95 protein-coding genes and 2 pseudogenes (2 of these 97 running past the window's edge) are annotated in these 115,343 nt (G+C 46.2%); 63 read left to right on the forward strand and 34 right to left on the reverse strand.

Translation table 11 applies throughout. The annotated features are described in order from the left end of the window. The 3 genes from M3630_RS16615 to rlmH all read left to right on the forward strand — a co-directional run. On the forward strand, positions 1–250 hold the 3' end of the coding sequence (locus tag M3630_RS16615; protein WP_251252783.1) for a S1C family serine protease. Its footprint begins 989 nt before the window's first position; 250 of the gene's 1,239 nt are visible here — the last part of the coding sequence; the start codon falls outside the window, past its left edge; it ends in the stop codon at positions 248–250. 592 nt (positions 251–842) lie between these two features. Then, positions 843–1,085: a CxxH/CxxC protein gene (locus M3630_RS16620; protein WP_047070355.1), complete on the forward strand. Its 243-nt coding sequence runs from the start codon at positions 843–845 to the stop codon at positions 1,083–1,085. A 4-nt stretch (positions 1,086–1,089) separates the two neighbouring features. Further along, entirely contained in the window at positions 1,090–1,569 is a 480-nt protein-coding gene (gene rlmH, locus M3630_RS16625; protein WP_015894066.1) for a 23S rRNA (pseudouridine(1915)-N(3))-methyltransferase RlmH, read from the forward strand. On the opposite strand, the gene M3630_RS16630 is transcribed toward rlmH, so the two are convergent. After that, positions 1,471–3,183 (reverse strand): recombinase family protein, encoded by a 1,713-nt coding sequence (locus M3630_RS16630; protein ID WP_251252784.1) that lies wholly within the window; start codon positions 3,181–3,183, stop codon positions 1,471–1,473. The two genes, rlmH and M3630_RS16630, sit on opposite strands and share 99 nt — an antisense overlap. A 59-nt stretch (positions 3,184–3,242) precedes the next feature. Next, entirely contained in the window at positions 3,243–3,647 is a 405-nt protein-coding gene (locus tag M3630_RS16635) for a recombinase family protein (protein ID WP_251252785.1), read from the reverse strand. 500 nt (positions 3,648–4,147) lie between these two features. Between M3630_RS16635 and M3630_RS16640 the strand changes: the two genes are divergently transcribed. The 17 genes and pseudogenes from M3630_RS16640 to M3630_RS16715 all read left to right on the forward strand — a co-directional run. Beyond that, positions 4,148–5,107 carry a phage/plasmid replication domain-containing protein gene (locus M3630_RS16640; protein WP_251252786.1) on the forward strand — a complete coding sequence of 320 codons (960 nt, stop codon included), beginning with the start codon at positions 4,148–4,150 and terminating at the stop codon, positions 5,105–5,107. Positions 5,108–5,226: 119 nt separating this feature from the next. Continuing rightward, positions 5,227–5,940 (forward strand): DUF6710 family protein, encoded by a 714-nt coding sequence (locus tag M3630_RS16645; protein ID WP_251252787.1) that lies wholly within the window; start codon positions 5,227–5,229, stop codon positions 5,938–5,940. A 463-nt stretch (positions 5,941–6,403) separates the two neighbouring features. After that, positions 6,404–7,363, forward strand: a complete 960-nt coding sequence (locus tag M3630_RS16650; protein WP_251252788.1) for a hypothetical protein — start codon at positions 6,404–6,406, stop codon at positions 7,361–7,363. Between the two features lie 869 nt (positions 7,364–8,232). Then, the gene (locus M3630_RS16655; protein ID WP_251252789.1) at positions 8,233–8,811 is read left to right on the forward strand and encodes a hypothetical protein; all 579 of its coding nucleotides are present in this window, start codon (positions 8,233–8,235) and stop codon (positions 8,809–8,811) included. A 965-nt stretch (positions 8,812–9,776) separates the two neighbouring features. Beyond that, positions 9,777–10,058: a helix-turn-helix domain-containing protein gene (locus M3630_RS31190; protein ID WP_353057240.1), complete on the forward strand. Its 282-nt coding sequence runs from the start codon at positions 9,777–9,779 to the stop codon at positions 10,056–10,058. 1 nt (position 10,059) lies between these two features. Beyond that, positions 10,060–11,007 carry a hypothetical protein gene (locus M3630_RS16660; protein WP_251252790.1) on the forward strand — a complete coding sequence of 316 codons (948 nt, stop codon included), beginning with the start codon at positions 10,060–10,062 and terminating at the stop codon, positions 11,005–11,007. 128 nt (positions 11,008–11,135) lie between these two features. Beyond that, positions 11,136–13,481: an EcoAI/FtnUII family type I restriction enzme subunit R gene (gene hsdR / locus M3630_RS16665; protein WP_285860983.1), complete on the forward strand. Its 2,346-nt coding sequence runs from the start codon at positions 11,136–11,138 to the stop codon at positions 13,479–13,481. A gap of 95 nt (positions 13,482–13,576) precedes the next feature. Beyond that, entirely contained in the window at positions 13,577–15,016 is a 1,440-nt protein-coding gene (locus tag M3630_RS16670) for a class I SAM-dependent DNA methyltransferase (RefSeq protein WP_251252792.1), read from the forward strand. Between the two features lie 4 nt (positions 15,017–15,020). Beyond that, positions 15,021–16,505 (forward strand): restriction endonuclease subunit S, encoded by a 1,485-nt coding sequence (locus M3630_RS16675; RefSeq protein WP_251252793.1) that lies wholly within the window; start codon positions 15,021–15,023, stop codon positions 16,503–16,505. A 483-nt stretch (positions 16,506–16,988) separates the two neighbouring features. Beyond that, positions 16,989–17,498 (forward strand): SRPBCC family protein, encoded by a 510-nt coding sequence (locus tag M3630_RS16680; protein ID WP_251252794.1) that lies wholly within the window; start codon positions 16,989–16,991, stop codon positions 17,496–17,498. A 268-nt stretch (positions 17,499–17,766) separates the two neighbouring features. Beyond that, positions 17,767–18,594, forward strand: a complete 828-nt coding sequence (locus tag M3630_RS16685) for a helix-turn-helix transcriptional regulator (RefSeq protein ID WP_232773722.1) — start codon at positions 17,767–17,769, stop codon at positions 18,592–18,594. Between the two features lie 87 nt (positions 18,595–18,681). Beyond that, positions 18,682–19,665 carry an ABC transporter substrate-binding protein gene (locus M3630_RS16690; RefSeq protein WP_251252795.1) on the forward strand — a complete coding sequence of 328 codons (984 nt, stop codon included), beginning with the start codon at positions 18,682–18,684 and terminating at the stop codon, positions 19,663–19,665. A 29-nt stretch (positions 19,666–19,694) separates the two neighbouring features. Beyond that, positions 19,695–20,033 (forward strand): cupin domain-containing protein, encoded by a 339-nt coding sequence (locus M3630_RS16695; RefSeq protein ID WP_047070248.1) that lies wholly within the window; start codon positions 19,695–19,697, stop codon positions 20,031–20,033. 287 nt (positions 20,034–20,320) lie between these two features. Beyond that, positions 20,321–21,994 carry a DUF6138 family protein gene (locus tag M3630_RS16700; protein ID WP_251252796.1) on the forward strand — a complete coding sequence of 558 codons (1,674 nt, stop codon included), beginning with the start codon at positions 20,321–20,323 and terminating at the stop codon, positions 21,992–21,994. Between the two features lie 94 nt (positions 21,995–22,088). Then, complete coding sequence (locus M3630_RS16705) at positions 22,089–22,586, forward strand: imm68 putative immunity domain-containing protein (RefSeq protein ID WP_251252797.1); 498 nt, start codon at positions 22,089–22,091, stop codon at positions 22,584–22,586. 71 nt (positions 22,587–22,657) lie between these two features. Beyond that, positions 22,658–23,080, forward strand: a complete 423-nt coding sequence (locus M3630_RS16710; RefSeq protein WP_251252798.1) for a tetratricopeptide repeat protein — start codon at positions 22,658–22,660, stop codon at positions 23,078–23,080. Between the two features lie 36 nt (positions 23,081–23,116). Next, positions 23,117–23,296, forward strand: a pseudogene (locus M3630_RS16715) (uracil-DNA glycosylase); the annotation flags it as partial. A 157-nt stretch (positions 23,297–23,453) separates the two neighbouring features. On the opposite strand, the gene M3630_RS16720 reads toward M3630_RS16715, so the two are convergent. Beyond that, complete coding sequence (locus M3630_RS16720; protein WP_251252799.1) at positions 23,454–24,500, reverse strand: zinc-binding alcohol dehydrogenase family protein; 1,047 nt, start codon at positions 24,498–24,500, stop codon at positions 23,454–23,456. Between the two features lie 125 nt (positions 24,501–24,625). Here M3630_RS16720 and M3630_RS16725 point away from each other — a divergent pair, with 125 nt between their 5' ends. After that, positions 24,626–25,021, forward strand: coding sequence for a winged helix-turn-helix transcriptional regulator (locus tag M3630_RS16725; protein ID WP_251252800.1), 396 nt, complete (start codon positions 24,626–24,628; stop codon positions 25,019–25,021). A 78-nt stretch (positions 25,022–25,099) separates the two neighbouring features. Continuing rightward, complete coding sequence (locus M3630_RS16730) at positions 25,100–26,233, forward strand: response regulator (RefSeq protein ID WP_251252801.1); 1,134 nt, start codon at positions 25,100–25,102, stop codon at positions 26,231–26,233. 17 nt (positions 26,234–26,250) lie between these two features. Here the strand turns inward: M3630_RS16730 and M3630_RS16735 are convergent, their stop codons facing one another. Further along, complete coding sequence (locus tag M3630_RS16735; protein ID WP_251252802.1) at positions 26,251–29,325, reverse strand: hybrid sensor histidine kinase/response regulator; 3,075 nt, start codon at positions 29,323–29,325, stop codon at positions 26,251–26,253. Positions 29,326–29,603: 278 nt separating this feature from the next. On the opposite strand from M3630_RS16735, the gene M3630_RS16740 reads away from it, so the two are divergent. After that, entirely contained in the window at positions 29,604–34,244 is a 4,641-nt protein-coding gene (locus tag M3630_RS16740) for a DUF8202 domain-containing protein (protein WP_251252803.1), read from the forward strand. A gap of 98 nt (positions 34,245–34,342) precedes the next feature. Here M3630_RS16740 and M3630_RS16745 read toward each other — a convergent pair whose 3' ends face one another. Both M3630_RS16745 and M3630_RS16750 read right to left on the reverse strand, forming a co-directional pair. Continuing rightward, complete coding sequence (locus M3630_RS16745) at positions 34,343–34,717, reverse strand: hypothetical protein (RefSeq protein WP_251252804.1); 375 nt, start codon at positions 34,715–34,717, stop codon at positions 34,343–34,345. 201 nt (positions 34,718–34,918) lie between these two features. Next, positions 34,919–35,659 (reverse strand): SDR family oxidoreductase, encoded by a 741-nt coding sequence (locus M3630_RS16750; RefSeq protein ID WP_251252805.1) that lies wholly within the window; start codon positions 35,657–35,659, stop codon positions 34,919–34,921. 125 nt (positions 35,660–35,784) lie between these two features. Here M3630_RS16750 and M3630_RS16755 point away from each other — a divergent pair, with 125 nt between their 5' ends. From M3630_RS16755 to cysI, 5 genes and pseudogenes are all read left to right on the forward strand, one after another. Continuing rightward, positions 35,785–36,636, forward strand: coding sequence for a helix-turn-helix transcriptional regulator (locus tag M3630_RS16755; protein ID WP_251252806.1), 852 nt, complete (start codon positions 35,785–35,787; stop codon positions 36,634–36,636). Between the two features lie 5 nt (positions 36,637–36,641). Continuing rightward, positions 36,642–36,770: pseudogene (locus M3630_RS16760) on the forward strand (BBE domain-containing protein); the annotation flags it as partial. Between the two features lie 138 nt (positions 36,771–36,908). Beyond that, on the forward strand, positions 36,909–37,766 hold the full coding sequence (locus M3630_RS16765; RefSeq protein WP_251252807.1) for a class I SAM-dependent methyltransferase: 858 nt from the start codon (positions 36,909–36,911) through the stop codon (positions 37,764–37,766). A 274-nt stretch (positions 37,767–38,040) separates the two neighbouring features. After that, on the forward strand, positions 38,041–39,855 hold the full coding sequence (locus M3630_RS16770) for an assimilatory sulfite reductase (NADPH) flavoprotein subunit (RefSeq protein WP_251252808.1): 1,815 nt from the start codon (positions 38,041–38,043) through the stop codon (positions 39,853–39,855). 33 nt (positions 39,856–39,888) lie between these two features. Further along, complete coding sequence (gene cysI, locus M3630_RS16775; RefSeq protein WP_221868669.1) at positions 39,889–41,610, forward strand: assimilatory sulfite reductase (NADPH) hemoprotein subunit; 1,722 nt, start codon at positions 39,889–39,891, stop codon at positions 41,608–41,610. A 92-nt stretch (positions 41,611–41,702) separates the two neighbouring features. Here cysI and M3630_RS16780 read toward each other — a convergent pair whose 3' ends face one another. Further along, entirely contained in the window at positions 41,703–43,082 is a 1,380-nt protein-coding gene (locus M3630_RS16780; protein WP_251252809.1) for an SMI1/KNR4 family protein, read from the reverse strand. A gap of 154 nt (positions 43,083–43,236) precedes the next feature. On the opposite strand from M3630_RS16780, the gene M3630_RS16785 reads away from it, so the two are divergent. Next, a complete protein-coding gene (locus M3630_RS16785) occupies positions 43,237–43,683 on the forward strand; it encodes a DMP19 family protein (protein ID WP_173611682.1) in 447 nt (148 codons plus the stop codon). A gap of 38 nt (positions 43,684–43,721) precedes the next feature. Here the strand turns inward: M3630_RS16785 and M3630_RS16790 are convergent, their stop codons facing one another. After that, positions 43,722–44,270, reverse strand: coding sequence for a hypothetical protein (locus M3630_RS16790; RefSeq protein ID WP_251252810.1), 549 nt, complete (start codon positions 44,268–44,270; stop codon positions 43,722–43,724). A gap of 360 nt (positions 44,271–44,630) precedes the next feature. Between M3630_RS16790 and M3630_RS16795 the strand changes: the two genes are divergently transcribed. The 7 genes from M3630_RS16795 to ptsP all read left to right on the forward strand — a co-directional run bounded on the left by M3630_RS16795 (position 44,631) and on the right by ptsP (position 53,198). Continuing rightward, positions 44,631–46,130 (forward strand): malate:quinone oxidoreductase, encoded by a 1,500-nt coding sequence (locus M3630_RS16795; protein ID WP_221868671.1) that lies wholly within the window; start codon positions 44,631–44,633, stop codon positions 46,128–46,130. Between the two features lie 216 nt (positions 46,131–46,346). Next, a complete protein-coding gene (locus tag M3630_RS16800) occupies positions 46,347–47,312 on the forward strand; it encodes an ABC transporter substrate-binding protein (RefSeq protein ID WP_221868672.1) in 966 nt (321 codons plus the stop codon). 201 nt (positions 47,313–47,513) lie between these two features. Then, entirely contained in the window at positions 47,514–48,269 is a 756-nt protein-coding gene (locus tag M3630_RS16805) for a DeoR/GlpR family DNA-binding transcription regulator (RefSeq protein ID WP_142497324.1), read from the forward strand. Continuing rightward, positions 48,266–49,177, forward strand: a complete 912-nt coding sequence (gene pfkB / locus M3630_RS16810) for a 1-phosphofructokinase (RefSeq protein ID WP_251252811.1) — start codon at positions 48,266–48,268, stop codon at positions 49,175–49,177. The genes M3630_RS16805 and pfkB overlap by 4 nt, the downstream gene beginning before the upstream one ends. Positions 49,178–49,193: 16 nt before the next feature. Further along, on the forward strand, positions 49,194–51,134 hold the full coding sequence (locus tag M3630_RS16815) for a PTS fructose transporter subunit IIABC (RefSeq protein WP_237899702.1): 1,941 nt from the start codon (positions 49,194–49,196) through the stop codon (positions 51,132–51,134). 16 nt (positions 51,135–51,150) lie between these two features. Further along, the gene (locus M3630_RS16820; protein ID WP_173611688.1) at positions 51,151–51,411 is read left to right on the forward strand and encodes an HPr family phosphocarrier protein; all 261 of its coding nucleotides are present in this window, start codon (positions 51,151–51,153) and stop codon (positions 51,409–51,411) included. Positions 51,412–51,470: 59 nt separating this feature from the next. Beyond that, positions 51,471–53,198 (forward strand): phosphoenolpyruvate--protein phosphotransferase, encoded by a 1,728-nt coding sequence (ptsP, locus tag M3630_RS16825; protein ID WP_251252812.1) that lies wholly within the window; start codon positions 51,471–51,473, stop codon positions 53,196–53,198. 87 nt (positions 53,199–53,285) lie between these two features. On the opposite strand, the gene M3630_RS16830 is transcribed toward ptsP, so the two are convergent. Next, positions 53,286–56,399, reverse strand: coding sequence for a S8 family serine peptidase (locus tag M3630_RS16830; RefSeq protein WP_285861014.1), 3,114 nt, complete (start codon positions 56,397–56,399; stop codon positions 53,286–53,288). Positions 56,400–56,630: 231 nt separating this feature from the next. On the opposite strand from M3630_RS16830, the gene M3630_RS16840 reads away from it, so the two are divergent. Both M3630_RS16840 and M3630_RS16845 read left to right on the forward strand, forming a co-directional pair. Beyond that, positions 56,631–57,719 (forward strand): ankyrin repeat domain-containing protein, encoded by a 1,089-nt coding sequence (locus M3630_RS16840; protein WP_251252813.1) that lies wholly within the window; start codon positions 56,631–56,633, stop codon positions 57,717–57,719. Positions 57,720–58,104: 385 nt separating this feature from the next. Next, positions 58,105–59,580: an RtcB family protein gene (locus tag M3630_RS16845; RefSeq protein WP_251252814.1), complete on the forward strand. Its 1,476-nt coding sequence runs from the start codon at positions 58,105–58,107 to the stop codon at positions 59,578–59,580. 198 nt (positions 59,581–59,778) lie between these two features. On the opposite strand, the gene M3630_RS16850 is transcribed toward M3630_RS16845, so the two are convergent. The 8 genes from M3630_RS16850 to M3630_RS16890 form a co-directional block, all read right to left on the reverse strand. Further along, complete coding sequence (locus M3630_RS16850; protein WP_251252815.1) at positions 59,779–60,666, reverse strand: TIGR01777 family oxidoreductase; 888 nt, start codon at positions 60,664–60,666, stop codon at positions 59,779–59,781. Positions 60,667–60,730: 64 nt separating this feature from the next. After that, the gene (locus M3630_RS16855) at positions 60,731–61,363 is read right to left on the reverse strand and encodes a DUF1266 domain-containing protein (protein WP_251252816.1); all 633 of its coding nucleotides are present in this window, start codon (positions 61,361–61,363) and stop codon (positions 60,731–60,733) included. Between the two features lie 24 nt (positions 61,364–61,387). Then, complete coding sequence (locus tag M3630_RS16860; RefSeq protein WP_251252817.1) at positions 61,388–63,274, reverse strand: tetratricopeptide repeat protein; 1,887 nt, start codon at positions 63,272–63,274, stop codon at positions 61,388–61,390. 244 nt (positions 63,275–63,518) lie between these two features. Beyond that, entirely contained in the window at positions 63,519–64,577 is a 1,059-nt protein-coding gene (locus M3630_RS16865; RefSeq protein WP_251252818.1) for an LLM class flavin-dependent oxidoreductase, read from the reverse strand. Between the two features lie 15 nt (positions 64,578–64,592). Beyond that, a complete protein-coding gene (locus tag M3630_RS16870; RefSeq protein WP_251252819.1) occupies positions 64,593–65,534 on the reverse strand; it encodes a ring-cleaving dioxygenase in 942 nt (313 codons plus the stop codon). 52 nt (positions 65,535–65,586) lie between these two features. Then, positions 65,587–66,030 carry a MarR family winged helix-turn-helix transcriptional regulator gene (locus M3630_RS16875; RefSeq protein ID WP_173611701.1) on the reverse strand — a complete coding sequence of 148 codons (444 nt, stop codon included), beginning with the start codon at positions 66,028–66,030 and terminating at the stop codon, positions 65,587–65,589. Between the two features lie 155 nt (positions 66,031–66,185). After that, the gene (locus tag M3630_RS16880; protein ID WP_251252820.1) at positions 66,186–66,458 is read right to left on the reverse strand and encodes a LysR substrate-binding domain-containing protein; all 273 of its coding nucleotides are present in this window, start codon (positions 66,456–66,458) and stop codon (positions 66,186–66,188) included. Between the two features lie 180 nt (positions 66,459–66,638). Beyond that, positions 66,639–66,962, reverse strand: a complete 324-nt coding sequence (locus tag M3630_RS16890) for a DNA recombinase (protein ID WP_251252821.1) — start codon at positions 66,960–66,962, stop codon at positions 66,639–66,641. 187 nt (positions 66,963–67,149) lie between these two features. On the opposite strand from M3630_RS16890, the gene M3630_RS16895 reads away from it, so the two are divergent. Then, positions 67,150–68,301, forward strand: coding sequence for a serine hydrolase domain-containing protein (locus M3630_RS16895; protein ID WP_221868682.1), 1,152 nt, complete (start codon positions 67,150–67,152; stop codon positions 68,299–68,301). A 467-nt stretch (positions 68,302–68,768) separates the two neighbouring features. Here M3630_RS16895 and M3630_RS16900 read toward each other — a convergent pair whose 3' ends face one another. Further along, positions 68,769–70,943, reverse strand: a complete 2,175-nt coding sequence (locus tag M3630_RS16900) for a serine hydrolase domain-containing protein (RefSeq protein WP_251252822.1) — start codon at positions 70,941–70,943, stop codon at positions 68,769–68,771. A 262-nt stretch (positions 70,944–71,205) separates the two neighbouring features. On the opposite strand from M3630_RS16900, the gene M3630_RS16905 reads away from it, so the two are divergent. After that, positions 71,206–72,996, forward strand: a complete 1,791-nt coding sequence (locus tag M3630_RS16905; RefSeq protein WP_251252823.1) for a helix-turn-helix transcriptional regulator — start codon at positions 71,206–71,208, stop codon at positions 72,994–72,996. Between the two features lie 29 nt (positions 72,997–73,025). Here the strand turns inward: M3630_RS16905 and M3630_RS16910 are convergent, their stop codons facing one another. Beyond that, positions 73,026–73,184 (reverse strand): hypothetical protein, encoded by a 159-nt coding sequence (locus M3630_RS16910; RefSeq protein ID WP_172801873.1) that lies wholly within the window; start codon positions 73,182–73,184, stop codon positions 73,026–73,028. A gap of 259 nt (positions 73,185–73,443) precedes the next feature. On the opposite strand from M3630_RS16910, the gene M3630_RS16915 reads away from it, so the two are divergent. After that, the gene (locus tag M3630_RS16915) at positions 73,444–74,790 is read left to right on the forward strand and encodes an erythromycin esterase family protein (protein ID WP_251252824.1); all 1,347 of its coding nucleotides are present in this window, start codon (positions 73,444–73,446) and stop codon (positions 74,788–74,790) included. Positions 74,791–74,845: 55 nt separating this feature from the next. Here M3630_RS16915 and M3630_RS16920 read toward each other — a convergent pair whose 3' ends face one another. Beyond that, positions 74,846–75,436: a DJ-1/PfpI family protein gene (locus M3630_RS16920; protein ID WP_015893977.1), complete on the reverse strand. Its 591-nt coding sequence runs from the start codon at positions 75,434–75,436 to the stop codon at positions 74,846–74,848. 149 nt (positions 75,437–75,585) lie between these two features. Between M3630_RS16920 and M3630_RS16925 the strand changes: the two genes are divergently transcribed. From M3630_RS16925 to M3630_RS16990, 14 genes are all read left to right on the forward strand, one after another. Continuing rightward, positions 75,586–76,458: a LysR family transcriptional regulator gene (locus tag M3630_RS16925; protein WP_251252825.1), complete on the forward strand. Its 873-nt coding sequence runs from the start codon at positions 75,586–75,588 to the stop codon at positions 76,456–76,458. Positions 76,459–76,641: 183 nt separating this feature from the next. Continuing rightward, positions 76,642–77,421: a DeoR/GlpR family DNA-binding transcription regulator gene (locus M3630_RS16930; protein ID WP_251252826.1), complete on the forward strand. Its 780-nt coding sequence runs from the start codon at positions 76,642–76,644 to the stop codon at positions 77,419–77,421. A gap of 34 nt (positions 77,422–77,455) precedes the next feature. Then, positions 77,456–78,319, forward strand: coding sequence for a class II fructose-1,6-bisphosphate aldolase (gene fba, locus M3630_RS16935; RefSeq protein ID WP_251252827.1), 864 nt, complete (start codon positions 77,456–77,458; stop codon positions 78,317–78,319). A 29-nt stretch (positions 78,320–78,348) separates the two neighbouring features. Then, the gene (locus tag M3630_RS16940; RefSeq protein WP_251252828.1) at positions 78,349–79,440 is read left to right on the forward strand and encodes a bifunctional phosphoglucose/phosphomannose isomerase; all 1,092 of its coding nucleotides are present in this window, start codon (positions 78,349–78,351) and stop codon (positions 79,438–79,440) included. 1 nt (position 79,441) lies between these two features. Beyond that, positions 79,442–80,386 (forward strand): 1-phosphofructokinase family hexose kinase, encoded by a 945-nt coding sequence (locus tag M3630_RS16945; protein ID WP_251252829.1) that lies wholly within the window; start codon positions 79,442–79,444, stop codon positions 80,384–80,386. A 28-nt stretch (positions 80,387–80,414) separates the two neighbouring features. Beyond that, the gene (locus M3630_RS16950; protein ID WP_251252830.1) at positions 80,415–81,413 is read left to right on the forward strand and encodes an ROK family protein; all 999 of its coding nucleotides are present in this window, start codon (positions 80,415–80,417) and stop codon (positions 81,411–81,413) included. A gap of 18 nt (positions 81,414–81,431) precedes the next feature. After that, positions 81,432–84,536, forward strand: coding sequence for a beta-galactosidase subunit alpha (gene ebgA, locus M3630_RS16955; protein WP_251252831.1), 3,105 nt, complete (start codon positions 81,432–81,434; stop codon positions 84,534–84,536). Positions 84,537–84,629: 93 nt separating this feature from the next. Then, positions 84,630–86,366 carry a cache domain-containing sensor histidine kinase gene (locus M3630_RS16960; protein WP_173611714.1) on the forward strand — a complete coding sequence of 579 codons (1,737 nt, stop codon included), beginning with the start codon at positions 84,630–84,632 and terminating at the stop codon, positions 86,364–86,366. Then, entirely contained in the window at positions 86,338–87,531 is a 1,194-nt protein-coding gene (locus tag M3630_RS16965) for a response regulator transcription factor (RefSeq protein WP_251252832.1), read from the forward strand. The genes M3630_RS16960 and M3630_RS16965 overlap by 29 nt, the downstream gene beginning before the upstream one ends. 118 nt (positions 87,532–87,649) lie before the next feature. Further along, positions 87,650–88,948 (forward strand): ABC transporter substrate-binding protein, encoded by a 1,299-nt coding sequence (locus M3630_RS16970; RefSeq protein WP_251252833.1) that lies wholly within the window; start codon positions 87,650–87,652, stop codon positions 88,946–88,948. A gap of 57 nt (positions 88,949–89,005) precedes the next feature. Further along, the gene (locus M3630_RS16975; protein ID WP_221868746.1) at positions 89,006–89,926 is read left to right on the forward strand and encodes a carbohydrate ABC transporter permease; all 921 of its coding nucleotides are present in this window, start codon (positions 89,006–89,008) and stop codon (positions 89,924–89,926) included. After that, a complete protein-coding gene (locus M3630_RS16980; RefSeq protein WP_251252834.1) occupies positions 89,878–90,735 on the forward strand; it encodes a carbohydrate ABC transporter permease in 858 nt (285 codons plus the stop codon). Before M3630_RS16975 ends, M3630_RS16980 begins: the two co-directional genes overlap by 49 nt. Positions 90,736–90,763: 28 nt before the next feature. Next, positions 90,764–91,420 carry a YesL family protein gene (locus tag M3630_RS16985; protein ID WP_251252835.1) on the forward strand — a complete coding sequence of 219 codons (657 nt, stop codon included), beginning with the start codon at positions 90,764–90,766 and terminating at the stop codon, positions 91,418–91,420. Further along, positions 91,410–93,101 carry an amylo-alpha-1,6-glucosidase gene (locus M3630_RS16990; RefSeq protein ID WP_251252836.1) on the forward strand — a complete coding sequence of 564 codons (1,692 nt, stop codon included), beginning with the start codon at positions 91,410–91,412 and terminating at the stop codon, positions 93,099–93,101. Before M3630_RS16985 ends, M3630_RS16990 begins: the two co-directional genes overlap by 11 nt. A 65-nt stretch (positions 93,102–93,166) precedes the next feature. Here M3630_RS16990 and M3630_RS16995 read toward each other — a convergent pair whose 3' ends face one another. The 3 genes from M3630_RS16995 to M3630_RS17005 are packed head-to-tail and all read right to left on the reverse strand — an operon-like array spanning position 93,167 to position 95,376. Then, the gene (locus tag M3630_RS16995) at positions 93,167–93,889 is read right to left on the reverse strand and encodes an amino acid ABC transporter ATP-binding protein (RefSeq protein WP_232773685.1); all 723 of its coding nucleotides are present in this window, start codon (positions 93,887–93,889) and stop codon (positions 93,167–93,169) included. Then, positions 93,886–94,539 carry an amino acid ABC transporter permease gene (locus tag M3630_RS17000; RefSeq protein WP_173611721.1) on the reverse strand — a complete coding sequence of 218 codons (654 nt, stop codon included), beginning with the start codon at positions 94,537–94,539 and terminating at the stop codon, positions 93,886–93,888. The genes M3630_RS16995 and M3630_RS17000 overlap by 4 nt, the downstream gene beginning before the upstream one ends. 51 nt (positions 94,540–94,590) lie before the next feature. Beyond that, on the reverse strand, positions 94,591–95,376 hold the full coding sequence (locus M3630_RS17005; RefSeq protein ID WP_173611722.1) for a transporter substrate-binding domain-containing protein: 786 nt from the start codon (positions 95,374–95,376) through the stop codon (positions 94,591–94,593). A 196-nt stretch (positions 95,377–95,572) separates the two neighbouring features. On the opposite strand from M3630_RS17005, the gene M3630_RS17010 reads away from it, so the two are divergent. The 5 genes from M3630_RS17010 (at position 95,573) to M3630_RS17030 (ending at position 100,695) form a co-directional block, all read left to right on the forward strand. Further along, positions 95,573–96,274 (forward strand): response regulator transcription factor, encoded by a 702-nt coding sequence (locus M3630_RS17010; RefSeq protein ID WP_173611723.1) that lies wholly within the window; start codon positions 95,573–95,575, stop codon positions 96,272–96,274. Beyond that, positions 96,267–97,373 (forward strand): sensor histidine kinase, encoded by a 1,107-nt coding sequence (locus M3630_RS17015; RefSeq protein WP_251252837.1) that lies wholly within the window; start codon positions 96,267–96,269, stop codon positions 97,371–97,373. The genes M3630_RS17010 and M3630_RS17015 overlap by 8 nt, the downstream gene beginning before the upstream one ends. Positions 97,374–97,522: 149 nt before the next feature. Then, complete coding sequence (locus tag M3630_RS17020) at positions 97,523–98,785, forward strand: efflux RND transporter periplasmic adaptor subunit (protein WP_251252838.1); 1,263 nt, start codon at positions 97,523–97,525, stop codon at positions 98,783–98,785. 12 nt (positions 98,786–98,797) lie between these two features. Beyond that, the gene (locus tag M3630_RS17025; RefSeq protein WP_237899669.1) at positions 98,798–99,517 is read left to right on the forward strand and encodes an ABC transporter ATP-binding protein; all 720 of its coding nucleotides are present in this window, start codon (positions 98,798–98,800) and stop codon (positions 99,515–99,517) included. Further along, positions 99,514–100,695, forward strand: coding sequence for an ABC transporter permease (locus tag M3630_RS17030; RefSeq protein ID WP_251252839.1), 1,182 nt, complete (start codon positions 99,514–99,516; stop codon positions 100,693–100,695). The genes M3630_RS17025 and M3630_RS17030 overlap by 4 nt, the downstream gene beginning before the upstream one ends. A gap of 148 nt (positions 100,696–100,843) precedes the next feature. Here the strand turns inward: M3630_RS17030 and M3630_RS17035 are convergent, their stop codons facing one another. Further along, positions 100,844–101,392 carry an NADPH-dependent FMN reductase gene (locus tag M3630_RS17035; RefSeq protein ID WP_221868695.1) on the reverse strand — a complete coding sequence of 183 codons (549 nt, stop codon included), beginning with the start codon at positions 101,390–101,392 and terminating at the stop codon, positions 100,844–100,846. Positions 101,393–101,497: 105 nt separating this feature from the next. Then, entirely contained in the window at positions 101,498–103,390 is a 1,893-nt protein-coding gene (locus M3630_RS17040; RefSeq protein WP_251252840.1) for a serine hydrolase domain-containing protein, read from the reverse strand. Between the two features lie 155 nt (positions 103,391–103,545). On the opposite strand from M3630_RS17040, the gene M3630_RS17045 reads away from it, so the two are divergent. Both M3630_RS17045 and M3630_RS17050 read left to right on the forward strand, forming a co-directional pair. Then, positions 103,546–105,390 (forward strand): helix-turn-helix transcriptional regulator, encoded by a 1,845-nt coding sequence (locus M3630_RS17045; protein ID WP_251252841.1) that lies wholly within the window; start codon positions 103,546–103,548, stop codon positions 105,388–105,390. Positions 105,391–105,453: 63 nt separating this feature from the next. Continuing rightward, complete coding sequence (locus tag M3630_RS17050; protein ID WP_221868698.1) at positions 105,454–105,795, forward strand: zinc ribbon domain-containing protein YjdM; 342 nt, start codon at positions 105,454–105,456, stop codon at positions 105,793–105,795. Between the two features lie 78 nt (positions 105,796–105,873). Here the strand turns inward: M3630_RS17050 and M3630_RS17055 are convergent, their stop codons facing one another. The 9 genes from M3630_RS17055 to M3630_RS17095 all read right to left on the reverse strand — a co-directional run bounded on the left by M3630_RS17055 (position 105,874) and on the right by M3630_RS17095 (position 114,075). Next, positions 105,874–106,818 carry an alpha-helical endospore appendage domain-containing protein gene (locus M3630_RS17055; RefSeq protein ID WP_251252842.1) on the reverse strand — a complete coding sequence of 315 codons (945 nt, stop codon included), beginning with the start codon at positions 106,816–106,818 and terminating at the stop codon, positions 105,874–105,876. A gap of 226 nt (positions 106,819–107,044) precedes the next feature. After that, positions 107,045–108,916: a glycosyltransferase gene (locus tag M3630_RS17060; RefSeq protein ID WP_251252843.1), complete on the reverse strand. Its 1,872-nt coding sequence runs from the start codon at positions 108,914–108,916 to the stop codon at positions 107,045–107,047. Between the two features lie 26 nt (positions 108,917–108,942). Then, complete coding sequence (locus tag M3630_RS17065; protein ID WP_251252844.1) at positions 108,943–109,866, reverse strand: MBL fold metallo-hydrolase; 924 nt, start codon at positions 109,864–109,866, stop codon at positions 108,943–108,945. Positions 109,867–109,894: 28 nt separating this feature from the next. After that, positions 109,895–110,671: a hypothetical protein gene (locus M3630_RS17070; protein WP_251252845.1), complete on the reverse strand. Its 777-nt coding sequence runs from the start codon at positions 110,669–110,671 to the stop codon at positions 109,895–109,897. Between the two features lie 35 nt (positions 110,672–110,706). Further along, a complete protein-coding gene (locus tag M3630_RS17075; RefSeq protein ID WP_173611736.1) occupies positions 110,707–111,075 on the reverse strand; it encodes an alpha-helical endospore appendage domain-containing protein in 369 nt (122 codons plus the stop codon). A gap of 57 nt (positions 111,076–111,132) precedes the next feature. Next, complete coding sequence (locus M3630_RS17080; protein ID WP_251252846.1) at positions 111,133–111,489, reverse strand: alpha-helical endospore appendage domain-containing protein; 357 nt, start codon at positions 111,487–111,489, stop codon at positions 111,133–111,135. A 321-nt stretch (positions 111,490–111,810) separates the two neighbouring features. Then, positions 111,811–112,512: a hypothetical protein gene (locus M3630_RS17085; protein ID WP_251252847.1), complete on the reverse strand. Its 702-nt coding sequence runs from the start codon at positions 112,510–112,512 to the stop codon at positions 111,811–111,813. 2 nt (positions 112,513–112,514) lie between these two features. Then, positions 112,515–113,216 (reverse strand): glycosyltransferase, encoded by a 702-nt coding sequence (locus M3630_RS17090; protein ID WP_173611739.1) that lies wholly within the window; start codon positions 113,214–113,216, stop codon positions 112,515–112,517. Continuing rightward, positions 113,173–114,075, reverse strand: coding sequence for a class I SAM-dependent methyltransferase (locus M3630_RS17095; protein ID WP_251252848.1), 903 nt, complete (start codon positions 114,073–114,075; stop codon positions 113,173–113,175). The genes M3630_RS17090 and M3630_RS17095 overlap by 44 nt, the downstream gene beginning before the upstream one ends. A 173-nt stretch (positions 114,076–114,248) precedes the next feature. Here M3630_RS17095 and M3630_RS17100 point away from each other — a divergent pair, with 173 nt between their 5' ends. Next, positions 114,249–115,343 carry the 5' portion of a glycosyltransferase family 2 protein gene (locus tag M3630_RS17100; RefSeq protein ID WP_237899657.1) on the forward strand. Its footprint extends 54 nt past the window's final position, so only the first 1,095 of its 1,149 coding nucleotides appear in the window; its start codon is at positions 114,249–114,251; its stop codon lies off the right edge, out of view.

Raw genomic sequence — 115,343 nt, forward strand, 5'->3', positions numbered from 1 at the left:
GCCTGACAATGTGAATACTGGCGTCGTCGTGCAAACAGAGGTAGGCAAATTCTCTCCTGCGGGTCAAGCAGGCCTGAGACAATTCGACGTCATCGTCAAGCTGGATGACAAGAACATTTCCAGCAGCGCTCAGCTATTAAAATATTTAACCTATAACAAAAAGCCGGGAGATACGGTGGAAATTTCGTATTATCGAGATGGTATCCAGAAAACTACTAAAGCAAAGCTGACCGAGAGGCCACAAGAGTAAGTGTAAGTGTAAGGAGTTAGTTCGAGTATATCTAAAAGACATGCTAAGGTTTGTACAAGTATGCAAGTAGCTTAATTGGCAATTCCGGGATTATTTTTATCCCGTTTGCATATATGCAGTATCTAAGTTCCCCCCTCTATCTATTTTTAAATAGATCCCTTATTAAGAGCGTCGAGCTGATACGGCGCTCTCTTTTTTTGTTGGTCGGGCTCTCGGTGGAGGAGAGAAAAAAGAAGAAAACGCTCAAGTTCTTGGGCTACCTGCCGTGAGGCGGTTCTGCCCAGCTCCATGTAAAAAAAGAAACCCGCGTCCAAAGTCGCGCAGCTACGTAGTGTCTCAGAGGTGGACGCTAAAGGCAGGTTTCTTTTTTTCCATTGCGCTTCGGTTGGTATCCCAAAGACTTTCGCCGTTTTCTTCTTTTTTCTCTCTACAGCTTTAACTGTCCGTCGGAAGTTAAAAAACAAAAGCAATAAAATACAAAGGCTTATGATTGTAAACTCATCGAGGTCTTTTTGGTGGATTCATTTGTTTTGTTGCGGTTCTGGGGTAGAATAGGAAGCGACATTATTTGTACGGAAAAGAGGCATTTGATATGGACATGAAGATGAAAAGCTTGCAAATAGAAGGCAAGGAAGTTGAGCTGTTGGCAGAATATCCGGTGCGGTTTGCTTGCATGGAGCATTTGGAGCAGGAGTTGGATGATTACGTTAATGATTTTGAGGCGGCGCCGGATACGTATGCGGCACAGGCGATTGAGGGTGATGGAGTAGACAAGCGTTGCCGGGAATGTGGAGAGCCTGGGCAGATTGCGCTTTTGAAAGAGAAGGGAATGTAGGATCATGCAAATTTCGATTATTACAGTAGGAAAGCTGAAGGAGAAATATTTGCGTGAGGGCATTGATGAATACAGCAAGCGCTTGTCTGCTTACTGCAAGCTGCAAGTGATCGAGGTCAATGATGAAAAGGCGCCAGAAGAGATGAGCGCGGCGGAGATGGAGCAGGTGAAGCGCAAGGAAGGCGAGCGCATCCTGGCGCAGATCAAGCAGGATCAGTATGTGATTGCGCTGGCGATTGATGGACAAATGTGGTCGTCGGAGAAGTTGTCTGCGGAGATGGACAAGCTGGCTTTGCATGGGCGCAGTCAGGTGGCGTTTGTGATTGGCGGGTCGTTGGGGTTGGCTGATCAGGTGTTGAAGCGGGCGGATGCTTTGTTGTCGTTTTCAAAGATGACGTTTCCGCATCAGTTGGTGCGGCTGGTGTTGTTGGAGCAGGTTTATCGGGCTTTTCGGATTAGTCGGGGGGAACCTTATCACAAATAGGTAATGATTATTATTAAAATAAATAGCCCGAAGAGTGGAACTGGGCTTGCCGAGGATATGTAGGGGATCCAGAGGATCCTTTTCAGGCATGTGTACAATGAAAGAAAAGTGGACCTGTTTCAAATGATTTTTAGAGGCATCAATTTGTTCAATTGATGATTGAAGTAATTTCCGAAACTCCAACGGATTTAACTTACCTGCAAGTTCAAGGAAATCTGCAAGCTGTGACCGAACATCTTCTCTCGTAATAGGTTTTATATTTGATAGTTCAGATTCTCGTCCGTCTTTTTGAAGGGAGGTAAGAGTGAGACTGATTTCTTCAATATTTTTTCGAATTTCAGCTATTCGTTCACGGGCTTCAGATTCGGTAAATAACCCTGATTCGAGTTCTACTTCTTTTTGTATTTTTTTCTTTCTTGATTCCAAATCAAGTAGTTTCTTTTCAAGTGCTTGAACTTCTGTGGAATTATCCAGAATGGAACTTTTGATTAGAGCATTGATGTTATCTGTTAGTTGTTTAAGTATCTCCTCAGATTGTAATGCATTCGATAAACGTTCAAATACGGCACACTCAAGCCAATCAGCAGGAATTAAATTAGGATTGCACACAGAATTCCCTTTATTGTGATAAGCTCCGCAGACGTAATAACGCTTACGACTACCATCTTTTCGTTTTGCACCATATAAGCTTGTCATAAAGGATCCGCATTCAGGGCATTTTGACAACCCTGTTAATGGGAAAGTCCCAGAATATCTTCGAGGAATTCCAGTGGAGCTGTCATCAAGTCGGGATCGTGCTTTTTCCCATAATGTTTCGTCAATAATAGGCTCGTGGACACCTTTGCATAAAATATATTCAGGATTCTTCCCTTTTCTTCGGTCCTCTTCCCAATTAATGAATTGGTTATATCGAACATATCCCTTATAGACAGGATTGCCGAGAATACTTCTAACAGAGTCTACGGAAAATGTATTGGCGTTTTTTGTTCGGTATCCACACATATTCAGATAGTTGGCAATACGTTTCGTTCCCCAACCTTCCTCACAATATTTATGGAAGATCAGTTTTACGATTTCAGCTTCGTCTGGCTCAATTACCAATAGTTTGTGTACACTTTTATAGCCAAGCACCTTACCACCATTCCAGAGTCCTTCCATGGCTCGTTGAGTCATGCCTAATTGGACGTTTTCTGAAAGTTCCTCTCGTTGATATTGGGCCACAGAAGCTAGGATGTTGAACTGTAAGTTACCATGAGGAGTTCCGTATTCGCCTTCTTTTAAACTAATGAATCGTACCTTTGATTTATGGATTTCCTCCACCAGTTTCAATGAATCTGACAATGTTCTACTTAACCTCGATACCTTATAGGTGATCACAGCTTTTACTTTTCCTGCATTAATATCACGAAGCATGCGATTCAAATCTGTTCGTTTTTTTGTGCTTTTCCCACTTTTCCCCTCGTCAATATAAATTTCATATCGAACATCATGCCCGAAAAGTCGTCTGGCATAATCTAGGTTGACATTCTCTTGAGCTTCTAAAGAGAAACCTTCCTGAGCTTGTTTATCAGTTGATACTCGAATGTAAAAAGCAACAATTCTATTGTCCTCCAACTGAATTTACCTCCTTCTCTTTGTTTTCTGGTTCAACTCTCTGATAATTTCCTTGACTACTATTGCAACCAATGTTTCCGAATGGTTTTCATGATGAAGCTATTTCGATTTACAAAAGTTGAGTGGTTTTCACTTTCTTTCACACTTTTAAATAGGGTATTTAACTTTTTCATTTGTTGCAGGAATTCTGTAACTGAAGAAGTACAACGGCTAATACGGCTGACGCTATGTGAAACTACGGCTGTGACCTTTCCAATGTGGATATCGTGAAGCATACGCTGAAAGTTGATCGGTTCTGAATCTATACCACTGATTCCTTCACCCATGTACATTTCAAACGTAACGTCTTGACCAGAGATTTTTTTTGCAATATCAAGACCGTTACTTTTTTGCAATTCTAACGAACATTGGTCTTGCGTTGTATTTGTCCGTATATATATTGCCACTAATTTGTTATTTACCAAGAAAAATTTCCTCCTTACATTTTGAAGACAGATTATCGTTTCGGGATAATACTTGGTACAAAATAGAAGCAATGTCCTCCAATTTTTCATTGTTGATTTCGAGTTGTGTGAGATCTTTAGTTTCCATGATTAGTCCCCTTTCCTGTTGTAGTGTTATCGTTCTGCAGAACTTATGTTCTTAAGTATAATTGGGATCAAAAATCTGTCTATAGCTTGGATGCTTGAGGTTTCGCAAGGTAAAGCACTAAAGTTAATAATCAAAAAAAGACGGTTCTCTACCAATAGAGAGAACTGTCTTTTTTAGTTAAACGCTATTGAGAGGACTGCTAATTATGAATCGATGCCCTTGATTCTACAATATCGATAAAGTCCACCGAATTTCTCTATCGGGACCAATAAATAATGTTTGAATTGGGAAAAAAACTTTTAAAAAATCTGCGAAAACCATTGGGAACATTGGGTTTGAGTTTTCCCGATTCGAAAAATAAAAGGAGGAAAACATGATTCACACTGCAAATTTTTATCTAACATTATCCGAAGAGGAAATAGGATTACTTTGTGGAAAATTCAAGGTTGAGATATCATTACTATCCAAAAAGGTTGATCGACAATTTGACGGTATGTTCAAAACAACCTTTACAAGAAGATTTGGAACTTGGTGGATGTTTTTAAAAGTTGACTTCACGATAATGTTGGATAAGGCGGATATCGTTGAAACAGATTTGCCCAATATAAAAAGATCAATCACCCAATATTTGTTTTTTCTGTTTGGTGACAATGACAAGGAACTTACCATGACTAGATTAGATTATTGTTACAATGCAGTTGTCAAAGATGTTGAGCAGAGAAAACTGCTGTTATGGCTACTAAAAAAAACAGCGGATAAATACAATCGTAAGAAAAAAAACAGGAAATTCAAGACTTCAATCTATTTCAATAGTCTGTCTGTAAAAATACTACTATACGATAAAATAGTAGAAAGAGAAGATAAACTCTTGGATGCTAGGCCTTACGAGGAAAATGTAATACGTTTGGAAGTAAGTCTGCAAAATAGACATTTCAATTATATGAAGAAGTACCATGGCATTACAAAAAAATTCGAGAACTACTTTACTAAAGATTTTTGGGAAAAATATATGGTAAATCATGTATCACCAATCTTTCACCAGGGAGACTTCTACAAGATTGACCAAGCTACAAAGATAATTGGAGAAAATGACATAAAAGAAAAACATAAAATCAATTTGAGAGAATTCCTGCGAGATGTATCTATCTATAATTTTGAAGGGATTAAAAAAATCCAAAGAGTCACTGCCAAAGGAAAACAAACACCGAAGTATTCCAAATATAAGGTAAAGCAGTTCATAGAATTTTTAGAAGGTATGGGCATACATCCAATACCAATACCAAAGCACAAGTTGGGCAATAAAAAGTATATGGAGAATCCATTTCGATTCTAATGTATCGGTCGACAACAGCTATGGGGACGTTTGTAGCCTGATAAATTATCATCTTGTCTTGTTGTCTTTTACTACCAGTATATGCGGTTTAATTTTGACAGAGAGGTGCAATAAATTACATGAGCCCTAGAGATTCAAATTTTGATCAGAAAGAACGTTTTAACCGAATGATGGATTTTACTAAATTGGTTATCAAAAAAGCCGAAATGTCACTGGCGTACCGAGAAGATGGATTGAAATTTGAAACACATCCAGCTTTTGATGTCATAAGAATGCTCGGAAGAAAGGTACAAACACATTGCTTGATTGAGACTCTATATGTGGAAGATGAAACGGAGAATACTATTATAACTCCAAGCGATTTGCTCTTCGATACCGACATCGCTCTGTCAAAGGATGGGAAATCAATAAATGACTTAAAGAGAAAAGTAGAATCAACTCGACATGTACATCTAGGTAGAGATTTGATCTTACCCTACCCTTGGAGAAGAACACGGCTAATAAATTGTATTGCAACAATTGGGGAGGCTCGGCTTCAGGGATCGTGGCAACAGGATCAGAATAACCATTTTGTAGAGCTATGGTTGCCCTTGGGAATAGCATGGGTACATGGGGGGAACCATTCGATCGCTACGGGAGTTTTACAGGGGATGGGAAAAATCTTGCCTGAGTCCGTGTATGACATTAGCGATGTCTATAAGTACGTTTATACTGATGGTGAATATTATTTCAGCAAGGAAAGCGGGGGTATTCTATCAGAAGTGCAGAATGTTGAGTTTGCCGTTATTTTCGAAATAGGTCGTCTGATGAATGAAATGTTAATTCACTACTAATAGAAAAAGCATGGGATTATCTTAATCGATTGACATCAACAAGTGAATGGATGGCCCCCTTTTTGAGGGGACATTAAATTAAAAAAGCCTTCATATGACAGAAGACTCTTGTAAATGACAAAATTCATAAAGTTTTTTCTTGACAAAAACAAATTAATCCCCTAACATAAAGCTTGGGGACAAGGATAGGACTATTTCTGTCCAAAAATCCTTATTTGTATACGGCTCTGATGGATCCGACACCATCATTTACCTGTGTTGTGTTGGTATTACTGGTTACGACACAATGCCATAATATCAAACTCGAAAACGAGATGTCAATACATTAAAGCCTGATTTATGGTTGAGCGATACAAAAAGGACACTAAAGGGGAGGAATGCGTTAGTAGTATAGTGATTGTACAGAATATCCATCTTCTGATCATCCCTGATGAAAGATTATTTTAAAGGAGATGGGAAAGTTATGTTAATTAAGGGAAAGAAGTTTATTCAATCAATAAAGGGTTACACTGGACACATAAAGGAAAGCGAAACCTTTCTTGTTGGTGTAGCTATCGACCCAGCAGATGAAAAACGATTAAAGGAGCTTGGCTTCTCGTATCCTCCTAAAGCTGGTGAGCTTTTACTTCCTGCTTGCTTTGGCAGATTTACAAAACGTAATAGCATCGAAAAGGAAGTTGTTCTTCGTGATCAGCCCAAGGAAACGAAATACCGTCAACAGGAAATTACATGGCAACAATGGGTTGGTCGAGGCGAGACCGAAGAAAAGACAGGAATAGCGAACATACCTTACAAGCGATTTCCACGAAAGTATCTTCCTTCACCCTCATTGGAGCTTGCAATTAAATATAAAGGTGAACATCCTTATGTGGTGGTAGATAGGGCCTTTATCAATGAATCTGGTGATGATGAGATGGCAACATTAGCTATCAACATCTTGTTGGAACTATTCGGACGAGCAGAGCTTTTCACAAAAGATTTGTCTGCTTTCGTGAAGCCGATAAAAGTGGTTCGCCTTCATTGGGAGGTTCTCCCTCCTGGTCAAAAATTGCCAGTCGATGATCGTATAAAGAAGTATGAAAGCCTGGTAGCAGTAGCCAAGAAGAGTAAGCAGGGGGTTGTGACTGATCGCTTCCGCACAATCTTAGAGTATAGTCCTGATTTTGAAGCCATCGGGCAAAATGGGTTCAATGGTTATGTAATCTTCGGATTTGAGTCCCTTGGATTATTCATATTCGAAAGTGCCTATCATGGAAATGCAACCTATGTCATTGAAGGTGATTGGGAAACCATATCAAAGATGACAAAAGGAGAAATTATGGAGAGGGCACTGCATAAGCACCGCCTGATTCATCGAGATGAATGGAAAAAGCATATCCATTCTTTACTCAACAGCAATGTAAAACCAACCAGAGCCTCCTAAAGTCATTCCCTCCTACTTTGTAGGAGGGAAGTTTTATTGGTATACGTCTATACCCTCTATAATAGAGTTTGGTATATAACAGTTTTGAAATCATTGTTGTGTTATATAATGAAAATTGTTATTATTATTGCAAAAAGGATGAAGATATGATGATGGATAGTCTAAACACATGCCATGATAGCATAGATGATCAGTAGAAACGCTCGGTCGAAAAGACTTGGGCGTTTTATTTTGTTTATAAGTGAACAGTATTTTTGGAGGGGGGGGTTATAAAGTCAAGGAATAAAGCTAGGGAGAAAATTAGATGAATGAGGGGGAATGAGACTTCTTCAACTTGATTCATATCTAGCCCTGTATTCAGGAAGGATGAGCAAAATGGATTTGGTTCCAGATCGATTGCCACAACCAATAACGTTTCAACAGTTTCAGCATACATTTCCCACTCAAGGATTCGAGTTTACTGCTGAAGATATGTGGTTGTCGGATGAAGAGGCGAGAGATTGTCTGCTCATGATAATTACTACAATAGGCTTGGACCGATTCGCAAATGTGCTACCAAAAGAGTCCAGAAAAATCTTACAAGAATTACTCCTATCCAATCTTTAGACGTCGATAGTAGGAAATGATGTACGGCTATATGGGAATAAATGGAAATGATCTACACGAAGAAATTGTAAGACAAAAGGGGAAGGATTCATAAATGGATGATGTACAACAAAGCAAATCACGAAAAAGAGGAGTCATTCGAAATAGAAAAATCACCAATCCGCTTTACGGCCGTTCATACGTGCCAATTGAATACATAAACGCAGAAGCAATAAAAGAATGTCAGCAAGCATTAGAACTTCTCGCAAAGAGGAGCTGATTGCATGGCAGAAGAAGAGACTATCAAACAAGCTGTTCAAGAAGTTCAGAATCAGATAGCATATAGGCTGTTTCAAGAAGGCGTTGAAGATATTAGTTTCATATGCAGAGTTTGTGAACCAACTAAGGCAGTAATAAAAGACATTGAGAAGAGGATTCTTTATAAACACATGACAAAGATTCAACAAATATTTGAGCAAGAAAAAGATGAAGCTGTCGAAAAAGCTATAGAGAACGTGTTAAGTAAACAGTCGATAAAGCTTATTGAAGCAAATAATGAATTACCTCCAGCACAGCAAATGACCACTGAACATATGACTAAACGCGTATCAGGTAAAGATCCAACTCTAAGACCGATGAGAACAGAAACTCCGAGTTTTTCCATCCAGGATGAAAAGGCTATTGGAGAAACTGTAGAGACAACGAGGAGCGAAGTGAGTATGGCTTTAGCGGACGACGAATCTTTACGATTGAATGAACTCGAACCAAAACACTTGTCAGATAAAAAAGCAAGACGTTCTGGTGAAGGATTGTTAGAGGAGGAAGAACAGGGCGACATTATCCAATCGTCAGGAACTGATTAGCCCTTTACTTTGTGTACTTATAAGGAGGAATAAATGATGATGACAGGATTATTGGAAAAATTGATACAAAAACAATTTATACAGAACATCGTCATTGAAGTTTGTGCTAACTTAATCATGATGATTATCGGGCTTATTGGAGGGTATTATCTTAGGCTAATGTTCGTGTAATCTCAGCTTCTAACTACACTCAGGTTCTTGGTTGGATGATAACGGTTACCCTTCGAATGAAGAGTTCTTTCCAATGTGCTTAGGTTGATGCGAACAACATAGGGAGGAAATGACCGAGATGGCTAATAAGGAGTGGAATAAAGAAACACGGACCGAAAGTAAGTGTTTGTGTGGCAGAACAGCTAAATATAGTACAGGAACAGTGAAATTTACTATCCACTCAAAAGAAATTCAATTGATTGGAGTCCCTCATTTCCATTGTTCTTACTGCGATAGGAACACTTTTAGCAGTGAGACAGAGGTAGAACTATTTTTGAAACATGCCTACAAGTACGGATTGTCGAGGATCAAGTGGGGAGCTCCCATTTAAGGAAGAGTCCAAAATGCGAGAAGAAGATTGGGATGCGTATTATGAAAAAGGGCTAAACCACATCGTCAGTTTCTTTGAAAAAATACAGTGGGACATTTGAAGTAGTTGAGAAAATAAAAGGAGATCCTTCCTTTGCCGACCTTAATTGGATTTGGTGCAGGGAAGGCAAAGAATGGAGATCATGCATAAGGGAATTAACATAGTTGAAGAAGGCAGAATGAAAAGGGTCAGGTAGGTAATATTCTATTGAAGTAGGAAATTCATGGAAAAGCACTAACGAAAATTCAACAAATCATTGAGCATGAATCTCAGCTTCCTTCTGTTTTTCTAAATCTGTTCTAAGTGTTGTTGCCGTAATAAAACATCAACCCAAAGTCTACAATATAAGGCTCAACACAAAAATAAGATGAAGGGAGCTGATTAAATGAAAGATATTGATCATTGTTTGCTGGAGGTTCAGGACAAAGGAATAAGGGTGTCTGCAGAATTCGGATTACTTTTGAAGAAAGTTAGGGGAAATCAGAATATGTCTCTACGAGAGGTGGAACAACGTTCTGGGGTTTCTGCGTCCTATTTGAGTCGTTTGGAACGAGGAGAACGGAGGTCCCCTGGATTGACTGTCGTTTTTAAGCTTGCTCATGCTCTAAATGTTCCTTACAAAGATCTAGTCACATCCGCATCGCCGAGAAGGACTGTAGGAGAATAACATGGGAAAACAAGGTGTGGGTAAGGAATTTATCTTGAATTTGTTCTTGTTAAAACATAAAGAAGTAATGGAACAACTACTTGGAATGTCGCTTGGACAAATTGAATTAGAGAAACCGTTTGGCAGGAACAAGCTTGATTTTTCAGCAGTCAGCGAAAAAAAGATCGAAGTAATAATGGAAAATCAAATTAGTTCATCAGATGATTCTCATCTGAGAACGGTGATTAACATTATAGATTCGATTCAGGAAGGAGTGGTAATATGGGGGGCTACTAGTTTCCATCCCAATCATGTTATGGCAGTAAAACAGAAGCTACAACAATATCCAAGTAAGTACATTGATTTTTATTGTGTGCAAATTTCACATGATGTGGTTGAAAAACTTACGATTCTTGACCAAATGTATCCGTTGGAGGTATGGGATCATTTGTACCTGATTAAAAAAGTAAAAAATGACCTACTTCAGATTATAGACAAGAGGCAACAAGTGCCCCCAAGTCATTTTGGGAGAGTTTATGCAGGAGAAAAAGTATACGATATGGATCGTATTGAGGATATAAAGGAAATGATGCTTCACAATTTGCGGGACAAGCTTTCCTTCTTCCCGAATATTCATAAAGGGAAAAAACATTCTGCACATCATTTAATGCTTCGTATCGGTGCTGGTATGGATGGAGTATCTTATCAATGCAGTGTAAGAAATCAAAAAAATATGGCTATGATTGCACTACAAATGGACGACCACAGACTGAATCTCTACGATCAATTCAGGGAACTTGATGATATTCGTGAGAAGGTACATCCTAACGTGATCTTTGAGAAGAGAAAGATTGCAGTATACTTTACTCCCTCCCTGAACACAGAAGAAACAGTAAATGAATTGGCTGATTTATTGAAAAGATTCATTAACTACTTTTCGCCATTTATTTATAACCGACTCCCTATCTAATATTTCTTTCGGATAGGGAGCTTTTCTTTTTGTTGTAAATAAAAGGGGCTAATGCCCAGATTACCAAAATCTGATAATATAATAAGTATCATGTTTTATTGTAAACGGTATTGGTATAGTGCAAATCTATGCATTTGGTGGTGATATCTGACGTGGATAAAAAACAACTTTCTGAACGTGACATATGCACAAAATATATTAATCCTGCGATTGAGCAATCAGGCTGGGACATCAAGAGGCAAGTCCGAGAGGAATATGTATTTACTGATGGCCGTGTTATTGTTCGTGGTAATTTGACTTCCAGGGGGAAGAAAAAAAGAGCTGACTATTTGTTGTTCCATAAACCCAATCTACCCATTGCTCTAATTGAAGCAAAGGATAACAAACACACAATTGGATCAGGGATGCAACAAGCACTAAACTATGGGGATATATTAGATGTGCCGTTCATATTTTCTTCTAACGGTGATGGGTTTCTCGAACACGACCGTTTTTCAGGATTAGAAAGAGAATTGACATTAGATGAATTTCCATCCCCAGCAGACCTTTGGGATCGATATACAAAGGCAAAAGGTTTTACTTCTGAGCAACTAGAGATTGTTGAGGAGCCGTATTATTACACTGAAAGCTCAAAAGCTCCACGCTATTACCAGCGAATCGCCATAAATCGGGTTATAGAAGCCATATCCAAAGGGCAAAACCGTATGTTGCTGGTGATGGCTACTGGGACTGGCAAGACCTATACTGCATTTCAAATTCTGTGGCGGTTATGGAAATCAAAGAAAAAGAAGAAGATTCTTTTCCTGGCTGATCGAAACATCCTCGTTGATCAAACAATGCAAAATGATTTTCGACCCTTCCAAGGAGTAATGACAAAGGTAGAGAATCGAACTATTGACAGCTCTTATGAGGTCTTTTTGGCATTGTACCAACAATTATCGGGTAACGAAAATCAAATGGATGTTTTCCGTCAATTTAGCCCCAATTTTTTCGATTTAATTATTATAGATGAGTGCCATCGCGGATCATCAAAGGAAAATTCCCGCTGGAGACAAGTATTGGAATATTTCAATCAAGCTACTCAAATTGGTTTGACAGCTACTCCAAAAGAAACAGAAACTATAAGCAACATTCATTACTTCGGGGAACCTATCTATACCTACTCACTTAAACAAGGAATTGAAGATGGCTTCTTAGCACCGTACAAGGTTATCAGGATTGGTTTGGACAAGGATTTAGAAGGGTTTCGTCCAGAAAAGGGTCAGCAAGATAAGTATGGACGAATAATTGAGGATAAGGAATATGGCTTATCTGATTATGATAGGACTATTGTACTGGAAAGACGAACTGAGTTAGTTGCAAAAAAAGTAACCGAATACCTCAAGAAAACAGATCGGTTTGCAAAAACTATTGTCTTTTGTGTGGATCAGGATCATGCGGAACGAATGCGTCAAGCCCTAGTAAACGAGAACAGCGACTTGGTCCAACAAGACCATCGCTATGTCATGAGGATAACAGGAGACGATGCAGAAGGAAAGTCGCAACTAGATAATTTTATCGATGAAGAAAGTTTGTATCCTACTCTTGTAACGACTTCCAAACTTTTGACGACAGGTGTGGATTGTAAAACCTGTAAATTGATTGTTCTTGATAGCAAAATAGATAGCTTGACGGAATTCAAGCAAATAATTGGGCGAGGGACACGTCTCAAACCTGAGTATGGCAAAGAGTATTTTACTATCATGGATTTTCGAAACGTTTCTCGTTTGTTTGCTGATCCTGACTTTGATGGAGAACCAGTTCAAATATACGAACCAGATGATGGTGATGATATTGTGCCACCTAATCCTCCCGATGATGAGGAAGGTGATGTGATTGGTCCAGGTGGTATAGAGGAAGATCCTCCTGGTCAGCCGAGAGTGAAGTATTACGTTAAAGATGTAGCAGTCAAAGTTTTGAATGAGCGAGTACAGTATTATGATAAAGATGGGAAATTGATAACGGAAAGCTTACGGGACTATTCGAAAAAAAGGGTTCTGGAAGAATATGCAACTCTGGATGATTTCTTGAATAAGTGGAACGCTGAATCCCGCAAGAAAGCAATTATCGATGAACTTAAGGAACATGGTGTATTGCTTGAAGCTCTTCGGGAAGAAGTAGACAAGGAGTTGGATGACTTTGATCTGATCGCACACATCGCTTATGATCAAAGGCCTTTAACCCGTTCTGAAAGAGCGAGAAAGTTGAAAGATGATGGTTACTTTAATAAATATTCGGATATCGCCAGACAAGTTTTAGAGTCCTTGCTGGAAAAGTACCAAAGTGATGGGTTTAATGAGTTTGAAGATGTCAAGGTTCTTGAACTAAAGCCTTTTAGCGACTATGGAAACCCCATGCGTATTGCCAAGGCATTCGGTGGCAAAGAACAATACATTAAAGCTGTAAAAGAACTTGAACGTAATCTTTATGCATGACCCTTGACTCCCTACTTTCGGGGGAGTTTTTTTGTTAAAATCACAAAAGGGAAAAGAATATGGAAGGACGGAAATTTTTAATGAGTATAGAGAACATGATTCGCCGAATTCAAGATATTATGCGTCAAGATAGCGGTGTTGATGGAGATGCACAAAGGATTGCTCAATTGGTTTGGTTGCTGTTCTTAAAAATTTATGATGCAAAAGAAGAATATTGGGAGTTTTATGAGGAAGCCTATCAATCAATTATTCCTGAAGAGCTTCGTTGGCGTAACTGGGCTGTCGATAAAAAGGATGGACAAGCATTAACTGGTCAAGCTTTGTTAGATTTTATCAACAATAAGTTATTCACTACACTAAAAGAGTTGCCTATCGATGAAACAACAGACAAGAGGAGTGCTATCGTTAAGCATGTATTTGAAGATGCATATAACTACATGAAAAATGGTACGCTGATTCGCCAAGTCATTAATATTATGAATGAAGTGGATTTTACCGAATCAGGTGAACGACATGCATTTAATGATGTTTATGAAGTCATCTTAAAGGATCTACAATCAGCGGGAAACAGCGGGGAATATTATACACCACGACCAGTAACAGACTTCATTGTTGAAATGCTCAATCCAAAACTCGGTGAGAAAATAGCCGATTATGCATGTGGAACTGGGGGATTTTTGATTTCTTCCCTTAAATATCTGGAGAAACAGGTGAAAACCCCTGAAGACAAGGAATTGATGCAACAAAATGTGTATGGTATCGAGAAGAAGCCACTACCATACCTATTGGCTGTCACCAATATGATTCTTCATGACATAGATAGTCCTGGGGTAAGGCATGATAACTCACTCAATACTTCAGTAAGGGAATTCAAAGATGAGGACCGAGCAGATGTAATTGTGATGAATCCTCCGTATGGTGGGATTGAGGAGGAAGCAGTAAAGATAAATTTCCCTGTTGAGATGCAGTCATCGGAAACTGCTGATTTGTTCATGGCACTTATCCTATATCGTTTGAAAAGAAATGGTCGAGTCGGAGTAGTATTGCCTGACGGATTCCTGTTTGGTACTGATAATGCTAAAGTAGCTATTAAAAGGAAACTACTGGAGGAATGCAATCTTCATACGATTGTACGGCTTCCTGCTGGTGTTTTTGCTCCGTACACAAGTATTACCACTAACCTTCTGTTTTTTGAAAAAACGGGCAGAACAAAAGAAGTTTGGTACTATGAACATCAAGTTGGTTATGGCACGAAGAATTACACTAAGACGAAACAAATTCGTTTGAGTGATTTTGCACCTGAGCGTTTATGGTGGACCCAAAGGGCAGAGAGCGAACATGCTTGGAAGGTAAACATCGAGGCAATAGTAAACAACAACTATAATATGGATATTAAGAACCCTGCAAAAGACCAAGCAAAACAATTTCAGAGTTCGGATGAATTGCTTAATCAGTTAAAGGATTCAATTGAAAAAACCGCCTCTCTTTTAAAGAGAATGGAGCAATTGGTTAGCAACGCTAATGATTTGAGGTGACAGCATGAGTGTATCAGTAGATAAAGATTTGCTTCAAATGACAGCGAAAGAGCTATTGGCTTTTATCAAATCAGTAAAAGAGCGTATGGTTAAGGAGGGGCAAATTCGGCGACGAACAGAATTACCATCAATTGCAGATGAAGAAAAGCCTTATGATCTACCCCAAAATTGGGAATGGGTTAGGTTGGGGGACGTGGGGCAAATTGTTGGTGGTGGTACTCCTAAAACAAATATTGAGGACTATTGGCAAACAGGTGAAGGGGGCATACCTTGGCTTACCCCTGCTGATTTAACTGATTATAAAGATACGTACATTTCTAGTGGCAGAAGAAGTATAACTGAGTCGGGCCTCCGAAATAGTTCAACACAATTACTGCCGAAAGGATCAGTATTATTCTCAAGTCGAGCTCCTATTGGGTATGTAGCAATAGCGTCAACGAATTTATGTACGAATCAGGGATTCAAATCGGTTGTCCCATACTGTAAGGAAACAAATAAATATTTATATTGGTGCTTGAAGTATAAAGCGAAAGAAATTAATGAAAATGCATCAGGTACAACTTTCAAAGAAGTTTCTGGTTCAGATATGGAAGCTCAGATTATTCCATTACCGCCACTTGCAGAACAACAACGTATTGTTAAAATACTTGATCAGCTTTCAGATATTAAATCAAGCCTTGTTGAAGAGTCTAATGAGTCCCTTCGTATCATATCTGAATACCGCTCTATAATTCTTCAAGATGGAATTCAGGGTAAACTCTTGCCACAGATTGAAAGTGACGAGCCTACTTCAGTTTTGTGGGAGAAGTGTATTGAACAAAAAGATTCTATAGTAAATAAAAAGGCTCGTAATATTGAAGAGTTGCCTCAAATCACTGATGATGAGCATCCATATAAATTACCAAGTGGTTGGTCATTTCTGAGATTAGGGGAAGTAGTAAACTTTATTGGCGGGCAACAACCTGAAAAAAGTACATTTCGGTATGAGGAAGCAGAGGGATACATCCGACTAATTCAGATTCGTGATTATAAATCGGATTCTTTCAAAACTTTTGTCCCAATTGAAAAAGCACGTAAGTTTTGTACTAAAGATGATGTGATGATCGGAAGGTATGGTCCTCCAATTTTTCAAATACTTCGTGGATTAGAAGGTGCCTATAATGTTGCATTGATTAAAGCTGAGCCTAGATACAGTATTCTTTCAAAGGAGTATTTATATTTTTTATTGAAGAATCGGGTACTATTAGAGTTGTTGGAGAGTCTGTCACAACGAACAGCAGGGCAAGATGGCATTGACATGAAAACACTAAAAAGCTTTGTTGTAGGAATTCCTCCAGTTGCGGAACAAGAAAGAATTGTTTCGAAATTGGTTGATATTATGGAGATTCTTGATTCAATTGAGAGTGAACTTTTAAAATCAAAAGAAACTGCAGAAAAACTGTACGAATCCTTACTCAGAGAAACTTTCAATCCTCTTGATAAGGTTTAATAGCATATTTAAAAAAGAGCAACAGGCATCATTTTTGATGTCGATTGCTCTTTTATTTAAGTGAATTTATTGAATTTCAATTTTAAGCGGAAAAGCTATCTTCTACAATTTTCAATACAGAGTAAGGGCTGGTTTAATTAACAATTTTAATACTATTTTGTTAATGAGATTTGTGCATTATAAGGATCTCTTTTTTCTAATTGACAATGGACCTTTTATTTGGTTACTACAAAACATTACCTTTAAATGGGGACGGGGAGCCCTATCATAAGTAACGGCAGGTATTTACAAGCATTAACAAAGTAGTTGCCTTGAAATAATGTTCGTAATGATTAGATTTATATATTTAACTGGGTGGGTATGTTTAAAGGTATTAACTTTGTTTAATAATATTGGCGGTGTCAGTAATCGCGGTTGGGCACGGTATCTCGTCCAAGCACTTATATAAATTAAAAGTGAACACTGATTGATGGAGGAATCGATATGACGCCCAACTCGGAAAGTAAAGAGTTAGTAATAACGCGTGAAATTCATGCGCCACGCGAACTTGTATTCCAAGTATGGTCTGAAGCAGAGCACCTGAAGCACTGGTGGGGGCCGAAAGGGTTTGAAATAAGTGTAAAGCATCTCGATTTTCGTGAGGGCGGATTTTTCCACTACAGCATGCAAGCTCCTGATGGCAGTCGAATGTGGGGTAAATTTGTGTACCAGGAGATCAAGGCTCCCGAGAAGATTGTCTGGATCAACTGCTTTTCAGATGAGGCAGGAAACATTGTCAGGTCTCCATTCAGTGATTTGATCCCGCTCGAAATTCGCAATGAGGTAACATTGCGCGATAATAATGGTACAACCGAAATAACCCTATGCAGCCAAGCGATCAATGCTACTGAAGAAGAGCGCAGCTTCTTTGAGGGGATGTTCGATTCTATGAAGCAGGGCTTCGGAGGAACTTTTGATCAGCTTGAACAATATTTGTCGGAGGAAAAAAACTAGCCAAAGCGTCCAATAGGATGTCTTTTTTTGTCCAAAGTTCCGTGAGCAGAAAAGATATCTTTACACTTGCCGTTATCCGCTATTTGAACATTAGCGGGTGCGGCATTTTTATTGTCCTCATATGACGAGAGTGATAATCGTTATCAATAATGGTAAAATAAACAAGAGCCCTCACCCTCATCTGCTTCTGATCAAGAAGCTGCACAGGATGTACAACGATCGATCTTACGTATTACTGGCAAACGACTATTGAAATGAGGTATGCAACGTGAAAATCGACGTTAATCAGTTAGCGGAGCATTTGGCACACATTCCTTTTCAGGTAGAAGGAGTATATCGATATGCGAAAAATCCAGGTGTACCTTACGCTGAATATACGGATTCTTTTCCTGGATTTGTGTTTCCACTTACAGGGAAGGTACAATTTCAATTTAATGGAACGCCTTATATCTTTTCGCCAGGAAAAGTTGTGCATGGCGGTGCAAGAATGAAACTAGCTCAAAAAATGTTCGGTAACACAAACTGGGAATATATCCTTGTTTTATACCGGATATATAACTCAGAACTAGAAGAGACAAGCTTTTCCCATCAGCATTTTGAATTATCAACGGGTCAATCTCCTCGTCTGATTGAATTAATTATGCGTCTTTGGCATGTGTATAATCAGCCTGGTGGCATTTCGATGTTTCAGACCGAAATGCTGTTTCGTGATGTACTGAATGAAACCTTATTATGTGTTGTGAATAGGCAGAATAGCTGTGAATCACAAACTTTGTTCGAACGGGTATCTCATTATATTCATGAATACTATGATCAAAGCCTTACAATAGCATCGCTTGCAGAACAATATAACGTGAATCGAAATCGACTGTCTTATGTATTTAGAAGACATGCAGGTATGGGACCAGCGGAATACATATTAAAACATCGTATAAACATGGCGCAAGAAATGCTATTTACAAGTGAAGCGTCTGTACAACAAATTGCGCAAACGGTTGGAATTGCTGACCCGTTTTATTTTAGTAGAGTGTTCAAGAAACAACTTGGTATCTCTCCTACTGAATATCGAGAGAAGTTCATCAATAATCCATGTTAATTTCAACAGGCATCCATTCTCATCTGAAAATTCCTTTTCTATACTAATGGCAAACGAAAGATAACATGATGTTGGAGGAATTTTCGTATGCAAAAGATGAAAGGCCTGCTAATCTCCATGTTATTAGTAGCAGGCATAATGGCAGGTTGTAATGAAACACCTGCTGAAAATAAAGGATCAACGACAGAAGGCGCATCTACAACAGCAGGTAAGGTAGATACAACTGAATGGCCAAGAACATTTAAGGATGCCTTAGGTAAAGAAATTGTTATTGAGAAAAAACCAGAGAATATTGCTTCATTATGGTATTTTTATCCTGAAATACTAGTTGCATTAGGTGAGTCGCCTGCTGCTTCTACTGAAAAAGAGTATCTATCTTCTTTAACCTATTTAAAAGGAAAGCTGGATTCTGCTGATGAATTAGGAGAAAAATTATCACCTAATATTGAAAAAATCCTATCGATGGAGCCTGACATTATTTTAGCAACTGAGAATCATGAAAAAATGTATGATTCACTAGGAAAGATTGCGCCAGTCATTACGTTAAAATCCAAGGACATCTATGACGATTGGCAATATGGACTCCGAACAGTAGCCGAGATTATTGGAAAAGAAGATGAAGCGGAAAAAGTCATTGATAAAATGATGAAAGAAATCATAACTGGGCGCGAAGCATTAAAATCGATTGAAGGAGAGTCAGTAGCCCTTATATTGTCGTGGGATGGAAAAACGTTTAATGTCCTGGGTGAAGGAAATCCGGTCTATATACTTGCGTTTGATAAAGAGAAGGGACTGGGACTTACACCAGACCATATATTTAAAGGTACGACTAATAAATTTACTACGTTTGAAGGAATATCAACGGTTGAAGCAGACCATATTTTCCTTATCGGTGACATTACCAAAAAGGAAAAATTAATGAATGACTTAAAACAAAGCAATGTGTGGAATAATCTCAATGCCGTTAAGAAAGGAAATGTTCATTTAATGGATACGTCCGCTATTACTGGTGGCCCATTAGCTATCGAATACGCTTTACAAAATATAACAAGTGCCTTGCGTAAGCTCTAAAAAGTCGAGAAAAATGAGGAGGGATTCACATGCATTACCAAGCTATTAATCTGAATGAGAAGCTATCTACATTCAACGATCTCTGGTCTCCGAAAGTCGTTGCTGAAATAAATGACTATCAATTTAAGCTCATTAAGATTGCTGGGGATTTTATGTGGCACGGGCATCAAGGGACGGATAAGGTATTTATTGTGCTCGAAGGAGAGATGTTCATTGCTTTTCGTGATGGACAAGTGAAAATTTCCAAGGGTGAGATGTTTATTGTCCCGGGGGGAGCCGATCATAAGCCTTTCGCCGAAAAGGAATGCCATATCATGTTGGTGGAGCCTAGAGGCGTAATAAATACTGGCGGTACTGAGTCCGAATGAACAGCAGCCAATGCGAAAACGCTATTCATAGACACACAGCTAAAACTACTTTTGCTGGAATGAGAAGCTCTGTGGCAGCTCCTTCTTACTTTTCGCCGATAGATCCGTTAAGGTGAGCCTTATCATATGTCAGATAAACTAAAGGGAGAACGGCCATATGGCCTTCTCCCTTTTGCTATTGAGCTTTAGCCAACCCAAGGCAGAGGTATACAATTCCAACAAAGTTTCCCATTCTCATAGTATGATTATATTGAGCTAAGATCGAACACGCAAAAGGGCGGGAGACAATGAACGAATTACAAAAAAAAGCGCTGGAAGAGATGAAAACGGCGATTCATAAATGGTTTGATGAACAAGAGAATCGAAAGAACGCAGAAGAACTGGTCTTACGCACCACGCTGCAAGTAGGCATCTTTAACTTTATCCAGCTGGATTATCGGCCGGGCAGGACTAGGGTTGAAAGCTCGAAATCTGCGGGGAGTGCCGCAGGCAAAAAGTCGATGAAAGCTTCACCCTTTACGCGGGAGCAGATATTGCATGAAGTTCAGCCCCTGTTAGCGGAAATCGTAAGGGAGAGGCTGGACAAGCTGGAAACGTCGCCGTTGATCAACTACCGTTTTACCTTCCAAGGAACCTTCGCAACGATGGACGGGCTGGTGGAATTAACGGTGCTGGAAACTGTATATGAAGAGAAAAAGCGGCAGCTTCTGGAGCGAATTCAGTCCTATATGGAGGAAAAACTGGAGAAGGGCTCTAACCCGACAAACAGGCTGGAAACCTTCTTTTTGGCGCGTCATCTGCTTGATCCGCACTTATTCCCCGAACCGGAAGCAGCAAAGACGATCGCTTTATTTGACCGGATTCAGGAGTTGAATAAAGAACAGGTTGAGGCTCTCGCGGAGCATCGAAGGGATATTATTAGGGCTTTGACCGACTGGGCCGAGAATGTATTTTTGCCCCGTTACTATGACGTCACCCGTTCCGAATACAGGACCAATGAGTATGTGATCAAGCCGGATGCCGTTTTTGAGGATAAGGATGAACCGAATCAGCCTATCGACCTTCTGTTGTACGGAGCGGTGATGATTATTCGTTACGAGCCGGATTTCAACAAAAACAAGGGCCAGACTTTTCTGGAGCTGGCGAAGCAGCTTGGCAGCGGTAAAGCCGCGCGTATGCTGAAGAATGGCAGCGATAGCTTCTCACAAGAAGACGTCCATATGCGCCATGAATTGGTCGAATGCAAAGCGAACGATGTTTTTTCCCTTTTCACAATCGTTATTCGCAAGGAAGAAGCCGGGGCATACGAGCGGGCGATTTCGTTTATTCTCTCCCTGCTCCGAAAGGACTTCCCGAAAAGCTACAAAATCAAGTTAAAATCCAGCGTTAAGGAATATTTGCCCATCAAGGGGCTAGCCAAATCGGACACGCACCGTTTTTTTGCGAATGCTTTGGCTTATCCCGAGCTGCATCCTTTATTGGAGGAATATGCTCGTGAGGCGATGGAAGAGTTTGAATGGTACGAGGATACGGAAAGCGAAAAAAGCGTAATGCCGGGCAGCTATGCTGTGTTCGGGCTGGGGCTTTCGTCCGAGCGGTATTTTCCGCTTGTTGAAGCTTACATGGACCTAGTGGATGATGAGCATCAGCTGGTGCATGACAAGTTCACAGCCGTCTTCGCCGAAACCTATGGCATAACGGAACGCTCGACTCCCACCTTGATCGCCTGCCTGTTGCGCTCCCACGATTCGCTAAAGCTGAAGATTCAACCGGAGCTGGAAAGCGAAGACAAGCTGTCGCTATTCGTACAGCAAATAGAGACTCTGTCAGATGACGAGGCCGAGCGGGTACTGTACCCGATCTGGGGCAAGGTCGAGAAGCTGGCTGCATTGGCTCGAAAGGCGCAGGGACCGCGCAAGGAGCTGATCATTCGTCTGCAAAAGGCAGCGGGTATAGCCTGACGGTAGCTCGGTAAAAGCGGCATTGATAACATGCTTTTGAGTGAAACGATCTTATTTTCAAATTACAATGCTTATAAGAAAGTGGGAGAAAAACATGTACATAAGCAAATGGTGGGGAGATTTAATTGGCAGTTCCGATGATTCGCTGGCATTAATAGATTATTTGGAACAATTGGACTCAACCCATGTGACGCTCAATCAGATTTTAAAGGACTTGGGTCTGGATGTTCTGCTTTCCGAGGGAGACCTAAAAAGCGGCGGAAGTATTGGATTTGATATAAAAAATGCTAACGGCACGTTTCGAGCAGAACTTGATATTGCCTGCTCGGCTTTAATCGATCTTTCAGCCATTGTGTTGGAGTCTCAAAAATCAGGCTATGTCGATTTGCATGATTTGGATGAGGATAGGCAGCCGCGCAAACTTTATATAGATGCCTCCGAAGAAAAAAGGAACCTGGTTCGGGATGAATTGTACAAGTTTTCCCGTGATCCGCTGGCTTACGAATTAGCCGAGCTTGTTCCGGCCGATGATATGAGGGAGCTTGCGGAAAAGGCAAAAATGTTCGCAGATGAGCTGGCACCGTTAAGCTGAACCATACCACAAGTAACGGCAAAATTTTTGATACAGCGGCTTCAAATCGCACAGGATAGGAGAGAGTGACGGTGAAACTTTCAGATTCCACCCATACCGAAATTACCGTGTTGTGTAAACAAGGCGATGATTTGGTGAGAGCAGGCAATCTTGAGGAGGGCAAGAATAAGTACGTCGCGGCCCTGCGATTATTGCCGGAAAATCATCGAGAATGGAAGGCCGCAACGTGGATATATGTGGCTATTGGGGATGTCCATTTTCAAATGAAGAATTACGATAAAGCATTCAAGTGTTTCTTTAATGCTGTACAGTGTCCGGAGGGGTTGGGGAATCCCTACATTCATCTGCGACTAGGGCAGTTGTATTACGAGCAGGAAAACCTTGAAAAAGCAGCAGATGAATTGACCCGGGCTTACATGGGTGCCGGGATTGCGATCTTTATGGAAGATGACCCAAAGTACCTTGAGTTTCTGGAGACAAAAATACAGATTTGAAGTTCCTGGATTAGAAAGGAGCCGCACCACAAGAGAATGGATCATCCCTATGTAATCTTACCTGAAGAACAAGCGCCCAATGGTATAGAGCATTGTGAGATTTGCGAACTATCCAAGCAGCGGAATCATGTCATCTGGGGTGAAGGAAATCCGAAGGCTCCACTTATGATGATTCTGGATAATCCCGGAGCACGGGAGGATCGGGAAGGAAATTCAACACGGCAGGATATAGTTGACGAATTGCCGTATCACAAGCAAAGGAAAGTTTTTACCGTTGTATTCAAAAAGGCCCCATAGTAGCAAGGGGCCTTAGCGTTGTTTATTCACATTACTGCTTTTTGGAACCAAACGTGCCTACTTCGTCTTCGTCCTATCAGAAGTTCTCTAAAACAATTTTTCCAATGGCCCGTCCAGATTCCAGCTTCTCATGCGCGAGACGCAGGTTTGCAGCATTGATCGGCTCCAGTCGTTCAGTCAGCGTAGTTTTTATTTTTCCATCATCGATGAAGTCTGCCAGTTCATTTAACAATTCGTGTTGTTTGATCATGTCATTGGTTTGAAGCAAGGACCGTGTAAACATGAACTCCCATACAAACGTTACACTTTTAGAAAACAGCAAGTCCATTTTCAGGCTCCCTGCCCAGGTAGCCTTATTTGTAGGAACGATTGAGCAAATTTTACCTTGGGGGACAATGACTTCCGCCATATTTTCAAGATGTTGAACAGTATCATTCAAGCAAAAGATATAATCTACGGCGTCAATACCAACTTCTTTGAGTTGAGGGAGAAACGGGTTGTTGTGGTTTATGATAAAATCTGCGCCGAGACCTTTAGCCCATTGAATTGACTCTGGACGTGAAGCAGTGCCGATGACGGTCAAACCTGCTAATTTTGCAAGTTGAATAGCAATCGATCCTACTCCTCCAGCTGCACCGATAATCAGTATGCTTTTGTTTTCACCTGTATTATTTAGGCTAATTCCTAAGCGATCAAAAAGGCCCTCCCATGCAGTTATCGAAGTAAGTGGTAATGCGGCGGCGGCAGCGAAATCCAAGCTTCGCGGCATATTTCCCACAATTCGTTCATCAACTAAGTGGAATTCACTGTTGCTGCCTGGTCGAGACACACTGCCCGCATAATAGATTTTGTCCCCAGGTTTAAACAATTGGCAGTCAGGACCGACTTGTTCTACGATTCCAGCGGCATCCCAACCAAGAATTTTCGGTGAATCGGCTTCGTAGTTATGACTTTCGCGGACGCCTACGTCTGCTGGGTTGACGGAGATTGCTTTTACCCGTACAAGCAAATCGCGGCCTGTAGGTTCCGGTTTATCCAAGTGCAGATCAACAAGGCTTTCCGGATTGGATATAGGGAGGTACTGGTAAGCACCGACAGCTTTCATCTTTTGGTGAGTATTCATGTGTATTCATCCTCTCAAATAGGAAATGTTGTATAGTTGCATTGTAAATCGATTCAATTACTTTAAGTAAGTACGCATATTTTTATGGTATAGTATTAAAAATCAAACCATTGGGGGATAAGCTGATGGGAGACCGAAGAAAGAAATATGGAGCAAGTCCAGATATGCAAGCATGTCCGGTTGAAACAACGCTGGATGTTATTGGTGGAAAGTGGAAGGGGATCATTCTCTATCAGCTCCTGAACGGAACGAAAAGATTCAATGAATTCAGGCGCCTCAATCCGGGAATCACGCAGTTTATGCTCACATTGCAGTTAAGAGAGCTTGAACGGGATGGCATTATCCATCGCGAAATATATAAAGAGGTTCCTCCAAGAGTGGAATACTCCCTTACTGATTTCGGAAGGACTCTGGAACCAGTCATTATGTCAATGAAAGTATGGGGCGAGTCCTATAAAGACCGGCTTAATGAAAATTCAGCGATACAAGAGGAAGAGAGTGAAAGGCAAGTTGAGCAGTAACCGAAGAGCGGGAATGTTTGAGTAAAAGTTCAGGGAGGGAATAGTTTAGAAAATAGGTAGAATATTAAAGTGGGGAACATGATGAAAGCGATCTTAATCGACGATGAAGAGTTGGCACTAAATTATTTGGAGCATCAGTTATTAAATATCGGCGATTTTGAAATTGTTGGCAAGTTTACAGATCCGATGATTGGTAAACGTGAGATTGAAAAAAATGAGATTGATATTGTCTTTTTGGATATTCAAATACCAAAGCTAAACGGTATCGAGTTGGCCGAACAGCTTTTGGAAGTGAAACCTCAATTACAAATTGTCTTCGTCTCCGCATATGAGAGATATGCGATTAAAGCATTTGAACTGAACGCCCTTGACTATGTCTTAAAGCCAGTTGGCAAGCAACGTCTGCAAAATACAATGAAACGAATTCAATTGATGATGGAGGAACAGGCGACCTTCTCCCTTCAGAAATCGGAGAATTTACAAATGACTCTGTTTCAACAAGTAACAATTGTAGATGGAGGCCAGGAAATTCCACTTCGTTGGCGAACCGCCAAGGTGCAGCAGTTGTTTTTATATTTGGTTCAACACAGGGGAACAGCGGTTAATAAAACGGCGATCATTGAGTTGCTTTGGCCAGAGCTTGAACCGGAAAAAGCCTATCATCAATTGTATACAGCTATCTATCATATTCGCAAAACGATGGCGCCATTTAGTAAATATTTTCAAATCAGCAATACATCAGAAGGGTATAAGGTAAGACTAGAACAAACCATCTTGGATGTGGATCAGTTTGAGCGTTTTTTTCGTTCTGACTTAACCTTATCTGCGGAGACGATTGGCGAATATGAACAAGCCATAGCTCTGTGTAAAGGAGATTATTTGCAAGAGCATCATTACATATGGGCAGAAAGCGAGCGTCAAAGATTACAGCTGCAATGGGTGCAAACCGCCGTGAAAATGGTGGATTGGTATTACGCCAATGATGAATGGGACAAAGCCATCACGCTATGTTTGGACATTTGTCAGCGTTATCCGCTCGAGGAAGAAGCTTATTTTTTCCTTATGAAAATATTTGCTGACATGGGAAGGCACTCTTCCGTTCACAAGCAATATGATCAATTAACGAGTGTGTTATGGAACGAATTGCAAGAACAGCCTAATCGGGCTATTACAGAATGGTATGAACTTTGGAAGCAGAAAAATAAGGAATAAACCAAGTGGCTTATTCCTTATTTCGGGATTCTAAAAGTGACGTTCGTACCTTGTTCAGGTGAGCTATCAATCATTAATCCCTGGTTATATAGTTGTTTTAGACGCCGTTCAATATTTCGCAGACCTACGCTTGCTCTTTTTTTGCCATGCCTTGTTTGGCTGAAAAGTTGATTCAGATCTTCTTCTGTTATCCCTTCCCCATCGTCTTGGATTGAAACTTCGAAATACTCCTCTTTGTCTTTGATGTGAATCCAGAGTGTTCCTCCACTTGTGCGTTGCATTAAGCCGTGTTTGATAGCATTTTCGACTAGTGGTTGTATGGATAAGGGCGGTAAGCAAAAATCAAGATCAGGGTCCAGATCCCATTCCACTTGCAATCGTTCGCCAAATCGTTGCTTCTCGATATACAAATAAGATCGAACGAGATCAAGTTCATTGTGAAGCGAAATAATGGGTTCAGAATTATGAAAGTCGAAGCTCAAACGCAAATAGTTGCTAAACTCATCAAGCAGTGCCTGCATTTTCGTGAAGTCCTGGAGTCCCAAGGCGGCAATTGAATTCAATGCGTTAAATAAAAAATGGGGTTCGATTTGTGATTGTAACCATGCTCCTTCCATACGCAAACGTTCATCGAAAGATATTTTAAACTCTGTTAAGGCTTTTACTCTCGCCTTTAATTCCCAAGCATCGACGGGTTTCTTAACATAGTCGTTCGCCCCTGCTTGAAAGCCGGCTACAATATCCTCGGAGCGATTGCGCGCGGTCAAGAGCAGGACAGGCAATTCTAAAACAGAGAATCGTTCCCGAATGATGCGTGTTAGTTCATAGCCGGATACGTGAGGCATCATGACGTCTGAGATGACCAGATCGACCGGGTTACGTTCCAGTATGGACAGGGCTTGCTGAGCGCTGGTTGCCGTGCTTACTTCGTATTGATCTGATTCAAGCATTTTGCTAAGGATGTTCAGGTTAATACTGTCGTCATCTACAACGATAATTTTTGCTTTTCTATTCATAGAAGAAACGGTTTCTGTCGGTGTCGTGATTCGATCCGTCGTTGCAGCGGCCATTTCTAGGGAAGTCTGCATCCATGTCTGAGCGCTGCTTTCTTCTATTGGAACGGAATCTGTAGCTAGTGGGAGAGTAAAAGTAAAGGCAGAGCCTTTTCCCAGGGTGGACTGAACCGATAGCGTACCGCCGTGCAGCTCGACCAACTGTTTGGAAATATGTAAACCAAGCCCGAATCCGCCACTTGCTCTGATTGAATTCAGTTCCGCTTGTTCATAAGGTTGAAAAATGGTTTGCAAAGCTTTTTCCTCGATACCAACCCCAGTATCCTCTACTTGGATATGCGCAAATCCGTTAGACGTTGTCGCGCGAATTGTGATGGTTCCTTCATCTGTAAATTTAATGGCGTTATGCACCAAATTGAAAAGAATTTGAATCAGCCGGTTTTCATCTCCCCGAACAGAAGGAAACGAATCGTCTATTTCCACTTTTAAAGCAATCGGCTTTCCGTCCAGCATCAGTTTCGCCATATCGAAAACACCAGCGAAGATAGACTGCAGGTTTAATTTTTTCTCATGCAGACGAATGGTGTTCTCTTTTAATCGGGTTACATCCAGCAGATCATCTAGCATGAGCGTCAGACGTCTACTGACATGCAGGAGAATATCCAGACGCTTTTTGTGTTCTTCATGAAGGGGATTGTTTGTATCCTCGATTATCGCTTGTGTGATATTGATGATGCCGTGTAATGGGTTTCTCAGTTCATGAGAAGTATTCACCAAAAATTCGTCCTTGCGCTTATCCTCTTGCTGTAATTTCTCAGCAAGATGTTTCGTCTCAGTTGTTGCCCGGAAAAATCGTCTAAACCAATATGCCGCAAAAGCAAGTACGGCAAAGATCAGGTTGAAGGGGTAGTGAATAAATTCTAAGCCTAATATGCCATAAGCAATCGTCCAGATCACATTCACCCCTACAAACAAGCAAGCTAGCAGGAGAAATATAATATCTTCCTTGTCCCGAATGGCTTTCCAGAGTATGTAGGCAGAAATAAGGACGGATAGGAGCATCACGACAGAGAGCATTCTGGTCACCGCTAGGATAGTTCCAGCAGGTACGAAGAGGATGAACATAGCGTATAAGCTGCACAAGCCACCGAAACCTTGTAAAATCCTTCTGTTCAGATAGGCAGGAAGTAGATGATGAAACAAGGCAGGTATGAAGGCGACTGCACCAACATAGACGAGATACGTCAACTTAACTGTCCAATCATAATTGAGTTGCAACCAGACAAATAACAACTTGTCATCGGCTGTTACCACAGTCAATATTCCACAAATCATGACCAAAGAGAAATATACCAAGCCTCTATTTCTGGCACCCAAGAAGTACAGGAGCAAGGCATATAAACTATGGATTAGAAACACGACGAGTAATAATAATTGCAAACTGATGGAGAGGGTCGTCCGCATCTGTACAGCATCTATCGTACCGAAGCGAATAGGTTTTGTGATTCCTCCTGCCCCGGCATCATTGGAAGCATGGATAACCAACTCTATTTGGCCTTGTTCTGGTGTCAGTTTGACGGTATAGGGAATATTGCGTGCTTGATGCTCTATGAAGCTGGTTGCCGGGTGTCCCACCTGGGAGACTAACTTCCCATTGGCATAGATGGCCGAGGCAGTTCGAAGCTCATTGATCCTGATCCCAAGTGTCTGTTCCTGTTCCGGATCAAGCAAGATGCGTAGTCGATATGTACCGAAGTGGAACGAGTCTGGTATACCTTCCTCCTCAACAAATGCTTCATCCCATCGATTGGGCACTTGGAGATATGTCTTTTCCTCAGGTTTCTTCAGATCGTTGCCCTCTATGAACTGAGAAGGGAAGAACTCCCACTCCCCATCCAACCGTAATGTTTGGTATCCCGAGAATTCCCACCCGCGTAAATCAAGCACCCCTTGTACAGCGACTGGTTTTTCAGCGTAGTCAAAGGTGGTGAGAAAACTCATCCAGAGTAAGCGGATGGCTGTCACCACTAGTAGAGCAACAACGATTATTTTCGTCCATTTCCAGGCGACTGTTTTCATTTCATTTTGTACCCTCAATTCGTAATAGTAGCAACCTCTTAATCCCCCAATTTGGATGCAAGTCATGCCTCTCTATGTCTTTGCCGTTTCTCAAATGATTACTTTTCGACAAGATTTTCAGGACACCTTTTAAAATTAATAATCGGGTGTTTATGGATTCATGGTGGATCAGGGGCTTTGAAGAGGTTTTGTAGAGGCGCCCCTGTTAAGATGGCAAATTAGGAGAAGTCTATTCATACACAAAATATCAAAAGCTGAGAGGAGAGGAAAAAAGGGCAATGAAAACAATTACGAAGCTGCGTAATTGGTGGAAACGTCCACTAGCGTTCATGCTTTTGTTGGCGCTAGTAACAAGTAGTTTCTCCATGGCAGGAGTGCCTGAGAGAGTGCAGGCGGCTGAATCTATCAAGTGGTTAACGTACAAGTTTGACATTAATGATTTTTCAAATCCATCTTTGCAAGAACTATTTCAGTTAAATGGAAATTCGACAATCCTTGATGGAAGATTGGTTGTGACTCCGAAGCAAGCAAGTCAAACCGGCAGCGTTTTTAACAAACAATTCTTCCAACCGCATGAAGAGTTTTCATTTAGCACAGGATTTTCATTTCGGATTGACGGTAATCTGCCGAATACCGCTGATGGAATGACCTTTGCCATCGTGGGGGACCCTACAAAATTGGGCGGTTTTGGTGGCAATCTGGGGCTAGCAGGAGTTAGTCCAAGTCTAGGCATAAAATTTGACACCTATCTGAACAATTATAATCAACAAAAATTTCTCGATCCATCAAACAACTATATTGGAATTGCCTATAATGGAAATTTGGTAAATGACAATCCGTCGTGGTACAAGAATCTCAACGATATTAAGGATGAATCCGGTAACCCGAAGTTTGTTTTGGCGAATGGGAACACGTATTATGCCTGGATTGATTATGATGGTGCATCCAGTAATGTAAAGGTGTACTTGAACGATTCAGCGAGCAAACCAAGCGATCCCTTGATTAATGCGAATGGAATCAATCTAAAGGGGATTTTTGGTGACACAAAGGGAATTTATGCTGGTTTCACTGGTTCCACTTCAAGCTGGTACGAATCGCATGAAATTTTGAGCTGGTATTTCGTCAACGACTTTGCACCGATTGGAGACAACTTCGGTACCCCAGAGGGTTCGAGTGATTATCGACAAGCGCCATCATCCATTGACATGACAGTGGAGAAATCGGACAAGCCAGGGAAACACAAAGTAGTTGTTACCGCGTACAACCCTGACAGGTCTGCAGCCGCTGATGTTTCGATTACATTGACAAACAGTAAAGTAGGAACTTGGACAGATGCGGATGGCAACCCAATCACAGACTGGTCAATGGTAAGAACAGACGGCGAAGGAAAAGTGACCGTTTACTTTGCTCCTGATAATGTTTTAGATGCAACTGACGTAAGAGCAGTCGCTGTTGGTGGCGCGATTGCAACGGGAACGATCTCCGCTGTGGTACCTACGCAAGGGCCAGGTGGGGTGAGTGAAGGCTTACTCTCTTGGGTTGATGTAGAACGCAGTGCTGTGCTTTCGGGAAACCAAATCGACCAATTAACAGACTTGGCAGATCGCGGAGCATGGATGCCAAGCGGTGCTAGTACCAATGACAATGTGCCTAACGCTCTGAATTTTAATAGCGGAATCCAAATTGACTCAAATAAAGGGTATTATACCCGCTCTTCCATTGATTTTAATAATAATGCTGCTATGGCTCGGGAAATATTCTCCGTCCAGGCAAGTGACAAATATAGCGGATTTCCATGGGAGTTTGGAGGAAAACACACAGCTGCAGTTGTTTATGGAGCTAATAATGGAAAATCCATAAGTTCATATTTCGGTAGAGACGAAGGTAGCTTGAGCGTAGACGTCGGTGATTACCAATTAAAAAATGGAGCGATGTTAAACATCTGGAGTGCTCCAAATGATTGGGCGCTTTCGCTAAATGGAAAAGTATTACAGGCGACAAACAGTAATACTCCCAACTTTGCATCTCCGATAACAAGCGGAAGTAAACCTTATTATTTTGGTGCAGGTCATAACAGTCGCTTTTACGGGAAGATGTCTGAAACGATCCTTTATAACCGTAAATTGACTGATGAAGACCGAAACAAAGTCAACAGTTACCTTGCTTTAAAATACGGATTGACATTGAAAGATGAAAATAATGCTCCGATTGATTATGTTGCTAGCAATGGCTCAACGATGTGGAAAGCTAGCAACAACACTGGCTACGGCAACCGCATCACAGGGATCGGTCGTGATGAAGCAGGTGCTTTGTATCAAAAGCAATCGAAATCTCAGGTTGACGGTGCCAATGTCACGCTTGCAATAGGCAATGCGATTCGAGAGACGAATGCCCAGAATACCAACACGATTGCAGAAGATAAATCATTCTTTGTTTTTAGCGATAACGGTGGAGACGTTACATTCGAGACGCCAATAACAAAAGATACAGAAAGTCTAAAACGTATTGGACGCACCTATAAAGTAGAGAAAACGAATTGGCAAGATACAGACGTTACGCTGCACGTAGACAAAGTAGCAGGCGCTTCCGAGTGGCCTTTGTATCTGGTTGTTAGTGAGGATGAGCAATTCGATCAGAACGATGCATTCCATCCACTAACAGATGGCACAGCAACACTTAATAGTGCTGAATTTGCTAATGGCAATTATTTTACGATTGCCGCAACTGTACCCGTACCAACAGCTGCTACAATTGAAGAAACAGTAGCGGATGGCAATAAAATAACGGTGACGTTTGATCGAGGAGTGGAGTTAACCGATTTAACTGGATTTACAATTACAGTTGATGGTACAGCTGTAGAAAACGGTGGTCTCACTTTCAAAGTTGACGAAAATGATGCTACAAAGCTAGTGATCACCTTGCCAGCAGGTACGAATGTTTCCGATAAAGCAGTAAACATTTCCTATGATGGCTTGGGGAACTTAAAAGGTACAAACGGTGTTCCAGTAGATCCATTTAACAAAAATGTTGAGGATTCTGGGGCGACAATTACGATTACTGAACCAAGTGCAGATCGAGTCACTGTAAAGAAACCGGAGTTCAAAGGAACGTCAACAGCGGGATCTACGGTGACCGTCGAGATTAAAGACAAAGCTGGCAATGTAATAGATACTCCAACAGTAACAGTTGATACAGAAGGCAACTGGACGTTTATACCTACCCAAGATTTACAAGATGGTGAGTACACCGTTGAGGTAACAGCGACGACAGTAGACGGCAAGTCAGCCAAAGCGACCAAGTCTATTACCGTAGATACAACACCAACTCAACCCGTCGTCGACAAAACGAAGCTGCAAGCAAAAGCAGATGAAATCAAGGCTGAGAATTTGAAGGAAGAAGAGTACACAAGCGCGAGCTGGGCAGAACTGAAACAGGCGTTGGAAAAAGCGAATGAAGTACTGGCTGATCCAAACGCAAACCAGCAAGAAGTAGACGAAGCGCTGGCGGCACTGACAAAGGCGAGAGACGGTTTGAAAAAACCAGACGAGCCTACGCCTGCCGTCGACAAAACGAAGCTGCAAGCCAAAGCAGATGAAATCAAGGCTGAGAACTTGAAGGAAGAAGAGTACACAAGCGCGAGCTGGGCAGAACTGAAACAGGCGTTGGAAAAAGCGAATGAAGTACTGGCTGATCCAAATGCAACCCAGCAAGAAGTAGACGAAGCGCTCTCGGTATTGAAAAAGGCCAGAGAAGGTTTGAAAAAACCAAGCGTGCCTACACCTACACCTACCGTCGACAAAACGAAGTTGCAAGCAAAAGCGGACGAAATCGAATCCGAGAATCTTTCGGGTGAAGACTACACAAGCGAGAGCTGGGATGAACTGCAAAAAGCATTAGAAAAAGCGGATACGGTTCTGGCTGATCGAAATGCAACCCAAGAAGAAGTAGACAAAGCGCTCTCGGCATTGAAAAAGGCCAGAGAAGGTTTGAGAAAACCAGATGAGCCTACACCTACCGTCGACAAATCGAAGCTGCAAGCAAGAGTAGATGAGATCGACGATGAAGATTTGGATGAAGATGACTATACATCTTCAAGTTGGAGAAAGCTCGAGAAAGCATTGAAGCGAGCAAATGAAGTACTGGAAGATCCTGATGCAACCCAGGACGAGGTAGACGAAGCACTGGCTGAGCTTAAAAAAGCAAGAAGAGGTTTAGAATCTGTCGACGAACGAGACAGAGACCGGGATAAAGAACGGAAAAAAGACCGGGAAAGCACAAATCAAGTTCAAAACCCGTTCTTTACTGGAGGCAGCTCCAGTTATGTAGAACCGAAGCCAAGTGAGCCAGCAAAAGAGAAAAACGACCAAACAGGCTACATGAACGGCTATCCAACCGGAAACTTCGATCCAAATCGCCAAGTAACCCGTGCAGAAATGGCCATGATCTTGGTAAACACAGGAATGGTCAAGACTACATCCGCAAGCGGAATGTTTATGGACGTAGCCGACCAGCATTGGGCGGCAGATGCGATTAGAAGAGCGAATGAAGCAGGTCTGATGAACGGTTATGCAAATGGTACGTTCAATCCGGGAGGCGGAATCACGCGCGCGGAAATGGCGACCATCGTATACAAATATCTGGGATTAAATGGAGACGGCATGCCGAACAACTTCTACGATGTGCCAGCAGATCACTGGGCAACTCAGATTATTGCGGCAGTAAGTAAAGAAGGCTACTTGGCCGGCTATCCTGATGGTACATTCCAACCCCAAAAGACATTGACTCGAGCAGAAACGGTCACCATCATCAATCGTTTGCTGAACCATTCGCAATTAAGTTCAGTAATAGGACAAAGCTGGCCGGATGTACCTCCAACTCATTGGGCGTACAAAGATATTGAAGCAGCAACCAAAAAGTAAAAGGAACTCTCTTTCCTAATCCAAGAAGACCGGAGTGCATATTTTATATGCTTCTCCGGTCTTTTTTGACTACTCTCATAATCGCTATGTATGAAGATTCATTCACATATACTGCAATTCGGGAAATTCCCTTGCAGGTAGGAATCCCATAGGTTATTGATAAATTCAATATTGATCTTGTTTTCAAACGCCTTGGAAATAAGACCAAAGTCATCTGACGCATACCCTGCCAGCTCTGAATTCTGGGTGATCCGAAAAGTTTGCTTGAACACAAATTCCCTAATTTCTCTGATCACGGTATTTTCAGAGGGGGCAATTTCATCAACTTTTTTGTAACTAGAACTCCATGCCGTATCAAATTCAACAGCATCCCTAGAATCTAATTCAGCGTCCCAATCAACATCTTGATGGAAGACATTCTCTAAAAAACGGTCATGACTGATGATCGAAAGTATCTCACTCGCTGTTTTCAACGGAATCCTACCCCCTTCCATAATATACTAATGGGGTTCGCTTTGTAGCACAATGGGATGTGCCTCAGTTTTTGCAAACCTCAACAGGATCATTCATGGGTATCCGGCTTCTTTAACGTACTCGTTGCCGCGATCTGGGACATGGCAAATCCCCCTCGATTATGAGGGGATCTCGCCAATTAAAGCTGATTGGATTCGTTGTCATACCAGCGTAGAACCGCCATCTACGACAATGACCTGGCCAGTGGAGTATTTCTCACGCATTAAATAGAGAAACGCTTCAGCCGCGTCCTCGGGTTCACCCACTCGGCCAACGGGGAGGGATTTCCCGACAGTCTCGTACATGGTGTTTCGTTCTTCCTCAGGAATGTTGTCCCATAATTCAGTACGCATTAATCCGAAACATATGGCGTTGACACGAAGCGGACTCAGTTCGACGGCTAGCGCCCTTGTCAGAGACTCGATAGCACCACAAATGCTGGCTCCGATAGTCAATCCCTTTGGAGGTCGAACTGAAGCAGCGCCGGAAACGAAAATAATGGAACCATTCTGCCTTATTTTCTCCGAGCCATATTTCGCTGCCATAACTGCACCCCAGTACCTGATGTTAAAGAATTGGCGCGCCTTGTCCATGTCGACCGTGTTGAGATTTTCAGGCTGAAATGGCTCTCCAGCGGTGAAAACCAAGTGATCAAATTCACCAATACGGCTGAAAAATACGCGAATCTGCTCCTCATTTGATAGATCAACCACATATCCTTCCGTACCTTGGGGGAGACGCGAGACAGCATCGTCAACTCTCTCTTTTCGACTGGATACTACAACAACAGATGCCCCTTCCCGCGCAGCGGCTTCCGCTGTCGCAAATCCAATTCCGGAAGTTCCTCCGAGCAGGATAACACGCTTGCCTTTCAAAGTACTGCAAAGTTCCAGATTTCTCATAAGATCGTCCTCCTTCACTGTCGGTGATAAGTGGATTATAATCAGCTTCATAAACTGACAAATAGCTCTGTATTTACAGTACGATTCGGAAAAGTAGTATAAATTCTATTAGGATATAGAGGTGTATGATCGTCATGAATGATGAAAGAAGACGAAGGGAGCTAGCTGATTTTCTCCGGACCCGTCGTTCACGCCTTTCCCCGCAAGAGGCGGGATTACATGTTGAAACTGCACGTCGTCGTACGCCTGGTCTTAGGCGGGAAGAAGTGGCGACTCTCTCAGGGATTTCTTTGCCATGGTACACGGCATTGGAGCAGGGAAGGGATATTCAGGTGTCGGAACAAGTGCTGGAGAGCTTGGCGCGGACGCTCCAACTCAGCCATGACGAGCGCAATCATTTGTTTGTATTGGCTAATTGTTCTGTAGTTCCATACGTCACAGCAGGCGAATCAATTTCTCCTGCCCTGCAGCAAATTCTCGACAGGATGGGGAGCTACCCTGCCTATGTCATCGATAGACGCTGGAACGTAACGGCATGGAACAAAATGACAAGTACGCTTTGCGGAGACTTTAATCAGATAGCAGAGCTCGAGAGAAATATACTTTGGAGAGTCTTCATGATGAAGGATAACGAGGCTCGCATTGTTAATTGGGAAAACGTCGCCACGATGCTGTTGGCTCATTTTAGAAGCCGATACGCCTTGTACATGAATGATTCGTGGTATCGGGAATTGGTTGACAAATTGTGTGAACACAGTGAGGAGTTTAGAATGTGGTGGCGAAGACATGATGTATCCGGGACTTCGACAGGGGAAAAAGTTATACATCATCCTAAAGCTGGCCTGTTGAGTTTTCGTTACAATTCTTTTGCCGTGCCTGAAAGTGCTGACTTCGTGATGAGGGTATATACACCAATCGAAAACACTGGGACTGATCAACAGTTAGAAGATCTAATAGATGAGTCTCGTTTAGCATGAAAGAAGATTTGCAGATCAAGAACTGGCCTAAGGCGTATTATGGTGTGAACTTTGCCAGATTGAAGCAGGTGAAGCGAACGTACGATCCGCATCATGTGTTTCGTTTTGCCCAGAGAAGCAGAGACAAGGTGTAGGCGAGTCTTTGGAGTAGGATGGTCTGGAAGTATTGAATTGCTATTGGTCAGGATTGTCCGATTAAATAGGAGCATATTAAAATCAGACCATTTTGTATGAAGCATAGAATAGATGAATCGATAGGAGAGAGAGCAGCCATGCATGAAAAGCAACCTACGGTACCAGACCATACAGCGGTGCGGGTCGCGTTGTGGCGGGCATTGCACGCACAGATCGATTCTCCACCACATGTGTTGGAAGACGAGATCGGTCTGCGACTGGTGGCCCCGGAAGACGACTGGCGCCAACGTCCCGACATGGACCCTGGAAGCACTAGCGGATTTCGAGCATCTATTGTGGCCCGTGCTCGTTTTATTGAGGATTTGGTCACCGAACAGCTCGGGCAAGGCGTCACCCAGTACGTCATCCTCGGCGCTGGCCTCGACACCTTTGCTCAGCGCCGACCGAAAATCGCCTCTCAGATGCGGATCTTCGAGGTCGATCAGCCAGACACACAGGGTTGGAAGAAGCAACGCTTGAGCGAGCTGGGCTTTGGCATCCCCGAGTGGTTACGATTTGCGCCTGTTGACTTCGAGGCAGACTGGTCCTGGTGGGAGCAACTCAAGAACTCCGGCTTTGATGCTAGCCGACCAGCTGTGGTAGCATCCACTGGTGTCACCCAGTACCTTACCCAGGATGCGATTGTGGCTACGCTGCGTCAAGTAGCGACGCTTGCTCCAGGCTCCACGCTGGCTATGACATTTTTGCTCCCCTTCAACTTTACAGAAACTAAGAAGCGGCCCGAAGTTGAAGAGGCAGAAAAGGGAGCGCGGTCAAGCGGCACGCCTTTTATTAGCTTTTTCACACCGCCGGAGATGCTGGCGCTGGCCCGCGAAGCAGGTTTTCGAGAAGTCCGGCATGTTTCCTCCGCAGAACTTAACCAGCGCTACTTTACTGGCCGCACCGATGGTCTTTCACTGCCAAGCGGAGAAGAATTCCTGATCGCCACTACATAGAGTCGAGACTTATTTTGGTAGGGATAGGAAACTGCATGTAACTCTATTTGATTAGCTACGGTGTCTTTCAGATAACCGTAGCTTTTTCTATGGCACCACCCCGGCTCCTACTCTGTGGACCGGGCTTTTATATGCTGTTTTCCAACGATTAGTAAAACTTATGATGACAATAACGAATTCCAATTGCTCGGGTTCTACTCGCTGTGGTAGCTTAAAGTAAATAATCATATAAGATTACTCGGAATTAATTTTTTCTCGTGTGAGGTGCATATCGTTGGTACTTAAGGTGACAGACAGTCCTTTCAGTCAGGAACAAGTAGAGCTCCTAAATCGGTTGTTGCCCACGCTTTCGGAGGTGCAAAAGGTTTGGCTGAGCGGGTATCTTGCAGCTCTTCACAAAGTGGAAGCACCGATGTCCGCTGGGTTTCAAGCCACTTCAGCTACGAATGGGCAAGTCATTTCCAAAGAGGTGACAGTGCTTTTCGGGTCTCAGTCCGGGAACAGCCAAAAGCTGGCCAAGGTGCTGACTGGAAAGCTTCAGGAGCACGGCTTCCACGTAACTCTTTCCTCTATGAGCGACTTCAAGACGAATGCGTTGAAAAAGGTTGAAAACCTGCTTGTCGTGGTAAGTACACACGGGGATGGTGAACCACCCGATAACGCCATCTCCTTCCATGAGTTCCTGCACAGCAAAAGAGCGCCTAAATTGGAGGGCTTGCGTTTTTCCGTGCTGGCATTGGGCGATACCTCCTATGAATTGTTCTGCCAAACTGGCAAAGAGTTCGACAAGCGGTTGGAAGAGCTAGGCGGCAAGCGTCTAACTCCACGGGTCGATTGCGATGTGGATTACGATGAACAAGCCTCTGAATGGATGAATCAGGTCCTGGCTTCTCTCGGCGAAACTACGGCGACCCAAGTTGCTGCTGCAAGCGCAATCGTGAGCGGGTCAGGGTCACAGACCGAATATTCACGATCCAATCCATTTCAGGCTGTGGTCTTGGAGAACTTGAATCTGAACGGACGGGGATCAGATAAGGAAACCCGCCACTTGGAAATCTCCCTTGAGGGTTCCAATCTTGAGTATGAACCGGGTGATTGTTTGGGGATCTATCCTAAAAATCATCCTGGCCTTGTCCGTGAGCTGATTGACGCAATGGGTTGGAAGCCGGAAGAGCTTGTTCCGATAAACAAAAACGGGGAAGAGCTCCCGTTGGAAGAGGCCTTGTCCAGTCATTATGAAATCACGGTTCTCACCAAGCCTCTCTTGGAACAAGCAGGAAAGCTATCATCAGGAACCGGGTTACAGGAACTGCTTGCGGAAGGACAGGAGCAAAAGCTTCGTGATTATGTTCGAAATCGCGATTTGCTAGATCTGGTGGAGGACTACGATTTGAAGGGCGTGCCTGCCAAAGAATTTGTCTCCATCTTGAGAAAGCTACCGCCGCGCCTCTATTCGATCTCAAGCAGCTTAAAGTCCTACCCGGACGAAGTTCATCTGACAATTCGCAATGTTCACTATCAGGCTAATGGCCGAGATCGCTACGGCGTTTGCTCCAGCTATATCGCGGATCGTTTGGAAACGGGTGATACGCTGCCAGTATTTGTTCAGCATAACCCCAACTTTAAGCTACCGGCTAACCCGGACATTCCGCTGATTATGATCGGTCCCGGAACGGGTGTCGCTCCATTCCGCGCTTTTCTGGGGGAACGGGAGGAGCTTGGAGCGACGGGCAAGACATGGCTTTTCTTTGGCGACCAGCATTTCTCCACAGATTTTCTTTATCAGCTCGAATGGCAGCGTTGGCTCAAACAGGGCGTACTGACGCATATGGATGTCGCGTTCTCTCGAGATACGAGCGAAAAAGTGTATGTTCAGCACCGGATGCTTGAAAAGAGTAAGGAGCTTTACCAATGGCTGCGGGATGGGGCGCACGTTTACGTATGCGGAGACGAGAAAAAGATGGCGCACGACGTTCACGCTGCCCTGGTCAGCATTCTTCAACAAGAGGGCGGACTTGATTCAGAGGAAGCTGTTGCGTATTTGAAACGGATGCAGCAGGAAAAACGCTATCAGCGAGATGTCTACTGAGTGTTGAGAAAGAATGAGAGGGGAGATGTAACCATGTCAGAAAATCATTTGCTTTCGCCAAACAGTGCTCCTCACAGCGATGTAGAGGACATTAAACGCCGAAGCGATTACTTGCGGGGAAGTCTGGCGGAAACGCTGGAAGACAGGATTTCTGGGTCGATTCCTGAGGATGATAATCGCTTGATGAAATTTCATGGTAGCTACATGCAGGATGACCGGGATCTTCGCAACGAACGGAGCAAACAGAAGCTGGAGCCGGCCTATCAATTTATGGTGCGTGTGCGTGCCGCTGGTGGCGTTGTCACGCCGGAGCAATGGCTCATGATGGACGATATCGCCCAGCAGTTTGCGAATGGGACGATTCGCCTGACGACTCGTCAGTCTTTTCAACTGCATGGCGTGATTAAGTGGAATATGAAGCAGGTGATTCAAGAAGTAAACGAGGCCTTGTTAAGTACATTGGCTGCTTGTGGGGACGTCAACCGCAATGTCATGTGCAATCCAAATCCGTACGAGTCGGAAGTTCATCAAGAGGTTTACGAGTGGGCCAAAAAAATAAGCAATCATCTGGACCCCCGAACCCGCGCTTATCATGAAATCTGGCTGGATGAGGAAAAGGTTGTCGACAGTCGGGATGGGGTAGAGCAAGAACCGATCTACGGCCCTGTCTATCTGCCGCGCAAGTTTAAGATCGGCATTGCCGTACCGCCTGCCAATGATGTTGACGTTTTTTCACAGGATTTGGGCTTTATCGCCATTCATGAGGAAGGTCGACTACTGGGCTTCAACGTTGCGGTCGGAGGCGGAATGGGAATGACTCACGGCGATCCCAAAACGTATCCGCAGGTGGCGCGGGTAATCGGCTTCGTTACACCGGAACAAGTATTGGAGGTCGCCGAGAAAACGGTCATGATCCAGAGAGACTACGGAGATCGCGCGGTACGAAAGCACGCTCGGTTCAAATATACGATCGACGACCGTGGTATCGAATGGTTTATCCATGAACTGGAGCAGCGACTGGGCTGGGAGCTGGAGCAGGCACGCCCCTATCACTTCGAGCATAATGGCGATCGCTACGGTTGGGTAAAAGGGAGCGACGATAACTGGCATTTTACCCTTTTCATTCAGAATGGCCGTGTAAAAGACGAGGACAACTACCTCCTGAAGTCCGGACTGCGGGAAATTGCCAAGGTGCATACAGGGGATTTCCGCCTGACGCCGAATCAGAATCTCCTCATTGGAAATGTCACCAGTGAAAAGAAGCCGGAAATTGAACAGATCATTCAAGCATACGGGCTCACCGATGGAGCTGCCTATTCTGCACTGCGGAGAAACTCCATGGCTTGTGTTTCGTTGCCGACTTGCGGACTCGCGATGGCTGAGGCAGAGCGTTATTTGCCTACATTGCTGGATGAGATCGAGCTGATCTTGGATGAGGCGGGTTTGCGTGATGAGGAGATCGTCATTCGCATGACAGGATGCCCAAATGGATGCGCAAGACCTGCACTCGCGGAAATCTCTTTTATTGGGAAGGCTGTCGGTAAATACAACATGTATTTGGGCGGTGGTTTCTCCGGGAATCGATTGAACAAGCTGTATCGTGAAAACATCGGAGAAGCAGAAATACTGAATGAACTGCGGCCGATCTTAAATCGGTATGCGAAAGAACGTGAGGAAGGCGAACATTTCGGAGATTTCGTCATTCGGGCAGGGTATGTGAAAGAGGTCAGATCAGGGCTCGATTTTCATGAGTAGTACAGCATAGCAATCAGGGATTCGCTCGCAATCAGTGGAAATAAAAAGAAGAGCCCGCGACCATGTGGGCTCTTTGTTGCTTCCCAAGTATTTTAGGCTTCTCGCAGCTGCTGAATCACTTCCGCAGCGAACTGATCTGTAAAACGGATGTGTCCATTTTCCTGTACGATCCGGCCTTCCTCCTTGCGACGATCTAGCCATTCGCTAATCCAGCCCGGAGCATAGCCGCCTTGACCGAATTCCCCGCCAAAGGCAATCATTTTCTCATAGACAGCGAGGTACTGTTCACGAGTGGTATCGGGGTATGACTTTGTGTATAGCCAAAACTGCACATCGTACATCAGATACGAGAGTTCATCCGCATGAAAAGAGAAAAAGCCTTTTTCCTCTACAATCCGTGTACAAATGCTGCGTATTTTCTGTTCAATTTGTTCCACTTCCGATACGGGCGTGCACAGCTCCTCCAGCAAAGAAGAGAATTTCCCGTGGGCTACTTTGTAAAGAGCCGCTTCCTTGTCCTCCTCGGAGGTATCGTATTCTTCTTCGCTCACCAAGCCTCTGATAAACGCCTCGAAATTTTCAGCCAAGAACGTAATTTCATAATCGCTTTCCTGATCGACGTGGATGACTTCGGGTTCACCATCTCTACCGCATGCCCGGTAATCCAGCATCACTACGTCATGACCTGCTGAAGGACAATCGCAGATGACGACTCCAATGTCGGGATATCCCCATTCCTCAATCATAAATCGACTGCCAAGATCTCCACAGAGCGAATAGCTTTTCTCTCGACCAATGCCCAGAATACCCGTAATGGCAATGTGATCCTCAGCCCAGGAGGTAGGGTCTTCTGTTGGAAAGCACGTGTTCTTCGGAACGCCGCCATTTTGTTGCTTCATTAGTGCAAGATAGGAGGCAGGGAGCTTGTATCCCAGCTCTTCCTCAATCGATGCGATCAGTTCATCCGTGGGTGGCGCGGATTGATATGCCTTTTTCGCGTACTCGCTGTCATCCCAAAAGTCTTCAAGTGACATGTTTGAAAAAGGAACTTCCTCCGATGCTGAACCTTCAACAGCCGCTGCCCTTTTGGCTGCCATCCGAAGTTCTTGTCTTTGCTGCTTCTCCGCTTTTTGCAAGCTCCACCTTAACCATGATTCAGTATTCTGATTACCGGTTTCTAACTTGTCTGAGGTACGGAATGACTGTGCCGCCTCTTCAAATCTTTTCAAATGATAGAGGGCATAGCCTACCCGAAAGTGCCAGACTGGGTCTTGTTGACCTGCTTCAGCAATTTTCTTTAATTGGTTGAGAGCTTCTTCATATAGACCCAAGTTGTTATAAGCTCTGCCCAGTCGGCTGACCGCCTCATACTCTCGCTCCTCCTCAGGAACGGTTAGCAGCAAGTCCACAATTTGCTGGTGTTCGTCTTCTTCATGCCAGCAATTCAATTGTTCGATGAGTACCTGATCCATTGCAAACCTCCTAAACGATTCTTTTTTTTAGATCCAGCCACGCGAATCTACCACCATCTACCAAATCATTATGCATTCATATAAGATTAATTTATTTCGTGTGGTTTGTGCACATCTAATCTTGAAGGGATTAAACATTTAGGGGGCGTACATTTTGAGCAAGTTGGATATCCATGACGTATGGTTCGATTTTGCCGCTGCCTTTGTGCAGAAAAAGAATGCTTCGGGTTGGAACACACTGACCTCACAGGAACAAGAGATTGCCGCCTTATGGCTGTTGGAAGCTGATGTATATAACGGCGGGTTTTTGCAGTTTTTTTGCAACTGGGGAGAAGAGGCATATATCTACGCGGTACGGGCCTTACAAGCTATCGGGGCAGTCCATGCACTCGAAATCGTCCAGTCGGGATATGCCTGCATCGAGCATCTATCGGAGGACAACCGCCTCACCCAACTCTGGGATATTCCACGGTTCCTTACCGAGGAAGAGGAAGAACGGCTGGATCAGCTTGATCAGAGCTTTTGGGAAGACCAGGATCGCATTGCAGAGGTTGCCCATCGATATTATGTACAGCAGCTAGGAATACCCACCCCATCATAAGGTGACGGGGGTGGGTACTATCAAAGAGACTCCGATACCTATTCGACAGTACTAACATCCTTTGACTGGAGCATAAGCAGCAGCTCTTGAATAGCGGGAGCGAGCTTATCATTCCCTTTCATAATCGCGGTAAAAACGGGAATGGCATCTTTTAGCAGCAAATAACTGAAGGAATAATAGCTGAAAAATGCTTCCTGCTCATAACCCCGCGGCTCCTCTTCTTCCCACCATAATTCATCGTCTTCCTCGTCCTCTGGCCACAAGTACTTTTCGTCCAATAGCTCGTTCATGGTCTCAACCGCATTTTGCGAATCCATTTCGTCCACGTTTATAGCAGAAGCTACAGCCAAGTACAACTGAATTTCCTGCGAAGAAACCTGCTCTGGTTGCTGTTTGGCAAGCTCCTGCAAGAGTATTAGCAGCACCCACGGCGTCGTCTGCCACAAGGTGCTTTGGTGCTCGATTAGATTGGCCAACTCCTCATATTGCCCGGTCTCTATAAGCCGAGGAATGTCCGTCCCTCTGCCATAGGCTGTCGTCAAACGCGGCCACGGAATGTTGTTCGTCAGGTGGGTCAAAGAGTTCATCTCCAGCTCTCCTTAGATATGAGATTAAGGCATCTGTTTTACCATGTTTTACCATTGGTAACGGGAAATTTATATGGTAAGCTCCTCACTGGTAAGAACAAACCAAATCCTAAACCCTGCAAGAAACTGAGGCAAGACCATGATTTTTACGGGTTTATCAGGCACTGTTTGCGGAATCCTCCCTTTTTTACCAACATTAAATAGTTATTAATCCTCTAATTATAATAGATAATTGAATCAATAAATAATTTCTATGATATAGTTATAGTTGTGAAAGGTAAGATGTTTTCGTAGCGTCTTGCAACGGGGCAAGGAGCTACTACTTCTTTTTTACAAAAACAGTAGATAAGGAAGGGTATTATGAGCTCCATACAGCAAAAAACAGACGTTATTTTGATTGGTGCAGGTGTCATGAGCGCAACTCTGGGAGCATTACTGAAAGAATTGGCACCGGAGTTGGAAATCAAAGTTTTTGAGAAACTCGCAAAAGCAGGCGAAGAAAGCTCGAACGAATGGAATAATGCGGGTACTGGCCACGCGGCACTCTGTGAGCTGAACTATACATCCGAGAAAGCTGACGGGTCTATAGATATTAGCAAAGCCATTAAAATCAATGAACATTTTCAGCTGTCCAGACAATTCTGGGCTTACCTAGTAAAAAACAATCTCATCCAAAATCCGCAAGACTTTATTATGCCAATACCTCATATGAGTATGGTGCAAGGCGAAAAGAATGTAAGCTTTTTGAAAAAGCGTTTTGAAGCGCTGGCAAACAATCCTCTCTTTCAAGGGATGGAATACTCCGATGACCCTGAAAAACTTAAGGAATGGATTCCGCTCATCATGGAAGGCCGCGCATCGAATGAACCAATAGCTGCAACCAAAATCGACTCTGGTACGGATGTCAATTTTGGTGCTTTGACACGTATGTTGTTTGAATACTTGAAGACGAAAGACGTCTCGATTAACTACAACCATGCTGTTGAGGATATCAAACGTACGAGCGACGGCATGTGGAAATTGAAAGTGTACAATATGGGCACTGGTAACATCGAAGAGCATATTGCCAAATTCGTCTTTATCGGCGGTGGCGGCGGAAGCTTGCATCTGCTCCAAAAAACCGGTATTCCAGAGTCCAAGCATATCGGCGGTTTCCCGGTAAGCGGATTGTTTATGGTTTGTAAAAATCAGGAAGTGGTTGAGCAGCACCATGCAAAAGTGTACGGTAAAGCTAAGGTCGGCGCTCCTCCAATGTCGGTACCGCATCTGGATACCAGATACATCGACAACAAAAAATCCTTGCTGTTTGGACCTTTTGCGGGATTCTCGCCAAAGTTCTTAAAAACAGGTTCCAATATGGATTTGATCACTTCCGTAAAGCCGAACAACGTTATGACGATGTTGGCGGCAGGCGTAAAAGAAATGGCATTGACCAAATACCTGATCGAGCAAGTAATGTTATCGCACGAAAAGCGCATGGAAGAACTACGAGAGTTCATTCCAAATGCGAAAAGCGAGGATTGGGATATCGTGGTAGCGGGCCAACGCGTGCAAGTTATCAAGGATACACCAGCGGGTAAAGGTACTCTTCAATTTGGTACAGAAGTGGTTAGTGCCGCTGATGGCTCCGTAGCTGCATTGCTAGGCGCATCTCCGGGTGCTTCTACAGCCGTTCAGGTTATGCTTGAGGTATTAGAAAAATGCTTCCCGCAACGTATGGCAGAGTGGGAACCGAAAATCAAAGAAATGATTCCTTCTTATGGCGTGTCACTCATGCAAAACCAAGAGCTTCTCCACGAGATTCAACGTTCGACAGACGAGGTGCTGGGTCTCAGCGAGAAGGAACTGGCTTATAGTTAATTAGTTAATAGCAATCTTACAGTGAACCTTCGATCCGTTTTTGGATTGGAGGTTCTTTTTTTCATAGGAGGCTAAAGGACAAAATTCAAGAGGAAAGCAGAGCAAGGATGAAAAGCTTGAAAAAATAAAAGGAAATAAATATACTATACTGTGCTACGATATAATGAAAATGATTATCATTACCAAAAAGAGGATAGGAATGGGGGACACTGATTTATGAAAAAGAATAGCACTAATTTGTTCGCAGCACTTTCTTTCATTCTGGCAAGCTGCTTGTTCCTCACCGGCTGCGGTGCTAGCCAGGAACAAATGTCTACTGCCGGTAATAATCAATCATCCGCACAGCGGGTCATTGAACACTATTCCGGAAAAACGACGATAAAAGGGGAGCCAAAGAAAATTGCAGTGCTTGATTATCGGCTGGCAGACTCTCTTTACGCTCTTGGGATCAAGCCCTATGCCATGGCATCCTACCAGGGAGAAACGAACTTGGAATACATGGAGGGGAACCCGTTTGAAGGAGTGAAAAATCTGGGAGATGACCCAAATCTGGAAGCCATTCTGGAGGCAGAACCTGATTTGATCATAGGCAGGGAAGTCCATGCTAAAATTTATGACGAAGCATCAAAAATAGCTCCCACAATCATTTTACCAGACCAGGATGATTGGCGACTTGCTTTCCGTGAATTAGCGAGCATGCTTGGCAAGGAAAAGGAAGCTGACACATGGTTGGCACGCTATGATCAAAAAGCCGAGGAAGCCAAGAAAAAGCTGGCGAAAAAAGTTGGCAAAGATGAAACTGTGCTCTACATGCGGGTCATGGCAAAAGAATATCGGGTTTACGGACCGAATCAACTGTTTGGCGCGACGCTTGCCCGCGATTTGGGATTGAAGCCGCTGCCGCAAGTGGAAGCTATGAAAAAGTTTGAAGTTATTTCTATGGAAAAATTGCCGGAGCTGAATCCAGATCATATTTTCATTCAGGTCGGAAATTCAGCCAAAGGTCCAGACAAAGAATCCGATAAGAGATTCCAAGAGTTGACTAACAGCGAATTATGGAAGCAGTTAAAAGCAGTCAAAAACAATCATGTATATGTCGTTCCTCACTGGATCATCAGTGATTTCCCCCACATCAAGGAGAAATCGATAGAGCTTGTCCTTGAAAAAATGAAAGCAGAGTAAGTCAGGACCGCGTTCATTCGGCAAGCTAAGTTTATGCATAGATTCATATGGGAGCCACTCCGATGATTTGGGGTGGCTTTGTCTGTTATCCGAAGGAGTGAACGATCCCTGACTGATTATGACTATTAATGATTGTTTTTGATTGGATTTGGATGTATAATCAAAATCAATCCTGGTGCAACTAGGAGAAGGGAGGATACGATGCTAACCCCTGAACGTCATCAACTGATAGTAGCTTTAGTGAAAGAAAAAGATATTGTGCGCATTCATGAGCTTGTGGAAGCAACTGGGGCATCGGAATCGACGATCCGGCGAGATTTAAGCGAATTGGAAGAACAGCGCTTGCTTAAACGCGTGCACGGAGGGGCGTCTGTGCTACAGAGCAAAATCGAAGAGCCGACGATTCTGGAAAAATCGGTCAAACATGAGCGAGAGAAACTGGCGATTGCCAAATATGCCGCCAGTTTGATAAAACCACACGACTCTATTTTCATCGATGCGGGAACTACGACGTATCAGATGCTACCCTATTTACCTTACGAAAATATCATGGTCGTTACCAACGGGGTGGACATTGCCCTTCAGCTTATCAAACGAAACATCAGAACGATCCTGCTGGGCGGAGAATTGAAAGCGGCTACACTGTCGATGGTGGGGCGTGATGCGATCACTGCGCTCAGTCAATACCGATTCGACAAATGCTTTCTCGGAACCAACGGCATTGACCAGCATCACGGTCTGACCACACCTGACCCAGATGAGGCATACGTCAAGCAACTGGCCTTGCAGTTTTCTGACGAGCGATTTGTCTTGACCGACTCTGACAAGTTTTCCAGGGTCACCTTTGCCAAAGTGGGAGACCTGCAAGGCATCACGGTAATCACGGATGACGGTTTGAGCGAAGAGGAACAACAAGTTTACGGCAGACTATCAACTCTTAAAGTGGTGAAAGCATGATTTACACAGTAACCCTGAACCCATCGATTGACTACCACTTGTGGATCACTGCTCTGTCGCAAGGAACCATTCATCAGGCGCAAAAAGAGTGGAAGGTCGCTGGCGGAAAAGGCATAAATGTATCAAAGGTTCTCCGCATACTCGGGGAAAACAGCACGGCGCTGGGGTTTGTCGGTGGGTTTACGGGAGCGTTTATTCAACAGCAGATCGAGCAAGCCGACATCTCTCATGACTTGATCCAAATCGGACAGGATTCCAGAATCAATTTAAAAATAAAGGCGCAGACCGAAACGGATATCAGCGGAGTCTCGCCGGACATCCCGGAAGAAGCGCTCCAAAAGCTGATGCAACAGATCGACAGCTTGCAAAGCGGCGATTATCTGGTACTCGCGGGAAGCGTACCGAAAAGCTTGCCGTCTGATATGTACCAGACGATCATGAAGCGGCTGCGTGGCAAGGGCGTACGTATCTTCCTCGATGCAAAGGGGAAAGCGCTTGAAACCGGTTTGTCGGAAGAGCCGTTTCTCATCAAGCCCAATCATCATGAGTTGGGGGAACTGTTTGGGGTGACGATTGCCACACCAGCAGAGGCGATCGACATGGCGCGTAAGTCTTTGCAAATGGGCGCACAGAACGTCATCGTGTCGATGGCTGGTCAGGGTGCTGTATTTGTCAATCGGCAAGCGGCCTATGTCGCCCAGATTCCGCAGCGCAAACCAGTCAATTCAATCGGTGCCGGAGACTCGATGGTTGCCGGTTTCCTTTATGGCTATAGGCAGGGAATGGATACGGAAGCGGCGTTTCGTTTTGCTGTCGCCGCTGGGAGCACGACTGCCCTGTCGGAAGGCTTCTGCACACATGAAAAGATAAAAGCATTTCTTCCGGAAATCACAATAACCGCCATTTGATAAAGGGGGTTCAACGATGAATAACGAGATTCGCATTGCCGATTTGCTAAAAGCTGAAACGATTCTTTTCCCTCTGTCTGCTTCCTCCAAGGAAGCGGTCTTAGATGAGTTGATTGAAAAATTGGACGAAGCTGGACGGCTCAACAGCAAGGAAGAAATGAAGCAGGCTATTCTCGCCCGCGAGGCACAAGGCTCCACCGGAATTGGAGAAGGAATCGCCATCCCGCATGCCAAGACAGCAGCGGTCAAAACTCCTAGCATTGCGTACGGTTTTTCCAAAGAGGGTGTTGATTTTGACTCGTTGGATAACCAAAAAGCACATCTTTTCTTCATGATTGCGGCTACTGAGAACGCCAACCAGGCCCATCTCGAAACATTGGCATTGCTTTCTCAGATGCTCATGGATGAAGCATTTCGTCAGGAGCTGACGCGCGCAGAAACCAAGGAACAGGTTCTCGAGATTATCACGCGCAAAGAAAAAGAAATCCAGGGCGAAAATGAAAGCGTTGTAGAGAGCAAGGAGCTGGAAGAGCAACAGGAAAGACAAGAGACCTCAAAGAAACAGCCGATAAAAGTAGTTGCGGTAACCGCTTGCCCGACCGGGATCGCCCATACGTACATGGCCGCCGATGCGCTGAAGAAAAAAGCAGCAGAGCTGGGGATTGCCATCAAGGTAGAGACGAACGGTTCCGGGGGTGTGAAAAACAAGCTTTCTTTGCAGGATATTGAGGAAGCGACAGCGGTGATTGTAGCTGCTGACAAGCAAGTGGAGATGGAACGCTTTGCTGGCAAGATCGTGATTGAAGTGCCGGTTGCGGAAGGGATACGCAATACCGAAGAACTGCTTCAGCGCGCAGTAGAGCAAAAGGGAAGCATCTACCGCGGAGGCGGGACCAGCTATCAGGACGATATCCAAGAAGCAAAGGCGGAGAAAAAAGCGAAGCAGCCTGCTTTTTACAAGCACCTGATGAACGGTGTATCCAACATGCTCCCGTTTGTCGTGGGTGGCGGGATTATCATCGCGCTAAGCTTTATGTTTGGGATCAAGGCGTTTGATCCAAACGATCCGTCCTTCCATCCGCTGGCTAAAGTCCTGATGGATATTGGTGGAGGAACTGCATTTAAGCTGATGATCCCGGTATTGGCCGGGTTTATCGCCAAGAGCATCGCTGACCGCCCGGGTTTTGCTCCCGGTATGGTAGGAGGCTTGTTGGCGGCTACTTCCGGCTCGGGGTTCCTCGGAGGAATCATTGCAGGGTTCCTGGCCGGATATATTGTGGTCGGATTGAAAAAAGTGTTGGCTGGACTACCGGAATCGTTAGAAGGTATCAAGCCGATGCTGTTGTATCCGCTGCTTGGGATTTTGCTTACAGGCTTTGTCATGGTGTACGTAGTATCTGACCCGATCGCTGCCGCCAATACGGCGCTGAGTGACTGGCTGAAAAACATGGGCACTGGTAACGCCGTCATCCTTGGTGTGATTTTGGGTGCAATGATGGCCTTTGACATGGGTGGCCCTGTCAACAAAGCAGCATTTACGTTTGGGATTGCGATGATTGCTGATGGAAACTATACCCCTCACGCAGCCATTATGGCGGCAGGGATGACTCCACCGCTCGGAATCGCTTTGGCGACGACGTTGTTCAAGAAGAAATTTACCACGGAAGAGCGGCAGGCGGGTAAAACCGCTTACGTCCTGGGAGCATCCTTCATTACGGAGGGGGCGATCCCGTTTGCGGCGGCTGATCCGACACGCGTCATTCCTTCGCTCGTAGTTGGCTCTGCCGTAGCTGGCGGGTTATCGATGCTGTTTGGGTGCACATTGCCAGCCCCTCATGGCGGAATATTCGTTTTGCCGGTAATCGGCAACTGGCCGCTTTACCTTGTTTCCATTCTTGCCGGAACAATGGTTACGGCACTCATGCTAAAAGTTCTGAAAAAAGATGCGGTAGAGTAAAAGGAGCTGGAACCAGATGTTAACCAAAACTTTCACCATTCAAAATCCGACTGGACTGCATGCCCGTCCGGCAACGTTATTTGTACAAAAGGCTACTTCGTTTCCTTGTGAGGTAAACGTGATCAAGGGCACGAAAAAGATCAATGGCAAAAGCATCATGGGCTTGATGACACTGGGTGCGAAGATGGGGGAGCAAATCACCCTTGAAATCACTGGAGAACAGGCAGAGCAAGCAATGGAGGAGCTTGGCCAATTGCTTATGTCAGTTCACGGGTAACATGACAGGAAGCCCCCTCTGGACACCAGGGGGTGCGGCTTCGATAAGGAGCGATTGTAATGCTGCAAAAAGGGATCGCTGCAGCTCCCGGAATCGTGATTGGACGAGCTGTTGTACAAAAGGAAGAGATGGTTCGGTATGAACGACGCATTCTTGACCAAGATGAGGTGGCCGCAGAACTTGCGCGATTTCGGGAAAGTGTGAGAGCGGCAGATCTGGAGCTCGAGCAAGTCAAAAAGAAGGTCCGCCACGAGATGGGCGAAGAAGAAGCGAGAATCTTTGAAGCCCACCAGCTTTTTTTGCAGGACCCGGAGTTTATTGGTGCCATTGAGGAGAAGCTGGAACGCGAAAGAGTGAATGCGGAAGCAGCTCTGGAGGAGGTTCGTGACAGCTTTGTCGCCATTTTTGAAAGCATGGACGACGAGTATATGCGGGAGCGGGCGGCGGATTTGCGCGATGTCAGCCAGCGTCTGCTGAAGAATCTGCTCGGCATACACGATCAGTTACAAGCGGATTTCACTGAGCCGGTGGTGCTGGTTGTACATGATCTGACGCCATCTGATACGGCACAGTTGGACAGGGAAAAAGTAAAAGGATTTGCAACGAATATAGGCGGCCGCACGTCTCACTCCGCCATCATGGCACGCACCATGGAAATCCCGGCGGTGGTAGGCATGTCGGACATTACAGAGCAGCTGCAAACCGGGGATCTGGTCATCGTCGACGGCCTTGAGGGCGAGGTACACATTCGACCGGACGAAGCTGTCGTCGCAGCCTATGAAGCCAAGCAGCAGGCCTACTGGAAACAAAAAGAGGACTGGGCTCGTCTGGTTCATGAAGAAAGTGTTACCGCCGATGGGCACCGTGTGGAATTGGCAGCCAACATCGGGAATCCGCAGGACGCCGTGCAGGCCGTTGAAAACGGCGCCGAGGGGATCGGACTGTTTCGTACTGAATTTCTCTATATGGGGCGGGAGCAGTTCCCCACGGAAGAAGAGCAGTTTGCGGCTTACAAAGCAGTAGCAGAAACCATGGGCAAGGATCGACCAGTTGTCATTCGAACATTGGACATCGGCGGGGACAAGGAGCTTTCCTACCTCGATCTGCCGAAAGAATTGAATCCGTTTCTAGGCTATCGAGCCATCCGGCTTTGCCTGGACCGCGTGGAACTGTTTAAGACGCAGTTACGCGCCTTGCTCCGGGCAAGTGTATACGGAAACATCAAGATCATGTATCCAATGATCGCCACTATAGCCGAGCTGCGTCGAGCGAACCAGATCCTGGACGAAGTGAAGGCAGAGCTGCGCAATCAAAGCATTTTGTTTAACGATCATTTGGAAGTAGGAATCATGATCGAGGTGCCAGCTGCCGCGATGATCGCAGACCAGCTCGCCAAGGAAGCCGATTTCTTCAGCATCGGGACCAATGATTTGATTCAGTATGTGATGGCAGCGGACAGGATGAACGAGCAGGTCGCCTACTTGTACGATCCGTACCATCCCGCCATTTTACGGCTGGTGAATCAGGTAATCAAGGCGGCCCATCAGGAAGGCAAATGGGTCGGCATGTGCGGAGAAATGGCCGGGGAGGAATTGGCGATCCCGATTCTACTCGGGCTGGGACTGGATGAATTCAGCATGAGTGCCACTTCCGTTCTCCGGGCCCGGGATTTACTGAGAAAGCTGGATTACAAGTCGCTACAGGAAACAGCTCAACACGTCCTCACCCTGGAGAGCGGCGAAGAGATCAGAGCCTTTATCAAAAAGGAAATTTTGAACAAGCTGTAATGGCCGGTATAGTTGGCAAAATGATAAGGCTCCGCCATGATGTGTGGCGGAGCCTTCATTCATCCATCTAAAAACGTTAAACCAACACTACTCTACTACCGCCTCTAATGTCACATCCACCTTCACAGTCCGCGTAACCGACTCATCTTCCTTGGAAGTAATCGTCACATACAGCGTAATGGTCTCTTCACCTTCGGCAGGCAGCTCCTTCAAAATCCCCTCATCGTCGATAAACGTCTCATCAGAGCTCTTCGTCACCTGATAAGTCACATCATCGCTTTCTTCCGGCAGGGAAAGCACTGGTTGATCGAGCTCTGTGGTGTTCGCAACCTCAAATTCAAATTGCTCCTCGGCTTCTTCCACTATCTTGGACAAGACTGCGTTTTTATCAGATGTCTTAATCATGAAGGATTTCCAAGCCTCGTATTCTTTTACAATCTGTTCACCCTTCGGCTTGTTTTGGTCAACGACTCGACCGACGAGCTTCAGCTTGTATTTGCCTGGATCAAGCTTTTTCGCTACTTGGGTACCATCGTAGTAAGTACCATCAAGATTAGAGAAGGTGATAGGGCCTGGCGCAATCAGCGCGTAATTGTTGAATACAGATGCGAGCGTACCGACGTATTTATCGTCCATGTCCCATGCCTCAACGGAGATCTGGTTCACGTCTTTGGCTTGCAGCTCGGCTTCGAGTGTGAACGAATCCTCATTGCCATCACCATCAGGCGTGATTGTCGTATCGGACAGCTTCAGGTTGTCGAAACCAAAGTTAGTATCCTCACGCTTGTCTCCCACGTGTACAGCAAACGGCAGGCGCAGGTCAGGGTTGCCTTTCGCTGTCAGCAGGACTTCTCCTTCATACACGCCGTCTTTTGCATCGGAGTCAACGGACAGGTTGAGCTCAAATGTGGTCGCATCGCCTTTTTTAGCGGAGATGGAATCATCGGAGATTTCCACATCGATGTCATCGACATCTGGCGTTTTGGAGCCTGGCTTGTACGGATCTGTCGTGACGGATGGATGCATGATCACTTTTGCATCGTAAGAAACTTCCTTTTTGGACAGGTTTTTCAGCTGGAGCGTTTTCGTGACGGTATTGCTGCCAGCCTTCAGCAAGCCAAAGGAAACGTTATCCGCATAGTACGGAATGGTTTTCGGCTCAAAATCTTCGCCCAAAATGGTGAGCTGCTCTACCGTTGTCAGAACAGCAGGTGTTTTCGATGCGGCGTAGCCGTTTACGCGGCCAGCACCTTGGGAGTATACATCGTACAGTGTGCCGTCTGGGCTATACAGAGGCTTGGAGGTGTTCGCGAGTGCTGCCTTGATATCGGCAGGTGTCCAGTCCGGATGTGCCTGTTTCAACAGCAGGGCAAGACCGGAAACGTGCGGAGCCGCCATGCTTGTACCGTTTAGACGGGCGTATGCCTTGTCGTACTTGGCGTCAGGGATCAGCTTGCTCCAAGATGGATAGCTGGACAGAACAGCTACACCTGGCGCAGCCAGATTCGGCTTGATGCTGTAATCGTCGCCCATGATCGGGCCGCGTGAGCTAAATCCGGCGATGCGGTCGCCCGGATCATTTGTGCTTGGGTAGTTTCCTGAGAACGTAAACGTCAGTGTTTTCGCTTTTTCAGGGTCAGCCAGCAGCTCTTTTGCCAGTGTCCGGCCTTCCAGACCTTTCATGTCAAAGGTAGGGATCGCTTCGATTTGGTCACCCAGGATCGTGTTGACATAGCCCTCGCGATCACGTATATCCAGGTCAGCCACGCCATCCCCGTCGGCGTCGTTACCGTTAAAGACCACGATAGCGACAGCGCCAGCTTTTCGGGCATTTTCGATTTTTTCCGTGAAGCCGAGAGTACCACGGGAAACGAGAGCGACTTTGCCTTTTACATTTGCCTTTTCAAAATCGCTGCGCGAGCCAAGGTTGGCATAGACGACTGGCAGTGGCTTGGTTCCGATGATAGAGGCGAAGTTATCCTTTCTCACCTGCCACGCCATCACAGGGAATTCGTAATTGGCTCCAAAGGACGAGGTTGCGGAGCCGTCATATTGCACGGTAGGAGAGTCTACCGCTGCAACTGTGATCGGCAGCCTCGCGCCAGAAGGGGAGCCAGCCGTGTAGAAATGTCTGCCGCGCTCATCGTCGGCTGAATTTCCACCCGATACAACCGTAATCACACCAGACAGCACTGCGTTATTCACAGCGATGGCATCTGGGGAGTCAGAGTTCTTCTCCATAGCGGAGCCAAGCGACAGGTTAATGACATCCATGCCATCTTTCACCGCTTTTTCGATACCGTCGATGACCTGAGCGGAGCTACCGCCTCCCCGGCCCAATACGCGGTAGACGTAGAGGTCTGCACCGTAGGCTACCCCTTTTACCTGCACGTCCGAGGTCTTGTTTTTGGCGCGTCCTACGATGGTACCGGAGACGTGAGTTCCATGGCTGGAGCCTTCATATCCTTTTCCATCCCGGTCATCCTCCACAGGGATTGGTGCTTCTTCATAAGGGTCTTTATCATTGTCGAAGGAGTCATATCCGCCTTTATAAGCATCCTTGAGATCAGGGTGCTTGTAATCGACACCGGTATCAATGACGCCGACCTTCAATCCTTTCCCTGTCAGACCTGCTTTCCACATATCGAGAACACCGATTTGTTGGAGAGGGGCCTGATCCCATTTAGTGGACGATGCTTTCTCGCTGACGGCATCAATTTCGGGAAGCTCATAATACGTATTTTGATAAATGCGTTTCACCTGTGGCAGTTCAGCCAGCTCTTCCAACTCGTCGGCTGACACCGTTACTTCCATCCCGTTGAATACATGCTCAAACTTGCGCTTTACCTTCAGTTTGACCTTGTTGTCTTTTGCCTCGTCGAGGAAGGAGGCCTGCTCGTCCTCTACTTTCGCTCGCAATGATCTAACGGAAGATTCTGAACCTTCACTATGTTTAGCTGTGATCGAAGGTTCACTTTGCAGCTCAATAATGACACTGACGTTTTTGCTGGAACTGGTGTTCAGCAGGGGGGAGATTTTCGAGATTTCGGAGCCAAGCTCTACTTCCGCGTTGGTATACTCGTTTACTTTTTCCCAATCCCGTTCGCTAAACTCCGCAGCTGCCAAGGCATTGTAAGGAAGGCCACTCAGTATGAGTGTTGCTGCAAGCGTAAGAGAAGCGAGAGTACGCATCTTCTTCATCAGACCACTCTCCTTAAAAAATATGTATAAGACGATTTGCATAAGTATTTCTCTTCTCGTAAAATTACTCCTTTTATTGGGAAAAAACTTTTTATCGAGCAGATTCGTCAAAAATAGACAAAGTTGACTGTATTTTCAATCGAATAAAAGGGAATCAAGTAAATATTTGTTGTTTCTTGCCATTTTATTTTCTATATTTTTCATAAGACATAGGGCAGGAGAGGGTAATGGATGATCAAGTTGAAAGATATCGGGAGTTTCGAAGAGCTGCCAGAAATCGCGATGCATATTTATCAAGGAAATGTTCCGGCTTTGCAAGATGCGATTATGGCTGGCTGGGATATAGAAAAGGGCATCGTGCTTAGCAAATATACGACGCTAAGCCCATTGGATCTGGCGATTTTATCAGAGAAGCTAGAAGTTGTTAAGCTGCTGGTAGAGCATGGCGTTAATCTGAATGTCAAAAATAATCCAGCTTTTTTGATGGCCGTACGTTATGGCAAGGAAGAGCTCGTTCGTTATGTGGTAGCGCAAGGCGCCAAGCTGGATATGGTCAATCAGGTGCGCTCAAACGCTTATTCGGAGGCCTACTACGGCAACAAAAAGAACATCCCGCTCATTCAAGAGCTGGGACTGGATATAAGACTGCATGGCGGCGATGTATTGCGTAAAGCCGTGTCGGATCATGATCTTACGACCACGGCCTATTTTCTCGATCATGGAGTGGACATCAATTATAACAAACCGAATATGGTGTATCCGTACCAAGCGACCCCATTAACAGTTGCCACGCGCATGGGGAATGCCGCCATGGTCAAGTATTTGGTTGAACGTGGTGCGGACGTTATGGTTGCGGAAAAGGGTGGAGAGCGGCCTTATACCATCGCGGTCAGCAATAAAGATACGGAGTTGGCTGCGTATTTGAAATCGCTGGAACCTGCCGAGCTGCATGATGTGGAGAACAAAAAGTACGAGCTGCAAAAATTTAAACTGACCGAAGAACTGATTGGCTTCCTTACCGGAGAAGAGCTGCGTCTTGAGCTGGCGGAAAATGAGTATGACATCGCGTATATCGACTTTTTCACATTGACCGATACGATTGAAATGAAAATCGGACGGCAAAAGCTGCTGCGTTTGTCTGCCGAAATCGACAACTACTCCCACCTGCATCTCGTGTGGAATCCGAAGAAAAAAGGGAGCATCGGCTGCTATGATGAGGAGCATAAGGAGTATGCAGACTTGTGTAGCTTTACGGAGTTCCTTGAGCAGCCGGAGGTGTATCTGATCAAGTTTATGGAAGGCGAGCTAGATTCGATGTAAAAGGGAAAAATCACACGGGCCCTCGATCATTCGGGGGCTTGACAGTAAATTTTATCCAATGATAAGATCGTGAGCAAGAAACGAAAGGAGGAGGATTCCAACATGTTCGCATACGTAACCAAGCATGAAACAAAGCCATGTAGCGATAAAATCCAACTCCATAGGTATGCCTTTTACGCAATTGCGCTGTTTAAGGGTGAGCCAACTCCGTTTCCTATAGACTGCGGATAACGCCCTTTTGATAATCCAATAGCTCCAAGCGTAGAGGCTGCGATTCCATGCTGCATTTTTCATCCAGGAAGGAAGAAATGAGCATGAAAGCGGCTTTTTCTATTGAAAAACAAAGAACATACGTTCCTATAAGACGAATAAAGGTGGTCTTCTATTGAGCAACACTCCGATTAAATATTTCATCAATCCGGAAGTAAAAGTAGAAAACAATGCGGTTGAGGAGCTTCATCGACTTTTAGAGGTAAATGAAACCATTGCAACACTGCAAAAGCATTCACCCGATTATTTTGACGATCCCGATTCCGGGGTTTTGGAGGTAGCCATTACTCCCGACTTTCACAAAGGAAGCGGCATTCCTGTAGGCACGACGCTGTTTACGCGTGGTTTTGTGCTGCCGCAAGCGATTGGCAACGATATTAACTGCGGAATGCGCCTATATGCCACAGATTTGTGCGAAGAACAGATTCGCATGCATTTGGATGCGATTGAACGAAATGTGCGCCATGTTTTTTTCGAAGGGGGCCGCAATATTCCCATGACGCGGCATATGCGCGAAAAAATGTTCAAGGAAGGCCTGATCGGTGTACTGGACAGCCACAAGGAAGCGAATGGCGAGGGAATTTGGCGTTATTACAACGAAAAGCAGCAGGAGCTGGATTTGAACCATGTCAATAAAATGGGGTCCTTTATCGCGGAATCGACGATTGGCCTCGATGATTTTCTTGGCCCTGCCGAGCTTTCCCGGGATGCACAAATCGGCTCCCTTGGCGGTGGCAATCATTTTTTTGAGATTCAGGTGGTCAAAAAAGTGCACCAGGGCTCTATCGCCAGTCAGTGGGGGCTAAAGGAAGGGCAAGTCGTCCTCATGATTCATACCGGCTCTGTTTCCATTGGTTATAACAGCGGTGCATGGATCAAAGAAATGCTGAAAAAGATGTACCCGACTTCCTTGAAGCATCCGGATAACGGCATGTATCCGCTGCCACTTTCGGAGCGTTTCGAACCACAGTGGAAAATGTTTTGGAGTCTCCTGCACAATGCGGCGAACTTTGCATTTGCCAATCGATTGATGCTGGGGCTGATGATGTACAAATCGATTTCCGATGTGTTGGGCGATTTTGAACACAAGCTGTTGTACGATGCGCCTCATAATTATTTGTGGGAGGAACAGCTCGAGCAGGTGGGTGGATTTTTGCATCGAAAAGGGTCGTGTACGGCAAAATCGGCCGAGCAAATGATGGGCACGCCGTTTCAGTATACGGGCGAACCTGTGTTTATCCCTGGTTCCATGGGCTCGCACAGCTTTATTTTGGCAGGGCTCGGCAATCGGGATAGCCTGTTTAGCGCAAGCCATGGAGCAGGTCGAGCGCTTTCTCGCGGCGATGCTGTGAAAGTGGACGATGACCGATTTCGCGAGTTTCTTGCCAACTTCCGCGTGATCAATCCGATTGACCCGAAGCGGGCGGATTTGCGTGGACGGAGCGATATTTTGAAGAAATGGGAAGAAGAGCTGAAAAAAGAGGCGCCGTATGCCTATAAAGATATTACTCCGGTGATTCAGTCGCATGTGGATCATGGGATGGCTGAGATTGTGGCTGAGGTGGCGCCGATTGCTACGGTGAAAGGCTAGATAAGAACCTCCGAGCATTCGGAGGCTTTTCTTCTTGTTAGGAATAAAAAAGAGACCGTTCAGAATTAAACGGTCTCTCCTAGTTCTTCACCACGAAGACATGCGTTTGCCCCATTTTGGCTACAAGATGTAGCTCGTCGATAAAGGTAACGCTCCTATTTTTTGCCTCGAGAACATAGTTCCTAGAAGGCTTGTCGGTCATTTCACGATATCCTGCAACGTCTTATCGATATGGGCAAAACGAAACTGGTACCCTTCACGCTCCAGCCTTTCCGGAATGACCCAGCGGCTTTTCAGCACCAGCTCTGTTTCCGTTCCGATCATCATGGCCCCCATTTCCAGCATCCATTTGGGAGAAGGCAGTCCGAAGCTCCGATTCATCACGTTGCGAAAATGCTGCATGAATTCACGGTTTGTGACGGGATGGGGAGAAGAACAATTGAATACGCCGCTTAGGTCCGTTCGCTCTTTCAAAAAGAGAATGATCTGGAAGATATCTTCAACATGAATCCAGCTAAAACGCTGGTTCCCAGACCCTTGTACACCCCCGAGTCCAAAGCGAACGAGATTTTTGTATGGATCGATAACCCCGCCGTTTTCCCCCAGCACGATCGCCATACGTAAGGCTACTTGTCTCGTATGCGGCAAATCAAAGGAAAAGAAGGCAGCTTCCCATTGCTTGGCGACATCAACGGAAAAGCCTGTCCCAATCTCCCCGCTCTCTTCCGTCATGGGACGATCCTCCGCATGCCTATAAATGGTGGCTGTGCTGGAATTGAGCCAGAGCGAAGGCGGGTTTTTGCAAGCCAAAACAGCATTGCCAAGTATGTGAGTGGTCTCTGTCCGGGATTTCAGGATTTCAGCCTTGTTCTTCTCATGATAACGACAGTTGACGGATTTACCCGCCAGGTTGATGAGCAGCTCGGAATCTTCCAAAGCTTCCACGATTTTTGCGTGATTGTCCCATGTTATATGAGGGGAAGTTCTTGCGATGATCGTTACTTCGTAGCCAAGTTGATTGAATTTGTCTGCCAGATACTTGCCGATAAAGCCAGTGCCTCCAGCCAGAATGACTTTCTTTTTCATAAGATCAACTCGCTTCCTACGGTTTCGAATTTCTTACAATAATTGTAACATTGTTTTCTCTTGGTTACTCGAAATGGGAGAAGTCCTCATGGAAATTCACTTTCAAAATGGAGCTGTGCTTAGAAACAAAGTAGCGTGTAAATTCCCACTCATTTTCGCGCAGGTAATCCAGCGATGTCTGTGCAGTCATAAATTGATAGCCGGCGATATATCCCGTAAAAAACTCGCCCCAATTGTTATAGGCTTGTTGTGTTTGTCGGACTGCTTGTAGCTGAAACTGTCTCGCTTCTTCTTTGCTGATATAGCCGTAGTCCCCTTTCCCACGACTTAAAAAGGAAGCCCAGGTATAATCATAGGCGGCGATCCCTTCCGCCGGGAGCCTGCGCATATAAAATTGAACAACCTTCGCCTTGGCGATGCGTTCCTGATCTGATTCCAAGGAGTCGATATATTCCTTTCGCCCTGATTCCGACAAGGCAGTCATGAAATGGTGAAGCCGGGCAAACTCTTTGCGCTCCCCTTCTTGCAGCATCCACGTCAATCTAGCTCTCTGGCTTGCTGCGTCCTTCATGCCCCATTTGGTGTAGTTATCCTTTACATCGATTAAACGAGTGCCTGATCCGATTGTAATGGCTGCATGCATGCTGTAAGTAAATAAAGTAAATTGCTTTTCCTTCTTACTGGTAAAGATGAACATGTGCGAAAGTTCACTCCTTGTTTTTCAGAATCGAGTGAGGAGGTATATCTTGTACAGGGAACGAAAGAAGACGCGATACAAGAGCAGCAGAATGATCCCATAGAAAACAGCAGAAAACGGTGGCCACGAGAGCTTATGCTGCTTCGCATCGATCAGATGATCTGTTACGAGATATTTGGCATCGTATGTAGACGTAAGGCCTGGCTGCTGTAGAATCTCCTCTGCGTCATCCAGTACTTTTTTTGGCATTTCTTGTATGTTTCCAAGCTCGATCTCAAGCGTTTTGGTTTCATTCATCTTTACCGCTTGTTCTGCTGTAGCCAAGAGTATGACCGGTGCCCCGTCCAAGTGGCCAATGTACACCCAGGCTGAGGGGGCAATATTAGGGCCTTTTTTGGCGACCGACATGTACGATTCATACGTAATGGTGCTGTTTCCGTCTGCATCCGTTTGTTGATACTGAAAAATCCCGAGAGGATGAGCATCCGTTATCTTGGTAGTGATGAATTGGTTGGGCTCCATTCGGTCGAATTCGTATGCAGATGTGATGTGGATAGGTCCATTCACAACATGCTTAACGTAGGAGATGGGTCCCAATCCCGTATGATCCTCAAACGCCTCTGAGAAAAGAAAATGGAAAAGCACGATGAGAGCAAGGATCACCGTTGTAAAGATTACTTGAAAACGAAGAGCTTGCTTCGTTTGCGTGTGCAAGCCTTTTCGTTCTCCCAGCTCAGCAATCAGCGGTTGCAAGGCCAGCTCCCGATCTTTTGCTGGCAGAGTCTTCGCCTGCTTCACCATGTCTGCACGAAGCTGCGTGAGCATGATTAGCGCCTGATAATCTTCTGGATTAGCTGCCAATAACTGCTGAAAGGTGGCTTTGGCCAAAGCGGCGTCACCCAGCTCCAATTGACATTTTCCAAGCAGGCTGAGTGCTTCTGCGTGACTTGGGACCTGAGATAGAATGTATTCACATTCATTCCGAGCCTCGGTGAAGTGCTGATGATTGTACCAGATATAGGCCCGGGCCACGTAGTTGTCGATAGCGTCAGGCTGAAGGCTGATGATGCGGGAAAAAGCGTCAATCGCGCCATCCATGTCGCCGATGCGCTGGCAATACTCCCCCAGCAGTCGAAGCAAATCGGGATCATCGGCAAATAAAGCAATAGCCGCGTGGAGTGAACGGTCGGCCAGCTCCAATTGATTTTCTTTCAATGCTTGATAAGCTGCATCGCGATAAGACAAAAACAAATCACGATCGATATCGGTTGCTTGGAGCAAAGTGTCAAAACGCAATCCGGGCTCGTCTAGCTGTTTTCGATAATAAGTACAAAATTCTTCTGAGTGGTCGTCCATATAGTAAGGTTTTTCAATGAGTTCTCGCCAATGAAAGCATTCCTCCAGCTTCACCCACACGCTTTTTGGCAAATGATGATGCACTTCTAAAAAATCAAACAGGCGCTCACGTACGAGTCGGCTCTGTTGGATATCCCAAACCAGGTCAGAATGGAGCAGCCTCGTCCAGTTTTCGGGATTGATTCTGGAGGGAAAGTCGTCGTACAAAGCTTGTACCTGCTCTATAAAAGCGTCGATTGAGTCCAACTGATCATCACTGTCAAGTTGCTCGTGAACGTCGTCTATGTGCAACACGCGCTGAACAGTCAGCGTGGGAACCTCTTTGTCTACTTCCTCTTCCTCTGGTGTAGAAGGATCGACCGGAATTGGCTCCATCCGCAGTTTTCCCTGGCCCTGCTTCGCCATTTTAATAGCAAGATCGTATGCTTCTCGCAGTTGTTGGTAGCCCTCCGGATCATCTTCCGGGTGATGCAGCTTTAGCTTTTTCGCATAGGCTTTTTTAATCGTCGAAATATCTTCGGTAGGATCAATGTCCAGTATCCTCCAAATATTCACAAGTCGTCACGCCACCTTTTTAAGTGTGATTCATCTGTTGTTTCATGATTATAATCCACTGAGGATAATTTTAACTATCATGGAAAAATAAAAAGGACGCAGACCTTCTTTCCTTGTGAGAAGAAGATCGGCGCCTTGGAAGCTTTCGCTCAGCAGGTCGTGTCAACAACAGAGCTGCATTGTATTTGGTATCTTTAATTTGAGATAACTGTCATTGAAGACGACGATTTTCATAGGCTTTTTGTTACGATTTGGTTGTATGCTTTTTCACTTCAGGCAAGATTTTCGTTGCGATCAGTTCAATGTTTTTCGCAATTTTATCAAAAGGCACGCCGCCAAAATCGATTTGCGCCATGAAGCGTTGTTGTCCGTACATTTCGTATTGGTAAAGCATTTTTTCGATGATGACGTCAGGGCTGCCAATCATTAATGCATCACGATAATCGACAGACTGTGCAAACTGTTGCTTCGGATAGCCACCGCCACGCAATGCGATAAACCCACCATTTAGATGCGGATAGAACTCGCGAAGCGCATCCGAAGTTTTGTCGGCTGTATAAAACAAACTCGTTGTCGCTACCGGCAGAGTCGCTGGGTCAAAACCATTTTGCTTCGCAGCCTCCCGGTAAGCATCGACGGAACCTTTGAAGTTGATGGCTGGACCTCCGAGTGTGGTCAGCATCATAGGCACGCCAGCTTGGCCGGCTTTAATCGCGCTGGCAGGTGGCCCACCTACTGCACGCCAGATGGGAAGACGTCCTTGTAAAGGCTGCGGCAGGATCGTAGCGTTTTGTAGCGGTGCACGGAACTGCCCTTCCCAGGTCACGCGATCCTCGTTATTTAGCTTGAGAAGAAGGTCCATCTTCTCTTCAAACAATTCCTCATAGTCGCGCACATCGTAGCCGAGGAGGCTATATGCTCCTACTCGGGAACCGCGTCCGGCAACAATTTCTGCCCGGCCATTGGAGATCAGATCCAAGGTAGCGAAATCCTCATACACGCGGACCGGATCGGATGTACTCAATACAGTGGCGGAGCTAGCGATTTTAATGTTTTTCGTAGCTTGTGCGATCGCTCCCAGAATGACGGTATGTGCTTGTGTCGTAAAATACGTCTGGTGGCTTTCGCCGACAGCGAATACATCAAGCCCTGCTTCATCTGCCAGCTTACTTGCCTCAATTAATTCCTTGATGCGCTGTTCAGGAGAAATCTTGGAGCCGGTGTGTGGATTCGGGACATGGTCGCCAATCGAATACAAGCCGAATTCAAGTCCCTTTTTGGCGTCGATACGATATTGTTCCATGTTGATTCACTCCTTTTAGTCTATAGGTGTCAATTTCGCTTCAATTTCTGCACGGCGTTCTTCGAGGAATGGAGGTAAGTCCAAAGCTTTTCCGAGCTCCTCGACGGTGGAATCTACTATGAAGCCAGGACCGTCTGTTGCGATTTCGAACAAAATGCCGTTTGACTCACGGAAATACAAGCTTTTGAAGTAGAATCGATCCACGATCCCTGTTGAGCGGAAACCGCGTTTTCGTACGGCGTCATCCCAGTATTGCAGCTCTTCATCGTTTTTCACGCGAATTGCCAAGTGATGAACACTTCCTCGACCCGGTTTTTCAGGGGCCCCCTCTTCTTGCTTGATGACAATTTCACCGAAAGATTTTCCTGGAACGGATTGATAAATGGCTTCATGTTCCGAGCGCGATACTTCGGTATAACCGAATGTGTCTGTCAACAGACTGGCTAATTTGTCCAAGGAGCGGACGGTAATCTCGACCGTGCCGATTCCCAAGATGCGATGCTTTTCTTCGATCACGGATTCGTCCCATGGAGCCCAATTCGCTGGAACTCCTTCGCCATTGTTATTGATCAGGATCAGTCGCAGCCCTTCCGGGTCTTCAAAATGCAAGGCATCACGGCCTGCGTACTTGGTAATGTCGCCATGGTGAACATTCAGTTGCTCAAAGCGCTTTTTCCAAAAGGTCAAGCTCTCCAGTGACGGAACGAGCAGTCCGATTCGAGTGATCGCGTTCGTGCCGCGCACGGTTTTTCCTACCATCGGCATTTCAAAAAACGACAACTCTGTTCCGGCGCTGCCTGTCAAATCTCCGTAAAACAGGTGATACATCGACGGGTCGTCCTGGTTGACAGTTTTCTTCACTCTGCGCAGTCCCAATACGTTTTGGTAAAAGTGATTATTCGATGGAGCATGCTTGGTTAACATAGATACATGATGATGGCCTGGAATGGTGTACATGGAAGTTTCCTCCTTGTTTAACTTGACTAATCAAGTGATTGTTCAAAAAAAATTACACAGGCGGTAATTCTTTTTTTTGGCTATTCTTATGAACACGTGTCATCAAGGCGTAAAGTGTTTTTTGTTCTTCTTCACTTAGTACCTCATCGAAGAATGACGACTGAAACGCTAGTTGTTCAGGAAAGGCTTGTTCCAGAACAGCTTGCCCTTTTTCGGTAAGGCTGATCGTTTTTGTTTTCCAATCCTGCTTGCGTACAATGTAGCCCTCTTTTTCAAGTCTGACGAGCATCCGAGAAATACCACCCTGTGTAACGGTTACCTTCTCAGCTAACTCCGACTGGGTGAGAGGCTGGTAGACGCTAATTTGCATCAGGACATCGAATTGTGCTGTTGTTAAGTCGAAGCGTTTGAGAAACTCATTTGATAGCTGGTTGCTTTGGGTGGTAAACCGCATCAAGCGTAGCCAGATTAATGAGCCTATGGTGTTATTACGCATGTTAGTTTGCCTCCCTTCGCTGAGCTTATTATCACTTTACTACTCAAGTAATAAAAAGGCAAGCGTTTCGTTTGTTTGAAGAAAAGAGATAAAAAGAAGGCTGTTATCCAGGAAAGGACGACAGCCTTGTTTTCTAGCTTGGACGAAAGTGTAGATTAAACCGTCTTTTTCAACGCTTCAATCAATGTCTTCAGATGAGGCAGATTCCGGTTTTTCACCTGGTAGGCCAGATACAAATCGTTATGAACCGTGTAGGACGGGTACATGATCTTTACTTTGTTTCTGGACAAATGGTCATCCAGCATGAACGTGGGCAACAGGCTGATGCCAGCGCCATGCTCGATTGCCATCAGCACACTGTGCAAATCCGGTTGTGAGCGCTTTTGGAAATGCTCGCGCCAAAAACGGCGGATGATCGGCAAATCCAATTCATAGCTGATCCATGGCTGAGAGCATAACTGCGCTTCATCATGACCAGTAGGCTCATAACCGGGGCTGATCCACGGGCTACTGAATGAGCGAACTGCATTTCTTCCGATGTGGGTGTATATACTTCATGGAGCTCTTTTGAAGTAGGGTTTCTTTTAAATCGCGGGTAGGCAGTACGTTCAATAGATGCCATGTGTTCCTCTCCTCATAGGATCTATCTGATTTTCATATTCCTTTACACGTCGATAAAAGGTATTGGATTTTAGGTTAAGGCGCTTCATACATTCGGTGGCTGTGATTGAACCGGACTTCCATTCCCCATACAACTGAATGAACTCTGCATTAATCTCGTGCTTACGTCGTCCGAATTTCACTCCGTTATTTTTGGCAACTTCTATTCCTTCCGCCTGCCGTTGCTTATTTTTTTTTCGTTCCTGTTCAGCTACGTAGGAAAGAAGGCTTAAAAATTGATCCTCCATTAACTTTCTGTTATTTTCTTCCATTCTCTATTGATACCATCATAATCCCGTCCTAATCGGGCGATAAGCTGTCATATGACAGTAAAAACGCATCATGGTGACATAATGGCATCTTGGCAGTATGACAATTACTTTGCAATACTCGGGGAGACAAATCGCTTCGCAACGAATGAATGAATAATACGATTCTTTAATCAAAAGGAGAAACGAAATGAACAAAATTTCTATGCTCACTGTATCGACAATGATTACCGCGACTCTATTACTGCCATTACAAGGAACTGGTTTTGCAAAGCAGGCGGATCCCCTCGTTACTACTTACAGTCAAGGTTCGCAGACCAAAGCCAAGCAACTTATCGATGAAGCTGCTAACCATCCAAATATACCGGGCATAATTGTAGCTTCCTCAAACAAAGGATCAAAATGGGCATATGCTTCCGGTGAAGCAAGCATTTACGGTACTGATCCGGTTAAGACGAACTTTACTTTCCGGATCGGTAGTCTAACAAAGACGTTTACTGCAATGGTCGTTCTTCAGCTTGTTGATGAACAAAAACTGAGCCTGGATGACACGATAGAAAAATGGCTGCCTGATGTTGTTAAGGGTACTGAATATGAAGGGGATCATATCACGATTCGGCAACTATTAAACCAAACAAGCGGTATTCCTGACTATTCAGAACACAAGGATATTCTCGATAAATTACTCCCAAACCCGTTACATTCCTTTACTGCTGACGAATTAGTTCGTACTGGACTGAACATGAAGGCGACCTCTAAGCCTGGAGAGAAATGGGTTTATTCCAATACGAATACGGTACTGGCAGGGATGATTATTAAGAAGGCTACTGGAGAAACATACGGGGAACATATTAGGAAACGTTTCATAGCTCCCCTTAACCTAACGAGCACTTATGTACCCGACGACTACTCGTTTATTCCAGGTGAACATGCACGAGGATACTTCGTACTCGACGGTCAATTCATAGACAGAACCGAAATGAATCCCTCTTGGGCAGATGCTGCGGGATCTATGATCTCCACAGCGGATGATATGAATACATTCTTCAGTGCTATACTTAGTGGCAAGCTATTAAAACCAGCTACTTTAGATCAGATGTTAACTGGGGTTGAAACTCCAGTAGGTGAATACGGCTTGGGGATCCTTGGAACAAAGCTGACGAATGGTATTACGATTTGGGGGCATGGCGGCAACTGTCCAGGATTCGCAACGTTCACAGGTGGAACTCGCGGCGGGGATTATGTACAAACCCTTAATATCAATGCGATGCCTTCTGAAATTAATACGTTGACTCTTTCCAAAAGCATTGCCGAGCAACTCATTGGCTCTTCATCACATTAAGAACACCAGCAAGCTGGCACTGGAAATTTCCTATTCCGGTGCCAGCTTGCTGCCATCTCGGAGCCCAAACATCCAAACATATGCGAAGTTTAGTTACACCCCATATGCTCTCATTTGTAAACCGCCGACATGTAACTGCCCAGAAGATCGATGCAGCCATACGTGACATTCTGAATCAATAAACATTCCGCAGCCACTTGAAGGAGCAATGTCAGTACCTATTTAATTGATGGGGTCATATATTGGTATCTTTTACCATTCTATGACCCGTTTTTACACGTATCTCGGCTGTCCCCCTATATTGCCTCCTGTATTTTTTGATTGGGATACAGTTGCTATTCTAAGGTCGAGTTATCGATAAAACAAATTATGTTTTAATAGCATATACATAAATAAATTTATCGATATAATTGAAAAGGAAAAAGGCTTATTGCTCTTGGAGTTCCCAAGGCAAAAGCCTTCTTAACTTAACGACTAAATTCCTTTTCGAACATGGCTTGGTTAGTGACGACAGGTTCTGGACCGACCGCATTGATGTTCGTCACCAAAATATCCTTCCCGCCTAAGGTACCACCCGCTAACGTTTCAAACCCATGAATGCCGCCTCCATGAACCCAATAGGTCTTTCCGTTCGGCAGTGTCACCCCAAAAATCCCCAATCCATATTTGCCAAAAGGCGATTCCACACCTGTTGTCATCTGCTTCATCATCTCGTCATTTAATAATTTCCCACCCAAAAGCGCACTAAAAAAGGTGGTCAAATCTTTCCCTGTCGAAATCATTTCACCCGCAGCATTCGCGAATGAAGGATTATACTCTGTGAAATCAAACAGTTTCCCTGCCCGATTCATGCTATAGCCTGTGGCATGCTGGCCCGGGATTTTTGGATTACTACCACTAAAGGATGTATTTGTCATCTGAAGCGGGTCGAGGATCCGTTTCTTCATCTGCACATCGTACGTTTCTCCTGTCACCTTCTGAATAACAAGACCAGCTAACACGGTGTTTGTATTCGAATAGTCCCAGCCTGCCCCTGGTTGAAATACTGGCGGCTTAGCCAGTCCCATTCGTACAAGGTCATCTACGGTATATTGAGGGAATGAGGTAGCGTACCGCATTTCTGTACTCGTATAGCTTGCAATCCCGCTCGTTTGGTTCAATAACATACGAATCGTGATTTTGTTGCCGTCATACCCATTGCCCTTTACCACACCTGGGAGCCATTTTTCTACCGAGTCTTCCAGATTCAGCTTTTTCTCCTGAGCCAACTGTAAGACAAGGGTAGCAACAAACGCCTTTGTGACACTGCCAATACGGAAAGTAAAGTCTGGTTCCATCGGATTTTTATGATCGAGGTTGGCTACACCCGCTGCATAAGACCAGTATTCTCCGTTTCTTAACCCAGCGGCAATTATTCCAGGGACTCCCTCGACTTTTGCTTTCTGATCAATGAAGTCCTTCATTTCTTCCCCATGTTTTTGAGCTGCTTGATCCGGGGTGGATGGTTGCTTGGCTTGTCCCGAGAATTCAGTCATCTGGATGTTCTCCATATGAGAAACAGTATCTCCTAATGCATTGATACTCATCGCGATCACGTGCTTGCCGTCTTTTGTTCCACCTGCGAAGTTGGTGAATCCAGGAATGCCGCCTTGATGCCCCCATATGGTAGTGCCATCCGGCAATGTTACTTCCTGAATACCGAGTCCGAATTTCCCGTATGGATTAGAAACAGTGGTTAACATTTCTTTCTGCATCTCAGGTGTTAACAATTTTCCGCCCAATAAAGCGCTAAAGAACGTTGTTAAATCTTTCGTAGTCGAGATCATAGCCCCTGCTGCGTCTGCAAACGAAGGGTTAAGGTCAGTTATATCCATTAATGTACCGGCATTGTTAAAGTATCCATTCGGACTGTTTTTCGGAATGGATCGAGAGTTTTCCGGGAAAAACGTTTCTGTTAGTTGAAGCGGCTCAATCACTCGTTTCTTGATTTGTTCGGCAACCGTTTCTCCTGTGACCTTTTGGATAACGAGTTTCATCAGCACTGTATTCGTATTCGAATAGCCACCTGTGGTCGGTGTTTGCTTTAATGCGCGAGAAATGAGTTGTTCAGCTGTAAACGTTTGAGTGGAGTTCTGGATTATACTTTCCTTGAGTTCATCATCTAAGTAGTCTGCCACTCCACTCGAATGATTTAATAACTGACGAATCGTAATTTTGTTACCATCATATCCGTTTCCTTGGACGACACCTGGCAGCCATTTTTCCAACGAGTCATCGAGGCTTAGCTTCTTTTCCTCAGCTAGTTGCAGGGTCACTACACCGACGAACGATTTCGTTATACTCCCGATTCGAAATGAAAAATCGGCTTCCATCGGTTTCTTACTTTCTATATTCGCTTCGCCGGAAGCATACGACCAGAAATCATTTCCCTTCTTTACTGCAAAGAGGATACCTGGAATGTTTTCGCTGGCAGCAGCTTTATCAATCGCTTCTTTTATTTTGGCATGATCCGTTTTCTTTTGTTGCGTGATTGCTTGGTCCACACTTGCTTCCGCACAACCGTAAGTAGGAAGTATTAGCGTTCCTATCAATAATGCAGATAACGTAAGGGACGCTCCTTTTTGCATAGGGAATGGTTTCATTTCTCATCGCTCCTGTAAGTTGATTTGTGTTGGTCTTTACACATCCACCTTATTCTCAGGGCTGTAAAATCACATAGTGACAATACCGTTCTATCTATATATGACATCGTGCTAACCGTTCATATTTGTGGCATGATAAAATGTCATAGGAGCTATATGACACGGCTCATTCTGCTTGACGAATCGGGAAATAATGATGCATGATGAGTCAGAAACATTCGGGAAATTCCTTACCATTCAAATGAGCAGGAGTACATGGCAAATGTTATTCATGATAAAAAAATGGTTCTGGTACAATTGGGTGATTTTTGCCTTGCGAACGATTTGGCTAGGTATCTTCGTCATCGCAGATATTATGTATCCGGCAATGATAGCCGTTCCGTTCGGAGTCATCATCCTAATTGCTTTTTTGGTTTATGCCATTCCATTGATCGTTCAATATAGAAAAAAAGATTGGTATCTAGCAGTCGAAGTCGTAATGACAGGCTTTTTTTATCTATTTGTGGCCTTTGTAGCACCTGGATGGACTTGGCCTTTCGTTTTACTAGTAATCATTATTGGTGTGGCTAGTAGTCGCAGAACGTATATGTGGACGGGCATCTCTAGTGGGATTATTTTTCCGGTTTTGAACGGGTTGATTACCAATCGTCTCCCGTACGAGTTCATGTTTAGTTGCAGCTTTGGTTTTGCGATGGGGATGGCATTTAGCATATTAATTGAGTCTCATAAGCAAGGCCGTATCATTCAAGAACAGAAGCAATTATTGGAGCAGCATATTAAGCAAATCGAGGAGCTGACACTGATCGAGGAACGTAATCGGTTGTCACATGAGTTACATGACACGATTGGCCATTCGCTAACCTCTCTGATTGTTGGCGTTGAGTCGCTCCGATCCTCGGTTCCTGATTCACAGGTCGAACGAGTTGATAAACTTGTCTCCATAGCACAGGGCAGCCTGGATGATATCAGAAAGCATTTGCATCAGCTCTCTCATGCTCATGCTCGGTTCAACCAGTCGTTAAGTGAGTCACTCCTGGAACTGACGGAAGAATTTATGAAGTCAACAGGTGTAACGGTCAACTTCCGTGTGATCGGCAGTGAGACGCTGGTTATGCAAAAAATGAGCATTTCTTTATATCGTTGCCTGCAAGAATTGCTTACAAATGCGGTTCGTCACGGCCAAGCAAGTGTGATAGCTGTTGATCTGTATTTCGAAAGTCAGCAACTCCGTTTACAAATCGAAGATAATGGCAACGGACTAGAATCCATCGAATTCGACTTAGAACTAAAGGGAATAAAAGAACGGCTTGAGCAACAGCAAGGTACGCTGTCCGTTCATTCACAATCAGGGCAAGGGACCGTTGTCATTTGTAATGTTCCCATACAGGCAGAAGCTGGACAGGGAAGTATCCGCCTGCTTATTGTTGATGATCAGGTGATGATTGCCGACAGCTTACAGCAAATTTTAAGCCAGCAGGACAACTTTATCGTTGTGGGTACAGCTAGTGATGGACGAGAAGCATTGGAACAGTGTGAGCGACACCAGCCGGATATCGTGTTAATGGACGTGCACATGCAAGGGATGAACGGACTGGAGACCTTCCTTCAAATGAAAGAACGTTGGCCGAACATGAAGGTTGTGGTCATGACAACGTTTGAGGATTCGGTACAGGCAGCATCAGCGTTGGAGCACGGGGCGGAAGGATATATGCTGAAGTCTACTCGTCCAAAAGAGATGATGGAAGCGCTGAAGCTCATCTATAGCGGGGGAACGTGGCTTGATCAGTCAATCGCCACACGCGTTTTCGAAGAGATGAAGCGCCAACGTGAGCAGTTAGAGAAGTACAGCCCGAATGATCCGTATGGATTGACGAAACGGGAAAGGGAGATTTTACAGCTTTTATCGGATGGGCTTCGTTACAAGTCGATTGCCACCAAACTATATTTATCGGAGGGAACGGTACGGAATTACTGTTCCACTCTTTACTCGAAGCTCGGTGTCAGCAACCGGGAAGAAGCAATTGAACTGGCACGAACCGAGAGTATCCTATAGATGACAAAAAGACGGGAGAAATCCCGTCTTTACTCTTCCGGCGTTCGGTCGAGGAACAGCCGCGTTACCTTTGTGTAATCCCCTTTTTCCACTTCTTTTTCCGTCGCCTTTTCTTCCAAAGGATCATGACCGTACATGCTTGGCGCTACTGTGGGCTCGTGCTCGGCAGAACCTCGCTTTTTCTCCATGATTCACCACTCCTTTTGCCAGTAGGGTGTGATGGATGGCTTATTCTTATCCCCGATTGCAGCATATGACATTGGAAATGCTATTTCAAAAGTACCGATCTTCAAGATCCGGTGCTTTTTTTGATGACAAATTGTCATATGGGGTAGGGAGAAACCGTTGGTAACAGGGCGTCTGAACCTTATGACAAAACGTTACTTGTTGTACAGGCAGTGCCCGGGCCATACTTTGAGCATACAAAGTTGTTTGGAGGAAAGAGAAATGAACAAGACGGCCTTTTACAGAAGTAGCATCGTCGCGGTATCGATTTGTGGTTTACTCATAACAGGATGCACGAATACAGCTCCATTAACCGAGACGGACAGCGAACAACAACAAGGGAAGAAGGCAGAAAATCTAAGTCCAAAAGAATGGTTAGAGCTGAACTCTTTTCAATTGAATAGCGCTGAGCCTGGGACTGATCTTAAAGATATTGAGCCGCTGCGCCAAATGATCGGTTCTGCTTCAATCGTAGGTTTAGGTGAGGCAAATCATGGAAGTCGTGAAATTTATACGATGAAACACCGGTTTGTTGAATTTCTCGTCATGGAAATGGGCTTTACCACCCTTGTATTAGAAGAAAACTGGGGCAACGCATTGAAACTTGATCATTGCGTTCTCACAGGAGAAGGGAATCCGAGTAAAGTCCTAATGCCTATATTTCAAACAAAAGAAATCGTAGACATGCTGGAATGGATGCGTGAGTACAATGCCGATCCCGAGAACGAAACGAAACTGCGGGTGGTCGGAATGGATGTACAAAATGTCAGCGAAAATGTATACGATGAGATCAGACAGTATATAAAAAAATATAAGCCTGACCTGCTGCCCCGTGTGAATAATAAAATGAAGGAACTTGCCGAAGTTACGAAGGACCTGGAAACCTATTCAGCTTTGCCACAGGCCATTCAGAAAAAACATCAGGAGCAAGCGAAAGAAATCACGGAAATATTGGAACAAAACAAAAGCAGTCTGAACGGCCAATCCAAGGAGTTCGCAAGGATTAAGCAACACGCCAAGGTCATTGAGCAATTTACTGGCATGTATTTCAACTTCTCGGAGAATCCATCTGATTTATTTTTGAAGCATGATATCGCGATGTTTGAGAATGCGAAGTGGGCTCATGAACAGCTGGGAAAAACAATCGTATGGGGTCACAATGGGCACATCGCAAAGAACAATATGTTGCAAGAGGTATACCCGAAGCTCGCCGGTCAGTATTTACTGGAGCATTATGGAAAGGAATATGTAACGATTGGAACTTCATTCGGGAAAGGCGATTATAACGCGTTTAACATTGAAAATAAAATTGTTCCAGCTACCATTGAATCGAATGATCCGAAAACATTCAATCATACTCTGGATCAAGTCTCAAAGGATCAATACTTTGTTGATTTACGGAATGCTACAGGTCTCACCCAAAAATGGTTAGAGGAAGAACGGCCGTTTTTGATTGGATTCGGTTCTGCTGATCCAAGCAAACCAAACTCTATAACAACTTCGCTTGGGCAAGCATTTGATATTCTCATTCATTTAGACACAGTGAGCGCTGGCGAGCTTGTTCGTTAAATAGCAGAAAGAAACCGGCATTTACCCAAGAGCACTGGGCAAAATGCCGGTTTTATTATACAAGAAACCCCATCAAGCGCTTCACATGGTCGGTGTTTTCGCGGGATGTCAGCGACTCTAGCAAGGTGAATGCCACATCAAAAGCGGTCGATGGATTGTAAGAGGTGATGATATTGTTGTCGATGACGATGGATTGGTCAGGGATGACATTGGCACCCATCGCTGCCAGCTGCTTTTGTCTCAGTTGGTTATTCAGGTTGTAGGTCGTTGCGTTTCGTCCTTGCAAAATCCCGCTTTTCCCGAGGGGCAGAGCACCCACGCAGATGGAGGCAATCACTTTGCCTTGCTTTTCAAATTCACGTATGAAAGCGAGAACGTCCTCGCGATAAGCATCTTCATAAAAGCCCGCCTGCTCAAAACCGCCAGGCAGTGCCAGTGCATCGAAGTCATTTACATCCGCATCGTCGATCACCATCTCGGGGATCACAGTAAAATTCCACGTGCATTTCAGCTCCTTGCGCGTGCCCACCGTCACGAGCTCCGTTGTTCCGTCGCCCTCTTCCTTGTTCCAGCCGATTACGTCTGTAAATACGCTAGCCTCTACTGCCTCAAAGCCATTCGGTAATAACAAGCACACTTTTTTCATAGAAAATCAGCTCCTCTGTTGAAATCGTTCAAGCCGTACCGGTACTTATCAAGAATCATATGCTATCATTAGTTATTAGTAAAAATGAAAGTTCTGAAGATGATCTTCAGGATTTCTAATAATAAACATGCGAGCAGGGGGGAGCCGGGATGGAGATTCGCCAGTTTCAAACCTTTAAGGCAGTCGTCGATTTCAACAGCTTTACGAAGGCCGCACAGGCACTGCAATATTCACAGGCGACGATTACATCCCATATTCAGCAGCTGGAGGAAGGAATGGGTGTCCCGCTGTTTGATCGACTGGGGAAGAAAATTCAGTTAACTGCTTATGGCCGTGAGCTGTATACGTACGTCGAGGAGCTGCTGGTTTCGTATGCGAAGATCAAGGATATATCGGCAAATGAGCAATCACTGCAAGGCGAGTTACGCATCGGGGCCTCGGAGACGATCACGATCTATCGGCTGGGTGACATTTTGTCCAGGTACAGAGCGTGCTACCCGGGTGTGAATATTTCATTTGTAATGGACGACTGCAGTCGCCTGCGGGAGAAGCTGCATGATGGTCTATTGGATATCGTGATCACGCTGGAGCCAAAGCTCGATGATCCGAATCTGGTCGTGGAGCCGTTCTCTACCGAGCGACTTGTTTTTATCGGTGGGCGGGATCATTCGTTTGAAAAAATAGAGGATGCTGGCGGGGAATGTATGATTTTTAGCGGAGAGCATTGTGCTCTGCGGCGGTTTTTCCTACGCTTCTTGGAAAAAAGGGAGATCAAGCCGAAGCATCACCTGGAGTTCTCCAGTATGGAAGCGATCAAGCAGAGCGTGGCAAACGGGCTAGGCGTGAGCTTGATGCCGTATATTAGTGTCGAAGCCTTGTTGAATGAGCAAAAAGTGAAAATGATTGCGTGCGAGGAAGAGCTGTTGTTCTATGCGCAAATTGCCTACCATAAAAACAAATGGCTTTCACGGGCGCATAAGAAGTTTATTGATTTCATGCTGGAAAGTCGGGATATCGGGTAAAGAGGTAAACAGCCAGTCTGTTTTGGTCGAGAACCAGAGCAGGCTGGTTTTATTTTTGGAAAATTTCATAAGTTGTTTGACATTCGTTTTTCTACAATGCTAAGATCGAAATGAAAGTAAACGAAAGGTAATTAGAAATAAAACGAAACTATATATTTTAATATCGTAAGGAAGTGAAGTCATATGCTGGCAGCCGAACGGCACAGCAAGATCCTCGAACAATTGAAGGCAGAACAGAGCGTAACCGTTAGCCAATTGAGTCTGGTGCTGGATGTGTCGGAAGTAACGATCCGAAAAGATTTAATCAAGCTCGAAAACGATGGTCTGCTGACGCGCATTCACGGGGGCGCGACGATTACGAATTTCTTGCCATTGGAGCGCAGTTTCACAGAGAAGCTGGAAGAGAGAAGCGAAGAGAAGCAAGCGATTGCTCATCAAGCGCTGTCGCACATACAGCCGGGGGACACGGTTATTCTCGGGGCAGGGACCACGATGATGGAGCTCGCCAAGCTGCTGCGCGGCTTGAATGATCTGACGGTCGTGACGAATGCGGTCAATATCGCGATGGAGCTGAACAGTCAAGGCAAGCATCACGTCATCTTGATCGGGGGAGAGATGCGACACAAGTCATTTGCGCTCGTTGGTTCTGTCGCAGCGGACAATTTGCGAGGACTTTCTGTTTTCAAATGCTTTATCGGGGCAGATGGGGTTCATCCGGAAAATGGGCTGACGACGCTCAATCTGGCCGAAGCGCAAATCAACCAGGTCATGATGGAACGCGCCAGAAAAGTCTATGTGCTCGCCGACCATAGCAAGTTCGGCGAGACGCATTTGGCGAAGTTCGCCGGGGTGTCCGATGTCGATCGGATTATTACAGATGCGGCGGCACGGCATCTTGTCAGTAAGTATGCGGAGCTGGGCATCAACCTGGAGCTGGCGAGCTTGCAGGGCGTGACCAGGTAAACTACGAGATCAGAAAGGAAACGGAGGGATCGATATGGGGTTGGTATCATCGACACAGATGCTGCGCACAGCAAGGGAGCAAGGATATTGTGTAGGCGCCTTCAACGTACACACGATGGAAATGCTCCAAGCAGTAGTGGAGGCGGCTTGCGAAGCAAACGCACCGCTCATTTTACAGACCACAGTCGGAACGGTCCGGCATCTTGGACCGGAGTATGTAGCAGCAATCGCCCGGGTAGCCTCAGAAGAGGCCCGGGTGCCGATTGCCCTGCATTTGGATCACTGTCATGAAGAGGAACTGATCATGCGATGTATCGAAGCGGGTTATACATCAGTCATGATCGACGCGTCGATGCATCCTTTTGCAGAAAATGCGGAGATGACGCGGCGTGTAGTGGAGCTGGCTCGGGAGCACGGTGTCAATGTGGAGGCAGAGCTCGGCAAGGTCGGGGGCGTGGAGGACGATCTTGTCGTCGATGATGCAGATGCTGCACTGGCTGACCCGATTGAGTGCGAGAGGTTTATCGAGTTGACTGGCGTGGATACGTTGGCACCGGCGATTGGTACGGCTCACGGGATTTACAAGGGGGAGCCGCGCATTGATTTTCCTCGCATCGAGGAGATTGCCCGTCGTGTTTCTGTGCCACTCGTGTTGCACGGCGGCTCGGGAATTCCCGAGGAGCAGGTGAAGCGGGCGGTTCAGCTCGGCATGGCAAAGATGAACGTAGCGACAGAGCTGCGTATCGCGTTTTCGCAAGCGATCAAGGGCGTTTTTGACAACAACCCGCAGGAAAACGACCCGCGCACCTATATGAAGCAGGCCAAGCAGGCGGTTAAAGAAGTCGCACTCGCCAAAATGGAGATGTGCGGCTGTATCGGAAAAGCGAATGTACGTTAATCCAAAAAGACAGGAAGGGACGATTTTACATGCGTATAAACCTCGATGATGCGAAAGCGTTGCGCGAGCTGGACACGATTTCTGCCCTGCAAGATACGGAAAGCTACGATGAACAGTTTAAAACAGGCTTAAAATTATCTGATAGTTTAGATGTGTCTAATATTTCTGTTAAAATTGAAAATATTGTGGTGCTTGGCACTGGGGGCGGTTCGGCTGCGAGCGTCAATTTGATCAAGTCGTATTTGTTTGACGAGCTGCAAGTGCCGCTTCAGTTAAATCAAGGGTATACGATCCCGGCTTTTGTGGATGCGAAGACGCTCGTCATCGTCGTTAGCCATTCCGGCAATACAGAAGAAGTCGTCAGCGGCTACGAAGCAGCTATCGCCAAAGGAGCACAGATCGCCGTCATTACGGCGGGCGGAAAAGTATTGGAGATGGCCCGTGAACACAATCATGCGTGCTTGCTCGTGCCGGGCGGAATGATGCCGCGGATCGTACTCGGCTATATTTTCTTGCCGATTCTCGCCATCCTGACGAAGCTCGGGCTGATTTCCGACAAGCGTGCGGAGGTCGAGGAGACGATTGCCCTGTTCGAGGAGTGGAAGCACATCTACGGAACGGATTCTCCGATCGAGAAAAATGAAGCCAAACAAATCGCTATCGAGATGGATGGGCTGATACCTGTCGTGTACGGAACGCTTCCGTTTTTCGATGCCCCTGCATGGCGTTGGAAAAACCAGCTTGGGGAAAACAGCAAGCTGATGGCATTTTGGAACGCCATTCCGAGCCTGCACCACGACGAGGCTGTGGGTTGGGATTCGCCGTCTGCTCTGCTGAAGGGTGTTCATTTTACACTCATTCGCGATCTGGAGGACAGCGAGAAGACGATCCAACGTGTAGAGATCAGCGCTGACATTTTGCGTGAGCGCGCTGGTGGGGTAAGAGTGGTTCATTCCCACGGCGTGTCCCGAATGGCTCGTTTGTTTTCTATCGTGTACTTGGCTGACTTCGTGTCGCTGTACGCTGCCCTGATTCGCGGCGTCGATCCAACCCCGGTAGAAGTGATCAATTTGTTCAAACAAAAAATGGGGCAGCCGCTCGTTACTGTGCAGGTGAGATAGCATGCTGGTAACGGTAACGCTGAACGCGGCCATCGATAAGACGTATCGACTCTCGCATTTTCGTTCTGGAGAGCTGCACCGCACGGGGGATGTACTGAGCTTGCCCGGCGGAAAAGGGATAAATGTAGCGCGTGTAGCGAAAGCATTGGGGCAGGATGTAGTCGCAAGCGGTTTTGTCGCCGGTCATAACGGGAGGTTCATCGCGGAAGGCTGCGAACGTGAGGGGATCACGTCCTCGTTTATCGAAACGAGCGGAGAATCCCGACTGTGTCTCGCTTTTCTCGACGAACAGGAAAAAACGGTGACAGAAGTGCTAGAGCAGGGTCTCTCGCCCAGTGAAGAAGAGATCAGTCGCTTGCAAATGCGTTTGATCGAGCTGGCGGATCAGGCACAGTACATGGTTTTTTCCGGAAGCTTGCCAGGTGGCGTTCCAGCCGAAACATACGCTGCACTCATTCGAGGTGTCGCCAGGAAAGGAACCGCATGCGTGCTGGATACGAGCGGTCAGGCACTGTTAGAAGGAATAAAGGCAACGCCCTCGCTCATCAAGCCCAATCGACCGGAAGCGGAAGCGATTCTTGGATTTTCGCTGGATAGCGACGAGGCACGTTGCAGAGCGATACGCGAGCTGCGTGAGCGCGGTGCGCAGCGAGTCCTTCTCTCGCTAGGGGAGGAGGGCGCGTGGTTTGGTGATGGCCAGGAGACGTGGCGTATTTCCGCGATCCCGTTAGCAGATGCCGAAGTGAAAAATACAGTGGGCTGCGGTGATTCCATGCTTGCGGGTGTCCTTGTCGGAAAGCTGCGGGGCTTGGCTTGGCCAGATGCGATTTGGTTGGGGATGGCATGCGGCGCGGCGAATACACGGTCGTTTGGAGCGGGCATGATCGAGCTCGATGATGTGCAGCAGTTGAGGAGTCAGCCGATGCATGTGGAGCGAGTCGAGTAGAATAGCTGGTTCAGAAGGGAGGAGTAGCATGCGTCATGTAATTGGCCTCGATGTCGGTGGTACGACAATGAAAGGGGCGGTCATAGACGAGAATGGGCAAATTCTCCTCCGGGCTGCCAAGGAGACAAAAGTCCATAACAACTTGCCCATCTTGATTGAGCGAATGACTGCCTTGATTAAAGAGCTGCGGGTTCAATCACCCGTTCCAATAGAGGCAGTAGGGATCGGATTTCCTGGTCCTTTTGATGCGGAAAATGGGATATCGGTTCACTCGCCCAACTTTCAATTGCATCAGGCAGACTTGCGGACACCACTCGCGAAGCTGGTGGAGCTGCCGCTTTTTTTTGAAAACGATTTACGGACGGCTGCGCTCGGAGAAGCCATATTCGGTGCGGGCAGGAAGGTAAGTCACCTCATTTTTGTGCCGCTTGGTACAGGGGTGGGGGCAGGGATTGTAAACGAAGGCAAGCTCGTTCGGGGCAGTCACGGATTCGCGGGAGAGATTGGTCATGTGCGTTATCCAGGGCTTACCGCTCCATGCAATTGCGGCAAGCTCGGTTGTGTGGAGACGGTCGCATCTGCCACAGGTATTGCCAGATTGGCTCGTGAGCGCTTGGACCAGGAGCTAAATGCAAATCCGCAGCAAGCAAAAGCCTCTCCTCTGTTTGCACTATGCGATGGACAGATCGAGCGGATTACGGCTGAGCAGGTGGCTACGGCAGTGGAACAAGGTGATGCGGTGGCGACCTGCGCATGGAACGAAGCGTGTGAAGTAACTGGCTGGGCCTTGTCTGTGTTGGTGAACGTGTGCAACCCGCAACTCGTAGTGATCGGCGGTGGCGTTTGCCGGGCTGGGGAGCTATTGCTGGCCCCCGTACAAGCAAGTGTACAACGGTACGCCATGGAAGTCGTTCATCAACAGACAAAGATCGTTTTGGCCGAGCTCGGTGCGGATGCAGGCATGCTCGGTGCTGGCGCCTTGGCCCTGCAAGCAACGAGCAAGGAACAAGGAACCGTGAAAATGTAAAAAGAGGAGTGTACATCGATGCAGCAACAGTATGACTGGGCAAATCATCAGCTGCTAGAGCGAAATCGCTTGGCGGCGCGGGCTTACTTTTTGTCTTACCCGGAAGAGTCGGGAGCACTGACGTATGAAAGAGGAGCGACACCGTGGTTTCAGTTGTTGAATGGGCATTGGCAGTTTGCATACGCAGAATCACCACTGCGTGTGCCGGAAAACTTTTTTGCTACCGATTATGATGCGACGGAGTGGGCCCGGATTCAGGTACCGGGGCATTGGCAGCTCCAAGGGTACGGAAAACCGCATTACACGGACTTGTACTATCCGTTTCCAGTCGATCCGCCGCATGTCCCGTCAGATAACCCGACAGGCTGCTATTTGCGAGAGTTTACGGTAGCGTCTGCGTGGCAAAATCAGCAGGTGATCCTGCGATTTGAAGGGGTCGACAGCGCTTTTCATGTGTGGCTGAACGGGAAGGAAGTCGGCTATAGCCAAGGAAGCCGCTTGCCATCTGAGTTTGATGTGACGGAGCTGTTGCAGGAAGGCAGGAACCGCTTGGCTGTTCAAGTGTACCAATGGTCGGACGGCACGTATGTTGAGGATCAGGATATGTGGTACTTGAGCGGGATTTTTCGGGATGTTTCCCTGATTGCCAGACCGAAGTTGCATGTACGAGATCTGGCAGTCGTGACTGATCTGGATGATGAATTTCGCCATGGTGTGCTTCGCGTACGTGTCCATGTAGAAAACAGTTCCGCTGCTGCCTATGACGGGGTGAGCGTGACCGCAAAGCTGTTGGATCAATCCTACACGCCTATCGCTTCGCTAACCGACACCGAAGCAGGCGAACTGGCAGCCGGACAGGAAAAGGTCGTGACCTTGGAGCTTCCGGTGCAGGAGCCGAAAAAATGGTCGGCGGAGGAGCCGAACCTGTATCACCTGCTGCTTGCGATTGAGAAGGAGTCGGGCGAAAAGACAGAAGTCATCCCGATCCGCGTGGGCTTCCGACGGATCGAAGTAAAAGGAAACAACTTCTTCGTAAACGGTGTAGCGATTCGTCTAAACGGTGTGAACCGCCATGATCATCATCCCGATCTTGGGCGAGCAGTCCCGTATGAAACGATGCGCGAAGATGTGCTCATGATGAAACGGCACAACATCAACGCTGTTCGTACCGCCCATTATCCGAACGATCCGCGTTTTTACGATTTGTGCGACCAGTACGGATTGTATGTCATGGACGAAACCGATTTGGAGACACATGGCTTCCAGTTGACGGGCAACATTAGTCAACTGAGCGATGATCCAGAGTGGGAGCAGACGTACGTGGAGCGTATGGAGCGCATGGTGGAGCGCGACAAAAACCATCCGTCGATCATCATGTGGTCGCTTGGCAACGAATCCGGCTTCGGCTGCAACTTCCGGGCAATGGCCGCTTGGTGCCGACAAGCGGACCCGACTCGTCTCATCCACTACGAGGAGGATCGCGAAGCAGAAGTGTGCGACGTATTTTCCACTATGTACTCCTCGGTTGAAAAAATGATCCAGCATGGTGAAAATGAACATCTGCACAAGCCGCATATCATGTGCGAATATGCTCATGCCATGGGGAATGGACCCGGTGGCTTGCGCGACTACGCCAATGTGTTTGACAAATATCAACGCTTGCAGGGCGGTTTTGTGTGGGAATGGATTGATCACGGCTTGCGCGAATATACGCCGGATGGGCGAGAGTATTATGCCTACGGGGGAGACTTCGGGGACTACCCGACGAATGGCAACTTCGTCATCGATGGACTGATTCGTCCAGATCGCACGCCATCTCCAGGGCTGCTCGAATACAAAAAAGTGATTGAGCCGATCGTCGTAGAAGCGACTGATTTGGAAAGCGGGCTCGTCACCATTACGAATCGTTATGATTTCCGTACGCTTGCGCACGTGAGAATGGTCTGGAGTGTGACAGCAGACGGACAAGTGGTGCAGAGAGGCACGCTGTCGTTGCCACATACAGAAGCGGGAAGTCGCACGATTGTAGCAGTTCCGTATACCTTGCCTGCACAGGTGCAGGCTCGAACTGACTACTGGCTGACGCTCTCCTTTGTGCTGGATCAAGATGAGAGCTGGGTACAGGCTGGACATGAGCTGGCTTGGGCACAATTTGCCTTGCCAATGACTGCTGCGCAACAGGTTACGGTCGCTCCGTACCAATCTGTGTTAGGCAGAGTGGATGGAAAAGAAACGAAAACGGACGTGATCCTAACTGGAGCAGATTTTCAATTCGTTTTTGACAAAGTGAGCGGTGTGCCGACGAGCTGGGTGTTTGCAGGCAAGGAGCTGTTGGTGGCAGGACCTCGTCTCACGTTTTGGCGTGCTCCGATTGACAATGACATGTACGTAGTGGAAGAGTGGCGCAAGGTGTACCTTGATCGTTTGCAAAACCGGGTGGAGCATGTAAGCATCCAGCAGGATCGAGAAGATCGTGTGGTCATTACCTGCGATGTGCGGATTGCTCCGCTTGTATACGACTGGGGATTTGCGTGCCGCTATACCTACACTGTGTTCGGAAATGGCGAAGTGCAAGTAAATGTTCAAGGCACACCCAAAGGCACCCCGCCAGCGATGCTGCCGCGAATCGGCTTGAAGCTATTGGTCGCCAAAGATATGGAGCGTGTCTCGTGGTATGGTCGTGGCCCGGGTGAGGCGTATATCGACAGCAAGGAGGCCAATCGCATCGGGGTGTATCATGCGAGTGTAGATGAGCTGTACACGCCGTACGTGTTTCCGCAGGAAAATGGCAATCGCACGGACGTCAAATGGATGTCGATCACGGATCAGCGAGGCATTGGACTTTTCGCGATGGGTCAACCGACACTGGAATTTAGCGCACTTCGTTATGATACGGACGATCTGGAGCAAGCAAAGCACACGACAGATCTCGTAAAACGGGAGTATGTCACACTGCATCTCGATTATCGACAAAACGGGCTGGGTAGCAATAGCTGCGGACCCAAGCAATCCGAGCAGCATGCCCTGCGTCCAGAGGAGTTCCAGTTCCAGATGAGGCTGACGCCTTTTTCGAAGGATACGATTTCTCCGGTTCAGCTGTATAAGCGGAATTTGTGTGACTAACGATGTTATTCTCGAAGGCATCGCCGAAACGTTGTACAATCTAGTTAAAGATTGAATAGTACGACTAATCGGAATACGGTGGTGGTTTGTCACATGAAGTCATGGTCGCTCTTCCCGCGCAGAAGCATTCATGCCAAGTTGCTCGCTTTTATGCTGATTGCAGCCATTATTCCGCTGATTACTCTGGGGAGTATGGCGTATTGGAAATCGTCGATGGTCGTTCGCGAGCAATTTAGCAAGTCAGGCGAGTATATTGCCACACAGTTGCAAATTCAGATCGATAACTACCTGAGTCAAATGAGATACATGGCCTATGACATCAATACGTACGTGTCAGACCCGACATTGGTCGTCATGCGGGAGGAACAGCCGAAGACCTACACGGGCTTCCTGGAACAAAAAAACTTCGAGCGATACCTGGGGGCGCACCGCAACCTTGATACAAAAGGCATTTTTATCGTGACGCCCTCGGGCTATTTTTTCGGGGAAAATGTCATCAATGGACAGGATCTGATGCGGGAATCGTGGTGGAAGGCACTGCCCGCCAAGCTGGATGAGGAGCGATGGATCGGCTTTTACACACCACGGCATTATGTCGGGTTTCAGGATGAGGCGGAACTGCGCAATCAGGAGAAGGTGCTTGGTCTGGTCGTTCCCGTTCTCAGCGGTTATGGCGTGTTGAAGGACAGCCGGATTTTGATCGAGATGAAAGCGGGCAAGCTGTTTCAATTGTTTTCCCAGCTGGAAAAGGACATGAGTGCGCATGTGACGATTACAGCCAAAAGTGGCGAGCTGATTTACCAGACTGCGGGTACGTTCGTCCAGCAAGAGAGCGATATCGTCTGGAACAAACCGCTGGAGTCCAACAACTGGATGATTCAAGTGCGTTTGCCTTACGAGCAAATGAACCGCTCTGCGGAGGTGATTCAATCCTTCTTTATCGCGGCGCTGATACTTTCGGCAGTGCTGGCACTCCTTTTGGCGTATTTATTTTCCAGACGGATTACAGGAAAAATCAAACGGCTTCAAGAAACGATGCGGCTGGTAGGAACAGGCGAGCTGCAGACGCGAGCAGAAGTAGACACGGAAGACGAGCTGGGGCGGTTAGGGGTGAGCTTCAACCAAATGGTGAGGCGGATTCAGACGCTAATCGCCGAGGTGAGTCGCACCGAGCAGTTGAAAAAGGAAGCAGAGCTGCGAGCTGTTCACTACCAAATCAATCCGCATCTGTTGTTCAATACACTCAATTCCATCCAGTGGAAAGCAAGATTATCTGGTGCCAATGAAATCGGCAATATGCTCTATCATCTCATCAAAGTGCTGGAGGGCAACCTCGACATCACGCAGGAGCTCGTCCCGTTGGAAAAGGAACTGCAAACCGTCGAGCATTTTCTGCAAATCCAAGAGCTGCGGTACGGGCCTGTTTTTCAATTTGAACAGACTGGAGTAGAGGCTTGCCGTCGCTATTTGATCCCGCGAATGACTCTTCAGCCGCTTTTGGAAAATATCTTTTTCCACGCATTCGAAGACGGGCAGGGAACGATTCGGATCAGTGTCAGTGAAAAAGAAGGGCTTGTGACGCTGCTGTTGCAAGATGACGGCGCAGGAATTGTACCGGAGCGATTGGCCAAACTTCTCGATCCTGATCTGGAGCGTTCTAGCAAACGGGGACTCGGCGTGTACAACGTCGATCAGAAGTTCAAGCTTCATTTCCGTATGGAGCACGGCATGAAGATTTCATCTGTCAGAGGAGAAGGAACCACAATTCAAATCACATGGCCGAAAAGGGAGGAACTTCCTGATGAGCATCAAGGTAATGATTGTGGATGACGAAGTGCTGGTGCGAAGAGGACTGAAGGCAATGGTGCCATGGAGTCGCTATGGGATGGAAGTGGTGGCGGATGCACCGAATGGTCGGAAAGGCTGGGAGGCTTTCTTGCAAGTACAGCCCGAGTTGGTGATTACGGACATCGTTATGCCGGAAATGGATGGGTTGGAGCTGTGCAGGCGGGTGAAGGAGCACGCACCACAAACAAAGGTGCTTCTGCTCAGTTGTCACCGCGATTTTTCTTTTGCCCAGCAGGGAATCTCTCTCGGGGTGTCGGGATATTTGTTGAAGACCGAATTCCAGGATGAGGAATGGGGTACGTTGTTGGAAAAGCTGCGGAATGAGCTGGCAGGCGAGAGTGCGCGACCCGAGCAGATTCGTGAACGCCCTGATGAATGGAAGCGGGAATTCGGTGCGTGGTTGACTGGCTTGAGCCGGGATTTCGAGCAAAGCTTGGCCTCCCTCCTGCAATCACACTGGTCGTGGATGAACGATTCCATGCGTGTATGGCTCTTGGAAGGGATGGGCAGTGCGAACCGGGAGGAGCAGGAGCGCGCATGGGTAGCAAGTGAGCTGGAAGGCGAATGGGAATGGATTGCATGTGGCGATATCCGGTTTTTGCTGACCCCCGCAAGTACTGGCAGGCAGGTAGAATCCTTGCTCGTGGAGTGGAAGCTGGCTGGAAGGGTGACGAGTTGGGAGACAACAAGCCCGTTTGCTGGACTCGAACCGTGGATGCAGACAGTACGGATGCTCTACCAGCGCAAGGAGCGGGCGCGCAAGTACGGCGTTATTCAAGACCCGTGGCAGGAACCGATCAAGCAGGCTGTTCATTACGCACTCGATCGTCTCGATACCCCATTGACGGTCAGTGAGGTAGCTTCACAGGTGGGACTGAGCCGCAGTCATTTTAGCGTGATGTTTAAAAAGGGAGTGGGCGAGAGCTTCGGGGAGTTCCTCGACAAACGCCGGGTAAAAATGGCCCGAGCGATGCTGGATGAAACAGCTCTGTCCATTCAGGAGGTAGCAGAGCGAGTCGGTCTTCCTGACGCGAAATACTTCAGCAAGTGGTTCAAAAAATATACAGGGATGACCCCGAGCCACTACCGTTTCAAACAAAAGGAGGAGTCCAGTCGAACAATCGTCCACTCCACCGCGCAAACCTGAACGAATCGAAAAAAAGGAAACAAATTCACACACTATTGCGAACAGTTGGCGGTTTCACCGTTTTTTTCCCTTCATTAAAATAGAGAAAAATGAGGGGCAAATCTAGGGGGGATCACAGATGAAAAAGGTTGCGTCAAAATGGATGGCAGCTGGCATGGCACTTCTATTGGCCGTCGTAGCTGGTTGTTCACAAGCCCAGCCAGCAGGATCAGACGGCACGTCTAGCAACACAGGTACGACAACGCCAGCGTCGTCTGATAAAAAGGAAACGGTTACATTGCGTTTCGCGACATGGGACACGGACCAAATGCTGAAGATCCAACAAGATATCGCGAAACAATTCGAACAGAAAAATCCGGGTGTGAAGGTACAAGTAGAGGCATATGCAGATGGTTTTGATCAGAAGCTGGTAGCGGCATTCGGAGCCAAAAACCCGCCCGATGTCATGTACATGTGGGATTTCCCCACGTACCACGCCTCGCTCGAGCCATTGGATGAGTACGTAAAGAAGGACCCATCCGTGGCAATCGACGACTTTTACCAAGGCCTCCTAAACTATAATCGCTTCGATGGAAAATTGTTTGGTCTCCCAGCGGGGTTCTCGACGCGGGTCGTCTTCTACAACAAAAAGCTGTTTAACGAAGCAAATGTACCACTTCCAACAGACGACTGGACGTGGGAGGATTTCAAATCGGCAGCCAAACAGCTAACCGTTCGCGACAAGAAGCAGTACGGCTTCGCGGTTCGTTCAGAGCCGGATACGTACGATTTGCAGCAGTTCGTGTGGAGTAACGGCAGCAGCTTCATCAGTCCTGATGGAAAAACAATCGAAGGCTACATGAACAGCAAGGAAACGGCAGAAGCTCTGCAAATTTTCAGTGATTTGACGAAAGACAAGAGCGCTTTGCTCGTCGGTGGCAAAAACCAGCAGAGCGGAAATGACTTGTTCAAAGCGGGCAAGCTCGCGATGTATGACAACGGCGTATGGTCGCTCGAGTCGTACAAGAAGGGGAATGTCGACTTTGGTACGGTCGTGATGCCGCAATTCCCTGGCAAGCCTGGTAAGGGTGTCATTGCAACCTCCTCTGTATCGATCGCCAAGGATTCCAAAAACAAAGAGCTTGCGTGGGAGTTTTTGAAGTTCTTCGTTTCCAGCGATGCGATCAAGATGCGTACATCTGATTTGCCTGTCCGCATTAGTGTCGTACAAGAGAAGAAGCTCGATCAGGACCCGCTCTACGCGCCGTTCTACAAGACATTGGAGCAATCGACTGACACGCCTGCCTTCCTGTTGAATCCACATTGGAACGAAATCAACCGGAACCTTTCCGCAGCGGTCAATGCGATCATGATGGGACAAAACGCCGAGGAATTACTGAACAAGGCAGTCAAAGACTCCCAGAAATTCTTGAAATAACGGGAAGGGGTCAGGAAATTGAATACAGAGAGTGTTGTGACACATAAACAGCCTGCCATGACCGTTCAACCGAAAAAACTCAAGGGAAGGGCGTTTCTTACGCCCTATCTTTTTATCTTGCCTTGGATTCTCGGCTTTCTCGCTTTTACACTGGGACCGATGCTGTTTTCACTCGTCATGAGCTTTTTTGATTGGCCTGTCGTTGGTGAGGTTACGTTTGTCGGCGTGGACAACTACGTCAATATGTTTACGGATGATCCATTGTTTTGGCAATCGCTCTGGGTCACGATTAAATTTGCGCTGTTGTTTGTCCCGTTGAATTTGTTCATCGCGTTGTTTTTGGCCATGATGCTGAATCAGAAGGTAAAAGGCAGCGGCTTTTTCCGCACAGTGTTTTACTTGCCGAGCGTGATTTCCGGTGTGGCGCTGGCGATGATTTGGGCGTGGGTATATGACGGGGAATACGGCATTTTCAACTATTTGCTCAGTCTGGTTGGAATTACAGGTCCAGATTGGCTAAACGATACGTCGTGGGCGCTCGTTGCCATGGTGATTGCGAGCCTGTGGGGGCAGGGCTCCATGGTATTGATTTTCCTGGCGGGGCTCAAAAGTATCCCGGAGAGCTTGTATGAAGCGGCTTCGATTGATGGGGCAGGGGCGGTGCAAAAGTTTTTCCGCATTACACTGCCGATGGTCAGCCCAACGATTTTGTTCAACCTGATTATGACGATCATTAGTGCGTTCCAGCAGCTGAGTCTAGCACTCTTGCTCACGGGAGGCGGACCGTTGCAGTCGACGTATTTCTATGCCATGTACGCGTATGACAACGCCTTCAAATACTTCAAGATGGGGTATGCTTCGGCGAACTCCTGGTTTATGTTTGTGATCATTCTGGTATTGACCTTCCTCGTATTTAAAACGTCCGGCAAATGGGTGTACTACGAGGGCGACAACCGCAGGGGAGGGGAAGAAGCTTGATACGCAAAACGGTCGCTTATGCGAGCTTGATCTTTTTCTCTTTCCTGTTTCTCGCACCGTTTTACTGGATGATCTCTACTGCGCTCAAGTCGGATGATGAGATTTTGCAGTATCCACCCAAATGGATTCCAGATGTGCTGCATTGGGAGAACTTCGGGAATGCGTGGATGTCTCAGCCGTTTCATCTGTATTTGGAAAACTCGTTGACGGTGACGATCCTGACCACGATTGGCCAGTTGATTTCGTCTTCGCTGGTCGCGTACGGCTTTGCCCGGTTTACGTTTAAAGGAAGGGACTTCCTGTTCATGGTCGTTCTGGCTACGATGATGATTCCGTGGGAAGTGACGATGATCCCACTGTACATGGAGTTCAACTATCTGGGCTGGATCAACACGCTCAAGCCGTTGATTGTACCTTCGTTCTTTGGGTCAGCGTTTTATATTTTCCTCATGCGACAGTTTATTTTGACCATTCCGCGTGAGCTGGATGAAGCGGCGCGTATTGATGGTGCTGGTTCGTTTCAGATTTACGCCCGGATTATTATGCCGTTGATGATGCCTGCTCTGATTTTGGTGAGTGTATTCAACATTTTGGGCACATGGAACGACTATTTGGGTCCACTCATTTTCTTGAATGACCAAAGTCAGTACACGCTGACGCTGGGACTGGCGCAATTTAAAGGGATGTATGAAGTAGAGGCTACCGGGCTGATGGCGGTAACGTTCCTGATTTCGCTTCCGCCGTTACTCCTCTTTTTCCTCGCACAACGATATATCGTAGACAATTCAGCTGGCGTTGCCATTAAGTAAGAAGTTATCAGGTAAGGAGGGAGCTACAGTGGGGAATCGGGCGAAATGGGAAGGCTGGGCATGGTCATTTCATCAATTTGGTGAGCGATTGTTGCGGATGGCGGCAGCGCATCTCATGTGGGTGGTGTGCACGCTCTTGGGAGGCATCGTCTTTGGAATCTTCCCAGCGACAGCTGCTCTACACGACGTACTTAGCGGCAAGTGGAATGACCGTGGGCTTTTGTCCGCTTTCTGGCATGCTTTTCGCCACTACTTCTGGAGGAGCCAATGGCTTGGCGCAGGGACGGTGCTATCGGGGGCAATCCTGTGGGTCGATGTGGTGTTTTTCCTTCGAATGGGCACCCTGTGGGGGCTCTCGATTGCGGCCGTTTTTGCGGGGATTGGATTCTTGCATGCGGCTACTTCTTGCCATGCTTTTTCCCTGCTTGTTCGGAAGGATGCAGACGTGAAGCGGACGCTCAAGCAATCGTTTTGGCTAGTCGCGGCCTTTCCGTTGCATTCGCTCGTCACGATGGGAGGCTTGCTCCTTCTCTTGATTCTTTTGCTGGCGATTCCCGTTTTGCCGATCTTGTTGGGAGCGAGCCTGCCCGTCTGGTGGATGAACGCCAGAATGAGTCGTCTGCTGGAAAAGCGCGATCGTACACGGTCGACGAAGCAACCTCGAGGTGAGACATATGCAGTTTGATTTGGGAATGGTTCCTTTTAGCCGATACGGGTCGTATCTCGTACTCTCGCGTCTGGGTAACGCCAAGCGAAAAGAAGGACTATATTTGCGCAATATTCGTGGAGGAGACAACCACGATGGCGCGATTTTTCGCATAGAAATGGTAGCCGATGATGTGGCGATTCCATTTGAGACGGAGGCTACGCCAACCTTGCTGCGTCTTTACGGGGATAAAGGCGAAGTGAAGCTGTGCATGAGCGAGCCGCAGCTGGTGCAGGTACGTGGTCAAGGCGTTGGTTTGCGCCTGGTGCTCGAATCGACAGCGGCAGATTATGCGATTCAAGCTGGAGCCGGATGCTGGGAAATCAATCACTTTTCCACGGAAATTCGCTTGCGATTGACTCCGCTTGCTGGAGCGCTCGTGGTAAGCCCTACGAAGGCATCGCGGGAACAGCAAGTCGTCGTAACCTTTCTTCCCGACGAGGAAACGGGTGTATTGGAAGGCGTATGGGAGGAGTTCCATACGGTATGGAAGGAGCGCAGCTATCCTGCCTTTGCCGATGGATGGGAGCAGGTAAAAAAAGAGTACGACGAGTGGCTGGAACGGACACTCTCTGTATCTGAGGAGCATGGCGAAGGCTTGAACGAAGCAAGAGAACTCGCGGCCTACATCACCTGGTCTTGTGTGGTGAGACCTGAAGGCTATCTGCCACGGTCCGCGGTGTACATGTCCAAAAACTGGATGACGAATATCTGGAGTTGGGATCATTGCTTCAATGCGATGGCACTGACGCGAGCAAACTTGCCGCTGGCGTGGGATCAGCTCATGATATTTATCGACAGGCAGGATGAGAGTGGTGTTTTCCCCGATTTTATCAATGATCGGTATGCGTTGTGGAATTGCTGCAAGCCTCCGATTCACGGCTGGACGCTGCGCTGGATGCTGGATCGGAACGACGCGATTACAAACGAGATGCTGGAAGAGGTGTACGAGCCGCTTTGTCGATGGACCGATTGGTGGTTCCGTTACCGCGATGATGATCAGGACGGGATTCCGCAGTACAATCACGGTTATGACTGCGGTTGGGACAACAGCACGATTTTCCTCGATGGGGCGCCGATTGAAAGCCCGGATTTGCCTGCGTATTTGATTCTGCAAACGGATTTGCTGGCGGATTTGGCGAAGAGGATGGGGCGTTCGGAAGAGGCGGCGAAGTGGCAGGAAAAGGCTGAAATGACACTGCAACGTCTGCTGGAGAAGCACTGGAATGGCGAAAACTTCTTCGCGACCCAATCCGGCAGCGACCAGCCTACCCGAGGGGACAGCTTGATTCGCTATATGCCTCTCGTGCTTGGCGAAAAACTGCCGCAGGACATCCGGGCCAAGCTGATTGCGGACTTGCAGGAGCGGTTTTTGACCGAGAATGGACTGGCTACGGAGAGTCCAACCAGCTCCTTCTACCGCGCTGATGGCTACTGGCTAGGCCCGATCTGGGCGCCAGTGACGATGCTTTTGGTCGATGGATTGCGGCGAGCAGGTGAAGTAGAATTTTCTCAGGAGATTGCCAGACGTTTTTGCCGGATGGCAGCACGCAGTGGCATGGCGGAAAACTTCGATGCGCGGACAGGTGATGGTTTGAGGGACCGGGCCTTTACGTGGACGTCCAGTGTGTTTTTGATGTTGGCGCATGAGTATGTGTAAAGTAGTTTCATAGGAAAAACAAGCGGGCATGATGGATGAAAAATCGCATCATGCCCGTTGCTTGTCTACAGCACTTTACTGAGAAACGCCTTGGTTCTCTCATGCTGGGGATTGTCAAAAAGCTCGGCTGGTGTGCCTTCTTCGACGATATATCCGCCATCCATGAAAATCACGCGATCAGCTACTTCACGGGCAAAGCCCATCTCATGCGTAACCACGACCATCGTCATTCCTTCTTTGGCCAAATCCTTCATCACCTGAAGAACTTCTCCGACCATTTCCGGGTCGAGTGCAGAGGTAGGCTCGTCGAACAGCATGATGTGAGGGTCCATGGCGAGCGCACGGGTAATGGCTACGCGCTGCTGTTGACCACCAGACAACCGATCGGGGTACACGTCTCGCTTGTCCGCCAAATCTACTTTTTTGAGGAGTTGTAGCGCCTTTTGTTCATTTTGCTGGCGCTCTGAATTTTTGACATGCTTGGGCGCTAGCATGATGTTTTCCAAAACAGTGAGATGCGGGAAGAGATTGAACCGCTGAAACACCATGCCTACACGCTCTCGCAGCTTGTTAATGTCCACTTTGGGTGAAGTAACCTCCATGCCCTCAATGGTGATTTTGCCAGACGTTACTTCTTCCAACTGGTTCAGACAGCGCAGAAACGTACTTTTTCCCGAGCCGGAGGGACCAATGACACAGACAACTTCACGCTCTTGAATAGTAGTTGAGATGTCTTTTAAGACCTCCAACGGGCCAAAGCTCTTTTTCAAATTCTCTACATGAATCATTTCGCGTACCTCCTCTCAAGGGAACGGGACAGCAGACTGAGGATGTAAATCATCAGGAAATAGAAGACCGCTACTACAGCCCAAATTTCGAATGAGCGAAAGTTGCTAGAAATGATAATCTCACCACTGTTCATCAGCTCTCGGATACCGATGACCGTTAAAAGCGAGGTGTCTTTTAGCGTCACGATGAATTGGTTGACGAAAGCAGGAATCATACGGCGAACAGCCTGTGGCAAGATAACCAGGCGCATGGCTTTTCCGTGCGAGAGTCCCAGGGAACGAGCAGCTTCCATCTGTCCTTTATCGATGGAGAGAATCCCTCCGCGAAAAATTTCAGCCAGGTACGCTCCGGCATTGAGGCTGAGCGCAAGAATACCTGCGGTTGTCTCTGGAATTTTGATATCAAGGACAGGCGGCAAACCAAAATAAATAAAGAAGATTTGAACCAACAGCGGTGTGCCGCGGAGAAAGTCAACGTAAGCGGTTGCAATACCGCGGAGTATTTTGGAGCGGCTTGTGCTCATTAACCCAAAAAGCAATCCGATTAAGAGAGCGAAAAACAGGGAAATGACCGTTATTTTTAACGTGACCACAGAGCCTTGGGCCAAGACAGGAAGAGCATCGACAATGACATCCCAACTACTGCTCATTTGGACAACTCCATTCTTTCTAAGTTGAAAAAAAGGCGCGTCTTGCGCCTTTTACTTTTTCGTGCTCAAGTATGTGTTGATGATTTCGTCGTATTTCCCGTTCTCTTTCAGCTTCTTCAGACCGGAGTTGAGTTTGTCCTGCAGCTCTTTGTTCCCTTTTAAAACCGCGATGCCGTAGTGGTCACCATTGAGACGATCACCTACAATTTTCAGCTTGGAAGCAGGGTCTACCGTAATTTTATAAGAGATGACCGGATAGTCCTCGATGGTTACATCTGCGTTGCCGTTTTGAACCTCTTGGAACATGGAAGGGCTATCGTCGAAGTATTTGACAGTCGCTCCGTACTTTTTACCGAGCTCATCAGCAAAGGTCGCGCCAGTCGTGCCTTTTTTGATCGCAATCGTTTTGCCAGCCAAATCTGCCTCTCCATTGATCGTTGTGTTGTCCTCACGTACGACCAGGGAAAGACCTGCTTGATAGTAAGGTTCAGAGAAATCCAAAATTTCTTTGCGCTTATCATTGATGCTGATCCCCGCAATGGCACCGTCCAATTGCTTCGCTTGAACAGCTGGAATGATTCCTTTGAAGTCCATCGGCTTAATTTCTACCTCAAAGCCTTCTTCTTTAGCGATCGCATTGATCAGATCGATGTCAATTCCCACGTATTTTCCGTCTTTTTCAAATTCAAAGGGAGGGTATGTTGCATCTGTACCAAACACGTACTTTTTTGCACCGGATTGCCCAGATGTTGAGGCAGCCTGATCTGTGCCAGTGCCACACGCACTTACCGTAAGTGCCAACAAACCAGAAACCACAGCAAGCATTAGTTTTCTCATAAATTACCCCCAAGTATATTTATATTAGATATGATATGGACATGAATATATTAATATAGAAAAGTCTGCAAAGTCAAAACAAACCGAAAGTAATTATTATCCATAATTGTATGAATGATATCATGGTTAGATAACAGAAAAGACTTTTTATACCTGCTATAATGGTAGGAAATGTATACAAGGGATGGGAAAAACGATGAAGCATGTCACCATATTGATCGCCGACGATGAAGCGGAGATTGCGGAGCTCGTTGCCTTGCATGTGAAAAAAGAAGGTTACCATACAATTATTGCAGCGGATGGAAAGGAAGCCCTCCAAGCTGTGCAGACGCATTCGATTGATTTGGCGATTCTCGATATTATGATGCCTGGGCTGGATGGCTATGAGGTCACCCGTCTCATTCGCGAACAACACAATATGCCGATTATCTTTTTGAGTGCCAAGACCTCTGATCTGGATAAAATTTCGGGATTGGTGATGGGCGCAGATGATTATATGACCAAGCCATTCAACCCAATGGAATTGGTCGCTCGTGTGAATGCCCAGCTGCGACGCTTTAAGCAGCTGAACCAACCGGCAGTAGCAGTAGCGAGTAACAAGGTGGTAGAGGCAGGTGGACTTATCATTTATCCCGAGCAGCGAACCGTGAGCCTGTACGGAGAAACGATTGAGTTAACGCCGAAAGAGTTTGATATTCTCTACCTGCTGGCCAGCTATCCAAAGAAGGTGTTTAGCGCGGATAATATTTTCCAGCAGGTGTGGGGCGAAGCGTACTATGAAGGCTGCAATACAGTCATGGTGCACATTCGCACCTTGCGAAAGAAGCTGGGAGAAGAAAAAACCAAAAACAAGTGGATCAAAACGGTCTGGGGCGTCGGGTATTCATTCCATGGATAGCATGATACGAAGCTTTCGGTTCCAAATGGTCAAGCTATTGGGCATAAGTCTGCTTCTATCTGGTTCGGTTACCTATGTGATCTTTAAAGCGCTACAGTTTTACTATCGATCACAGGTGAAAATGGAAAGCATTTTAGCGCCGATTCGTCATTTTATGCGAGAAATAGGGGACATTTACTTCTTTCTGATTATTTTTGTTCCACTCGCCATACTGTTTTTCTTCTTGCTAACCAAACGGTATGCCGTCTACTTTCAGGAGATTTCCAGAGGAATTCATCATCTTGCAAACGGCGACTTTACCCATCATGTTCAAATACCGTCAAACGATGAGTTTGGAGATATTGCCAAGGACATCAATCTGGCGGGTGAAAAATTGCAGGAAGCGGTACAAAGAGGAGATTTTGCCGAAAGCAGCAAGGATCAGTTGGTTTTAAACCTGGCGCATGACCTGCGGACGCCACTGACTTCTGTTTTAGGGTATTTGGACATCATTTTGCGGAACGAGCAGTTAACGGTGGAACAAGCCCGACATTACACGAATATTGCTTTTACCAAGTCGCAGCGTTTGGAAAAGCTGATTGATGAGCTCTTCGAAATTACGAGAATGAACTATGGCATGCTCACCATCCAACAGAACCTGATTGACCTGAGTGAACTGCTCATGCAGTTAAACGAAGAGCTATATCCTTCCTTGGAGAAAAATCAGTTGGAAACGAGAATGAATGTGGCCTCACGATTGACGGTTTGCGGGGATGGCGAGCTCTTGGCACGCGTTTTCGAGAACATCATGACAAATGCCATCCGTTACGGGCACGATGGTCAGTTTGTTGATATCAACGGTTTTCTTGCGGGTGACGAGGTCGTTGTGCAGATTATCAATTATGGTCACGAGATTCCCCCGGAAGATCTGCCGCATCTTTTCGAGGTGTTTTATACAGGTGACAAGGCCCGAAGCCATCAAAACGGAAGTACAGGTCTCGGGCTATTTATCGCCAAAAATATCGTCGAGCGCCACCAAGGGACGATTTCTGCGCAGAGCAATTTGATCCGCACCGTTTTTGAAATACGCTTACCTTACGAACAGACTCCCTCACTTTAAAAAAATTTAAGGATTACCCCACTTTTTCTTTTAAAAGTTTTCCTTATCCTGATCGGGTGACGAGCCAGGGTGGAACCTAATAGAAAAAGTGGGGTTTTTTGATTGGCTAATAATGATCGGTGTTTAAAGTTTTTGGGGAGGTAAGGAATATGAAAAAACGTTTGTGGATCTGGCTGGGGGTAGGCGTGCTTGCCGCTGGGCTTGGCGGCTATGCGGCTTCTTCGGGCGAAAAGAAGAGTGGCGTTCCTGTCACGTTATCAACGGTGGTAACGGCTGACTTGGAAAGCACGATTTTGACGTCGGGCATGGTCAAAGTACGAAATGAACAGACATTGTTCGCCAACTATGCAGGCGAACTGCGGAATTTCTCCATCAAGGAGGGAGACAAAGTGACGAAAGGGCAGGTGATCGGCAATATCGACATGTCCGATGTCAGCAATGAAATCATGGATATCGAGGCGCAAATCACCATTCAGGAAGCGAATATCGCAAGGCTCTCCAAAGGTGTGGAGCCTGAGGAAGTCACGAAAATGCAGGAGCAGCTTTCCCAGCATGAACGGGAATACCAAACGGCATTAAAAGATTACCAGCGAACGCAATCGCTGTTTACCGCAGGCGTGTCTACCCAACAGGCTGTAGAAGAGGCGAAGCAAAAGCTACAGACCGCGGAATCAAGAGTAAAGGTCGCGAAGCAAGACTTACTTTTGAAGCAAAAAGGGCCAGACAAGGCAGAGATTCGCTCCTACGAGGCACAAATTCAAAAGCTGAATTTGGAAAAAGCAAAATATGAAAAGCAACGTGTGCAAAGCAGTATCGTGTCTCCGATTGACGGGACGGTGCTCTCCATGAAGGTGAAACAAGGGAAGTACCTAAGTAAAGGCGAGGAAATTCTCACGGTTGGAGATACAAATGATGTTATGGTCGAAGCAGCAGTCGGAGAAACTGACTTGCGTAAAATCAAAATCGGACAGGATGCGGTGGTCTCAGGCATTTCCTTAGGCGGAGAACAGTTGCAAGGTAAGGTGTCGCGCATATCCCCTATGGCTGTAACCAGCAAAGAGCCGGGTGGAGAGAGTACGGGAGTGCCGGTCGCTGTCCATCTAAATGAGACGAGGGAGTATTTGAAGCCAGGTTTTCACGTGGATGTGAACATCGTCCTGCAAAAAGCAGCAAACGCCATGCAAGTCCCCATTGAGGCAGTCGTGACGGATCAAGATGGATCTTCTTTTGTCTGGGTAGCGGAAAATGGCAAGGCCAAGAAGAAAAAAGTGACGACTGGAATTGAAAGTGAATTGTTTATCCAAATTGAAAGCGGATTGGATGGCAGTGAAGAATTGGTAGCGAATCCACCGGAAACCTTGCAAGAAAATGAAGTGATCTTCCAAGCATCTCCCGAAGAGTTTGCGGAGTAAAGGAGGATACATATGCTGAACATTGAGGGGTTAACCAAACAGTACAAGACGGATGAGCTGGAGCTGTTCGCTTTGCAAAATATCAATATCCACGTGGCTCAAGGTGAATTCGTGGCGATCGTGGGACCTTCTGGTTCCGGAAAATCGACGTTTATGAACATGCTGGGTTGTCTGGATCGGCCAACCACGGGTACGTATGTCTTGGATGGGATTGATGTTACGAAGTTGAAGGATAGTGGGCTGGCGCAGGTACGCAATCAAAAAATCGGTTTTGTCTTTCAATCGTTTCATCTGTTGCCACGTGCTACTTCGCTGCGAAACGTAGAGTTGCCGATGATGTATGCGGGCGTCGGCATGACAGAACGCAAAAAAAGAGCGAAAGCGGCGTTGCAGCGTGTCGGACTTGCCCAGCGTATGGATCATAAACCAACGCAGCTGTCCGGTGGTCAAAGACAGCGGGTAGCCATTGCCAGAGCTTTGGTCAACCAGCCTGCGATTTTACTTGCTGACGAGCCGACAGGGAATCTGGACAGTCGTTCCAGCATTGAGATCATGGCGATTTTTCAGGAGTTGCATGCGCAAGGGGTAACGATTCTGCTCGTCACGCACGAGGCGGATATCGCTCAGCATGCCGAGCGCGTCATTACGTTTCGAGATGGTCATATCATCCGAGATGAGCGAGTGGAGAATCGTTTGTTTGCTACTCCGTCCGAGGAGGTGATCCTCACGTGAATTTACTCGAAAGCTTTCGTACGGCTCTGGAAGGGATTGGGACAAATAAGCTCCGAGCTACCTTGACGATGTCTGGGATCATCATCGGAATCATGTCTGTTATTGCTGTATTTACACTAGGAAACGGCAGTCAGCAGGCCTATACCGATCAGTTGGAGAAGCTGGGTGCTACTAATTTCAGCGTTACTATTTGGTGGGGCCAAGGAAGCAAGATTACTGATTTGACAGTGGAGGATGCTTATGCACTTCCCCAACAATCGCCCTACATTGAAGCGGCCGTGCCGTTCTTAGATCTTTTTGGAACGATTCGAGGCCCAAAAAAGGGGAAGGACGCATATATACAAGGAACAAATGAGGATCTGTTAAAGGTTCAACCCAACTTGAAAATTGTTGCAGGCAGATATTTTACTGCGAAGGAAGTAAGAGAGGGGAAGCCGGTTATCGTTTTAACCGAAAAGCTAGCGGCAGGGCTTTTCGGACGTGAAGACCCGATTGGCAAGCGTTTGACTTACCAAACAGCATCAGTCATCGTTATTGGCGTGGTAAGGGAAGCCAAGCTGATGATTGACGCTGGTCGATCCGAGGGTGCCTATGTGCCGATTACCTTTCTGCACAATATGGACGGGCTCAAATACGTTCAAACGATAACCGTAAAAGCCAAGTCGAAGGAAACAATGGAAGCAGCCAAGAGGCAGACAGAGAAATACTTAAACCGCAGGCACGATCGCGAAAACTATTACCAAATCGATAGTATCGAGAACGCACTGGGGGAGATGGATTCCTTTTCCGGTACGCTCACCACGATTTTTAGTGTCGCAGCCGGGATTGCGCTGTTTGTCGGTGGAATTGGCGTCATGAACATCATGCTCGTTTCCGTCACGGAGCGGACGCGGGAAATCGGCATTCGCAAAGCGTTAGGGGCGCGTTACGGAGATATTATGCTGCAGTTTTTGATCGAGTCGATGATCGTCTGCCTGATTGGTGGAACGATTGGCGTGCTGCTCGGCATCGGGACAGCCATGTTTGCCTCGCAATATGTCGATGTGCCGCCGTTATTATCGTGGGAAAGTATCGTAATCGCTTTTGGGTTTTCCAGTGCCATCGGTATTTTCTTTGGGCTCTATCCGGCTCATAAGGCGGCGAGGCTCAATCCGATTGACGCGTTGCGATATGAGTGAGGAACGAAAAAGAAATGACTAGCAGAAATCGCTGCTAGTCATTTTTCTAACGTATAGGAATTTATAAAATAAATTCCGGAGCGCATGGAAACTTTCCGCTAAAACGCGGTCGCTCCTCCTTGTAAAGGCCTCGATAGAGGTTTTCTTATTAGTCCCGAACCGATTTTAATGCCGTTGACCAACTAATCACTTGATTTAACATGTCGTTTACATGTGGGGTGTGCAATTCGGATGGTTTAAAAACAGTGTAATTTTCAAAATCCGTAAAAAGATTGAAGGCAGGTTGTGTACGGACGTCGGCAACCTGCAATTCCCCCAGGATTCCCCGTAAGTGCTCAGCTGCACGAGTTCCGCCTGATGAACCGTAGCTGACGATACCAGCCGCCTTGTTGTACCATTCCTTGCGGGCGAGGTCGAGTGCGTTTTTTAATACCCCTGTGATGCTGTGGTTGTATTCGGCGGTAACGAATACAAATCCATCCAGGCTGGATAGCTTTGCCGCCCATGCGGCTACTTGTTGCTCACCACTGGGATCGCCAAAGAACGGTAAGTGAAAGTCCGCAATATCAACGATTTCATACGCTGCATCTCCTCGTTGATCGGCAACTCCTTTGAGCCACGCACCTACTTGGGGACTGACTCGGCCTGGGCGAGAGCTGCCCAGAATAATCCCGATTGTTAAGCTAGAAGTACTCATGGTTCGTTCCTCCTTATGCGGCTTAGTTTAATGGTAGTTCCTTGGATCAAACATTATGCTTCAAAAAAGGCCCCAACTGTAAAACTCAGTTGCGGCCTCGGAGTCCTATGAGTAATGAATCGAAAGAAAGTTCCAGTAAAATAAATAGCCAGTATACAGGATGGAGAGTAACGCTGTTGCGCTATTCGCTACCTTCCAGCGATCCCGTTCCTTGGCTGTTCCGATTCGCAGGAGCAAATAAGCAGCGGCGGCCAACGAAACAATCGGCAGGGATGCGACAACGACTTGGTAGAAGGCCGGGTAGCCATAGACAAGCTCTGCGTTTGCATAGGTGAATTGGATGATAAAAAACAAGCTATGAAGCAGAGCCATAATCGGAACGATTTTCGAAATAGCGTGCGATTGTTTGCGCCATTTGCGTAGCCCGAAACGAGCGATCCAGACGAGCGAAAGAAGGATGAACACGATTCCGGGAATCACATACAGAGCCAAGAGAACAGGCGGACTTTCGATGAAGGAGATACGAGGGAGCGAAAAGTTCATCGGTCCTGTCATATAAAATTTCCCTTGTTCCTCGTGAAAATATAGCTGTTCCTCACCGTCGATCTCTTGAAAGAAATGCTCGTCTACCTGCGCAAACTTTTTCTCAAGGGATTGCTGTCCTTCATTCTGGAATAAACCAGTCACGGATATCGTCTGCCCATCCAATGCCTTCACTGTGTACGGGTAGCTACTGAGCAGACGAAGCCCTTTGCCCCAGCCATTCTCGGGCGTCAGGGTAAGCAGATATTGACCTTCCAGCTTTTTTATTTCGTCTATGGTTCCATCAATAGGAGTTAGGGGCTTGCGGACTTGCTCTGTCAGTAGCTTGTCGGTAAACGCGTTCACGACATTGCTGTGCAGCTCCAAGCCCGGATGCGTGGCGTTCACCGTAAGGAAGATGCCGATTGATTCTGAGGGAATCAACACCATTTTCGAGATAAAGCCATCAATCCCACCGTTTGCCCATAGGGTAGGAATGCCGTTTTTCGTCTCTCCTTTAAAAAAGCCGTAGCCGATTCCGTACATGCGCTTATGGGCGGCGAATTGCTGGGCATGCATAAGCTGGACAGTTTCTGGTTTGAGCAGAGATGTGCCATTATAGCTGCCGCCAGAAAGATGGGCGATCATATAGGGGGCGAAGTCGACTGGTGTCATGTTAGCGGCACCACTCCCTGGGAAAATAATCCCTGAGTAAGGAATCGTTTGATAGCCGTTTCCGTCGTAATAATAGCTTTTAGCCAAGTTGCTCCTGTCCTGTGGGAGATACAATTCGGCGGAATCCATACCTAGCGGGCGGAAGATATTCTCCCGCATATAGTCATGCAAAGATTGACCGGAAGCTTGTTCGACTACACTTCCTAACAATCCGGTGCCCGCATTGCTGTATTGAAATTTGCTGCCTGGCGTGAAAATCGTCTCTTGCATCTGAAGCGTTTCATTTACGGTTTCGGTCGAGAATTCCGGTATCACACTCTGGCGGTTATCTCTTTTATAAATCTTTTCATCTATGCCAGCTGTATGTGTGAGCAGGTGGTGGAGTGTGATCGGGCCGTAACGATTATTGGTAATTTTGTAGTCTTTTAGGACGGTATTCAAATCTTCGCGCAAGGAAAGCTTGCCTTTTTCCACGAGCTGCATCGTTGCAGTAGCAGTAAACGACTTGGTCACGGAACCGATTCGAAACACCGTACGCTCAGGATCAACCGGGATTTGCTGTTCCACGTCGGCAAAACCATAGCCTTTTTTAAAAATGATGCGATCTCCCTGGGTAATGACAATTGCCGCGCCCGGGATATGCAAGTCGTTCATTTCATTTTTCATGAGAGGATCAACAACTTGCTCGATGGAAGGAGCAGTAAGCGGCGAGCGAGCGTTGACCACAGATAGGGGCTGTATCAGCATGAGGCAGGATACGAGCAGAACGGAAAACCAATTTCGTAGAGCAAATAATGTCATGTTCATCACCTTTCGCGTTTTGCGTCCGTCAATTGTTGTAAGCCAGCGACAGGGATGAGTATAGGGCGATGAGTGTCACGGTGAGAAGTAACGGAATGTCATTGTTTATCGTGATAGTAGCTGGGCGTCATCTGAGAATATAATGGAGAGAAAGTTTGGGTGTAGATGAGGTGTGCCAATTGCTTGCATTTGTTAAACGATGGTTATGGGTCGACTGGATGATCTTCATCATCCACTTTATGTGGGGATTGACGATTATTCTCGGCTTTGTCCGCCATCACGATCAATTGCCCTATCCGATAGTGATGACATGGATCGTTTTGTTCTTCGTGCTTGTCGTCCCCAGTTGTTTGCGTCGATACTCTCGTAACCTATATTTGTTCGCTGAGATTATAGTGAGTGGAAGCTTGTGTATTGCCTTGAACTTCTTTTTTGAAGGAGTAAGATGGCAGTTCATCCCCATCGCTTTTCTCATCGGATATCACAGTGTGGAACGATCTTATCGCTGGACGGGACCATTGGCGATTTTGGCGATTCCGTTTCTTGTGGGCGAGGCAATTGGGTTTGATTTCGATCCTATAGCCGTAAGCGATCTAATTGTGTACCATTTCGCGGCATATGCGCTTGGTTTTGCCTTTCAATTGCTTAGCCGTATGCACAAGCAAGGCCTGATTATTCAACACCAGAACCAAATCTTGGAGCAATACACCTCCCAAGTGGAGGAAATCACGCTGCTGGAAGAACGGAACAAAATGTCCAGAGAGCTGCATGATACGATTGGACACACGATGACATCACTCATTATGGGGATGGAGATGCTTCGGTCTAAAATACCGGATGCGGAGGCTAGTCGGCTGGACATGCTTTTGCAGATGGCCCGACAAGGTTTGGACGAGTCCAGAGGGATTTTCCATAAGTGGGCTCAGAATGGCTATGAATCTACTACGACCATGGAGTCCGCCTTCGTTGAACTGATCGAGCAATTTCAAGTGGCTACAGGGGTGTCCGTCAAGCTGCGTATGTACGGCGCTGAGTATGCATTGAGCCGGTCCATGAAGCTGACTTTGTACCGCTGCTTGCAAGAGACGCTGACCAATGCTGTGCGACACGGAAAAGCATCACAAATTCAAGTGGGACTTTACTTTGAAGAAGCCCAGATCCGATTGCAGGTCGAAGATAATGGAGAAGGAAATGGGGCGATCGAATTCGGATTTGGTTTGCAATCGATGAAGGAAAGGCTGGAAGCTCTTCAGGGACGATTATCGATCCATTGTATGGACGAAGGAGGTGTGACGGTCATTTGTAGTCTGCCAGCTAAGCAGGCTGTACAAAGTGTAGGCATACGTATCCTGATCGTCGATGATCAGCCCATTGTGAGGGAAAGCTTGCAGCTCGTTTTACAGAATCAGCAAGATTTGCAGGTGGTCGGGATCGCAGAAAACGGCTTGATGGCACTGGACATTATTCCAAAGGAAAAGCCCGACGTCGTACTTTTGGACGTTCAAATGCCTGTTATGGACGGGGCGAAGACACTACAAGCGATACGTGAACGGTGGCCGGATATGCGTGTCATTATGTTAACGACCTTCGAAGAAACAGCCCTTGCAGCAGAAACGCTAGGGAGAGGCGCGAATGGCTACTTGTTAAAATCGGTTAGTCCGGTCGAGCTCGTAGAGGCGATACGAGTTGTTCATCAGGGTGAAGCGTTGATTAACCATAAGATTGCGGATGTCCTTTTCAAAGAAATGCGCTTGCAGCAAGAAGAGCTGATTGGACTTCGCCAAAAGCAAGGACGCGAGTGTCCCTATGGGTTGACCGAACGGGAAAGGGGCATACTGGCCTCGTTAGTAGAGGGGCTTCGCATGAAAACAATCGCGGAGAAAATCTTTCTTTCTGAAGGAACGGTACGCAATTGCACCACAGTGATTTATGCAAAACTGGGTGTAAAAAATCGCGAAGAGGCCGTTAAAAAAACACGGGACGAAGGGCTTACTGGTTAGATGGCCAGATTTTCAGGCTAGTTATGGTAGAATGGACAGTATCGAATGGAGGTTATATCAAAGATGAGTCAATTGCCAAATTGCCCAAAATGCCAGTCAGAATACACGTACGAGGATGGAAGCTCCTTGGTATGCCCGGAATGCAGCCATGAGTGGACTTTGCAAGCAGAAAGCGACAACGGTGAAGATAACAAGGTCATCAAGGATGCGAATGGGAACGTCTTGAACGATGGCGACACCGTAACCGTCATTAAAGACCTCAAGGTTAAAGGGACTTCATTGGTCGTGAAGATCGGGACAAAAGTTAAAAATATTCGTTTGGTTGAGGGAGACCATGATATCGACTGCAAAATCGATGGTTTTGGTCCAATGAAATTGAAATCGGAATTTGTGAAAAAGGTGTAAGCCGAGAATGTAACGGATAGGAAAAAGCTGACTGCATGGTAGATTGCAGTCAGCTTTTTGCATAAAGGCAAGGTCTTGTTAGGTGAGACGATGAATGGACCAGACGATGCCCTGGCCGTCTCCACCTAAGTTGAGGTCGATGGTCAATCCATTGGCAACATAGAACAAACCGAGTGTATCACCTGAATTGAGTTGAACGTCACCTACGAGTGTGATGGTCCCAGCACCCAGAATAGCTCTCAATGTGAGTACGAGAGCAATGTTTACGTTGAGAATTGGGAAATCACCGATAATGAGACTTGTTGCAGTAGGGGTGATTCTCTGTACTTCAAATGCAGGGGTGATTTCTGGGCCTAAATTATCGGTAATGGCCGTGGTCGTTTTATAATTAATGGTTGCTTTTATGGCGTAAGTTCCAGTCGCTGGTACTGTATAAGTGCCAGTTAGCGGATTGAAACTTGGACTGCCATAATAGGGGCTGGCTGTTGACCAGTCAACTAATTGAGAAGATTCGTTAAGGGTCACCGTTGATAAGAAGGCTGAGAAGTTTTCAGTGGTGAAAGCAGGTCCAGTCGCGCCCGTGGCCCCAGTCGCTCCCGTTTCTCCAGTGGCACCCGTAGCTCCAGTAATACCCACGCCCGTGGCTCCTGTCGCGCCCGTGGCTCCAGTAATACCAACGCCCGTAGCTCCTGTGACGCCCGTAGCGCCCGTTATGCCACCTGTGCTGCTGGATGGAACAGACAGGATGTTTTCCAGTTTCGATTGCAAGCGCATTTCTTTTTTTGCAACGTCTTGCAAGGTTTGGCGAACGCTTGCATTCACCAGAAGGAGATCGCTTACCGAAGCAGGAACAGTCAAGCCTGGTAGTGTACCAATGGCATATTCCAATTTTTCTGCTTCTGCATTCATTATATGCCCGAGGCTGAGCTCTTCGATGGCGATGGAAGTAAGGAGGAGATTGATAGCATCGTCTCTCGTTACAGTAATGGTGGGAGTAATATTGGGAATATAGGCTTGAGACATGGCATTCATCCTTCCTGTTACATTCAAAAACTTATTACTATGCTATGAGGCTTTATCTGTGTGCGTGCCTGGCTGTATGGAAACAGAAAAAAGCCAATCTGGTTTCCAGATTGACCTTTGTGTTTACCGGTAAGCACCGTGCTCATCAAAAAATAGACCACCATTGCTTCTGGCATGTATACCTTCACCCACAGGGTGGGTAACTTTTTCATGATCACGAGGGGAATCAGGTCAGAGACTCAAAATACCTTTTGTTGTAGAGAATGCTAGGGTGAGTGGGGTTGTAGGAGTAGGCAATATCATTGTGGTGACGTGATTTCTCGTTATCCCCGATTTGAGAATAGCATAAGCAGAGTTGCAGATGAGGTAGCCAGGTCCAGGCAACGTGGTCGATGTGTGCGAGCTTTTCAGCAGGTCGCTCTACTTTCGTTGCAAGATCATACCAAAAAATGGCCAGCAGCCAATTTTTATCTTCGACATGAATGGCTCCAATCTGGCAGCACGCTTCCGCCCGTGGGCGATCGTAGTTGAACGTACGATATAGCGACGACAAAACATTTTGTCTCTCGTAGAGGTGGGAATAGCAACTCGCCAACTTCAAGCAAGCGTTAATGTTGTCCTCTACCCAGCCTTGTTGGGTGTTCAGGAACTTCGTATAAAAAGTAATGGCCTCTTCATAATACTGATTGTCGCGTAATTCATTCGCATAATAGTATAAGTCCCGTGGAGAGAATTCTTCCCCTTTGGCATCCCTGCGTCGATAGATTTGCAGATTGCGGTCCGTGTATTCCTTTTGCTTGTTATGCGTGATGGATATGTCACTGTTGATGATGTTTCCGCTCACTTCCAAATACTCATGGACGGGTCCGATCCAGCGAAAACCGCGGTCCCGTTTTACGAGGCGATTGCGGCGAATGCTGTATGCCACATTTCCATTGCTGTCTACAGAAAGGTTGTAGTTCATCGTCACACTGTCGATGCTGTAATTCAATGTAAACTTCAACTCGAGGAAGAGCTGGCGGTCTTTTTCCAGAAGGATATCGTCTGCATCCAGCCACAAAATATAAGGGCATGTTGCCTTGCTGAATGCATAGTTGCGTGCAGCTGAAAAATCATCAATCCACTCGAAATCATAAATGGTGCAGCCATAGTTAGACGCGATTTCTTTCGTGCCGTCGGTTGAACCCGTGTCGACGATAATGATTTCATCGACGAGATCCGCAACGGTGGATAGGCAACGCTCAAGAGCGTCTTCTTCATTTTTAACGATCATGCATAAGCTGATAGAAATCTGATTTGCTTTCCCCGCTGTCATGCCATTTTTTTTGCGATACGCGCTCACTCCTGCCAGATCCGACTGACGGTAGATGTGGTACCCAGGAAGGTGTGTATCCACATGCAAAGAAAAGCCCATAGCTACAGCCCGAACGCAAAAATGCCGATCTTCTCCCCAGAACGACAAGTTCGCTATTCGTTTAAAATTGACGCCTGCCTCCAAGACCTTTCGATGGATTAACGTGCATGCACCGAGGCCTCCTACCTCATACACCCCCGGCTTACGCAGCATCTCTAAAAAGTTTTGGTTCTCCACTGATTCGGACGCGCCTTCGCGTGTCAGTGTGTATTGATCCATCAGCCAAACTTGAGGAAGCTCAATCGAATCAGGCTGCCAGCGTGTCCAGTAAATGTTGGAGATAATATCTTTATTGGCTTGCAGCAATTGTTGCAGGGTGTGAGGGTGTAAAACGAGATCGGAATCGATCAAAAACAGGTAATCGAAACCCTCTTTGAGCGCATAGGAGATAATCGTATCTTTCATTTGCGCTACTTTCCAAATATTTCGTTCCGTCCAATAATGAGTCATTTCATGACGGACATACGTATCATCGTCTGTGTTTTTGAGGATGACGGTTCGTTTGTTCTCGTTCTCGAAATCGGCCAAGAGTGTACTGGATAGTGGGTCTTTGTTATCGTCAATGAACATGTAATGAACCAGTTCGTTTTTGGTAGTCAGCTCCGTGAGGGATAGAAGGAATTCCTCCAAAATGATCGGGAATTGCTGGATGGGACTACCGATTAAAATACGTTTTTTACCCATGGTACACCCCCATACATAGCCTGTGTTCAAGTGGTTGCCGCAGGTTTGCTGAATAGCAGTAAACCATTGTCCACTTTTGCGACAATTCGCTTCTCTTGCTGTAGTTCTTTTAAATAAGAGCGGATGATCGAGGTAGTCAAACCGTAGCGGTGCAAGTCATCTTCAAACCCATACTTTTGCATGACCTTTTGGACTACTTGTTCGAGAGTGCGTGGCTGCTCATGAATCCATGCTTCAAGAAAAGCAGAGGTGTCTTTTAGTAGGGTGAGATGCTTGTTAATTAACCCCGTGACTGTCTTATAGGGTCCGCCATGGTACAGCACATAAGCGTTCAATTTCATCATCGAGAGCTTCTTGAAGCTTCTTCTGGCAGCCCTCAGATCGTTAAAAAAAAGGAGCTCCTGCTTGTTCAATGTTTTGGCGCCAAACAAGGCATCGCCGCAGTACAGGACATGATCAGGGGTAATAATGCCGACCATTCCCGGCGAATGCCCAGGCAAGGAGACGATTTTAAATGGAATGGTATGGACGTGAAAGATACCATCGGTGGATGGCAGATAATCCGTTACGAGTGCACGTATATTCTCATTGTTTTCATCAGGCTTCGTATCAGAATCTCCACCTGCGTCGAATGCCAAAGGCTCGAGATGTGGATTTTCAATGAGATAGGATGCCAGATGTGTCGCATAGATGCGGAGGTTGGGGAACCTTTTTTTCAAATAGGGATTGCCACCGTGGTTAACAGCGTGACCATGTGTATGAACAACGGCAATGATTTGATACCCTCGTTCGCTGATTCTCGTGCATACTTTCTCGATGACCGTGGCATTCGGTCCGCTATCCATGAAAACAGCAGTTTTGCTGGATCTATCCAAATAAACTCCGATCCCGTATTTACCGGAGACCACATAACTGTTGCCGGACACTTCGATCAATTCCAAACGATCCATATCCCTTACTCCTTCATTAAATTCAGGTTCATATGTGGATGACCTTGGTGACATTGCCGATACGTACCTTTACGGAGTTGGGTACAAAGGGAGGCTTTTTAGGTGCAGACTCTTGCTTTGCGAGCATTTTTTTCTGGCCACGCACTTTTACCATGTTTGTTACAGGCTTGGGACGCCTGGATTTGCGTTTGTTTTTATCGGGAGTAGGGACGGAGGCAGCCTGTGCTAATAATGGGGGTTTTAGACGTACTGATTTCCGGTTGTTGGCTGTATCGATGCGTGCGTTGTTTGCGAGCAATGGAGGGGTTGGGGCAGGCATAGGTGGGACGTCAGTGGTTTTCGGTTGCTCACCTGAATCTAGCTGTACAGGTTCGTGATCTGGAATATCTCCTTCCAGCTCCAATTGCATCGGTTCGTCGCAGGGGGAATCCTCTTCTGGTTCTATTTCTATCGAGTAGAAAGCTTGTAATTGCCGCAGATGATTTTCTATCAAGGTGGTGGTTTGCTTATGTGGAAACCTCCATGTCTTTACCACTTCCGATAACTGAGCTATCGCAGCAAGGACAGGAGTGTGCATTTCACTAGTGGAATGCGATTCAAAAAGGAAGCTGTGAGCAATCTGCTTATTATGTATGTGGGTATGCAGTCTGACGAGCAGATTGATCATCGTCGATATTTGGTAGCCAAACAGCATGAGCTCATAATCTTTGGCATGATGAAAGCGAGATTCCAATCCTTTGATCAACTGGACGATGGAATAGGTCAGCTTTAGAACGGTTTGGTCATCGATACCTTTGTTCTTCATGGCAATTGACCTCGAATTCCTGAAATGATCAATCGTTAATAGTCGATGGTGAAGTCGTCATCCGATTCATCCCCGAAATTGGATGCTTCCATCTCAAAATTTGATTTAAGCGCCACAGGGTACATGTGAATGGCTGCATCCAGCTTTTTTAACAAAAGCCACTCAGCCATCAGCACCGAATCCAGAATCGAAATGACTGTACGATTAAAGGTGATAATTTCATCATTGGAGGGGTTGTTGGGGAAGTCCAGATTTTTGCCAACGAAAGCAAGGGCTTTGTCAGCTTCGGCGTTTAGCAATCTGGACAAGGCTTCTTCCTCTAGGGCAATCGATTGCAGCAAATGACTCAGAGCTTCTTCGCGCGTAGGCACATCATATGAAGGAACTTTATCTTGTAAGGTCATCATCATCCCTCTTCAGTAAAATTAGGATCCCATGAAAAGCAGTGTAAGTAGTAAGGGTTATTCTTTGAAGCAAGAAAGGTCGGGGATGTTAGGGGCGTCAGGCAAGTCATCGTGATTATGCTCATGATTATGCATCTGCTCCAGCTTGATAATATCCTCCAGCCTGAATTGTAGGAGCATCTCGGTCTTGATGACATTGCGCAGCATTCGTTCTACGCTGTTGTTTAAGGCAAGCGCATCATTGAGCGAGAGCGATTGCTCCTTCACGATCCTTTGGATCTTTTCCCCCTCTGTATTAATAATGTGAGAAAGTCCGATTTCCTCCAGCGCAATGGAGGTGAGAAGCAGATTTAATACTTCGTTTCGTTTCAATATGATTTCCGGTGTTATATTGGGGACCGTGGGCATTGACATCGTTATCCACATCCTTTGTTTGTATGGCTTTGTATACCTACAAAATAAGACTAGCCCAATGAAGAAGGCGATCTGCTTCCCTTTATTTGCACAGAACGCCTTCGGCCAAGTTTCTTGCAACAAAAACGATAGGATCGTCATAGGATCGCGTGATTGATAGTGAAGAAATGGAAACTTCCTCGCAGTACATGTTATGTATCCGCGATCTTAATATGACAACTTAATCGTATTGATTGGATAACGAGGTAGAGGTGCTCGGGATAATGCTAACAGTGTAATATTTGGAATGGTTGCTTGAGACATACTCATCACCTCATGGACTTAATTTTTGGTTCCCTGGAGCCTTACCAAGACCCAGCGACGATTTCCGGCTATCTCTCGAAAAAGCTCTTCGTAGTGATAGATTTTTCCGAGATATGCCAGAAAGGGATAGTGATCAAAATCATCTACGAGAATAAGTGCATCGGGTTTGAGTGTGTCAACAAATAGTGGGTAGGCAAGAGAGCGGCCGTTGCCATGCGGACCGTCCACAACCATGACATCTACCGAATGACCGGATAGCGAAAGCAGTAGTTGGTCCAAATCGGCGTAAAAGGTATTTTGTATAGAAAAATGATCAAATTGATTCTCGGGAACATTCTGTCCGATGGCAGGCCACAAGCTCTTGCTCTCTGCTGGATTGTCGAAGACCTTGTTCCATTCCTCTTCGGATAATTGCTTCAAAGAGCTGGTCACCAAATCGACTTGCGGTACATCCCCTAGACTCTCCTTGATTTCCTTTGCACGAATCGGATGATGATCCACAATGGTTGCTTGGACCCGGAGCAGTTCAAGATCGCCAAGTGATTTCCAAAACAGAGCGGAGTCACCTCCACCCAACTGAAGCACCTGACACTCCTCACGTTCTTTGTTGATATGACGGCATACATGTACGAGGGCCTGTTTGCTCAACGAGAGAGAGTTGTATCGCCATTGATTACAATTGGACTGCTGCAAAGCCTTTTCGATCTCGCGAATGATCATCTTCATTCCACCCATTCCAGCAGATTGGGATGTTGATCCAAGATGGATTCATACTGTTCCTTCCAGCCATATCTGGCGTCGGGGTCGAGGAGTTGATAACGGTTGTATTTGCTTTGTCTGTCTTCGAGTCGGGCCCAGCCAAAATGTTTCACGCGTGACGGATGGCACAGGTAAGGGAACTGGTGGATCGAGAGAGGGAATCTGCCGCAATGCTGAGGGGTTTCCCTCCATAAATATGGGAAGTCAGGGCGGTACTTGACCATAAAAGGACGATAGTAATGATGGGCTTTCCAATACTCATCTTCGCGATAATGCGTGTCACTCCACATATCGTACAAACGAAAGTAGATCACCTCGTATGTCTGCTGTTCCAAAATCTCGGAGACTTTCGAGGGGAAGGAGCTATCCATGAGTTCATCGGCGTCCAGATTCAAGATCCATCCCGGATCAGTCTGAATCGTTTCTTGCCATTGTTGTTTGCGCAAGGCGACCTCGTTGGAGAACTGAGAGGTAGCGTTTTGAACCAGATGAAGAGGAATGCCCTTGAGAACCTCTCTACAGAGATCCACGGTATGATCCATACTGCCATCGTCGATGATGACGGCTGCGTCAATAAAGTCTTTATGTGCTTCCAGTGCTCGTCTCAAATAGCGATTGCCTTCATTTTTCACAATCATGGAAAGAGTTAGTTTGGCTCTGGTCATCTATGTGCTGCACCTCCTGCGCTTGTCGTGTTGCAATGCAGAAGATTTCATGGCCCTGGAAGTTCGACTGAAGATTCACGGCTAGCTTCATGATGTCCTGGATCGGCAAAGTTTTTTGCGTGGTCTTGCGCAGATGGTTTTCCAATCGGTTCGTTTCTTCTCGAGAAAAGATGGAGAGAACCTCCCAGCCACCCTGATGAAGGAGTGAGATTAGATTGTCACGGGAGTAATGAAAGAGGTGGTCGTTCTCGGTATACAGCGGGGAATACACTCCAAACAATTTATTGGTGAACGAGTTTTTGTTCGGCACGCTAAAAATGATTTTTCCTCCTGGTTTAAGAAACCCTTTCAATTCTTCAAGGTATTGCTTCGGATGCGAAATATGCTCAAAGACGTGACAAAAAACGATGGCATCAAATGTACCAATGTGTTCGGGGGCGAGCACGGCGGAGTTCCACAACGAATGAACCAGTTGTAACCCATACCTGTCTTGGGCGTATGCGCATGATTGTTGTGACGGTTCTACCCCGACAACCTCCCACCCAGCCTCACGAGCAAGGAATAACAACTCTCCTGTTCCTGGACCAATTTCGAGCAGCTTCCCTTTTTCCGCAAACCACATATCGAGCAGCAATGTATGGAAGATCGCGTGTTCCGTAAATGTATTCTTGGCGTATTGATCCCGCATGGAGACCCAACTCGCGTCATAAATGTCTGCAACCAGCTGTGTCACGTTGACTTGGTCGAGGTGAGGTTGAAAAACGAGATCACAATCTTTGCACGTTAGGAGTGAGAAGGTAGAGTACTGGTGGAAAAGCGCCACCTGAGTACTGTTGCACAAAGGACATGAGTCATGCATGGATACGATCCCTGCTTTCTTTGTGATATCTGCCTACAACTACCTATGCGCTGCTCCAGGAAAAGGTTCGAAAGCCAAGGAAATGGCACCGTTCTGAAAAAAGCAGTCCACTCATAGAGTAAAGGGGGGATAGACTACGATCTCAGTGATGTGTGTAAAAGGAGATGAGCATCATGTCTGAGGCGCCCAAAATTTCCTTATGTATGATTGTAAAAAACGAAGAAAAGTGCCTTCACAAGTGCTTGGAAAGCGTGAAAGATCTTGTGGATGAAATGATTATCGTAGACACGGGGAGTACCGACAAAACGGTAGAGATAGGCAAGTCATTCGGAGCGGTCGTGCACTTGTATGAGTGGCAGGATAACTTCGCAGAAGCGCGAAACTTTGGACTGGAAAAAGCAACAGGCGACTGGATCTTGTGGATGGATGCCGATGAGGAAATGAATCAGGAAGACAGCAAGAACTTGAAGGAGCTGCTTCGCGGTCAAGAAGGTTCTCTTTTTTATATCCATCTAATCAATTACATTGGAGATGAAATAAATGAAGACGATGCTTTTCATATCGCTCACTCACGTTTGTTTCGCAATGGCATCGGTTTTCGCTTCCATTTTCCGATCCACGAAACGCTCAACGTAGAAGAGGTTCTTCCCAATCTGACCGAGGATTTCCACATTCCAATCTTGCCTGTACGGATATACCATTACGGCTACCTGAATGAATGTACTGGCAGAAAGAACAAATTCGAGCGCAATATTCAACTACTCATGAAGGAATTGGAAAAAGAAGACCACTCTCCATGGATTGAGTATCATCTTGCCAGTGAATTCTCACGTATCCAGGAGCATGAGAAAACGTTCAAGTTCGTGAATCTGTCTATTATCGGGTTTCTCGAAAATCATATGATGCCTCCTTCGCTCCTTTATAAGCTCAAATACTCTACATTGATCTCGATGGGCAGTGCTGAGGGGGCGTGGCCAGGAATTGAAAAGGCAATCGAGATTTATCCTGACTACGTTGATTTACATTTGTACAAAGGGATCATTCAATATTTGAAAAAGGACTACAAACGAGCATTGATGACGTTCGATCACTGCCTGGAGCTAGGTGAGAGCAACATTCGGCATCTGACCTTGAAGGGATCGGGAAGTTTTCACGCCTGGTATTACAAAGGGCTTTGCTACGAAGGATTGGGTCAAGTGGAAGAGGCTATGGCTGCTTATCGGATGGCGCTGGCTATGGCGGAGAATCATGCGCCTGCCAAGGAAGCA

The organism is Brevibacillus sp. MER 51 (assembly GCF_023714195.1).
In the GTDB taxonomy this organism is placed as follows: domain Bacteria; phylum Bacillota; class Bacilli; order Brevibacillales; family Brevibacillaceae; genus Brevibacillus.

Excerpts from the sequence above, each read along its gene's own strand:
- M3630_RS16620 (WP_047070355.1), top strand. The coding sequence starts at position 843 with ATGGACATGAAGATGAAAAGCTTGCAAATAGAAGGCAAGGAAGTTGAG.
- rlmH (WP_015894066.1), top strand. The coding sequence starts at position 1,090 with ATGCAAATTTCGATTATTACAGTAGGAAAGCTGAAGGAGAAATATTTG.
- M3630_RS16640 (WP_251252786.1), top strand. The coding sequence starts at position 4,148 with ATGATTCACACTGCAAATTTTTATCTAACATTATCCGAAGAGGAAATA.
- M3630_RS16645 (WP_251252787.1), top strand. The coding sequence starts at position 5,227 with ATGAGCCCTAGAGATTCAAATTTTGATCAGAAAGAACGTTTTAACCGA.
- M3630_RS16650 (WP_251252788.1), top strand. The coding sequence starts at position 6,404 with ATGTTAATTAAGGGAAAGAAGTTTATTCAATCAATAAAGGGTTACACT.
- M3630_RS16655 (WP_251252789.1), top strand. The coding sequence starts at position 8,233 with ATGGCAGAAGAAGAGACTATCAAACAAGCTGTTCAAGAAGTTCAGAAT.
- M3630_RS31190 (WP_353057240.1), top strand. The coding sequence starts at position 9,777 with ATGAAAGATATTGATCATTGTTTGCTGGAGGTTCAGGACAAAGGAATA.
- M3630_RS16660 (WP_251252790.1), top strand. The coding sequence starts at position 10,060 with ATGGGAAAACAAGGTGTGGGTAAGGAATTTATCTTGAATTTGTTCTTG.
- hsdR (WP_285860983.1), top strand. The coding sequence starts at position 11,136 with ATGCATTTGGTGGTGATATCTGACGTGGATAAAAAACAACTTTCTGAA.
- M3630_RS16670 (WP_251252792.1), top strand. The coding sequence starts at position 13,577 with ATGATTCGCCGAATTCAAGATATTATGCGTCAAGATAGCGGTGTTGAT.
- M3630_RS16675 (WP_251252793.1), top strand. The coding sequence starts at position 15,021 with ATGAGTGTATCAGTAGATAAAGATTTGCTTCAAATGACAGCGAAAGAG.
- M3630_RS16680 (WP_251252794.1), top strand. The coding sequence starts at position 16,989 with ATGACGCCCAACTCGGAAAGTAAAGAGTTAGTAATAACGCGTGAAATT.
- M3630_RS16690 (WP_251252795.1), top strand. The coding sequence starts at position 18,682 with ATGCAAAAGATGAAAGGCCTGCTAATCTCCATGTTATTAGTAGCAGGC.
- M3630_RS16695 (WP_047070248.1), top strand. The coding sequence starts at position 19,695 with ATGCATTACCAAGCTATTAATCTGAATGAGAAGCTATCTACATTCAAC.
- M3630_RS16700 (WP_251252796.1), top strand. The coding sequence starts at position 20,321 with ATGAACGAATTACAAAAAAAAGCGCTGGAAGAGATGAAAACGGCGATT.
- M3630_RS16705 (WP_251252797.1), top strand. The coding sequence starts at position 22,089 with ATGTACATAAGCAAATGGTGGGGAGATTTAATTGGCAGTTCCGATGAT.
- M3630_RS16720 (WP_251252799.1), bottom strand. The coding sequence starts at position 24,500 with ATGAATACTCACCAAAAGATGAAAGCTGTCGGTGCTTACCAGTACCTC.
- M3630_RS16725 (WP_251252800.1), top strand. The coding sequence starts at position 24,626 with ATGGGAGACCGAAGAAAGAAATATGGAGCAAGTCCAGATATGCAAGCA.
- M3630_RS16730 (WP_251252801.1), top strand. The coding sequence starts at position 25,100 with ATGATGAAAGCGATCTTAATCGACGATGAAGAGTTGGCACTAAATTAT.
- M3630_RS16735 (WP_251252802.1), bottom strand. The coding sequence starts at position 29,325 with ATGAAAACAGTCGCCTGGAAATGGACGAAAATAATCGTTGTTGCTCTA.
- M3630_RS16740 (WP_251252803.1), top strand. The coding sequence starts at position 29,604 with ATGAAAACAATTACGAAGCTGCGTAATTGGTGGAAACGTCCACTAGCG.
- M3630_RS16750 (WP_251252805.1), bottom strand. The coding sequence starts at position 35,659 with ATGAGAAATCTGGAACTTTGCAGTACTTTGAAAGGCAAGCGTGTTATC.
- M3630_RS16755 (WP_251252806.1), top strand. The coding sequence starts at position 35,785 with ATGATCGTCATGAATGATGAAAGAAGACGAAGGGAGCTAGCTGATTTT.
- M3630_RS16765 (WP_251252807.1), top strand. The coding sequence starts at position 36,909 with ATGCATGAAAAGCAACCTACGGTACCAGACCATACAGCGGTGCGGGTC.
- cysI (WP_221868669.1), top strand. The coding sequence starts at position 39,889 with ATGTCAGAAAATCATTTGCTTTCGCCAAACAGTGCTCCTCACAGCGAT.
- M3630_RS16780 (WP_251252809.1), bottom strand. The coding sequence starts at position 43,082 with ATGGATCAGGTACTCATCGAACAATTGAATTGCTGGCATGAAGAAGAC.
- M3630_RS16790 (WP_251252810.1), bottom strand. The coding sequence starts at position 44,270 with ATGAACTCTTTGACCCACCTGACGAACAACATTCCGTGGCCGCGTTTG.
- M3630_RS16795 (WP_221868671.1), top strand. The coding sequence starts at position 44,631 with ATGAGCTCCATACAGCAAAAAACAGACGTTATTTTGATTGGTGCAGGT.
- M3630_RS16800 (WP_221868672.1), top strand. The coding sequence starts at position 46,347 with ATGAAAAAGAATAGCACTAATTTGTTCGCAGCACTTTCTTTCATTCTG.
- M3630_RS16805 (WP_142497324.1), top strand. The coding sequence starts at position 47,514 with ATGCTAACCCCTGAACGTCATCAACTGATAGTAGCTTTAGTGAAAGAA.
- pfkB (WP_251252811.1), top strand. The coding sequence starts at position 48,266 with ATGATTTACACAGTAACCCTGAACCCATCGATTGACTACCACTTGTGG.
- M3630_RS16815 (WP_237899702.1), top strand. The coding sequence starts at position 49,194 with ATGAATAACGAGATTCGCATTGCCGATTTGCTAAAAGCTGAAACGATT.
- M3630_RS16820 (WP_173611688.1), top strand. The coding sequence starts at position 51,151 with ATGTTAACCAAAACTTTCACCATTCAAAATCCGACTGGACTGCATGCC.
- ptsP (WP_251252812.1), top strand. The coding sequence starts at position 51,471 with ATGCTGCAAAAAGGGATCGCTGCAGCTCCCGGAATCGTGATTGGACGA.
- M3630_RS16830 (WP_285861014.1), bottom strand. The coding sequence starts at position 56,399 with ATGAAGAAGATGCGTACTCTCGCTTCTCTTACGCTTGCAGCAACACTC.
- M3630_RS16840 (WP_251252813.1), top strand. The coding sequence starts at position 56,631 with ATGATCAAGTTGAAAGATATCGGGAGTTTCGAAGAGCTGCCAGAAATC.
- M3630_RS16850 (WP_251252815.1), bottom strand. The coding sequence starts at position 60,666 with ATGAAAAAGAAAGTCATTCTGGCTGGAGGCACTGGCTTTATCGGCAAG.
- M3630_RS16855 (WP_251252816.1), bottom strand. The coding sequence starts at position 61,363 with ATGTTCATCTTTACCAGTAAGAAGGAAAAGCAATTTACTTTATTTACT.
- M3630_RS16865 (WP_251252818.1), bottom strand. The coding sequence starts at position 64,577 with ATGGAACAATATCGTATCGACGCCAAAAAGGGACTTGAATTCGGCTTG.
- M3630_RS16870 (WP_251252819.1), bottom strand. The coding sequence starts at position 65,534 with ATGTACACCATTCCAGGCCATCATCATGTATCTATGTTAACCAAGCAT.
- M3630_RS16875 (WP_173611701.1), bottom strand. The coding sequence starts at position 66,030 with ATGCGTAATAACACCATAGGCTCATTAATCTGGCTACGCTTGATGCGG.
- M3630_RS16890 (WP_251252821.1), bottom strand. The coding sequence starts at position 66,962 with ATGGAAGAAAATAACAGAAAGTTAATGGAGGATCAATTTTTAAGCCTT.
- M3630_RS16895 (WP_221868682.1), top strand. The coding sequence starts at position 67,150 with ATGAACAAAATTTCTATGCTCACTGTATCGACAATGATTACCGCGACT.
- M3630_RS16900 (WP_251252822.1), bottom strand. The coding sequence starts at position 70,943 with ATGAAACCATTCCCTATGCAAAAAGGAGCGTCCCTTACGTTATCTGCA.
- M3630_RS16905 (WP_251252823.1), top strand. The coding sequence starts at position 71,206 with ATGTTATTCATGATAAAAAAATGGTTCTGGTACAATTGGGTGATTTTT.
- M3630_RS16910 (WP_172801873.1), bottom strand. The coding sequence starts at position 73,184 with ATGGAGAAAAAGCGAGGTTCTGCCGAGCACGAGCCCACAGTAGCGCCA.
- M3630_RS16915 (WP_251252824.1), top strand. The coding sequence starts at position 73,444 with ATGAACAAGACGGCCTTTTACAGAAGTAGCATCGTCGCGGTATCGATT.
- M3630_RS16920 (WP_015893977.1), bottom strand. The coding sequence starts at position 75,436 with ATGAAAAAAGTGTGCTTGTTATTACCGAATGGCTTTGAGGCAGTAGAG.
- M3630_RS16925 (WP_251252825.1), top strand. The coding sequence starts at position 75,586 with ATGGAGATTCGCCAGTTTCAAACCTTTAAGGCAGTCGTCGATTTCAAC.
- M3630_RS16930 (WP_251252826.1), top strand. The coding sequence starts at position 76,642 with ATGCTGGCAGCCGAACGGCACAGCAAGATCCTCGAACAATTGAAGGCA.
- fba (WP_251252827.1), top strand. The coding sequence starts at position 77,456 with ATGGGGTTGGTATCATCGACACAGATGCTGCGCACAGCAAGGGAGCAA.
- M3630_RS16940 (WP_251252828.1), top strand. The coding sequence starts at position 78,349 with ATGCGTATAAACCTCGATGATGCGAAAGCGTTGCGCGAGCTGGACACG.
- M3630_RS16945 (WP_251252829.1), top strand. The coding sequence starts at position 79,442 with ATGCTGGTAACGGTAACGCTGAACGCGGCCATCGATAAGACGTATCGA.
- M3630_RS16950 (WP_251252830.1), top strand. The coding sequence starts at position 80,415 with ATGCGTCATGTAATTGGCCTCGATGTCGGTGGTACGACAATGAAAGGG.
- ebgA (WP_251252831.1), top strand. The coding sequence starts at position 81,432 with ATGCAGCAACAGTATGACTGGGCAAATCATCAGCTGCTAGAGCGAAAT.
- M3630_RS16960 (WP_173611714.1), top strand. The coding sequence starts at position 84,630 with ATGAAGTCATGGTCGCTCTTCCCGCGCAGAAGCATTCATGCCAAGTTG.
- M3630_RS16965 (WP_251252832.1), top strand. The coding sequence starts at position 86,338 with ATGAGCATCAAGGTAATGATTGTGGATGACGAAGTGCTGGTGCGAAGA.
- M3630_RS16970 (WP_251252833.1), top strand. The coding sequence starts at position 87,650 with ATGAAAAAGGTTGCGTCAAAATGGATGGCAGCTGGCATGGCACTTCTA.
- M3630_RS16975 (WP_221868746.1), top strand. The coding sequence starts at position 89,006 with ATGACCGTTCAACCGAAAAAACTCAAGGGAAGGGCGTTTCTTACGCCC.
- M3630_RS16980 (WP_251252834.1), top strand. The coding sequence starts at position 89,878 with ATGGGTGTACTACGAGGGCGACAACCGCAGGGGAGGGGAAGAAGCTTG.
- M3630_RS16990 (WP_251252836.1), top strand. The coding sequence starts at position 91,410 with ATGCAGTTTGATTTGGGAATGGTTCCTTTTAGCCGATACGGGTCGTAT.
- M3630_RS16995 (WP_232773685.1), bottom strand. The coding sequence starts at position 93,889 with ATGATTCATGTAGAGAATTTGAAAAAGAGCTTTGGCCCGTTGGAGGTC.
- M3630_RS17000 (WP_173611721.1), bottom strand. The coding sequence starts at position 94,539 with ATGAGCAGTAGTTGGGATGTCATTGTCGATGCTCTTCCTGTCTTGGCC.
- M3630_RS17005 (WP_173611722.1), bottom strand. The coding sequence starts at position 95,376 with ATGAGAAAACTAATGCTTGCTGTGGTTTCTGGTTTGTTGGCACTTACG.
- M3630_RS17010 (WP_173611723.1), top strand. The coding sequence starts at position 95,573 with ATGAAGCATGTCACCATATTGATCGCCGACGATGAAGCGGAGATTGCG.
- M3630_RS17015 (WP_251252837.1), top strand. The coding sequence starts at position 96,267 with ATGGATAGCATGATACGAAGCTTTCGGTTCCAAATGGTCAAGCTATTG.
- M3630_RS17020 (WP_251252838.1), top strand. The coding sequence starts at position 97,523 with ATGAAAAAACGTTTGTGGATCTGGCTGGGGGTAGGCGTGCTTGCCGCT.
- M3630_RS17025 (WP_237899669.1), top strand. The coding sequence starts at position 98,798 with ATGCTGAACATTGAGGGGTTAACCAAACAGTACAAGACGGATGAGCTG.
- M3630_RS17035 (WP_221868695.1), bottom strand. The coding sequence starts at position 101,392 with ATGAGTACTTCTAGCTTAACAATCGGGATTATTCTGGGCAGCTCTCGC.
- M3630_RS17040 (WP_251252840.1), bottom strand. The coding sequence starts at position 103,390 with ATGACATTATTTGCTCTACGAAATTGGTTTTCCGTTCTGCTCGTATCC.
- M3630_RS17050 (WP_221868698.1), top strand. The coding sequence starts at position 105,454 with ATGAGTCAATTGCCAAATTGCCCAAAATGCCAGTCAGAATACACGTAC.
- M3630_RS17055 (WP_251252842.1), bottom strand. The coding sequence starts at position 106,818 with ATGTCTCAAGCCTATATTCCCAATATTACTCCCACCATTACTGTAACG.
- M3630_RS17060 (WP_251252843.1), bottom strand. The coding sequence starts at position 108,916 with ATGGGTAAAAAACGTATTTTAATCGGTAGTCCCATCCAGCAATTCCCG.
- M3630_RS17065 (WP_251252844.1), bottom strand. The coding sequence starts at position 109,866 with ATGGATCGTTTGGAATTGATCGAAGTGTCCGGCAACAGTTATGTGGTC.
- M3630_RS17070 (WP_251252845.1), bottom strand. The coding sequence starts at position 110,671 with ATGAAGAACAAAGGTATCGATGACCAAACCGTTCTAAAGCTGACCTAT.
- M3630_RS17075 (WP_173611736.1), bottom strand. The coding sequence starts at position 111,075 with ATGACCTTACAAGATAAAGTTCCTTCATATGATGTGCCTACGCGCGAA.
- M3630_RS17080 (WP_251252846.1), bottom strand. The coding sequence starts at position 111,489 with ATGTCAATGCCCACGGTCCCCAATATAACACCGGAAATCATATTGAAA.
- M3630_RS17085 (WP_251252847.1), bottom strand. The coding sequence starts at position 112,512 with ATGATCATTCGCGAGATCGAAAAGGCTTTGCAGCAGTCCAATTGTAAT.
- M3630_RS17090 (WP_173611739.1), bottom strand. The coding sequence starts at position 113,216 with ATGACCAGAGCCAAACTAACTCTTTCCATGATTGTGAAAAATGAAGGC.
- M3630_RS17095 (WP_251252848.1), bottom strand. The coding sequence starts at position 114,075 with ATGCATGACTCATGTCCTTTGTGCAACAGTACTCAGGTGGCGCTTTTC.